General features: G+C 55.9%; 101 protein-coding genes, 1 tRNA gene, 3 rRNA genes and 3 pseudogenes (2 of these 108 running past the window's edge). 58 read left to right on the plus strand and 50 right to left on the minus strand.

Annotated features, from left to right (window positions below):
- The 4 genes and pseudogenes from ppc to ACMGGH_RS04705 form a co-directional block, all read left to right on the plus strand.
- Positions 1-364, plus strand: the end of a protein-coding gene (gene ppc, locus ACMGGH_RS04690; protein ID WP_041911805.1) for a phosphoenolpyruvate carboxylase. The gene continues 2,288 nt to the left of window position 1, outside the view; the window shows 364 of its 2,652 coding nt (coding positions 2,289-2,652); its start codon lies off the left edge, out of view; its stop codon occupies positions 362-364.
- A 57-nt stretch (positions 365-421) separates the two neighbouring features.
- Positions 422-1,186 (plus strand): helix-turn-helix domain-containing protein, encoded by a 765-nt coding sequence (locus ACMGGH_RS04695; RefSeq protein ID WP_049138078.1) that lies wholly within the window; start codon positions 422-424, stop codon positions 1,184-1,186.
- 127 nt (positions 1,187-1,313) lie between these two features.
- Positions 1,314-1,976: a fructose-6-phosphate aldolase gene (fsa, locus tag ACMGGH_RS04700; RefSeq protein WP_047366803.1), complete on the plus strand. Its 663-nt coding sequence runs from the start codon at positions 1,314-1,316 to the stop codon at positions 1,974-1,976.
- Between the two features lie 12 nt (positions 1,977-1,988).
- Positions 1,989-3,033 (plus strand): annotated as a pseudogene (locus ACMGGH_RS04705) (glycerol dehydrogenase).
- Positions 3,034-3,116: 83 nt separating this feature from the next.
- On the opposite strand, the gene katG reads toward ACMGGH_RS04705, so the two are convergent.
- The 4 genes from katG to metB form a co-directional block, all read right to left on the minus strand.
- Positions 3,117-5,297 carry a catalase/peroxidase HPI gene (katG, locus tag ACMGGH_RS04710; RefSeq protein WP_232949065.1) on the minus strand — a complete coding sequence of 727 codons (2,181 nt, stop codon included), beginning with the start codon at positions 5,295-5,297 and terminating at the stop codon, positions 3,117-3,119.
- Between the two features lie 146 nt (positions 5,298-5,443).
- On the minus strand, positions 5,444-6,331 hold the full coding sequence (gene metF / locus ACMGGH_RS04715; RefSeq protein ID WP_041911801.1) for a methylenetetrahydrofolate reductase: 888 nt from the start codon (positions 6,329-6,331) through the stop codon (positions 5,444-5,446).
- 225 nt (positions 6,332-6,556) lie between these two features.
- Positions 6,557-8,989 carry a bifunctional aspartate kinase/homoserine dehydrogenase II gene (locus ACMGGH_RS04720; protein WP_420299070.1) on the minus strand — a complete coding sequence of 811 codons (2,433 nt, stop codon included), beginning with the start codon at positions 8,987-8,989 and terminating at the stop codon, positions 6,557-6,559.
- A 2-nt stretch (positions 8,990-8,991) separates the two neighbouring features.
- Positions 8,992-10,152, minus strand: a complete 1,161-nt coding sequence (metB, locus tag ACMGGH_RS04725; protein WP_021242813.1) for a cystathionine gamma-synthase — start codon at positions 10,150-10,152, stop codon at positions 8,992-8,994.
- Positions 10,153-10,427: 275 nt separating this feature from the next.
- Between metB and metJ the strand changes: the two genes are divergently transcribed.
- The gene (gene metJ, locus ACMGGH_RS04730; RefSeq protein ID WP_003862042.1) at positions 10,428-10,745 is read left to right on the plus strand and encodes a met regulon transcriptional regulator MetJ; all 318 of its coding nucleotides are present in this window, start codon (positions 10,428-10,430) and stop codon (positions 10,743-10,745) included.
- 48 nt (positions 10,746-10,793) lie between these two features.
- On the opposite strand, the gene rpmE is transcribed toward metJ, so the two are convergent.
- The gene (gene rpmE / locus ACMGGH_RS04735) at positions 10,794-11,006 is read right to left on the minus strand and encodes a 50S ribosomal protein L31 (protein WP_003862040.1); all 213 of its coding nucleotides are present in this window, start codon (positions 11,004-11,006) and stop codon (positions 10,794-10,796) included.
- Between the two features lie 200 nt (positions 11,007-11,206).
- Here rpmE and priA point away from each other — a divergent pair, with 200 nt between their 5' ends.
- The 14 genes and pseudogenes from priA to ACMGGH_RS04805 all read left to right on the plus strand — a co-directional run.
- Positions 11,207-13,402: a primosomal protein N' gene (gene priA / locus ACMGGH_RS04740; RefSeq protein ID WP_047362498.1), complete on the plus strand. Its 2,196-nt coding sequence runs from the start codon at positions 11,207-11,209 to the stop codon at positions 13,400-13,402.
- A 119-nt stretch (positions 13,403-13,521) separates the two neighbouring features.
- Positions 13,522-14,547: a DNA-binding transcriptional regulator CytR gene (gene cytR / locus ACMGGH_RS04745; RefSeq protein WP_041911797.1), complete on the plus strand. Its 1,026-nt coding sequence runs from the start codon at positions 13,522-13,524 to the stop codon at positions 14,545-14,547.
- A gap of 93 nt (positions 14,548-14,640) precedes the next feature.
- Positions 14,641-15,627 carry a cell division protein FtsN gene (gene ftsN / locus ACMGGH_RS04750; protein ID WP_028014839.1) on the plus strand — a complete coding sequence of 329 codons (987 nt, stop codon included), beginning with the start codon at positions 14,641-14,643 and terminating at the stop codon, positions 15,625-15,627.
- Between the two features lie 94 nt (positions 15,628-15,721).
- On the plus strand, positions 15,722-16,252 hold the full coding sequence (gene hslV / locus ACMGGH_RS04755) for an ATP-dependent protease subunit HslV (RefSeq protein ID WP_014072345.1): 531 nt from the start codon (positions 15,722-15,724) through the stop codon (positions 16,250-16,252).
- 9 nt (positions 16,253-16,261) lie between these two features.
- Entirely contained in the window at positions 16,262-17,596 is a 1,335-nt protein-coding gene (gene hslU / locus ACMGGH_RS04760; protein WP_028014840.1) for an HslU--HslV peptidase ATPase subunit, read from the plus strand.
- Positions 17,597-17,658: 62 nt separating this feature from the next.
- On the plus strand, positions 17,659-18,585 hold the full coding sequence (gene menA, locus ACMGGH_RS04765; protein WP_100171285.1) for a 1,4-dihydroxy-2-naphthoate polyprenyltransferase: 927 nt from the start codon (positions 17,659-17,661) through the stop codon (positions 18,583-18,585).
- A gap of 92 nt (positions 18,586-18,677) precedes the next feature.
- Positions 18,678-19,163: a ribonuclease E activity regulator RraA gene (gene rraA / locus ACMGGH_RS04770; RefSeq protein WP_014885702.1), complete on the plus strand. Its 486-nt coding sequence runs from the start codon at positions 18,678-18,680 to the stop codon at positions 19,161-19,163.
- A gap of 362 nt (positions 19,164-19,525) precedes the next feature.
- Positions 19,526-22,177 carry a T6SS effector BTH_I2691 family protein gene (locus tag ACMGGH_RS04775; RefSeq protein WP_232949067.1) on the plus strand — a complete coding sequence of 884 codons (2,652 nt, stop codon included), beginning with the start codon at positions 19,526-19,528 and terminating at the stop codon, positions 22,175-22,177.
- Positions 22,170-23,258 carry a DUF6708 domain-containing protein gene (locus tag ACMGGH_RS04780; protein ID WP_232949068.1) on the plus strand — a complete coding sequence of 363 codons (1,089 nt, stop codon included), beginning with the start codon at positions 22,170-22,172 and terminating at the stop codon, positions 23,256-23,258. The genes ACMGGH_RS04775 and ACMGGH_RS04780 overlap by 8 nt, the downstream gene beginning before the upstream one ends.
- Entirely contained in the window at positions 23,248-23,484 is a 237-nt protein-coding gene (locus tag ACMGGH_RS04785; protein WP_232949069.1) for a hypothetical protein, read from the plus strand. Before ACMGGH_RS04780 ends, ACMGGH_RS04785 begins: the two co-directional genes overlap by 11 nt.
- Positions 23,477-24,571, plus strand: coding sequence for a DUF6708 domain-containing protein (locus ACMGGH_RS04790; protein WP_232949070.1), 1,095 nt, complete (start codon positions 23,477-23,479; stop codon positions 24,569-24,571). The genes ACMGGH_RS04785 and ACMGGH_RS04790 overlap by 8 nt, the downstream gene beginning before the upstream one ends.
- The gene (locus ACMGGH_RS04795) at positions 24,546-24,797 is read left to right on the plus strand and encodes a hypothetical protein (RefSeq protein ID WP_232949071.1); all 252 of its coding nucleotides are present in this window, start codon (positions 24,546-24,548) and stop codon (positions 24,795-24,797) included. Before ACMGGH_RS04790 ends, ACMGGH_RS04795 begins: the two co-directional genes overlap by 26 nt.
- A complete protein-coding gene (locus tag ACMGGH_RS04800) occupies positions 24,790-25,884 on the plus strand; it encodes a DUF6708 domain-containing protein (protein ID WP_232949072.1) in 1,095 nt (364 codons plus the stop codon). The genes ACMGGH_RS04795 and ACMGGH_RS04800 overlap by 8 nt, the downstream gene beginning before the upstream one ends.
- 28 nt (positions 25,885-25,912) lie before the next feature.
- A pseudogene (locus tag ACMGGH_RS04805) lies at positions 25,913-26,023 on the plus strand (hypothetical protein); the annotation flags it as partial.
- A 58-nt stretch (positions 26,024-26,081) separates the two neighbouring features.
- Here ACMGGH_RS04805 and zapB read toward each other — a convergent pair.
- Complete coding sequence (gene zapB / locus ACMGGH_RS04810; protein ID WP_028014842.1) at positions 26,082-26,321, minus strand: septal ring assembly protein ZapB; 240 nt, start codon at positions 26,319-26,321, stop codon at positions 26,082-26,084.
- A gap of 398 nt (positions 26,322-26,719) precedes the next feature.
- On the opposite strand from zapB, the gene ACMGGH_RS04815 reads away from it, so the two are divergent.
- From ACMGGH_RS04815 to fpr, 4 genes are all read left to right on the plus strand, one after another.
- Positions 26,720-27,565, plus strand: a complete 846-nt coding sequence (locus ACMGGH_RS04815; protein WP_028014843.1) for an MIP/aquaporin family protein — start codon at positions 26,720-26,722, stop codon at positions 27,563-27,565.
- A gap of 21 nt (positions 27,566-27,586) precedes the next feature.
- Complete coding sequence (gene glpK / locus ACMGGH_RS04820) at positions 27,587-29,095, plus strand: glycerol kinase GlpK (protein WP_028014844.1); 1,509 nt, start codon at positions 27,587-27,589, stop codon at positions 29,093-29,095.
- Between the two features lie 123 nt (positions 29,096-29,218).
- Positions 29,219-30,229, plus strand: coding sequence for a class II fructose-bisphosphatase (glpX, locus tag ACMGGH_RS04825; RefSeq protein WP_028014845.1), 1,011 nt, complete (start codon positions 29,219-29,221; stop codon positions 30,227-30,229).
- A 96-nt stretch (positions 30,230-30,325) separates the two neighbouring features.
- Positions 30,326-31,072: a ferredoxin--NADP(+) reductase gene (gene fpr, locus ACMGGH_RS04830; protein WP_047362494.1), complete on the plus strand. Its 747-nt coding sequence runs from the start codon at positions 30,326-30,328 to the stop codon at positions 31,070-31,072.
- Here fpr and ACMGGH_RS04835 read toward each other — a convergent pair whose 3' ends face one another.
- Complete coding sequence (locus ACMGGH_RS04835; protein WP_028014847.1) at positions 31,073-31,492, minus strand: DUF805 domain-containing protein; 420 nt, start codon at positions 31,490-31,492, stop codon at positions 31,073-31,075.
- A 112-nt stretch (positions 31,493-31,604) separates the two neighbouring features.
- Here ACMGGH_RS04835 and ACMGGH_RS04840 point away from each other — a divergent pair, with 112 nt between their 5' ends.
- On the plus strand, positions 31,605-32,201 hold the full coding sequence (locus ACMGGH_RS04840) for a DUF1454 family protein (protein WP_041911791.1): 597 nt from the start codon (positions 31,605-31,607) through the stop codon (positions 32,199-32,201).
- Positions 32,202-32,312: 111 nt separating this feature from the next.
- On the plus strand, positions 32,313-33,080 hold the full coding sequence (gene tpiA, locus ACMGGH_RS04845) for a triose-phosphate isomerase (RefSeq protein WP_232949073.1): 768 nt from the start codon (positions 32,313-32,315) through the stop codon (positions 33,078-33,080).
- Between the two features lie 38 nt (positions 33,081-33,118).
- Here the strand turns inward: tpiA and ACMGGH_RS04850 are convergent, their stop codons facing one another.
- The 6 genes from ACMGGH_RS04850 to cpxP all read right to left on the minus strand — a co-directional run bounded on the left by ACMGGH_RS04850 (position 33,119) and on the right by cpxP (position 39,163).
- The gene (locus ACMGGH_RS04850) at positions 33,119-34,423 is read right to left on the minus strand and encodes an SLC13 family permease (RefSeq protein ID WP_028014849.1); all 1,305 of its coding nucleotides are present in this window, start codon (positions 34,421-34,423) and stop codon (positions 33,119-33,121) included.
- Between the two features lie 73 nt (positions 34,424-34,496).
- Positions 34,497-35,240, minus strand: coding sequence for a CDP-diacylglycerol diphosphatase (locus tag ACMGGH_RS04855; RefSeq protein WP_045630631.1), 744 nt, complete (start codon positions 35,238-35,240; stop codon positions 34,497-34,499).
- 107 nt (positions 35,241-35,347) lie between these two features.
- On the minus strand, positions 35,348-36,337 hold the full coding sequence (locus ACMGGH_RS04860) for a sulfate ABC transporter substrate-binding protein (RefSeq protein ID WP_182034777.1): 990 nt from the start codon (positions 36,335-36,337) through the stop codon (positions 35,348-35,350).
- A 134-nt stretch (positions 36,338-36,471) separates the two neighbouring features.
- Positions 36,472-37,434: a 6-phosphofructokinase gene (gene pfkA / locus ACMGGH_RS04865; RefSeq protein WP_028014852.1), complete on the minus strand. Its 963-nt coding sequence runs from the start codon at positions 37,432-37,434 to the stop codon at positions 36,472-36,474.
- Positions 37,435-37,608: 174 nt separating this feature from the next.
- A complete protein-coding gene (gene fieF / locus ACMGGH_RS04870) occupies positions 37,609-38,502 on the minus strand; it encodes a CDF family cation-efflux transporter FieF (protein WP_028014853.1) in 894 nt (297 codons plus the stop codon).
- A gap of 154 nt (positions 38,503-38,656) precedes the next feature.
- Entirely contained in the window at positions 38,657-39,163 is a 507-nt protein-coding gene (cpxP, locus tag ACMGGH_RS04875; protein WP_028014854.1) for a cell-envelope stress modulator CpxP, read from the minus strand.
- Between the two features lie 150 nt (positions 39,164-39,313).
- Between cpxP and cpxR the strand changes: the two genes are divergently transcribed.
- Both cpxR and cpxA read left to right on the plus strand, forming a co-directional pair.
- Positions 39,314-40,012 (plus strand): envelope stress response regulator transcription factor CpxR, encoded by a 699-nt coding sequence (cpxR, locus tag ACMGGH_RS04880; protein ID WP_006179159.1) that lies wholly within the window; start codon positions 39,314-39,316, stop codon positions 40,010-40,012.
- On the plus strand, positions 40,009-41,382 hold the full coding sequence (gene cpxA / locus ACMGGH_RS04885) for an envelope stress sensor histidine kinase CpxA (protein WP_003862003.1): 1,374 nt from the start codon (positions 40,009-40,011) through the stop codon (positions 41,380-41,382). The genes cpxR and cpxA overlap by 4 nt, the downstream gene beginning before the upstream one ends.
- A 52-nt stretch (positions 41,383-41,434) precedes the next feature.
- Here the strand turns inward: cpxA and yiiM are convergent, their stop codons facing one another.
- Both yiiM and sodA read right to left on the minus strand, forming a co-directional pair.
- Positions 41,435-42,109, minus strand: coding sequence for a 6-hydroxyaminopurine reductase (gene yiiM, locus ACMGGH_RS04890; RefSeq protein WP_059357409.1), 675 nt, complete (start codon positions 42,107-42,109; stop codon positions 41,435-41,437).
- Between the two features lie 71 nt (positions 42,110-42,180).
- Entirely contained in the window at positions 42,181-42,801 is a 621-nt protein-coding gene (gene sodA, locus ACMGGH_RS04895; protein ID WP_003861999.1) for a superoxide dismutase [Mn], read from the minus strand.
- Positions 42,802-43,089: 288 nt separating this feature from the next.
- Between sodA and rhaT the strand changes: the two genes are divergently transcribed.
- Complete coding sequence (gene rhaT / locus ACMGGH_RS04900; RefSeq protein ID WP_420299071.1) at positions 43,090-44,124, plus strand: L-rhamnose/proton symporter RhaT; 1,035 nt, start codon at positions 43,090-43,092, stop codon at positions 44,122-44,124.
- On the opposite strand, the gene rhaR is transcribed toward rhaT, so the two are convergent.
- Positions 44,125-44,973: an HTH-type transcriptional activator RhaR gene (gene rhaR / locus ACMGGH_RS04905; RefSeq protein WP_028014857.1), complete on the minus strand. Its 849-nt coding sequence runs from the start codon at positions 44,971-44,973 to the stop codon at positions 44,125-44,127.
- Between the two features lie 73 nt (positions 44,974-45,046).
- A complete protein-coding gene (gene rhaS, locus ACMGGH_RS04910; protein WP_232949074.1) occupies positions 45,047-45,883 on the minus strand; it encodes an HTH-type transcriptional activator RhaS in 837 nt (278 codons plus the stop codon).
- 301 nt (positions 45,884-46,184) lie between these two features.
- Between rhaS and rhaB the strand changes: the two genes are divergently transcribed.
- The 5 genes from rhaB to rhaM all read left to right on the plus strand — a co-directional run bounded on the left by rhaB (position 46,185) and on the right by rhaM (position 51,327).
- A complete protein-coding gene (rhaB, locus tag ACMGGH_RS04915) occupies positions 46,185-47,654 on the plus strand; it encodes a rhamnulokinase (protein WP_232949075.1) in 1,470 nt (489 codons plus the stop codon).
- Entirely contained in the window at positions 47,651-48,910 is a 1,260-nt protein-coding gene (gene rhaA / locus ACMGGH_RS04920; protein WP_028014860.1) for an L-rhamnose isomerase, read from the plus strand. Before rhaB ends, rhaA begins: the two co-directional genes overlap by 4 nt.
- 96 nt (positions 48,911-49,006) lie before the next feature.
- On the plus strand, positions 49,007-49,837 hold the full coding sequence (rhaD, locus tag ACMGGH_RS04925; protein WP_045260243.1) for a rhamnulose-1-phosphate aldolase: 831 nt from the start codon (positions 49,007-49,009) through the stop codon (positions 49,835-49,837).
- Between the two features lie 30 nt (positions 49,838-49,867).
- A complete protein-coding gene (gene fucO / locus ACMGGH_RS04930; RefSeq protein ID WP_232949076.1) occupies positions 49,868-51,016 on the plus strand; it encodes a lactaldehyde reductase in 1,149 nt (382 codons plus the stop codon).
- Positions 51,013-51,327, plus strand: coding sequence for an L-rhamnose mutarotase (gene rhaM / locus ACMGGH_RS04935; protein ID WP_232949077.1), 315 nt, complete (start codon positions 51,013-51,015; stop codon positions 51,325-51,327). The genes fucO and rhaM overlap by 4 nt, the downstream gene beginning before the upstream one ends.
- Before the next feature lie 38 nt (positions 51,328-51,365).
- On the opposite strand, the gene ACMGGH_RS04940 is transcribed toward rhaM, so the two are convergent.
- From ACMGGH_RS04940 to ACMGGH_RS04960, 5 genes are all read right to left on the minus strand, one after another.
- Positions 51,366-52,304, minus strand: a complete 939-nt coding sequence (locus ACMGGH_RS04940; protein WP_420299072.1) for an Abi family protein — start codon at positions 52,302-52,304, stop codon at positions 51,366-51,368.
- A 200-nt stretch (positions 52,305-52,504) separates the two neighbouring features.
- Entirely contained in the window at positions 52,505-53,776 is a 1,272-nt protein-coding gene (locus ACMGGH_RS04945; RefSeq protein ID WP_192987477.1) for an MFS transporter, read from the minus strand.
- Between the two features lie 44 nt (positions 53,777-53,820).
- Positions 53,821-55,944: an alpha-galactosidase gene (locus tag ACMGGH_RS04950; protein WP_232949079.1), complete on the minus strand. Its 2,124-nt coding sequence runs from the start codon at positions 55,942-55,944 to the stop codon at positions 53,821-53,823.
- A gap of 104 nt (positions 55,945-56,048) precedes the next feature.
- Positions 56,049-57,044 (minus strand): LacI family DNA-binding transcriptional regulator, encoded by a 996-nt coding sequence (locus tag ACMGGH_RS04955; protein WP_232949080.1) that lies wholly within the window; start codon positions 57,042-57,044, stop codon positions 56,049-56,051.
- Positions 57,045-57,061: 17 nt separating this feature from the next.
- The gene (locus tag ACMGGH_RS04960) at positions 57,062-57,610 is read right to left on the minus strand and encodes a helix-turn-helix domain-containing protein (protein WP_003861973.1); all 549 of its coding nucleotides are present in this window, start codon (positions 57,608-57,610) and stop codon (positions 57,062-57,064) included.
- 103 nt (positions 57,611-57,713) lie between these two features.
- On the opposite strand from ACMGGH_RS04960, the gene ACMGGH_RS04965 reads away from it, so the two are divergent.
- Both ACMGGH_RS04965 and ACMGGH_RS04970 read left to right on the plus strand, forming a co-directional pair.
- The gene (locus ACMGGH_RS04965; RefSeq protein ID WP_028014867.1) at positions 57,714-58,373 is read left to right on the plus strand and encodes an AzlC family ABC transporter permease; all 660 of its coding nucleotides are present in this window, start codon (positions 57,714-57,716) and stop codon (positions 58,371-58,373) included.
- On the plus strand, positions 58,373-58,696 hold the full coding sequence (locus tag ACMGGH_RS04970; protein WP_028014868.1) for an AzlD domain-containing protein: 324 nt from the start codon (positions 58,373-58,375) through the stop codon (positions 58,694-58,696). The genes ACMGGH_RS04965 and ACMGGH_RS04970 overlap by 1 nt, the downstream gene beginning before the upstream one ends.
- A gap of 40 nt (positions 58,697-58,736) precedes the next feature.
- On the opposite strand, the gene ACMGGH_RS04975 is transcribed toward ACMGGH_RS04970, so the two are convergent.
- Positions 58,737-58,949, minus strand: a complete 213-nt coding sequence (locus tag ACMGGH_RS04975) for a DUF1471 domain-containing protein (RefSeq protein ID WP_028014869.1) — start codon at positions 58,947-58,949, stop codon at positions 58,737-58,739.
- Positions 58,950-59,063: 114 nt separating this feature from the next.
- The gene (gene fdhD / locus ACMGGH_RS04980) at positions 59,064-59,900 is read right to left on the minus strand and encodes a formate dehydrogenase accessory sulfurtransferase FdhD (RefSeq protein ID WP_047366787.1); all 837 of its coding nucleotides are present in this window, start codon (positions 59,898-59,900) and stop codon (positions 59,064-59,066) included.
- Between the two features lie 371 nt (positions 59,901-60,271).
- Here fdhD and fdnG point away from each other — a divergent pair, with 371 nt between their 5' ends.
- The 4 genes from fdnG to fdhE are packed head-to-tail and all read left to right on the plus strand — an operon-like array spanning position 60,272 to position 65,795.
- Complete coding sequence (gene fdnG / locus ACMGGH_RS04985; RefSeq protein WP_100171272.1) at positions 60,272-63,322, plus strand: formate dehydrogenase-N subunit alpha; 3,051 nt, start codon at positions 60,272-60,274, stop codon at positions 63,320-63,322.
- Between the two features lie 12 nt (positions 63,323-63,334).
- A complete protein-coding gene (gene fdxH, locus ACMGGH_RS04990; RefSeq protein WP_003861960.1) occupies positions 63,335-64,237 on the plus strand; it encodes a formate dehydrogenase subunit beta in 903 nt (300 codons plus the stop codon).
- Positions 64,234-64,869: a formate dehydrogenase cytochrome b556 subunit gene (gene fdoI, locus ACMGGH_RS04995; RefSeq protein ID WP_015569914.1), complete on the plus strand. Its 636-nt coding sequence runs from the start codon at positions 64,234-64,236 to the stop codon at positions 64,867-64,869. Before fdxH ends, fdoI begins: the two co-directional genes overlap by 4 nt.
- Positions 64,866-65,795 (plus strand): formate dehydrogenase accessory protein FdhE, encoded by a 930-nt coding sequence (gene fdhE, locus ACMGGH_RS05000; protein WP_028014872.1) that lies wholly within the window; start codon positions 64,866-64,868, stop codon positions 65,793-65,795. Before fdoI ends, fdhE begins: the two co-directional genes overlap by 4 nt.
- A 41-nt stretch (positions 65,796-65,836) precedes the next feature.
- Here fdhE and nadS read toward each other — a convergent pair whose 3' ends face one another.
- The 8 genes and pseudogenes from nadS to ACMGGH_RS05040 form a co-directional block, all read right to left on the minus strand.
- Entirely contained in the window at positions 65,837-66,127 is a 291-nt protein-coding gene (nadS, locus tag ACMGGH_RS05005; protein WP_047366785.1) for a NadS family protein, read from the minus strand.
- Positions 66,128-66,439 carry a hypothetical protein gene (locus ACMGGH_RS05010; RefSeq protein WP_047366784.1) on the minus strand — a complete coding sequence of 104 codons (312 nt, stop codon included), beginning with the start codon at positions 66,437-66,439 and terminating at the stop codon, positions 66,128-66,130.
- Positions 66,440-66,592: 153 nt separating this feature from the next.
- Positions 66,593-67,528 (minus strand): annotated as a pseudogene (gene fabY, locus ACMGGH_RS05015) (fatty acid biosynthesis protein FabY); the annotation flags it as partial.
- A gap of 44 nt (positions 67,529-67,572) precedes the next feature.
- Positions 67,573-68,010, minus strand: a complete 438-nt coding sequence (gene dtd, locus ACMGGH_RS05020; RefSeq protein WP_008501836.1) for a D-aminoacyl-tRNA deacylase — start codon at positions 68,008-68,010, stop codon at positions 67,573-67,575.
- The gene (locus tag ACMGGH_RS05025; RefSeq protein WP_045260235.1) at positions 68,007-68,888 is read right to left on the minus strand and encodes a virulence factor BrkB family protein; all 882 of its coding nucleotides are present in this window, start codon (positions 68,886-68,888) and stop codon (positions 68,007-68,009) included. Before ACMGGH_RS05025 ends, dtd begins: the two co-directional genes overlap by 4 nt.
- Entirely contained in the window at positions 68,882-69,481 is a 600-nt protein-coding gene (gene yihX / locus ACMGGH_RS05030; protein ID WP_047745778.1) for a glucose-1-phosphatase, read from the minus strand. The genes ACMGGH_RS05025 and yihX overlap by 7 nt, the downstream gene beginning before the upstream one ends.
- 87 nt (positions 69,482-69,568) lie before the next feature.
- Complete coding sequence (locus ACMGGH_RS05035) at positions 69,569-70,039, minus strand: hypothetical protein (RefSeq protein ID WP_028014878.1); 471 nt, start codon at positions 70,037-70,039, stop codon at positions 69,569-69,571.
- Positions 70,036-70,779: a winged helix-turn-helix domain-containing protein gene (locus ACMGGH_RS05040; RefSeq protein WP_232949081.1), complete on the minus strand. Its 744-nt coding sequence runs from the start codon at positions 70,777-70,779 to the stop codon at positions 70,036-70,038. Before ACMGGH_RS05040 ends, ACMGGH_RS05035 begins: the two co-directional genes overlap by 4 nt.
- 547 nt (positions 70,780-71,326) lie before the next feature.
- On the opposite strand from ACMGGH_RS05040, the gene ACMGGH_RS05045 reads away from it, so the two are divergent.
- Together ACMGGH_RS05045 and ACMGGH_RS05050 are read left to right on the plus strand one after the other, a co-directional pair.
- Positions 71,327-71,944 (plus strand): transcriptional regulator, encoded by a 618-nt coding sequence (locus ACMGGH_RS05045; protein ID WP_028014880.1) that lies wholly within the window; start codon positions 71,327-71,329, stop codon positions 71,942-71,944.
- Positions 71,945-72,015: 71 nt separating this feature from the next.
- On the plus strand, positions 72,016-74,946 hold the full coding sequence (locus ACMGGH_RS05050; protein ID WP_232949082.1) for an autotransporter outer membrane beta-barrel domain-containing protein: 2,931 nt from the start codon (positions 72,016-72,018) through the stop codon (positions 74,944-74,946).
- A gap of 35 nt (positions 74,947-74,981) precedes the next feature.
- On the opposite strand, the gene ACMGGH_RS05055 is transcribed toward ACMGGH_RS05050, so the two are convergent.
- Positions 74,982-75,776, minus strand: coding sequence for a DeoR/GlpR family DNA-binding transcription regulator (locus ACMGGH_RS05055; RefSeq protein WP_420299073.1), 795 nt, complete (start codon positions 75,774-75,776; stop codon positions 74,982-74,984).
- Positions 75,777-75,810: 34 nt separating this feature from the next.
- Positions 75,811-76,707 (minus strand): sugar kinase, encoded by an 897-nt coding sequence (locus tag ACMGGH_RS05060; RefSeq protein WP_232949084.1) that lies wholly within the window; start codon positions 76,705-76,707, stop codon positions 75,811-75,813.
- 155 nt (positions 76,708-76,862) lie between these two features.
- On the opposite strand from ACMGGH_RS05060, the gene yihU reads away from it, so the two are divergent.
- From yihU to ompL, 7 genes are all read left to right on the plus strand, one after another.
- Positions 76,863-77,753, plus strand: coding sequence for a sulfolactaldehyde 3-reductase (gene yihU / locus ACMGGH_RS05065; protein WP_232949085.1), 891 nt, complete (start codon positions 76,863-76,865; stop codon positions 77,751-77,753).
- Between the two features lie 17 nt (positions 77,754-77,770).
- Positions 77,771-78,646, plus strand: coding sequence for a sulfofructosephosphate aldolase (gene yihT, locus ACMGGH_RS05070; RefSeq protein WP_232949086.1), 876 nt, complete (start codon positions 77,771-77,773; stop codon positions 78,644-78,646).
- A gap of 14 nt (positions 78,647-78,660) precedes the next feature.
- Positions 78,661-79,902: a sulfoquinovose isomerase gene (gene yihS / locus ACMGGH_RS05075; protein ID WP_023345127.1), complete on the plus strand. Its 1,242-nt coding sequence runs from the start codon at positions 78,661-78,663 to the stop codon at positions 79,900-79,902.
- 16 nt (positions 79,903-79,918) lie between these two features.
- The gene (locus ACMGGH_RS05080; protein ID WP_045260225.1) at positions 79,919-81,943 is read left to right on the plus strand and encodes an alpha-glucosidase; all 2,025 of its coding nucleotides are present in this window, start codon (positions 79,919-79,921) and stop codon (positions 81,941-81,943) included.
- Positions 81,944-81,988: 45 nt separating this feature from the next.
- Positions 81,989-83,371, plus strand: a complete 1,383-nt coding sequence (locus ACMGGH_RS05085; RefSeq protein ID WP_232949087.1) for an MFS transporter — start codon at positions 81,989-81,991, stop codon at positions 83,369-83,371.
- Positions 83,372-83,414: 43 nt separating this feature from the next.
- Positions 83,415-84,839 (plus strand): MFS transporter, encoded by a 1,425-nt coding sequence (locus ACMGGH_RS05090; RefSeq protein ID WP_232949088.1) that lies wholly within the window; start codon positions 83,415-83,417, stop codon positions 84,837-84,839.
- Between the two features lie 73 nt (positions 84,840-84,912).
- Positions 84,913-85,599, plus strand: a complete 687-nt coding sequence (ompL, locus tag ACMGGH_RS05095) for a porin OmpL (RefSeq protein ID WP_045260222.1) — start codon at positions 84,913-84,915, stop codon at positions 85,597-85,599.
- Positions 85,600-85,650: 51 nt separating this feature from the next.
- On the opposite strand, the gene typA is transcribed toward ompL, so the two are convergent.
- Positions 85,651-87,474: a ribosome-dependent GTPase TypA gene (gene typA / locus ACMGGH_RS05100; RefSeq protein ID WP_028014891.1), complete on the minus strand. Its 1,824-nt coding sequence runs from the start codon at positions 87,472-87,474 to the stop codon at positions 85,651-85,653.
- A gap of 378 nt (positions 87,475-87,852) precedes the next feature.
- On the opposite strand from typA, the gene glnA reads away from it, so the two are divergent.
- The 4 genes from glnA to ACMGGH_RS05120 all read left to right on the plus strand — a co-directional run bounded on the left by glnA (position 87,853) and on the right by ACMGGH_RS05120 (position 92,126).
- Entirely contained in the window at positions 87,853-89,262 is a 1,410-nt protein-coding gene (gene glnA / locus ACMGGH_RS05105; protein ID WP_008501856.1) for a glutamate--ammonia ligase, read from the plus strand.
- Between the two features lie 169 nt (positions 89,263-89,431).
- The gene (gene glnL, locus ACMGGH_RS05110; RefSeq protein ID WP_014172250.1) at positions 89,432-90,481 is read left to right on the plus strand and encodes a nitrogen regulation protein NR(II); all 1,050 of its coding nucleotides are present in this window, start codon (positions 89,432-89,434) and stop codon (positions 90,479-90,481) included.
- 11 nt (positions 90,482-90,492) lie between these two features.
- Positions 90,493-91,905 carry a nitrogen regulation protein NR(I) gene (gene glnG / locus ACMGGH_RS05115; RefSeq protein WP_028014893.1) on the plus strand — a complete coding sequence of 471 codons (1,413 nt, stop codon included), beginning with the start codon at positions 90,493-90,495 and terminating at the stop codon, positions 91,903-91,905.
- A gap of 110 nt (positions 91,906-92,015) precedes the next feature.
- On the plus strand, positions 92,016-92,126 hold the full coding sequence (locus ACMGGH_RS05120) for a YshB family small membrane protein (RefSeq protein ID WP_017382667.1): 111 nt from the start codon (positions 92,016-92,018) through the stop codon (positions 92,124-92,126).
- A gap of 53 nt (positions 92,127-92,179) precedes the next feature.
- Here the strand turns inward: ACMGGH_RS05120 and hemN are convergent, their stop codons facing one another.
- On the minus strand, positions 92,180-93,553 hold the full coding sequence (hemN, locus tag ACMGGH_RS05125; RefSeq protein WP_192972055.1) for an oxygen-independent coproporphyrinogen III oxidase: 1,374 nt from the start codon (positions 93,551-93,553) through the stop codon (positions 92,180-92,182).
- Between the two features lie 188 nt (positions 93,554-93,741).
- Positions 93,742-94,257, minus strand: a complete 516-nt coding sequence (gene yihI / locus ACMGGH_RS05130) for a Der GTPase-activating protein YihI (RefSeq protein ID WP_028014895.1) — start codon at positions 94,255-94,257, stop codon at positions 93,742-93,744.
- A gap of 577 nt (positions 94,258-94,834) precedes the next feature.
- Here yihI and yihA point away from each other — a divergent pair.
- A complete protein-coding gene (gene yihA, locus ACMGGH_RS05135) occupies positions 94,835-95,464 on the plus strand; it encodes a ribosome biogenesis GTP-binding protein YihA/YsxC (RefSeq protein ID WP_045630625.1) in 630 nt (209 codons plus the stop codon).
- A 312-nt stretch (positions 95,465-95,776) separates the two neighbouring features.
- On the opposite strand, the gene polA is transcribed toward yihA, so the two are convergent.
- Complete coding sequence (gene polA, locus ACMGGH_RS05140) at positions 95,777-98,569, minus strand: DNA polymerase I (RefSeq protein WP_232949089.1); 2,793 nt, start codon at positions 98,567-98,569, stop codon at positions 95,777-95,779.
- 440 nt (positions 98,570-99,009) lie between these two features.
- Here polA and ACMGGH_RS05145 point away from each other — a divergent pair, with 440 nt between their 5' ends.
- Positions 99,010-99,918: an acyltransferase gene (locus ACMGGH_RS05145; protein ID WP_420299074.1), complete on the plus strand. Its 909-nt coding sequence runs from the start codon at positions 99,010-99,012 to the stop codon at positions 99,916-99,918.
- Between the two features lie 23 nt (positions 99,919-99,941).
- On the opposite strand, the gene dsbA is transcribed toward ACMGGH_RS05145, so the two are convergent.
- From dsbA to ACMGGH_RS05160, 3 genes are all read right to left on the minus strand, one after another.
- On the minus strand, positions 99,942-100,565 hold the full coding sequence (dsbA, locus tag ACMGGH_RS05150) for a thiol:disulfide interchange protein DsbA (RefSeq protein ID WP_028014899.1): 624 nt from the start codon (positions 100,563-100,565) through the stop codon (positions 99,942-99,944).
- Between the two features lie 27 nt (positions 100,566-100,592).
- Positions 100,593-101,579 carry a serine/threonine protein kinase gene (locus ACMGGH_RS05155; protein WP_047366771.1) on the minus strand — a complete coding sequence of 329 codons (987 nt, stop codon included), beginning with the start codon at positions 101,577-101,579 and terminating at the stop codon, positions 100,593-100,595.
- Positions 101,580-101,654: 75 nt separating this feature from the next.
- The gene (locus ACMGGH_RS05160; protein ID WP_008501866.1) at positions 101,655-101,924 is read right to left on the minus strand and encodes a YihD family protein; all 270 of its coding nucleotides are present in this window, start codon (positions 101,922-101,924) and stop codon (positions 101,655-101,657) included.
- A gap of 68 nt (positions 101,925-101,992) precedes the next feature.
- Here ACMGGH_RS05160 and mobA point away from each other — a divergent pair, with 68 nt between their 5' ends.
- Together mobA and mobB are read left to right on the plus strand one after the other, a co-directional pair.
- Complete coding sequence (mobA, locus tag ACMGGH_RS05165; RefSeq protein ID WP_232949091.1) at positions 101,993-102,577, plus strand: molybdenum cofactor guanylyltransferase MobA; 585 nt, start codon at positions 101,993-101,995, stop codon at positions 102,575-102,577.
- On the plus strand, positions 102,574-103,077 hold the full coding sequence (gene mobB, locus ACMGGH_RS05170; RefSeq protein WP_192987457.1) for a molybdopterin-guanine dinucleotide biosynthesis protein MobB: 504 nt from the start codon (positions 102,574-102,576) through the stop codon (positions 103,075-103,077). The genes mobA and mobB overlap by 4 nt, the downstream gene beginning before the upstream one ends.
- Before the next feature lie 98 nt (positions 103,078-103,175).
- On the opposite strand, the gene rrf is transcribed toward mobB, so the two are convergent.
- From rrf to ACMGGH_RS05190, 4 genes are all read right to left on the minus strand, one after another.
- A 5S ribosomal RNA gene (gene rrf / locus ACMGGH_RS05175) occupies positions 103,176-103,291 on the minus strand.
- A 67-nt stretch (positions 103,292-103,358) separates the two neighbouring features.
- A 23S ribosomal RNA gene (locus tag ACMGGH_RS05180) occupies positions 103,359-106,261 on the minus strand.
- A 193-nt stretch (positions 106,262-106,454) separates the two neighbouring features.
- Positions 106,455-106,530: transfer RNA gene (locus ACMGGH_RS05185), tRNA-Glu, on the minus strand.
- A gap of 85 nt (positions 106,531-106,615) precedes the next feature.
- Positions 106,616-108,155 (minus strand): 16S ribosomal RNA (locus ACMGGH_RS05190).
- Together the 16S, 23S and 5S rRNA genes with 1 tRNA gene alongside form the textbook arrangement of a ribosomal RNA operon.
- 452 nt (positions 108,156-108,607) lie before the next feature.
- Between ACMGGH_RS05190 and ACMGGH_RS05195 the strand changes: the two genes are divergently transcribed.
- Both ACMGGH_RS05195 and mdtD read left to right on the plus strand, forming a co-directional pair.
- On the plus strand, positions 108,608-109,315 hold the full coding sequence (locus tag ACMGGH_RS05195) for a FadR/GntR family transcriptional regulator (RefSeq protein WP_028014903.1): 708 nt from the start codon (positions 108,608-108,610) through the stop codon (positions 109,313-109,315).
- Positions 109,312-110,745 carry a multidrug transporter subunit MdtD gene (mdtD, locus tag ACMGGH_RS05200; protein WP_059357484.1) on the plus strand — a complete coding sequence of 478 codons (1,434 nt, stop codon included), beginning with the start codon at positions 109,312-109,314 and terminating at the stop codon, positions 110,743-110,745. The genes ACMGGH_RS05195 and mdtD overlap by 4 nt, the downstream gene beginning before the upstream one ends.
- Here the strand turns inward: mdtD and rbsR are convergent.
- The 5 genes from rbsR to rbsA form a co-directional block, all read right to left on the minus strand.
- Positions 110,711-111,703: a ribose operon transcriptional repressor RbsR gene (rbsR, locus tag ACMGGH_RS05205; protein ID WP_028014905.1), complete on the minus strand. Its 993-nt coding sequence runs from the start codon at positions 111,701-111,703 to the stop codon at positions 110,711-110,713. The two genes, mdtD and rbsR, sit on opposite strands and share 35 nt — an antisense overlap.
- A gap of 3 nt (positions 111,704-111,706) precedes the next feature.
- On the minus strand, positions 111,707-112,636 hold the full coding sequence (gene rbsK, locus ACMGGH_RS05210; RefSeq protein WP_045631283.1) for a ribokinase: 930 nt from the start codon (positions 112,634-112,636) through the stop codon (positions 111,707-111,709).
- 108 nt (positions 112,637-112,744) lie between these two features.
- Complete coding sequence (rbsB, locus tag ACMGGH_RS05215) at positions 112,745-113,635, minus strand: ribose ABC transporter substrate-binding protein RbsB (RefSeq protein ID WP_010426610.1); 891 nt, start codon at positions 113,633-113,635, stop codon at positions 112,745-112,747.
- A gap of 27 nt (positions 113,636-113,662) precedes the next feature.
- Positions 113,663-114,628 carry a ribose ABC transporter permease gene (rbsC, locus tag ACMGGH_RS05220; protein ID WP_006808742.1) on the minus strand — a complete coding sequence of 322 codons (966 nt, stop codon included), beginning with the start codon at positions 114,626-114,628 and terminating at the stop codon, positions 113,663-113,665.
- A gap of 4 nt (positions 114,629-114,632) precedes the next feature.
- Positions 114,633-115,343, minus strand: partial view of a ribose ABC transporter ATP-binding protein RbsA gene (gene rbsA, locus ACMGGH_RS05225; protein ID WP_028014908.1) — the end only. It continues 795 nt past the right edge of the window; the window shows 711 of its 1,506 coding nt (coding positions 796-1,506); the start codon falls outside the window, past its right edge; it ends in the stop codon at positions 114,633-114,635.

Here is a 115,343-nt window from a genome sequence, read left to right on the forward strand (position 1 = left end):
TCTGGGCATGCTGGAGATGGTCTTCTCGAAGGCCGACCTGTGGCTGGCGGAATACTACGACCAGCGGCTGGTGAAACCAGAGCTGTGGGCGTTGGGTAAAGAACTGCGCGAACTGCTGGAAGGCGACATCAAAGTGGTGCTGGACATCGCCAACGACTCGCACCTGATGGCGGACCTGCCGTGGATCGCCGAGTCAATCCAGCTGCGTAACATCTACACCGACCCGCTGAACGTTTTACAGGCTGAACTGCTGCACCGTTCGCGTCTGGCGGAAGAAGAAGGGAAAGAGCCGGATCCTCGCGTTGAACAGGCGCTGATGGTGACGATTGCGGGCGTTGCGGCGGGTATGCGTAACACTGGGTAATGCTTTATGCCGGGCAGGCGTTTTTAGCGCCGCCCGGCACGTTTCGGTAGTCTTCTCATGTATTCCGATATCACCCGAATTTTGGCTGACCTGGTGAACCGTACGTTACCGCTGGGCCAGATTCATTTCTCGGCGCTGGCTGAACAGCATCCCCGAACATCTCCCTGCCTCGTCATTACCCTTGCTCCCCCCTGTGAGGCGATATTTTCATCCTTTGGACACATCACGCTTCCACCGCCTAACGCCCTGAGCATACATTTCGGTAAGCAGCAGCTGACTCTCGATTTACAGCGTGACAACGCGCTTTTGCAGCAGCTGCAGGTTCCCCGGCGTGGCCCGCGAACGGGTGCTTTTCTTCTGCAAGCGCTCACCGAATTACAGATGCAGCCAGACGAGCAAGACACAGCCATGCTGGTGGTATTAAGCTTGCTCAGCCACTGCGGGGATCTGCTTGGCAGTGACATCCACACCGCTAACCGCAGCCGGGCGCTATTCGAAGCCGTTCGTAGCTATATCGAAGAAAATTACGCCTCTTCGTTAACGCGCGAATCCGTGGCACAGGCGTTCTACATCTCGCCGAATTACCTTTCCCATCTCTTTCAGAAGATCGGCCACGTGGGGTTCAACGAGTATCTGACACAAACGCGGCTGGAACATGCACGCCAGCTGCTGAAAGGCTACGATCTCAAAATTAAAGATATTGCCGCACGCTGCGGATTTCCTGACAGCAACTACTTTTGTCGCCTCTTTCGCAAGCACACCGAGCGTTCCCCTTCCGAATATCGTCGCCAGTATCACAGCCAGCTTATCGCCAAAAAATAGCATTGTGATCGCTATCGCACTTCGCTAAGGACATTACATTTGTCCAGTATTTGGCAAAATTGACCTGTATCCGCCGCACTCAGCCGGGCCTATCCTTTATTCAACCTTTCTGACTTAAGGAAAAATAATGGAACTGTATCTGGATACCGCGAACGTGGCGGAAGTTGAGCGCCTGGCGCGCATCTTCCCCATCGCGGGCGTCACCACCAACCCAAGCATCATTGCCGCCAGCCGTGAATCCATCTGGGACGTGCTGCCGCGGCTGCAAAAAGCCGTCGGGCCGGAGGGTACGCTGTTTGCTCAAACCATGAGCCGCGACGCCGAAGGCATGGTGGCGGAGGCCAAACGTCTGAGTAACGCCATCCCGGGTATTGTGGTGAAAATTCCGGTCACCGCGCAGGGGCTTATCGCCATTAAAGGGCTGAAAAGAGAGGGTATTACCACGCTGGGCACCGCCGTTTACAGCGCCGCTCAGGGTTTACTGGCCGCGCTGGCAGGCGCGAAATACGTTGCGCCATACGTCAACCGCGTCGACGCACAGGGCGGCGACGGTATTGGCATGGTACAGGAGCTGCAGTCCCTGCTGGAACTGCATGCGCCGGAAAGCATGATGCTGGCTGCCAGCTTTAAAACACCGCGTCAGGCGCTGGACTGCCTGCTGGCCGGATGCGAGGCAATCACGCTCCCCTTAGACGTAGCGCAACAAATGCTCGGTACCCCAGCGGTAGAGTCGGCCATAGAAAAGTTCGAGCAGGACTGGAAAAACGCGTTTGGTAACCTCAATCTCTAAGGGAGAACTGTTATGGACCGTATCATTCAATCGCCGGGGAAATATATCCAGGGCGCGGGTGTGCTGACCCGTCTCGGCGACTATCTGAAACCCCTGGCAAACCGCTGGCTGATCGTCGGCGATAAGTTTGTGCTGGGTTTTGCCGAAGACACCCTGCGCCAGAGTTTTAAAAAAGCCGAACTGCATGCCGAAATCGCGCCGTTTGGCGGCGAATGTTCGCAAAATGAAATCGATCGCCTGAAAAAGTTGGCCGAAAGCGCTGGCTCACTTTATGGACGTGCCGGTCGCCATTGCGCCGACTATCGCTTCCACCGACGCGCCGTGCAGCGCCCTTTCCGTTATTTACACCGACAGCGGCGAGTTCGATCGCTACCTGATGCTGCCGCACAACCCGAACATAGTCATTGTGGATACGAAAGTGGTAGCAGGTGCGCCTGCACGTCTGCTGGCCGCCGGGATTGGCGACGCGCTGGCGACCTGGTTTGAAGCACGCGCCTGCTCGCGCAGCGGCGCGACCACCATGGCCGGGGGTAAATGCACACAGGCGGCATTAGCGCTCGCCGAGCTGTGCTACAACACGCTGGTTGAAGAGGGTGAAAAAGCGATGCTGGCGGCGGAACAGCATGTGGTAACGCCTGCGCTGGAACGCATTATCGAAGCTAACACCTATCTCAGCGGCGTCGGCTTTGAAAGTGGCGGGCTGGCGGCTGCACACGCTATTCATAACGGCATGACGGCGGTGCCGGACGCGCATCACTTCTATCATGGGGAAAAAGTGGCGTTTGGTACGCTGACGCAGCTGGTGCTGGAAAACGCGCCGGTAGAAGAAATTGAGACCGTCGCGGCGCTTTGCCACAGCGTAGGGCTGCCGATCACCCTGGCACAGCTGAACATCAAAGAGGATATTCCGGCCAAAATGCGTCTGATTGCCGAAGCGTCCTGTGCCGAAGGGGAAACTATTCACAACATGCCCGGCGGCATCACGCCGGATCAGGTATATGCGGCACTGCTGGTGGCCGACCAGTACGGGCAGCGGTTCCTGCAGGAGTGGGAGTAAATAGCGTGAATAAAAATCCCCGCATCAGCGGGGATTTTTTTGCCCGTAGGCCGGGTAAGCGTTAGCGCCACCCGGCACAACGGCTACTTCACGTCAAACCGGTCCAAATCCATCACCTTCGCCCAGGCGGCAACGAAGTCGCGGACGAACTTCTCATGCGCATCATCGCTGGCGTAAACCTCTGCCAGCGCGCGCAGGACGGCGTTAGAACCGAAGACCAGGTCGGCGCGGGTAGCGGTATATTTCACTTCACCGCTGGCGCGATCGCTTCCGGCAAACAGCTCATTAGATTCGTCGGTCGCCTTCCACTGCGTGTTCATGTCCAGCAGATTCACGAAGAAATCATTGCTCAGCACGCCTTCGCGGTTGGTGAACACGCCGTTTTTACTGCCATCAAAGTTGGCACCCAGTACGCGCAGGCCGCCAATCAGCACCGTCAGCTCCGGTGCGGTCAGCGTCAGCTGTTGGGCTTTATCAACCAGCAGTGACTCCGTTGTGGATACATCCACCTGCGCACGGTAGTTGCGGAAGCCATCGGCAATCGGTTCGAGCAGGTTAAACATCTCAATATCCGTCTGATCCTGACGCGCATCCACGCGGCCCGGGGTGAACGGAACGGTGACATACACACCTGCCGCTTTTGCCGCCTGCTCAACGCCTACCACGCCCGCCAGCACGATGATATCGGCCAGGGAGGCTTTGTTGGTGGTGCGCTGGATAGCTTCCAGAGCCGGCAGCGCGCGAACCGCCGCGGCGTTCACGTCCCAGTCACGCTGAGGAGCCAGCGCCAGACGCGCGCCGTTGGCACCGCCACGCTTGTCGCCGCCGCGGAAGGTTGAGGCGGACGCCCAGGCAACGGAAACCAGCTCGCTCACGGACAGACCAGATGCCGCAATTTCCGCCTTCAGGCTTTCAATGTCCTCTTTGGTCGGATTGAATACCGCCTCCGGCAGCGGGTCCTGCCAAATCAGATCTTCTTTCGGCACTTCCGGGCCGATGTACCGCGCTTTTGGCCCCATATCACGGTGGGTCAGTTTGAACCACGCGCGCGCGAAGGCTTCGTTAAAGGCCTGCGGATCGTTCAGGAAGCGACGGGAAATTTTCTCGAATTCCGGGTCGAAACGCAGCGTCAGGTCGGTGACCAGCATGGTTGGCTTACGTTTTTTCGACGGGTCAAACGGGTCTGGCATGATTTCCGGCGCATCCACGGCTTCAAACTGAATCGCGCCTGCCGGGCTGCGGGTCTGCACCCATTCGTATTTGAACAGGTTCTCGAAGAAGTAGTTGCTCCACTGGGTCGGAGTTTGCGACCAGATGACTTCCAGCCCGGAGGTGATGGCGTCAGCGCCAATACCGGTGCCGTGCGTGCTGGCCCAGCCTAAACCCTGCGCTTCAATCGGCGAGGCTTCCGGATCGGTACCTACGTGCGTGGCTTCACCCGCGCCGTGGGTTTTACCGAGCGTATGGCCGCCGGCAATCAGCGCGACGGTCTCTTCGTCGTTCATACCCATGTTGCCAAAGGTGGCGCGGATCGCCGCCGCAGCAGACAGCGGTTCACCGCTGGCGTTTGGCCCTTCCGGGTTCACGTAAATCAGCCCCATTTCGGTGGCCGCCAGCGGGCGCTTCGCCAGTGCTTCCGGGTCACGGTGGGTCAGCCAGGCTTTTTCATCACCCCAGTTCACGTCCAGATCCGGTTCCCAGACGTCTTCACGACCGGCGCCAAAACCAAAGGTGCGGAAGCCGGAGTTCTCCAGCGCCACGTTACCCGCGAGGATAAACAGGTCGGCCCAGGAGATTTTTTGTCCGTATTTTTGCTTGATTGGCCACAGCAGGCGGCGCGCTTTATCCAGGCTGACGTTATCAGGCCAGGAGTTCAGCGGCGCAAAGCGCTGTTGGCCGCGTCCGGCGCCGCCGCGTCCGTCAACGGAGCGGTAAGTACCTGCCCCGTGCCAGGCCATGCGAATAAACAGACCCGCGTAGCTGCCCCAGTCGGCAGGCCACCAGGGTTGAGAATCGGTTAACAGGGCTTTGAGATCGCCCTTGAGGGCGGAATAGTCGAGCTTGCTGAATTCTTTGCGGTAGTCGAAGTCTTCACCCAGAGGGTTCGAACGGTTGGAATGTTGGTTTAGAAGATCGATGCGGAGTTGTTTAGGCCACCACTCTTTGCTGCCGGTACCTGCGCCCGCGCTGTGATCGACGCCGCCCTGATGGAACGGACATTTGCCGGCGGATGCCGCGTTATTGGTCTCGTCTGACGTGCTCATCGCTATGCTCCCTTTACAGTGATACCGTTACGATATACACCACTAGCAATAAGATATAGTTGAATTAATCCACAGATTCGATAGTTAATACCTTTTAACTTTTTATATGATTAAAAAGCCCTCACTTTATGAGGGCTTTTTGCTGATTACGCCGGACGAACGCCCAGCGTATGACAAATGGCGTAGCTCATCTCCGCGCGGTTAAGCGTGTAGAAGTGGAAGTCTTTCACCCCTTCGCGGCTTAAGATCTTCACCATGTCCATCGCGATATTGGCCCCCACCAGCTTGCGGGTTTCCGCGTCATCGTCCAGCCCTTCGTACATTTTGGACATCCACAGCGGAATGCGAACGTTGGTCATATCGGCGAACTTCTTCGCCTGTTTGAAGTTAGAGACTGGCAGAATGCCCGGGATAATTTCGACGTCGATACCTGCCGAGACGCAGCGGTCGCGGAAGCGCAGATAGCTTTCCACGTCAAAGAAGAACTGGGTGATGGCGCGGTTGGCACCGGCCTCCACCTTACGCTTCAGGTTAAGCAAATCCGCCTGGGCGCTTTTCGCTTCCGGGTGGACTTCAGGGTAGGCGGCCACGGAGATATCAAAATCAGCAACGTCTTTCAGCAGCGCGACCAGATCGGTAGCGTACATGTCCGGCTTGCCGCTTCCCGGCGGCAGATCGCCACGCAGGGCCACAATGTGGCGAATGCCATTATTCCAGTAGTCCTGAGCGATGGCGCGCAGCTCATCGCGGGTGGCGTCAATACAGGTCAGATGCGGCGCTGCTTCCAGACCGGTACGATCTTTGATGCCTTTAATAATGCTGTGCGTACGGTCACGCTCGCCGGAGTTGGCGCCGTAGGTCACGGAGACAAACTTCGGCTTCAGGCTGCTCAGGCGATCGATAGAGCTCCACAGGGTTTGCTCCATTTCACTGGTGCGCGGCGGGAAAAATTCAAAAGAGACGTTAATCTGGCCGTTTACTTCGGCCAGGCTCTGATTCAGTGCTTCCCGCTGGTTGGCGTGAAAAAAGCTCATACCTTACCTCTATCTTTCGCGTGTCATTGTCTGTTGTGTTGTGAACTTCTATACGTTTAGACGTCCAGATGTAAAAATGACGGAAAAGCGGCGTGACGTCAACAGAAATAATCACAATAACGGTGAGGTTTGCTCAGGGAAGATGAAGGGAGTTCATGATGAGGGTGAGCTCGGTCTGATGCCCTCACCCTAACCCTCTCCCACAGGGAGAGGGAAATTCACTTTTTACAGCAGCTTAGCCAGACGGTTAATATCGGACTGGATAGCCCCAGCGGTGACATCGCGCCCCGCGCCCGGGCCGCGGATCACCAGCGGGTTATCGCGGTACCAGCGGCTTTCAATGGCGAAGACGTTATCGCACGGCAGCAGGGCCGCCAGCGGATGGTCAGGACGCACCGCCTCGACACCCACACGCGCCTTACCGTTCGCCTCGAAACGCGCCACGTAGCGCAGCACCAGCCCCATCTCGTTTGCCGCTTCCAGACGCTGCACCATCTGGTCATTCAGCTCGTCGCCGTTTTCGAAGAAGTGGTCAACAGAACCTTCTTCGCAGCCCGCAGGCACCAGCGATTCGACGCGTACGGAATCCGGTTCGATGTCATAACCGGCTTCACGCGCCAGGATCACCAGCTTGCGCATCACGTCTTTACCGGAGAGGTCAACGCGCGGATCGGGCTCGGTTAAGCCCTGCTGCCACGCCTGATCCACCAGGTCGGTGAACGGTACGGTGCCGTCAAACTGCAGGAACAGCCAGGAGAGCGTACCGGAGAAGATACCGCTCAGCGCCAGAATGCTGTCGCCGCTTTCAATCAGGTCACGCACGGTATGGTTAACCGGCAGGCCCGCGCCAACGGTGGCATTATAGAGCCAGTGGCGGCCCGTTTTTTCAAACGCGTCGTGGATCTGACGGTATTTATCGGTGCTGCTCGCCCCCGCCAGCTTGTTGGCGCTGATGACGTGGAAACCGTGGCTGGCGAAATCCAGATACTGATCGGCAAGCTGTTCGCTGGCGGTGACGTCCAGCACCACCAGATCGTCATACGGGTGCGCGCGCATCCACAGGAACAGCGACTCTTCATCCTGCTCAACCGCTTCATCGTTAAAGAAGGCAAGCGCCCGGCTGGCGTCCAGCCCTTCGTAGTTCAGCAGGCTGCGGCGGCTATCCACCACGCCCGCAAGAATAAATTCAAACCCGGTACGCGCCGAAAGCGTGACCTGTTCGCGGGCGAACAGCTCCAGCCAGCGGGAACCGATGTTACCCTTACCAAACAGCACCAAGCCGATGCGTTTTTCCGCGCGGAACAGCGAGGTGTGCAGGCCCTGAATCAGGCTTTCGGTTGGGCCTTTACGCAGCACGGCGACCAGGCTGATGCCCTCTTCCGACTGCCAGGTGAACTCCACCGGCTGGCCCTTCAGCTGCTGCCAGAAGCGGTGGCAGTGCAGCGGGTTACGGGTGACGCCCGCGCCGACCATCGCCACCAGCGCCAGCTCCTGACGCAGGCGAAGCTCGCCCGGCAGGCCCGCTTCGTCGAGAATTTTCAGCGCGCTGTCCGCCACTTCGGCGGTATAGCAGAACTGCAGCAGCTGACGATCGTTATGCACCCCAACGGCCAGCGGACGCACCTGGGCGCGTTTCAGGATCGTGTCGATATCTTTATGCGCCAGCCTGAAGTCCTGACCCGCAGGGACCTGGAACTCAATCAGGCAGATGTCGTCGTGGCTGGTGACAATGCGCGCGCCCGTGCCGGACGCCAGCACGCGCTCAATGCGGGTAGACCCCTGATCCGGCGTATAGCTACAGCGCAGCTGCAGGTCAATATCGCTGCCGGAAACCGGCTGCAGCGTGCGGGCGTGCAGAACCGGTGCCGCCAGACGCGCCAGCTCGCTCGCTTCGTCGAGACGCAGCAGCGGAAGCAGGCAGGCATCTTTCACTTTACGCGGGTCCGCGCTGTAGACACCGGCCACGTCGCTCCAGATGGTGACGCGGGACACGCCCGCCAGGGCACCGATCTGCGTTGCCGAGTAGTCCGAGCCGTTACGGCCCAGCAGCACGGTTTCACCGGCGTTGCTGCGGCTGATAAAGCCGGTGACGACAATACGTTTGCCCGGATGCTGCACCAGCAGCTGTTGCAGCAACGGATAGGACAACCCTTCGTCCACCTGCGGCTGCGCGGCGCGTTCCGCACGCAGGAAATCACGCGCGTCGAGCCAGGCCGCGTCTACGCCCTGGTGTTGCAGTACGGCGGCCATCAGGCGCGCGGACCACACTTCACCGTGGCCCACCACTTCGGCATACACCGCGTCGGTAATCCCGCTGTCCAGCAGGGCAGCCAGACGCTCAAGGTCATGCGTGAAGGCGCTGATCAGCCCGTCCGCCACGTCCGCAGGCAGCAGGCCGGCAATCAGCTCGCTCTGGTAACGACGTAAGGACTGTTGCACCTGATGCGCAGAAAGGCGATCGGTCTGGCTCAGTTTCAGCCAGCTAATCAACTGGTTGGTGGTGCTGCCCGCCGCCGAGACAACCATCATGTCACCCGGCTGTGAATATTCGGTCATGATCCCTGCGACGCGCAGATAACATTTCACATCAGCAAGACTACTACCACCAAACTTGTGCAGCTGACGACCCTTCGCCCCTGCCTGCGCTATCACACTCATGATTACCCCTTGGCTGCGACCCGGAAGCCATTTTCCAGATCGGCAATTAAATCTTCAGAATCTTCAATACCGGTCGAGATACGCAGCAGCGTCTCAGAAATCCCGGCGGCGGCACGTGCTTCCGGTGCCATACCTGCGTGTGTCATGGTCGCGGCGTGGGAGATCAAGCTTTCAACCCCACCTAAGGATTCCGCCAGCGTAAACAATGACAGCCCGCTCAGGAAGCGACGCAGCGTTTGCTCGTCACCGTCCAGTTCAAAACTTAACATCGCGCCAAATCCCTTCTGCTGGCGCGCGGCAATCTCATGCCCCTGGTTTTCCGGCAGCGACGGGTGATAAAGCTTCTTCACCAGCGGCTGGGTTTTCAGGAAATCGACAATCGCCTGGGCATTACGCTGCGCCACGTCCATGCGCGGCGAAAGCGTGCGGATGCCGCGCAACAGCAGGTAGCTGTCGAACGCGCCCGCGGTGACGCCGATATTATTAGCCCACCATGCCAGTTCCGTGACAACGTCGGGATCTTTTGCAATCACCACGCCCGCCACCACGTCAGAATGGCCGTTCAGATATTTAGTGCATGAATGCAATACCAGATCCGCACCCAGTGCTAACGGGTTCTGAAGGGCCGGACTGAGGAAGGTATTATCCACTACACTTATCGCTCCCGCATCCCTTGCGAGCTGACAAATTTTCGCAATGTCGACAACGCGCAACAATGGGTTGCTTGGACTTTCCACCAGAACCAGCTTCGGCTTCTCTGCCAGCGCCTGTTTCAGCGCCTGTTCGTCGTTTTGATCGACAAACAGCACGCGGTAGCAGCCGCGCTTTGCCAGGCTGTCAAACAGACGATAGCTGCCGCCGTAACAGTCATGCGGCGCAACCAGCAGATCGCCAGGCTTCAGGAACACCGTGGTCACCAGGTGAATGGCAGACATACCGGTATTGGTTAATACCGCACCCGCGCCGCCTTCCAGTTCCGCCAGCGCGCGCTGGGTTACATCACGCGTAGGGTTGCCGCGACGCGAGTAGTCATGCGCGCGCGGTTCATTAAATCCGGTGAAATTGTAGGTGCTGGAAAGATGAATGGGCGGGACAACGCAGCCGTACTGCTCGTCATCATTTAATCCGCTACGCACTGCGATCGTGGCCTGTTTACGCGTCATGGTGAGGGCTTCCTGGCGAATGAGGTGAAAAGTCAGCCACCAGAGTAAACATTGAAAGTATGGACGTCAATACATCTGGACATCTAAACTTCTTTGCGTATAGATTGAGCAATGCACAAATAGCCGTTAAAATTATATGCTTTAGTGCACGCTGCAGCGGCAATATCCGTGCCACGGTATCGTCTCTACGGTAAACTACGCAAGATTACGGTTCAAAACGGGCAGTGACCGGTTTGCACCTTTAGATTAATGACTGAGAGGATTAAAGGTATCTCATGGCTGAATGGAGCGGCGAATATATCAGCCCATACGCTGAGCACGGTAAGAAGAGTGAGCAAGTAAAGAAAATTACGGTTTCCATTCCTCTGAAGGTGTTGAAGATCCTCACCGATGAACGTACGCGTCGTCAGGTGAACAACCTGCGCCACGCGACCAACAGCGAACTGCTGTGCGAAGCGTTCCTGCATGCGTTTACCGGCCAACCGTTGCCGAACGATGACGATCTGCGCAAAGAGCGTAGCGACGAAATCCCGGAAGAGGCGAAGGTGATCATGCGTGAACTGGGTATTGACCCGGAGACGTGGGAATACTGAGAAGCGGATACAAAAAAGGCACCTTGCGGTGCCTTTTTTTCGGGAAACTTATTTAGCGCCCGGGATGCTGAAACGCTTGTTGAAGCGGTCAACACGGCCACCGGTTGCAACATCACGCTGCTTACCAGTGTAGAACGGGTGGCATTTGCCGCACACGTCCAGGTTCAGATCGTGACCCACGGTAGAGCGGATCTGGATAGAGTTACCGCAAGAGCAGTTTGCAGTAATCATTTCGTATTTCGGGTGAATATCTTTTTTCATGGGAGAACCTCAGTTAAGGCCGCGTCGCTCTTCCAGCCCTAACGCCAGACACCACGCGATGTTGAATGTAAGTTCTTTGGCGTAAAGTACACCAAAGGCGGCGAATCATACAGAATTTAACCAACGTATGCAAACTGATCCGCACGCCGCTTTTACTAATGTGTATACTAACGCGCCACTTTTCAAGTCAGGAAGATTCGATGCCCGTCGCTCACGTTGCCCTGCCCGTTCCGCTTCCCCGCACCTTTGACTACCTGCTGCCCGACAGCATGAGCGCCAAAGCGGGCTGTCGCGTGACCGTGCCGTTTGGCAAACAGCAGCGCGTGGGGATCGTCGTCTCCGTCAGCGATACAAGCGAATTACCCCTCAATGAACTGAAATCGGTGGTTGAGGTGCTGGACAGCGAGCCGGTTTACTCCACCAGCACCTGGCGACTGCTGCTGTGGGCGGCAGATTATTATCATCACCCGATTGGCGACGTTCTGTTCCACGCCCTGCCGATCCTGCTGCGCCAGGGCAAGAGCGCCAGCCACGCCCCGATGTGGTACTGGTTTGCCACCGAACAGGGGCAGGCCGTGGACATCAACAGCCTGAAGCGTTCGCAGAAACAGCAGCAGGCGCTGGCGGCGCTGCGTCAGGGAAAAATCTGGCGGCACCAGGTCGACGAGCTTGAGGTCAGCGAAACGGCGCTACAGGCATTAAGAAAGAAAGGGTTGAGCGAGCTGGCCAGCGAAGCGCCCGCCCTTCACGACTGGCGCGACGGCTTCTCCGTCTCGGGCGATCGCCTGCGCCTGAATACCGAGCAGGCTACCGCGGTAGGCGCCATTCATAGCGCCTCGGACCACTTTTCCGCCTGGCTGCTGGCGGGCGTGACGGGCTCCGGCAAGACCGAAGTCTATCTGAGCGTGCTGGAAAACGTGCTCGCGCAGGGCAAACAGGCGCTGGTGATGGTGCCGGAAATCGGCCTGACACCGCAGACCATTGCCCGCTTCCGCGAGCGCTTTAACGCGCCCGTTGAGGTGCTGCACTCCGGGCTGAACGACAGCGAGCGCCTCAGCGCCTGGCTGAAAGCGAAAAACGGCGAAGCGGCGATTGTGATCGGCACCCGCTCGTCGCTGTTTACGCCGTTTAAAAACCTCGGCGTTATCGTGATCGACGAAGAGCACGACAGCTCCTATAAACAGCAGGAAGGCTGGCGCTATCACGCCCGCGATCTGGCGGTCTACCGTGCGCACAGCGAGCAAATCCCTATTATTCTCGGATCCGCCACGCCTGCGCTCGAAACGCTGCACAACGTGCGCCAGCGTAAATACCACATGCTGCGCCTGACGCGCCGCGCGGGGAATGCCCGCCCGGCCATTCAGCACGTGCTGGATCTCAAAGGCCAGCAGGTGCAGGCCGGCTTAGCGCCCGCCTTGATTTCCCGCATGCGCCAGCATTTGCAGGCGGGGAACCAGGTCATTCTGTTCCTCAACCGTCGCGGATTTGCCCCCGCCCTGCTGTGCCACGACTGCGGCTGGATTGCCGAGTGCCCGCGCTGCGACCACTACTACACCTTCCATCAGGCCCAGCGACACTTACGCTGCCACCACTGCGACAGCCAGCGTCCCGTGCCTCGCCAGTGCCCGTCATGTGGTTCCACGCATATCGTGCCGGTGGGGCTGGGAACGGAACAGCTGGAACAGGCGCTTGGCCCTTTCTTCCCGGACGTGCCTATTTCCCGAATCGACCGGGACACCACCAGCCGCAAGGGGGCGCTGGAGCAGCAGCTGGCGGAAGTGCATCGCGGCGGCGCGCGCATCCTGATTGGCACCCAGATGCTGGCCAAAGGGCACCACTTCCCGGACGTGACGCTGGTCGCCCTGCTCGACGTTGACGGCGCGCTGTTCTCGGCAGATTTCCGCTCCGCCGAGCGCTTCGCCCAGCTTTATACCCAGGTTGCCGGGCGTGCCGGACGCGCGGGGAAACAGGGCGAGGTAGTACTGCAAACGCATCACCCTGAGCACCCGCTGCTACAGACTCTGCTGCACAAAGGCTATGACGCCTTTGCCGAGCAGGCGCTGGCCGAACGCCAGACCATGCAGCTGCCGCCGTGGACCAGCCACGTCATCATCCGCGCGGAGGATCATAACAACCAGCAGGCGCCGCTTTTCCTGCAACAGCTGAGGAATCTCCTGCAGGCCAGCCCGCTGGTGGATAACCAGCTGTGGATCCTGGGCCCGGTGCCGGCGCTGGCACCAAAACGCGGTGGACGTTTCCGCTGGCAAATTTTGCTTCAGCACCCCTCGCGTATTCGCCTGCAGCACATCGTCAGCGGCACGCTGGCGCTCATCAATACCCTGCCGGAAGCGCGTAAAGTGAAGTGGGTACTGGACGTCGATCCCATCGAAGGCTGAAGACGGATCGAAAAATTTAACGCGCCTCACACTTTTTATGAAAATTCTGTAACCGATTCCATTAACTATCTGTAAAAATGGTGATGTCCGCAGTTCGGTGTTCAGGCGAGGAGAAGACGTTGAAGTCCAGGAAAGAGGTTGCCACGGCGACCATGAAAGACGTTGCCGAGAAAGCACAAGTCTCAACGGCAACCGTGTCCCGCGCATTAATGAACCCGGATAAAGTCTCCCAGGCGACCCGTAACAAGGTTGAACAGGCGGCGCTGGAAGTGGGGTATTTCCCGCAGGCGATGGGGCGGAACGTCAAGCGCAATGAATCCCGGACCATCCTGGTAATAGTGCCGGATATCTGCGATCCCTTCTTCAGCGAGATCATTCGCGGTATCGAAGTGACGGCGGCGGAGCAGGGCTATCTGGTGCTGATTGGCGACTGCGCTCACCAGAACCAGCAGGAAAAAACCTTTATCGACCTCATTATCACCAAGCAGATTGACGGCATGCTGCTGCTTGGCTCGCGCCTGCCGTTTGATGCCAGCATCGAAGAGCAGCGCAATTTACCGCCGATGGTAATGGCCAACGAATTTGCGCCAGAGCTTGAGCTGCCGACGGTCCACATTGATAACCTCACCGCCGCGTTCAACGCCGTAAACTATCTCCAGGAGCTGGGACATAAGCGGATTGGCTGCATTGCCGGGCCGGAAGAGATGCCGCTGTGCCACTACCGCCTGCAGGGCTATGTTCAGGCGCTGCGCCGTACCGGTGCGATTGTCGATCCGCACTATATTGCGCGCGGTGATTTTACCTTTGAAGCGGGCGGACAGGCGCTGGAGAAACTGCTGGCGCTGCCGGAACCGCCAACGGCGGTGTTCTGCCACAGCGACGTGATGGCGCTGGGTGCGCTTTCACACGCCAAGCGTCGTGGCTTACGTGTGCCGAAAGATTTGTCGATTATCGGATTCGATAACATTTCACTTTCAGAGTTTTGCGATCCACCGCTCTCCACCGTTTCACAACCGCGCTATCAGATTGGCCGCGAAGCGATGCTACTTCTGCTGGATCAGCTGCAGGGTCAAACGGTTAGCAGCGGCTCGCGTTTGCTGGACTGCGAGCTGATTATTCGCGGCTCTACCCAGGCATTGACTTAAAGTAAACGCCTTTCGGACACCCTTATCTGGTCAAAGCCCCGCCGCTTAAGTAACATGGCGGGCTGACGAACGAATAAATACAGCGAAACGATAGTGGCACAACGAGATTATGTACGTCGCGGCCAGCCGGCACCTTCGCGACGCAAAAAGAGCAGTTCAAAAAGCAAGCAGCGTAATCTGCCTGCGGTCTCGCCAGCAATGGTCGCTATTGCTGCGGCCGTGCTGGTGGCCTTTATTGGCGGCCTGTACTTCATCACGCACCATAAAAAAGAAGAGTCCGAGGCCCTTCAGGGCAACAAAGTGGTGGGAAATGGTCTGCCGCCGAAACCTGAAGAGCGCTGGCGCTATATTAAAGAGCTGGAAAGTCGTCAGCCCGGCGTGCGTGCGCCTACTGAGCCCTCAGCCGGTGGCGAAGTGAAGAATGCCGATCAGCTGACGGACGAGCAGCGCCAGCTGCTGGCACAGATGCAGGCCGATATGCGCCAGCAGCCGACGCAGCTGAATGAAGTGCCGTGGAATGAACAAACGCCAGCGCAGCGTCAGCAAACGTTGCAGCTGCAGCGTCAGCGCCAGGCACAAATTCAACAGCAGCAGCAACAGCAGTGGACGCAAACTCAGCCGGTACAGCAGCCGAAGGCCCAGCCATACCAGCAACCGCAGCAGCAGACGCGTACGGTGCAGTCGCAGCCTGTTCAACAGCCAAAAGCGCAGCCGCCAAAGCAAGCGGCGCAGCCGTATCAGGATCTGCTCCAGACGCCAGCGCATACCACCGCGCAGCAGCCGAAAACGCAGCAGGCCGCGCCGGTGACCAAAGAGACCGAAGCGCCGAAGCAGACGGCAGAGAAAAAAGACGAGCGCCGCTGGATGGTGCAGTGCGGTTCGTTTAAAGGTGCCGAACAGGCGGAAACAGTACGTGCTCAGCTGGCGTTCGAAGGATTTGATTCACGCATTACCACCAATAACGGCTGGAACCGCGTGGTGATCGGCCCGGTTAAAGGCAAAGAAAACGCAGACGGCACCATTTCACGTTTGAAAGTGGCTGGCCACACAAACTGCATTCGACTCGCCTCCGGGGGTTGAACCCCCCAAAATCCCCCCCATCTATCATTTAATTCAGCCCTGAGCACAGGCTCAGGGCTTCTGTTTCCCGAATCTGTAACCAGGGGGTCTGCTCGTGACAACAATAGTAAGTGTACGCCGTAACGGCCAAGTGGTAATTGCCGGTGATGGCCAGGCCACGCTGGGTAATACCGTCATGAAAGGCAACGTGAAGAAAGTCCGTCGTCTCTACAACGACAAAGTGATCGCCGGTTTTGCAGGCGGCACGGCGGATGCCTTCACGCTGTTTGAACTGTTTGAACGCAAGCTGGAAATGCACCAGGGTCATCTGGTGAAAGCTGCCGTAGAGCTGGCAAAGGACTGGCGTACCGACCGTATGCTGCGCAAGCTCGAAGCGCTGCTGGCGGTCGCGGATGAAACCGCTTCGCTTATTATCACCGGTAACGGTGACGTGATTCAGCCGGAAAACGACCTGATTGCCATCGGCTCTGGCGGCCCTTATGCCCAGGCTGCAGCCCGCGCGCTGTTGGAAAATACCGACATGAACGCGCGTGATATCGCGGTGAAGGCGTTGGATATTGCAGGTGATATCTGCATCTATACCAACCACAACCACACCATCGAAGAATTGACCTCCAAAGCGTAAGGATCTCCCATGTCTGAAATGACCCCACGCGAAATTGTCAGCGAACTGAACAAACACATTATCGGCCAGGATAACGCCAAGCGCTCCGTGGCTATCGCGCTGCGTAACCGCTGGCGTCGTATGCAGCTTGATGAAGAGCTGCGTCACGAAGTCACCCCGAAAAACATTCTGATGATCGGCCCGACCGGCGTCGGTAAAACCGAAATCGCCCGTCGTCTGGCGAAGCTGGCGAACGCGCCGTTCATCAAAGTTGAAGCCACCAAGTTCACCGAAGTGGGCTATGTGGGTAAAGAAGTGGACTCTATCATCCGCGACCTGACCGATTCTGCGATTAAGATGGTGCGCGTCCAGGCGATTGAGAAAAACCGCTACCGCGCGGAAGAGATGGCCGAAGAGCGTATTCTCGACGTGCTGATCCCACCGGCGAAAAACAACTGGGGCCAGGCTGAACAGCAGGCTGAGCCTTCAGCCGCGCGTCAGGCGTTCCGCAAAAAACTGCGTGAAGGCCAGCTGGACGACAAAGAGATTGAGATCGACCTCGCGGCCGCGCCGATGGGCGTGGAAATCATGGCGCCTCCGGGCATGGAAGAAATGACCAGCCAGCTGCAGTCCATGTTCCAGAACCTGGGCGGCCAAAAGCAGAAAGCGCGTAAGCTGAAAATCAAAGACGCGATGAAGCTGCTGATTGAAGAAGAAGCGGCGAAGCTGGTGAATCCGGAAGAGCTGAAGCAGGACGCGATCGACGCGGTTGAGCAGCACGGTATCGTGTTTATCGACGAAATCGACAAAATTTGTAAGCGCGGCGGCAACAGCTCCGGTCCGGACGTGTCCCGCGAAGGCGTACAGCGCGATCTGCTGCCGCTGGTTGAAGGCTGCACCGTCTCTACCAAGCACGGCATGGTGAAAACGGACCACATTCTGTTTATCGCTTCCGGTGCATTCCAGGTAGCCAGCCCGTCGGATCTGATCCCCGAACTGCAGGGTCGTCTGCCGATCCGCGTTGAGCTGCAGGCGCTGACCACCGAAGATTTCGAGCGCATCCTGACGGAGCCAAACGCCTCTGCTACCGTACAGTACAAGGCGCTGATGGCGACCGAAGGCGTGAACCTCGAGTTCACCGAAGACGGTATCAAGCGTATCGCCCAGGCCGCATGGCAGGTCAACGAAACCACCGAGAACATCGGTGCGCGTCGTCTGCACACCGTGCTGGAACGCCTGGTAGAAGACATCTCATATGACGCGAGCGACCTCAACGGTCAAACCATTACCATCGACGCAGACTATGTGAGCAAACATCTGGATGCGTTAGTGGCAGATGAAGATCTGAGCCGTTTTATCCTATAATCGCGGTTACTGCATTCTCATCACTGTTAATGGGGGCTAAGGCCCCCATTTTTATTGGCTAAATTACTATGACTGATATCAGCCGTACTCAGGCGTGGCTCGAAAGTCTGCGCCCTAAAACGCTTCCTCTGGCTTTTGCCGCCATTATTGTCGGCACCGCGCTTGCCTGGTGGCAAGGGCATTTCGATCCGCTGGTGGCAGGTCTGGCGCTCATTACCGCCGGGCTGCTGCAAATCCTCTCTAACCTCGCGAACGATTATGGCGATGCGGTAAAAGGCAGCGACAAGCCTGACCGTATCGGGCCGCTGCGCGGGATGCAAAAAGGGGTGATCACCCAGGCACAGATGAAGCGTGCGCTGATTATCACCGTGGTGCTGATTTGCTTATCTGGTCTGGCGCTGGTGACGGTCGCCTCGAAAACTACCAGCGACTTCATTGGCTTCCTGGTGCTGGGCCTGCTCGCCATTATCGCGGCCATCACCTACACCGTCGGCACGCGCCCTTACGGCTATATTGGCCTTGGGGATATCTCTGTGCTGGTGTTCTTCGGCTGGCTGAGCGTAATGGGGAGCTGGTACTTACAGGCGCATACGGTGATCCCTGCCCTGTTCCTCCCGGCGACCGCCTGCGGCCTGCTGGCGACGGCGGTGCTCAATATCAATAATCTGCGCGATATCGACAGCGATCGTGAGAACGGCAAGAACACGCTGGCGGTGCGTCTGGGGCCGGTGAATGCGCGCCGCTATCATGCCTGCCTGCTTATTGGCGCGCTGGTTTGCCTGGCGCTGTTTAACCTGATTTCCCTGCATAGTCTGTGGGGCTGGCTGTTTGTGCTTGCCGCGCCGCTGCTGGTTAAGCAGGCCCGCTTTGTGATGCGTGAACTCAGCCCGGCAGCCATGCCGCCAATGCTGGAGCGAACGGTAAAAGGCGCGCTGCTGACTAACCTGTTGTTCGTCATTGGGATTGTGTTAAGCCAGACGCTCAGTTAGCTGACAAATATCAATTAACAATTGATGATTTTGCCAACAACGCATTTCGCACGATATACTGAACACATTCGCAGCAACTGAGCGTTAAACCTATGAAATACGATACCTCCGAGCTTTGTGACATCTACCAGGAAGATGTCAACGTCGTTGAACCGCTGTTCTCCAACTTTGGTGGGCGGTCATCGTTTGGCGGGCAAATCGTCACGGTGAAATGTTTCGAGGACAACGGGTTGCTGTACGATCTGCTCGAACAGAACGGCCGTGGCCGCGTTCTGGTGGTCGACGGCGGCGGGTCCGTGCGTCGCGCACTGATTGATGCTGAACTGGCCGGCATTGCCGTCCAGAACGAGTGGGAAGGCATCGTGGTGTACGGCTCCGTGCGTCAGGTGGACGATCTCGAAGACCTGGATATCGGAATTCAGGCCATCGCGGCCATTCCGGTAGGCGCTGCGGGCGACGGCATCGGCGAAAGCGACGTGCGCGTTAACTTCGGCGGCGTGACCTTCTTCTCCGGGGACCATCTCTACGCCGATAATACCGGCATTATCCTTTCTGAAGATCCGCTGGATATTGAGTAATTTACCAGGCCATCTTTTATCGGATGGCCTTTGTTTTTATCATCACCCAAACCGTGAAGTTAACACAGGTTTAGATATTTCCTCTTTTTATACTGCAATAACACTCCCCCGTAGCGTCTCCTGATGGTTTCGGCGCTCCAGAATAACCGTTTATTCAATCGCCGTCGTTTGCCACATATTTTGCATATCACGTCGTACTTTCCCTGCACAGCAAATGCGCACTAACTGCTTACGAAATAAAGAAAATTTAGCTTAGGTTAACGTCTTTACGGTGTATTATGAGTAAATAACCACCACAATTTCAGGGTTACCTTTCCTGCTTACCGGACGGGCTTACCTGACAGAAGAAGAATGGATTCATCATGAGCAATGAAAAGGGATGTAAGTTCTGCCAGCGCGACGGTTTACCCGTCCTGCCGGTTCGTCCGGCAATCATGGAAAAAGGTGACGCGTTACCGGCTTTATCCGGCAGTATCACCGTACCGGTAACGGCCGAAGGAGGTGCAGACTATACCGCCCGTCTGCTGAGGCAGGGCTTTTTATACATCTGGGCGGAACGTTCACAACGCTGGATTAACTATTATGCTACCGGCGACGGCTATTTTTATCCTCTTCCAGAGGACGGCATCGTGCCGCCGCGCGTGGAAAGCGGGGACATTACCCCCTGTATTACCCGACCAGATGAACTGGCAACCGCTTCCCTGGTGACACTGCCGGTAAAGCCCGCCGGAATCCTTAACGGGGTGTACTGGTTTGCGTGGTCTGAAGAGTCGTGGACACCGGTGGTACGCAAACAGCATGAAGATATCGCCTGGCGAAGCCAGTATATGCAGAAATTTGATATGGATGCCTGGCTTGCCAGCCACAACGGTCAGCAGGCCCTGCCCTTCAGTCAGCTCGTTAATTGCGTGGCTGAATACAGTCCAGGACTGCGCAACAGCACTCTTAAAGCCTGGACTCCCTCTCCCCTCAAAGCGGTCAGTAGTCATTCTGCGGCCGCTTTACGACAGGCGGCAGATAATCTGAACGCGGGCAACGGTGCGATTCTAATGTTGTCTGACCCGGTTGGGGTGGCGACGGAGATTTCAGCCCTGGCACGCTACCGGATGCAGCAGGCTATCGCCACGGATCCGGAGTTGAGCCGTGGCACTGCATTGCTGACCATGCTCGGCAGCGTCGAACTGGCAATGCGTAATTATTTTTACCTGCGGGCAGAAGGCGGGGATGAAAGCTATGAGCGCCAGATGCGCTACGGCAGGGACACGCCGGCAGGACCGAGATTTCCGGCTCCGGACATGGCTGACCGGATGCATGTCCTGAATGAGGCCAGCCGGAAGGACCGGGTGGACGAGGCATGGCAGACCGGCTACGAAAAATACATCGACCGGGCAAAGACACAGACATTCAGTCAGACACTGAAAGACTGGCTGACCGAGTATGACAAAAGTTCAGTCATTCCCATCACCCGGATGTATCTGGCCTGGCTGCAGGGACCGGCGATGGCGAATTACTTTGTGCAGCACTTTGATCCGACCTGCGCGCACAGCGGCGGACGCTATATCCAGACAGTAGCGAAAGTACTGGCAGGAATGAACGACAAAGGCGGAGTGATTACCCACATCGATCAGCAGCTGAATCAGGCTCCGCTGACGCCGGAAAACTTTCTTCAGCGGGCGGCCTTCTTTAATCATGACGGCTGGATTGCCGAGGCAAATGCACAGCTGAAAAGCGGCGGACCAGACTGGTGGCTGGGCATAAGCTGGGACCGTCTGGCGGACGGCGCGAAGGAGTACAGCGGCAACTATGCCAGCGCGATCCTGACGGGGCTGGAAAAGCTCAGCATGCTCTGGTCTGAGGCGATGATGAAATCGGTGGATCTGATGGTGAAAGGAACGCCGGTGCGCTTTGCTATCGGGATACTGGCGATGCAGGGTAAGGCGTTCTCTGCCGTCAGCGTGGTGCCGGGGACGAAAAACTTTGTCGGGGCGATGACCCGGGGAATGGCCGGGATGCTGGAAATGAGTGGACGCAGCGGCGGGCAATTATATACCGCGATGCAAAAGCTGACCGACCGACTGGTGAAGGAGCTACCGGAGCGCTCGCTGGAGAAAATATCTCTGCCGCGGATTATTGACGTGCAGGAAGCGAAGGCACTGGCCGCCCTGCCGGTTAAAGAGCGGCTGGCGAAGCTCAGTACGGCAATGCTCACGGAGGACGAGCTGGCGCGAATGCTGTTCCCGAAATCGCTGGGCTCATCGGTGGCTCAACTGAGCGGGATGAAACCCGGCACGCTGGCGACGGAGATGGCGGCGAAAGGCATGACGTTTGGCGGGACGGTGTTCTCAGCGTACTTCCAGTGGATGGTGCTGGGGTATGGTGTGAAAGAGAGCGGCCTGCCGTCCGGTGGTAAAGCTGCGACGGTGTTCGCGGCGAACGCCAGCATGGCGGTGGCGTCAACGGCGGAAGCGCTGAAGCTGGCGATGACGTCACTGATGAAGCTGGAGCTGCCATCAACGCTGTCAGTGATAAGAAACGGGGCGATGAGGGTTCTCGGATCTGTTTTTTTTAAATGGTTAGGATTCGGAGGGGGGATGGTTTATACCCTGACAGAGGTTCTAGATGGACGGAAGGCATTAGAAAATGGAAAAACAGGTATCGGTATTGCACATTTGATTAACGCCCTCGGTGTCGGGATGATGACTGTCGGGGGCGGTAGCGAGATATCGGTTGCAATCCTTGCCCGCTTTGGTTTATCAGCAACAATTCTTGAAAGTTCAGAACTGGCGGCGTTTTTCCTAGGGCCGGCGGGGATATTTTTCGGGATGCTTCTGGTTGTCGGTGCGGGAGCCTGGCTGTTAAGTCAGACCCGAAACGATATCCAGACCTGGCTACTCAGCACGCAATGGCGGCGGGTTCCGCCGGGTGAGAGCGACATTCAGCCTATTTATCCGAATGCGCAAATGGAAAAGGAAGGCTATTTGGCCCTGAGCGCACAGGGAGGGACGCATGTTTAATCCCTTTAAACGGTTTCCGGCAGACCCATCCAAACGCTTCTATAAGGGTTTTCTCCGCCTCAGTGATGAACGTGTTTTTAAAATTTACTCGCAGAAAACAGGCAATCCGGATGTTCCAGGGGTCTCTGGGTTTAACAGCGTGGTGCGCCTGAACTCGACCTATCTGGAGCTAGTTGACCGTTTTTACAACTGGCGCGGAACATGGACGCTGGCCGGAGTTTTCTTTTTTTGTCTGTCTTTTTATGTGTTTTTACAGCCATTAATCACGTTGTTGCAAGATGGTTTTCATAGTGCAGCTCTCTGGATTGTTGACATCATTATCTGGGGGTTTACGCTGCCGCTCTGTTTGGGATTATACCGGATGATGACCTCCGAGGTATTTTTCAGTACCTACTATCCGATCCGCTTTAACCGTAAAAACGGGATGGTGTATGTGTACCAGTCCGGCGGAAAAATCCTCTCCTTGCCGTGGCAGGATCTCAGATTTGTTCTGCGTTCAACGAAGGGACGGCTGGCAAAAGAATGGACAATTGTGGGATGCCTTACGGGTGAGGACGGGGACACTGTTACGGAATGTATCCCTCTCCCAATTAATCTGGAGAGTGACCCCGATGTCCTGACCATGTACTGGGAATTTATCCGCTGCTATATGGAAGAGGGAGATGAGTATCTCCCGGACCTCGCGGACTCCATAGCCTGGTGCCCGCCGGTTGAAAAGCAGAAAGAGGGCTGGCTGTTCGGACTGTTCTATCTCAGTAAGCAGTGGTTCGGGCGTCTCGGCCTGCTGGTAAATGCGCTGCAGCTTCCTGTGTTTTTCGTTCTCAGTTTTCCGCGCTGGCTGGTCATGCTGACCTGCAAAATCCCGGAATGGCCTGCGGAAGTGGTCGCGGCCTGTCAGCCGGCTGAGAATGACCCTGTCAACAAAGGCGCTGAGCATAACCCACCGCAGGTCTGGCGACCGATGCTGGGCTTGCAGGGTAAGGAGCGTTACGCCCGCACGTTTGCAAAAGAGCGCGGAGCAATGGACCGGATCGTTGCCCGACTGAAAGCCAAATATGGCGGGCAGATCCATGCGGACTGAGGGGCTTATCGGTCTGGCGGGAATATTTGTCGGGATGCTGCTGGTTTTGGGTGCGGGAGCCTGGCTATTAAGCCATAGCCGGAACGATATACAGACCTGGCTGCTCAGCACGCAATGGCGGCAGATTCCGCCGGGTGAGAGCGATATTCCGGCTATCTGGCCTAATACGCAAATGGAAAAGGGCGGCTACATGGCCCTGAACGCACAGGGGGGGACGCATGTTTAATCTCTTCAAACGATTGGCAAAAGATCCTTCAAAACGGTTCTATAAGGGATTTCTCCGCCTCAGTGATAAACGTGTTTTTAAGATTTACTCGCAGAAAACAGGCGATCCGGACGTTCCAGGCATATCCGGATTCGACAGCGTGGTGCGCATGAACTCAACCTATCTGGAGCTGGTTGACCGGTATTACAACTGGAGAGGTGTCTTAACTCTTGGGGCCGCAATAATATTCTATATTATGTTTATTCGCGGTTTTCTAGGGTTGTTAATCCCTATGCTCTGGGAGGGAGGATATCCGCTTAAGACCTGGATATATTTGATTGTTGTCTGGTGCTTAATATCACTTCCTCTTTCCTGGGCTGCATACAGGCTAATGGTTTCTGAGATATTTTTCAGTACCTACTATCCGATCCGCTTTAACCGTAAAAACAGGATGGTATATGTCTACCAGTCCGGTGGAACGGTGCTGTCCATTCCGTGGGAGGAACTCAAATTTGTCCTGTACCCAACGAAGGGGCGACTCTCAACGCAGTGGACCATTGTGGGATGTCTTACGGGTGATGACGGAGATACTGTCACGGGAGCGATTCCTCTCCCGATTAATGTCAACTGGGACCCTGAAGACCTGACCATGTACTGGGAATTTATCCGCTGCTATATGGAAGAGGGAGATGAGTATCTCCCGGACCTCGCGGACTCCATAGCCTGGTGCCCGCCGGTTGAAAAGCAGAAAGAGGGCTGGCTGTTCGGACTGTTCTATCTCAGTAAGCAGTGGTTCGGGCGTCTCGGCCTGCTGGTAAATGCGCTGCAGCTTCCTGTGTTTTTCGTTCTCAGTTTTCCGCGCTGGCTGGTCATGCTGACCTGCAAAATCCCGGAATGGCCTGCGGAAGTGGTCGCGGCCTGTCAGCCGGCTGAGAATGACCCTGTCAACAAAGGCGCTGAGCATAACCCACCGCAGGTCTGGCGGCCGATGCTGGGCTTGCAGGGTAAGGAGCGTTATGCCCGCACCTTTGCAAAAGAGCGCGGAGCAATGGACCGGATTGTTGCCCGGCTGAAAGCCAAATATGGCGAGCAGAACCATGCGGACTGAGGGGCTTATCGGTCTGGCAGGAATAATTGTCGGGATGCTGCTGGTTCTGGGTGCGGGAGCCTGGCTGTTAAGCCATGCCCGGAACGACATACAGACCTGGCTGCTCAGTACGCAGTGGCGGCGGGTGCCGCCGGGTGAGAGCGATGTCCCGGCTATCTGGTCGGATGCACAAATGGAAAAGGACGGCTATATGGCCCTGAATGCACAGGGAGGAGCACATGTTTAACCCTTTTAAGCGATTCCCTGTCGACCCGTCATCGAATCGGTTCTATAAGGGATTTCGTCGTCTCAGCGATAAAGGTGTTTTTAAAATTTATTCGCAGAAAACAGGTGATCCGGATGTTCCTGGTATATCCGGGTTCGACAGCGTGGTGCGGCTGAACACGACGTATCTGGAGCTGGTTGACCGTTCTTACAACTGGCGCGGAACATGGACGCTGGCAGGGGTAATCTTTTTCTGTCTGTCCTTTAGTTTGTTTTGCTACAGCATTATCGGGGTGGTATTGGGATGGGGAGGACGCAGTTTTGGCATCTGGTTTGGAACCGTTTTAATTTGGGCCATTACATTGCCGGTTTCTTTACTCACATACCGGCTGATGACCTCCGAGGTATTTTTCAGCACCTACTATCCGATCCGCTTTAACCGTAAAAATAGGATGGTGTATGTGTACCAGTCCGGCGGAAAAGTGATGTCTGTGCCGTGGGATGAGCTCAAATTTGTCCTGCACCCAACGAAGGGGCGACTCTCAACGCAGTGGACCATTGTGGGTTGTCTTACGGGAGATGACGGGGATACTGTCACAGGGGCTATTCCTTTGCCGATTAATCTGGAAAGTGACCCCGATGTGCTGTCCATGTACTGGGAGTTTATCCGCTGCTATATGGAAGAAGGAGATGAGTATCTCCCGGACCTGGCTGACTCCATTGCCTGGTGCCCGCCGGTGGAAAAACAGAAAGAGGGCTGGCTGTTCGGGCTGCTTTACCTCAGTAAGCAATGGTTCGGGCGGCTCGGGTTGCTGGTGAATGCGCTGCAGTTGCCTCTCTTTTTCGTGCTCAGTTTTCCGCGCTGGCTGGTGATGGCGACCAGTAAAATTCCGGTATGGCCGGCTGACGTGGTCGCGGCCTGTCAGCCGGCTGAGAATGACCCTGTCAACAAAGGCGCTGAGCATAATCCACCGCAGGTCTGGCGACCAATGCTGGGCTTGCAGGGCAAGGAGCGTTATGCCCGCACGTTTGCAAAAGAGCGCGGAGCAATGGACCGGGTTGTTGCCCGGCTGAAAGCCAAATATGGCGGTCAGGACCATGCGGACTGAGGGGCTTATCGGTCATGAACCGAATACTGGCGAAAGCGACGTACGCGTGAATTTCGGCGGCGTGACCTTCTTCTCCGGCGACCATCTTTATGCTGATAATACCGGCATTATCCGGTCGGAAGATGCGCTGGATATCGAGAAAAAAAACCGGGTAGCGGCGACGCTTACCCGGCTATTTCTGTTCAATCCCGACAGAATTAAACCTCTTCCATACGTCCCAGCAGCGCCTGCAGGCGATCCTGCCAGCCGTTCTGCTGTTCGCGCAGCTGGTTGTTTTCGCGCTCCAGTTCTTCGCGGCCGTGCTGAGCGTTCTGAACTTCCTGCGCCAGGCTGTTGTTCTTCTCTTTCAGCTCTTCAATTTCCATCTGCAGCAGCGTGATGGTGTCAATCGCCTGCTGTACTTTCGCTTCCAGTTTCTCAAACACTTCTAAAGACATGATCCTACCTCTCCTGAATTGCAAGGCGACGCTTTAACGTAAACGCGCACAACATATGTTCCGATTGTATGGAGCGCAGTCGCCCCTGTCCAGCGGCATGCCACGTAGATCGCGGTTTGCAACACTTTTCGGCCTCGTCCTGGTGCGTTCGCGGCATATACCTCTAAGTTGTTAATCCATTCGTTAAAAAAATGATTCAGCACACCGTGCGCGACTGATGCAAAAACGCGCTTTATGGCGCGAAAACGCTCATTTTATTGACACAGACCACACATTTTAATTTCGATATTTCTCGTTTTTGCTCGTTAACGATAAATTAACACTATGTCTACAGGGCATCGTGGCTGTCACGGGCGGCCACGCTAACAATAAACATCAATTTCTTCAGGATTCCGATTATGAGTCAGACATCAACCTTAAAAGGCCAGTGCATTGCCGAGTTCCTTGGTACCGGGTTGTTGATATTCTTCGGAGTGGGCTGTGTCGCTGCACTGAAAGTGGCGGGTGCCAGTTTTGGTCAGTGGGAAATCAGTATCATCTGGGGTCTGGGCGTGGCGATGGCCATCTACCTGACTGCAGGGGTCTCTGGCGCACATCTTAACCCGGCGGTGACTATCGCACTGTGGCTGTTCGCGTGCTTCGACGGACGCAAAGTTGTTCCCTTCATTATTTCTCAATTTGCCGGCGCGTTTTGCGCAGCGGCGTTAGTTTACGGGCTTTATTACAATCTTTTCATCGACTTCGAACAGACGCATCATATGGTGCGCGGCAGCGTCGAAAGTCTGGATCTGGCAGGCATCTTCTCAACCTACCCTAACCCGCATATCAATTTTGTGCAGGCGTTCGCAGTTGAAATGGTGATTACCGCTATTCTGATGGGCGTCATTATGGCTTTGGGCGATGATGGTAACGGCATTCCGCGTGGCCCGCTGGCGCCATTGCTGATTGGCCTGCTGATCGCTGTCATCGGTGCGTCCATGGGGCCGTTAACAGGGTTTGCGATGAACCCGGCGCGTGACCTGGGTCCAAAAACCTTCGCCTTCTTTGCAGGATGGGGCGACGTGGCTTTCACCGGCGGCAAAGATATTCCTTACTTCCTGGTACCGCTGTTCGGACCAGTCGTAGGGGCGGCACTGGGTGCATTTGGCTATCGCAAATTAATTGGTCGCCACTTACCGTGCGACACCTGTGTGGAAGAGGAGAAGGAAACGACTTCTACCGCACAACAAAAAGCTTCGCTGTAATCTGACTACGGGACACATACCATGACCGAAAAAAAATATATCGTTGCGCTCGACCAGGGCACTACCAGCTCCCGCGCTGTCGTAATGGATCATGACGCGAATATCGTCAGCGTGTCACAGCGCGAATTTGAGCAAATTTATCCTCGTCCAGGCTGGGTAGAACACGACCCGATGGAGATCTGGGCGTCACAAAGCTCCACGCTGGTGGAAGTGCTGGCGAAAGCCGACATCAGTTCCGACGAAATCGCCGCGATTGGTATCACCAACCAGCGTGAAACCACCGTGGTGTGGGAACGCGAAACCGGTAAGCCTATTTACAACGCCATCGTCTGGCAGTGCCGCCGTACGTCAGAGATCTGCGAACAGCTTAAGCGTGACGGGATGGAAGAGTACGTGCGTAGCGCCACCGGCCTGGTGGTTGACCCGTACTTCTCCGGCACTAAAGTGAAGTGGATCCTCGACCACGTGGAAGGTTCACGCGAGCGTGCAAAACGCGGCGAGCTGCTGTTCGGTACCGTTGATACCTGGCTTATCTGGAAGATGACTCAGGGACGTGTCCACGTTACTGACTACACTAACGCCTCGCGCACCATGCTGTTCAACATCAACACCCTGGAGTGGGATGACAAGATGCTGGACGCGCTGGATATTCCGCGCGCGATGCTGCCTGAAGTGCGTAAGTCGTCTGAAGTCTACGGCCAGACCAACATCGGCGGTAAAGGCGGCACCCGTATTCCTATCGCCGGAATCGCCGGTGACCAGCAGGCGGCGCTGTTCGGCCAGCTGTGCGTCAAGGAAGGGATGGCGAAGAACACCTACGGCACCGGCTGCTTTATGCTGATGAACACCGGCGAGAAAGCGGTGAAATCAGAAAACGGCCTGCTGACCACCATCGCCTGCGGCCCACGCGGCGAGGTGAACTATGCCCTGGAAGGTGCGGTGTTTATGGCGGGCGCATCTATTCAGTGGCTGCGCGACGAGATGAAGCTGATCAGCGATGCGTTTGACTCCGAGTACTTCGCGACCAAAGTGAAAGACACCAACGGCGTGTACGTGGTGCCCGCGTTTACCGGTCTGGGCGCACCGTACTGGGACCCGTATGCCCGCGGCGCAATTTTCGGCCTGACGCGCGGAGTGAACTCAAACCACATCATTCGTGCGACCCTGGAATCCATCGCCTACCAGACGCGTGACGTGCTGGAAGCGATGCAGGCAGACTCCGGCATTCGTTTGCACGCCCTGCGCGTGGACGGTGGCGCGGTGGCCAACAACTTCCTGATGCAGTTCCAGTCCGACATTCTGGGCACCCGCGTTGAGCGCCCTGAAGTACGTGAAGTGACGGCACTGGGCGCGGCGTATCTTGCGGGTCTCGCGGTAGGCTTCTGGCAGAACCTGGACGAGCTGCAGGAGAAAGCGGTCATCGAACGCGAATTCCGCCCTGGCATCGAAACCACCGAGCGCAACTACCGCTACAGCGGCTGGAAGAAAGCGGTGAAACGCGCCCTGGCGTGGGAAGAGCACGAAGAGTAAGCCTATATTCCCTCTCCCCTAGGGAGAGGGTTAGGGTGAGGGGCTCCAACCGCACCGGTCCCCTCACCCCTCCCCACTCTGTGATAAACTTCGTGCAATTCCTTTTGATTGTACGAGTCCCTCATGAAACGTGAACTTGCTATCGAGTTTTCCCGCGTCACCGAAGCAGCCGCCCTTGCAGGCTATAAATGGCTGGGTCGTGGCGACAAAAATACCGCAGACGGCGCGGCCGTCCACGCCATGCGCATTGTGCTTAACCAGGTCAACATCGACGGCACTATTGTCATCGGTGAAGGCGAGATCGACGAAGCGCCGATGCTCTACATCGGTGAAAAGGTCGGGACCGGCAAAGGCGATGCGGTGGATATCGCGGTGGACCCGATCGAAGGCACGCGCATGACGGCGATGGGCCAGGCCAACGCCCTGGCGGTGCTGGCCGTGGGCGATAAAGGCTGCTTCCTCAACGCGCCAGACATGTACATGGAAAAGCTGATTGTCGGCCCTGGTGCGAAAGGCGCAATCGATCTCAGCCTGCCGCTGGACGCCAACCTGCGCAATATCGCGGCGGCGCTGGCTAAACCGCTCAACGAACTCACCGTGACCATTCTGGCCAAACCGCGCCACGACGCCACCATCTCTTATCTGCAGGCACTCGGCGTGCGCGTGTTTGCCATTCCGGATGGCGACGTTGCCGCGTCTATTCTGACCTGCATGCCGGACAGCGAAGTCGACGTGCTTTACGGCATCGGCGGCGCGCCGGAAGGCGTGGTCTCTGCGGCGGTGATCCGCGCACTGGACGGCGATATGCAGGCGCGCCTTCTGCCGCGCCATGAGGTGAAAGGCGACAGCGACGAAAACCGTCGTATCGGTGAGGACGAGCTGGCGCGCTGCGCAGCGATGGGCATCGAAGCCAATAAAGTACTGGCGCTGAACGACATGGCGCGCAGCGATAACGTCGTCTTCTCTGCAACCGGCATCACCAAAGGCGATCTGCTGGACGGCATCACCCGCAAGGGCAACATGGCGACCACCGAAACGCTGCTGATCCGCGGTAAATCGCGCACCATCCGACGCATTCAGTCCATTCACTATCTCGACCGTAAAGACCCGGACGTGCAGACCCACATTCTGTAAAACCGTTTGATCGATAGAGCTTTCCGGCCCGAAGGGGCTGGAAATGTTTCCCACAAGTACGGAAGATAGAACAGAGAAACTGCACAGGAGAAGATCATGGCGGACTGGGTAACAGGTAAAGTCACAAAGATAGAATTCTGGACCGATGCGCTATTTAGTCTCACCCTGCATGCTCCCGTTCACCCGTTTAAGGCCGGGCAATTTGCCAAGCTGGGGCTGGATGTCGACGGCGAGCGCGTGCAGCGCGCCTACTCTTACGTTAACGCGCCGGATAACCCGGACCTCGAGTTCTATCTGGTCACCGTTCCTGACGGTAAGCTCAGCCCGCGCCTTGCCGCCCTTAAGCCCGGCGACGATGTGCAGATTGTGAGCGAAGCGGCAGGCTTCTTTGTGCTCGAAGAGATCCCTGACTGTGACACGCTCTGGATGCTGGCAACCGGCACGGCCATCGGTCCGTATCTCTCTATCTTGCAGTACGGTAAGGATCTGGAGCGCTTCAAAAACATCGTGCTGGTGCACGCCGCGCGCTATGCCGCAGATTTAAGCTATCTCCCGCAGATGCAGGCGCTGGAACAGCAGTACGGCGGAAAGTTAAAGATTCAGACGGTAGTCAGCCGCGAAACCGTAGCAGGAGCGCTTACCGGTCGCGTACCGGCGTTAATTGAGAGCGGCGCACTGGAAGACGCGGTGGGTTTACCGATGACGGCCGAAACCAGCCACGTCATGCTGTGCGGTAACCCGCAGATGGTCCGGGACACGCAGCAGCTTCTGAAGGATACCCGGCAGATGACGAAACATCTTCGCCGCCGGCCGGGCCATATGACCGCCGAACACTACTGGTGATCAGCGGTATTTCACCTCGACGGTATCTTTACCGTATTTATTTTCGCTCTGGGTGCCGATAAACGCGCCCAGATCGACAATCATCATCACGAAGATGACCGACGGCAGCAGCCTGCCCACGACCCACGGCAGGATGGAAGGCAGCATCGCCCAGTTCCCTGCCACCAGCATCCACGCCAGTATGATCAAAAATGCCCACGCGCCGGAGCGGCCGCGATCGTGCAGGCGTTTCACCACGACGGCCGCCGTTGGCCATAGCAGGCAGACCAGTGCAAATGCCGCCGTTTGCGTGCTCAGCCAGGCGTTATAAGCAACGAAAAAAAGAAGCAGCATGGCGACGACCCACGTCACCATCCAGACCCAGAAATCACGGCGTCCAATACGCCCTTTGAATGAAAACAGCCACTGCTGTATGGTCATGTAAGGTTCCTTATTATCGTTTAGCCCGCATTTTACCCTGGAGTTGTGACCTTTTGACAAGCCGACCAGATATCGTTTTAATCATGAGCACTTACGGCCAGGTGCAATGTTGATGAAAAATTCGGCACATTCTCTTTTCCTGTGTTTAGCGATGCTCGGCGCGGGTTTTCCGCTGCATGCCGCCAACACCGCGGCCCCCACCACTGCGCCGTATTTGCTGGCGGGCGCACCGTCTTTCGATCAGTCCATCAGCCAGTTTCGCGAAGCTTTCAATCAGGCCAACCCAGGGCTGCCGCTGGATGAGTTTCGCGCCATTGATAGCTCGCGCGATACCCCTACACTGACCCGTGCAGCGAGCAAGATTAACGAGAATTTGTATGCTTCCACGGCGCTGGAGCGCGGTACGTTAAAAATCAAAAGCATGCAAATCACCTGGCTGCCGATTCAGGGGCCAGAGCAGAAAGCGGCTAAATCGAAGGCGCTTGATTACATGAGCGCGGTGCTGCAGGCGTTTACGCCTGCGCTGACGAAAAAGCAGAGCCAGCAAAAGCTACAAAAGCTGCTGGCCGCCGGTAAAAACAAGCGGTACTACGCCACAACCGAAGGCGCGATTCGCTATGTAGTGGCGGATAACGGCGAAAAAGGACTGACCTTCGCCGTTGAACCGATTAAGCTGGCGCTATCTGACACCCTTGGCGGGGCCAATTAATGACAAAAAGCAAAGCCTTTCGAGGGAAAATCTCTATACTGATTCACAGACCATGCTGCCCGACAGGGCGGCCATATTCCTTAATTCGCTTATTTAGCGTGGAGAATTGAAATGCGACATCCTTTAGTGATGGGTAACTGGAAACTGAACGGCAGCCGCCACATGGTAAACGAACTGGTTGCAAACCTGCGTAAAGAGCTGGCTGGCGTGACCGGCTGCGCGGTTGCTATCGCTCCGCCGGATATGTACCTGGATCTGGCTAAACGTGCCGCTGACGGCAGCCACATCGTGCTGGGCGCGCAGAACGTTGACGTTAACCTGTCTGGCGCGTTCACCGGTGAAACTTCCGCTGAAATGCTGAAAGATATCGGCGCGAAATACATCATCATCGGCCACTCCGAGCGTCGCGCCTACCACAAAGAATCTGACGAGTTCATCGCGAAGAAATTTGCCGTGCTGAAAGAGCAGGGTCTGATCCCGGTTCTGTGCATCGGTGAAACCGAAGCGGAAAACGAAGCGGGCAAAACCGAAGAAGTGTGTGCACGTCAGATCGACGCCGTGCTGAAAACGCAGGGCGCGGCAGCGTTCGAAGGCGCGGTTATCGCTTACGAGCCAGTCTGGGCGATCGGTACCGGCAAATCTGCTACCCCTGCGCAGGCTCAGGCAGTTCACAAATTCATCCGTGACCACATTGCTAAAGCCGACGCGAAAGTGGCTGAGCAAGTGATCATCCAGTACGGCGGCTCCGTAAACGCCTCCAACGCTGCTGAGCTGTTCACCCAGCCAGATATCGATGGCGCGCTGGTTGGCGGTGCATCCCTGAAAGCGGACGCTTTCGCGGTGATCGTTAAAGCGGCAGAAGCGGCTAAACAGGCGTAATGGCCTTTGTGGCGGGTGGCGCTTGCGCTTACCCGCCGCTACAAACGCCCTAACACGCTAAACCACAGATAATCCAGCGGCAGCAGCACCAGATACGTCGCAATCGCCAGCGCCAGGCAGAGCACCATCCCCGCCCTTGCAGGCACCTTTCCTAGCCCCATCGCCACCACAATCGGCGACGCCTGATACGGCAGTAGCGGCGTGGAATAGCCCAGTACCTGAATCATGATCACCGACAGCAGCGGGAAACCGGTCGCATCCGAGAAGCTCTGCGCCAGCGTGGTGTACAGCGCCGGAACGCCGTTGGCAGTCATAATGAAGTTGAGTGCCGTAGTAATTCCGGTTAGCGCCAGGAAGCTGGTGAATGGTTTGTCCGCATCCAGCGGCATTATGCGCAGCAGCGCCTCGCCTACGGCCGCTCCGATACCCGTTTGCGTCACGACGATCGCCAGCCCGAGAATACCCGCAACGTAAATGCAGGTGCGCATATTTACCCCCGCCGAGAACTCCTCGCCGGTGATAAAACCAATGCGCGGCAGCATAACGATAATCGAGGCCGCCAGCCCCGTCCACGCCGGCCCCACGCCGTGCCAGCTCTCCGTCACCCACATCATCAGTACCACCACCAGCAGCCAGGCGAGTCGTTTTTCGTCACGCCCCATCGGTTCAGACAGCGTGAAATCCTTCGCCGGTTTCGGGCTGCCGGGGAACAGCCAGCAGATGAGGCCAATCAGAATCAGGCCTTTGAGAATACCGAGCACCGGCGTGTGCAGCAGCAGATACGGGACATAGTTCAGGTGAATGCCGTACGAGCCTTCCGCCGCGCCGCTCATGACCAGGTTAGGCACGTTGGCGGGCAGAATGGTGGCCGAGAGCTGGAAGGTACCGAAGCCGACTGCCAGCGCAAGGCCGAACCAGGCGCGGGAGCCGTCGGCGATACCGGCGCGTTTCGCCATCGCCGCGACAATGGGCATCAGCAGCGCAATACGCCCCATGTTTGACGGCATCACAAACGCCAGCGCATAGCTGAGCAATACCACGCTCGCCACCATCAGCATCCAGGAGTCAGTGAGCTTTGCCGACAGCGCCCGGGCGGCCCTGTCCGCCAGGCCGGTTTTACGGATCGCCACGCCGAGCACAAAGCCGCTGAAGACCAGCCAGAAGGCCGACGAGGCAAAACCGCCAAAAATCACCTCCGGCGGGGCGATTCTGGCGGTCATCGCCGCCGTGAAAAACAACAGCGCGGTGATAAATTCCGGCAACAGCGACGTCGCCCACAGCACGATGGTGACGCCGACGATCAGCGAGGGCAGCAGCAGAGGATGCGTTAACCAGAGCGACATACCTGTCTCCTGTAGATTTTTTCAGCAAGTCTACGGTGACAGGCAGCCTGAGTAAACGCGATTTATAGTGGGGTTACTTCAGGATAGCGCATTGATGATCCTGCAATTCCTCTGCCGACGCGCGGTTAAGCGTGAGCAGGTTACGCTCGGTCGCCAGCAAAACAAACGAACCATCCGACTGCTGCGCCATCGCCAGCGCGAAGCGTCCCATATGGTCGCGCGCTTCCGGCAGCTCTTCCGCCAGCATCATAAACGGACTGCGCTGGACCAGTTCATTCTCCGTCACCCGGCGTGCGAGGTACTCATGTCCTTCCAGCCCACCCGGGAACGGTAGCCACTGGGTGCTGATGTCTCCCTGCGCCGCGTTGAGCTTCTCGCGCACGTCCGGGCGCAGGCAGGAGATATGGATATGGAAATGGTTCTGCGTGCGTCCGGTTGGTGAGTTAATCGTCAGCGAAATAGCGCTGTCCGGCACTTCAGAGCCACGCTTCAGGGTCATAAAGCTGCGCGACTGCCACGCCAGCCAGAAGAAGTTTGGCGTATGAGGCTCGGTCAGTAGCGGGCTTTCGGTGCCGTTGATGCGATACGTTGGCATCAGCAGATACTGCAGCGGCCCGTTGCGGTCCTTAAATACCACATAGCCCGCGTCAGGCTTCACCTGCGCGCAGGGTGCCGGGTTACGGTGTTGCAGCTGATTAGGCAGACACTGGTCGAGGACGATATGGCGCAACGCATTCGGATTACCCGCTTTTATCCAGTACACGCCGCCTGCGGCAAGGGCGATGACAATCAGGATCAGTAAGATAATTTTTTTCACAACGCGTTCCCTGTTTTCAATAGAGGCAAAAGAGTAACGCAAAATGATGACCAAATAAAAAACCCGGTGGATTTCTCACACCGGGTCGCCGTGTCGTTTGCTAACCGTTAGCGCTGGCTAATCTGGTCGAAGGTGCCGCCATTAGAGAAGTGCTCTTTCTGCGCTTTCGTCCAGCCGCCGAACACATCATCAATGGTGAAGAGCTTCAGTTTCGGGAATTCGCTGTCGTATTTCTTCGCGACAGCCGCATCGCGTGGACGATAGAAGTTCTTCGCCGCGATTTCCTGGCCTTCCGGCGAGTAGAGATACTTCAGGTAGGCTTCCGCCACCGCTTTGGTGCCTTTCTTATCAACGACCTTATCGACCACGGAAACGGTCGGCTCGGCGAGGATGGATTCGCTCGGAGTCACGATCTCAAACTTGTCTTTACCCAGTTCGTGGGTCGCCAGCAGGGCTTCGTTTTCCCAGGCAATAAGCACGTCGCCAATTCCGCGCTCGACGAAGGTGTTAGTGGCACCGCGCGCACCGGAGTCCAGCACTTCAACGTTTTTGTACAGGGATTTGACGAACTCCTGTGCTTTAGCCTGGTCACCGTTGTTGTGGTGCAGCGCGTAGCCCCAGGCCGCCAGGTAGTTCCAGCGTGCCCCGCCGGAGCTTTTCGGGTTCGGGGTAATCACAGAAACGCCCGGTTTGATCAGGTCGTTCCAGTCCTTAATCTGTTTCGGGTTGCCTTTACGCACCAGGAAGACGATGGTCGAGGTGTATGGCGCGGAGTTGTCCGGCAGGCGTTTGATCCAGTTTTTGTCGATACGGCCACGCTCGGCGATAGCGTCGACATCATAGGCCAGCGCCAGGGTAACCACGTCGGCTTCAATACCGTTAATCACCGATGTCGCCTGCTTACCAGAGCCACCGTGCGACTGGCGAATCACCACATTGTCGCCGGTTTCCTGCTTCCAGTGCGCCGCGAAGGCTTTGTTGTATTGATCGTACAACTCACGCGTCGGGTCGTACGACACGTTGAGAAGTTGAATGTCCTTTGCCAGCACGCTGGTCGATGCCAGCAATAATGTTAACCCCACGCCCCATTTATTCATCGCCCAGCTCTCTTGTTTAGTGTTTTGATGAATGCAGCGTGCCAGAAAGCGAATCGATGATTAAAGAATAAAAAAAGATTGGCTATAACGTGGAGGAATAAAAGCCCTCTTCAGAAAGAAGAGGGCTCGAAGGATCAGTACAGTTTTTTCGCGCAGTCCAGCCAGTCACCTTTGAACGGACGCTTCATGTTTTCAATCGCGTCGATGATGTCATGGTGAACCAGCTGTTCGTTCTGAATACCGACGCAGCGGCCACCGTGGCCCTGCAGCAGCAGCTCGATAGCGTACGCGCCCATACGGGACGCCAGAATACGGTCGTACGGGCCAGGGGAACCGCCGCGCTGGATGTGACCCAGAACGGTCGCGCGGGTTTCGCGTTTGGTTTCGGTTTCGATGTACTTCGCCAGCTCGTCAACGTCACAGATGTGCTCGGTGATAGCCACAATCGCGTGTTTCTTACCTTTCGCGATACCGGCTTTGATTTCAGCAACCAGATCTTCGCGGCTGAATTCCACTTCAGGAACCACCACAAACTCACAACCACCGGCGATAGCCGCTGCCAGGGTCAGGTCACCGCAGTAACGGCCCATCACTTCAACGATAGAGATACGCTGGTGAGAAGAAGAGGTGTCACGCAGGCGGTCAATGGCTTCCACAACGGTGCCCAGCGCGGTGAAGTAACCGATGGTGTAGTCAGTGCCTTTGATGTCGTTGTCGATGGTGCCCGGCAGGCCGATGCACGGGAAGCCCATTTCGGTCAGACGTTTTGCACCCATGTACGAGCCGTCACCGCCGATAACGACCAGCGCGTCCAGACCACGCTTTTTCATGTTCTCGATAGCCACTTCACGGATGTGTTCGTCACGGAATTCCGGGAAGCGCGCAGACCCAAGGAAGGTACCGCCACGGTTGATCATGTCAGACACGCTGTAGCGGTCGAGCTGAACCATACGGTCTTCATACAGACCCAGGTAACCATCATAGATACCAAAAACTTCCAGACCTTCCGTCAGCGCTGCACGGACAACCCCACGAATTGCCGCGTTCATGCCCGGCGCATCACCGCCGCTTGTCAACACACCGATTTTCTTAATCATGACTACCTCTGAACTTAGGAATGCAAAATTGAAATCTGTTGCCGGAAGAAACTTATCGACCAACGAATACTGCAAATAGTATATCAATCCCTTCTGGCTGAATTGATTCAGGTCAGACCAAATGGCGGTAATTTATACACAAAATGCTGGCCTGGCTCACTTTTTTACAACGAATTACGAAAGCCCAACATGTCCGGGTACAACCGAGCAGGGATCCTGGTGAATGATGACGTCTGAACCAGGAAAACGCTGCAAAATCGCCTGCTCGACCTGCTCAGCAATAACGTGAGCCTGTACCAGTGGCAGGTTGTCTTCCATTTCAATATGAATCTGAATAAAGCGGGTCGGCCCTGACTGCCGCGTTCGAAGATCGTGTGCACCGCTGACGCCGGGCCAGGAGGTCACGATAGAAAAAATTTCGTTACGTTCTGAGTCCGGAAGAGCGCGATCGAGCAGTGATTGCACCGCGTCATACCCCATCCGCAAGGCGCTATATAAAATATAGATACCAATCCCTAACGCAAACAACGCATCGGCCCGATGCCAGCCATACCAGGCCAGACCGAGCGCAATAAGAATAGCCCCATTCATCATAACATCAGATTGATAATGAAGCATATCCGCCCGTACGGCCTGACTTTGCGTTTTGCGAACGACCCAGCGCTGGAACGTTACCAGAACAAGTGTGCTTATAAGTGCAATTACAGTGACGACCACGCCAACACCGGGATTGTTCATCGGTGAAGGTGAAACCAGATGCTGAATACCGGTCAAAAACAGGAACAGTGCAGAGCCAGAAATGAACATACTTTGCGCCAGCGCCGCGAGCGATTCCGCCTTGCCGTGCCCAAACGTGTGCTCTTCATCCGCCGGCTGCAGCGAGTAGCGCACCACCAGGAGGTTGGTCAGCGAGGCGGCGATATCGACCAGTGAATCCACCAGCGCCGCCAGAATACTGACCGAGCCGGTATACCACCAGGCAAAGATTTTGATCAGCAGCAGGCCAGAGGCCATGACGGTCGCCGCAATGGCAGCCCGGCTTACCAGCCTTCCATAGGATTGATTCATAAACGCTCCTGTCATGTCATGCCGCTAGTATAACGGAAGCATGGGGAGGTAAAGGATGAATAAACGGTTAACAAATCAGAATGCGGGGCAAAAAAAAACCCCCACATCATGTGGGGGAAGACAGGGATGGTGTCTATGGCAAGGAAAACAGGGTTTACTGGTTACTACGGGTACTGCTATTGCTACTGAAAAACGTCGCTTCTGAGCTTCGCTGCATCCGTGCAACCTCACGCAGCTGGTCCATACGCTGCTGATGTTTGGCATTCAAAACCGCTTGCTGCTCGGGCGTTAGCAGGTGGAACATCTGGTTGCGGACCTTCGCCATTTCTACCTGGCGGGCAACCTGTTCCTGTGCCATTTTTTCGGCCTGAGCGCGAACAGCGCTTTCGTCAAAATTTTCTGCGGTGACAAGGCGATGCATTGTCTCCATTTCGCTAACATTAACAGGGGGCTGGTCGTGTCGTGCCCTCTGCATCAGATCTCGCATCTGTTGACGCTGATGTTCGGTTAAACTTATGCCGTCAAACATATGGCTTTGGCTGCTGTGCTGCGTTGCGCCCTCTTGCGAGGAACCGTTATCGCCGATGATAGCTACAGCAGCCTGGCTAAACGCACTGAACGCCAGCGTTGAGGCCATGACGGCAGCGGTAACTTTGCGCATCACTTGCTCCCAAAATCTTTCGTGTCGCGATTCAACGAGAGACAGTCTACGATTCAGGCTGCAAACATGCGTCAGGGGGTGTAAAACAACGTAAAGTCATGGATTAGATAGCCTTGATGTCGTAATTTCTGCCTCGGAGGTATTTAAACAATGAATAAAATCCTGTTAGTTGACGATGACCGAGAGCTCACATCCCTTTTAAAGGAGTTGCTCGACATGGAAGGTTTCAACGTCCTGGTTGCCCATGATGGCGAGCAGGCGCTGAGTCTCCTTGACGACAGCATCGATCTACTTTTGCTCGACGTAATGATGCCAAAGAAAAACGGTATTGATACGCTGAAAGAGCTTCGCCAGACACACCAGACCCCCGTTATCATGCTGACCGCCCGCGGCAGCGAGCTTGACCGCGTTCTCGGCCTTGAGCTGGGTGCGGATGACTATTTACCGAAGCCGTTCAACGACCGTGAACTGGTGGCCCGTATTCGCGCGATCCTGCGCCGTTCCCACTGGAGCGAGCAGCAGCAGAATACCGACAACAGCTCGCCAACGCTGGAAGTGGACTCCCTGAGCCTGAACCCGGGCCGTCAGGAAGCAAGCTTCGACGGCCAGACGCTCGAGCTTACCGGCACCGAGTTCACCCTGCTGTATCTACTGGCGCAACATCTTGGCCAGGTGGTATCGCGTGAACATTTAAGCCAGGAAGTGCTGGGCAAACGCCTCACGCCGTTTGACCGCGCCATCGACATGCACATCTCTAACCTGCGCCGCAAGCTGCCGGAGCGTAAAGACGGTCACCCATGGTTTAAAACCCTGCGTGGTCGCGGTTATCTGATGGTTTCTGCTTCATGATAGGCAGCTTAACCGCCCGCATCTTCGCCATCTTCTGGCTGACGCTGGCACTGGTTTTAATGCTCGTTTTGATGTTGCCAAAACTCGACTCACGCCAGATGACGGAGCTGCTCGACAGCGAGCAACGTCAGGGCGTGATGATCGAGCAGCACGTGGAAGCGGAGCTGGCAAACGATCCGCCGAACGATTTAATGTGGTGGCGCAGGCTGTTTCGCGCTATCGACAAGTGGGCGCCGCCAGGACAACGTCTTTTGCTGGTTACCAGCGAAGGCCGCGTGATTGGCGCCGATCGCAATGAAATGCAGATCATCCGCAACTTTATTGGCCAGGCGGATAACGCCGATCACCCACAGAAAAAGAAATATGGTCGGGTAGAGATGGTCGGCCCTTTCTCGGTACGGGATGGGGAAGATAACTACCAGCTCTACCTGATTCGCCCTGCGAGCAGTTCCCAGTCCGACTTCATCAACCTGCTGTTTGACCGTCCGCTTCTGCTGCTGATCGTCACGATGCTGGTCAGTTCCCCGCTGCTGTTATGGCTGGCGTGGAGCCTGGCGAAACCGGCGCGTAAGCTGAAAAACGCGGCGGACGAAGTGGCACAAGGCAATCTCAGGCAGCATCCGGAGCTGGAATCCGGGCCGCAGGAGTTCCTGGCCGCCGGCACCAGTTTTAACCAGATGGTGAGCGCGCTTGATCGGATGATGACGGCCCAGCAACGACTGCTGTCGGACATCTCACACGAACTGCGTACGCCGCTCACGCGCTTACAGCTGGGCACCGCCCTGCTGCGTCGCCGCAGCGGGGAAAGCAAAGAGCTGGAGCGTATTGAAACGGAAGCGCACCGTCTGGACAGCATGATTAACGATCTGCTGGTGATGTCGCGCAACCAGCAGAAAAACGCGCTGGTGAGCGAAACGGTGAAAGCCAATCACCTGTGGCATGAGGTGCTGGACAACGCGGCGTTCGAAGCGGAGCAGATGGGGAAATCGTTCACCGTCAACTTCCCGCCGGGCCCGTGGCCGCTGTACGGTAACCCCAACGCGCTGGAAAGCGCGCTGGAGAATATCGTGCGTAACGCCCTGCGCTACTCGCATACGAAGATTGAAGTGGCGTTCTCGGTGGATAAAGACGGGATCACCGTCATTGTCGATGACGATGGTCCAGGCGTCAGCCCGGAAGATCGCGAGCAGATTTTCCGTCCGTTCTACCGCACCGACGAAGCGCGCGACCGCGAGTCCGGCGGCACGGGGCTGGGGCTGGCGATTGTAGAAACCGCCATGCAGCAGCACCGCGGCTGGGTGAAAGCCGACGACAGCCCGCTGGGCGGGCTGCGGTTAACGCTGTGGCTACCGCTGTATAAGCGTTCGTAACGGTATGTGCCGGGTGGCGGCTTCGCCTTACCCGGCCTACTTTCTACGGAACCTATTTCCCCCACAATCTCCGCGAACTACTCTCGATCTTCCCGCTTATACGCCGCTTTTGCATCGTTCTCGTCCAACTGGTAGACAACCCCGCCGCCGACAGCAGGCGATGATACTGTTCATCGTCAAACGGCATATGCCAGGCAATCGCGCAGGCGTCGTACACCGACACCTCACTCAGGCGCGACGCGAGCTCAAGCGGCGCATCCGCCGAAACCTGTCCCGCCTGCACAACGCGGTACAGCCAGCCGGTTTTACCCGCGTTTTGCAGCTGGGCCGACATATCCTGAATCCCAAAATGGTAGTTGAGCTTGAAGCACGGCGAGCGTGGCTGCGTCACCTGAATCAGAGCATCGCCCCAGCGGTAAATATCGCCAATAAAGACGTTCTTTTCCGTCAGCCCTTCCGTTGAGAGATTTTCGCCAAACGCGGGCGCGACGAAGAGGTCCGCCTGCTCAGGAAATTCGGTTTTCCAGTACTGATAGTGCTCGCGCGGATAGTGGCACAGCGCGCGATCGGGCCCGCCGTGGATTTTCTTTTCGGCCTGCTGGTCGCCCACAAGCCCGAGCTCGGTCAGCGAAAGCTCACCGTCAACCTGCACTTTAGCGATGGCGCTCGGGCGGCTGCCGTCGTACTCCCTTACCTTGCCTGTAAACACGTTCACCGGGTAATGCATCGCTGCCTCCATTACGCAGATACAAAAAAAGCGAGTCATCAGACTCGCTTCTCACAGGCGTCAATGCAACCTTATTTTTTAGCGGCGAAACGCGCTGCTGCTTCGTCCCAGTTCACGACATCCCAGAACGCTTTGATGTAGTCAGGGCGACGGTTCTGGAACTTCAGGTAGTAAGCGTGTTCCCACACGTCCAGACCCAGGATTGGGAAACCGGATGCGCCAGAGATCGCTTCACCCATCAGCGGGGAGTCCTGGTTAGCAGTAGAAACCACTGCCAGCTTGTCACCTTTCAGAACCAGCCACGCCCAGCCAGAGCCGAAGCGGGTTGCAGCGGCTTTTTCGAATTCCGCTTTGAAGTTGTCTACGGAACCGAAGTCGCGCTCGATAGCCGCTTTCAGGTCGCCCTGCAGGGTGGTGCCGGTTTTCAGGCCTTTCCAGAACAGGCTGTGGTTAGCGTGACCGCCCGCGTTGTTACGCAGCACGGTCTTCTTGTCTGCTGGCAGCTGGTCCAGCTTGGTGATCAGCTCTTCAACAGGCAGATTAGCGAACTCTGGCAGGCTTTCCAGCGCCGCATTCGCGTTGTTCACGTAGGTCTGGTGGTGTTTAGTGTGATGGATTTCCATCGTCTGCTTGTCGAAATGCGGTTCCAGTGCGTCGTAGGCATACGGCAGGGATGGCAGTGTATAACTCATAATCCTCTCCATTATTGTCGGGCGGCACAGCTGTTAATGCCGCGTAAGCAGTTGGTTCATTATAGTTAATTAAATGATATTGAAAATGATTATCAATGCCGTAGTTTTTATAAGGTTATTCGGTTTTTGAGAAATAAAAGAATTGTGAGTCTGCTCACGCGCTTAACGTGCTGATTGCCATTCAAAACAAAAGTGCGGCAACCTTCTGAAGGTTCCTGAACAGCCTAATTTTTACACTCATCAAGTCGGGGGGAAGCCTCCGGCTATAAAAACGATGAGGACGTAAAAATGAATCATGCGATTACGATGGGTATCTTCTGGCATTTAATAGGCGCAGCCAGTGCAGCCTGTTTCTATGCCCCGTTCAAAAAGGTGAAAGGCTGGTCGTGGGAAACCATGTGGTCCGTTGGCGGTACCGTGTCCTGGCTGATTTTGCCGTGGACAATCAGCGCCATGCTGCTGCCCGATTTCTGGGGCTACTTCTCCTCCTTCAACGCCTCCACCCTGCTGCCGGTATTCCTGTTCGGCGCGATGTGGGGCATCGGCAACATCAACTACGGCCTGACCATGCGCTACCTCGGGATGTCGATGGGTATCGGCATCGCGATTGGCATTACGCTGATCGTCGGCACGCTGATGACGCCAATCCTTAACGGCCATTTCGACGTGCTGATCAACACCCAGGGCGGCCGGATGACGCTGCTGGGCGTGCTGGTGGCGGTGATCGGCGTGGGGATCGTCACCCGCGCAGGCCAGCTAAAAGAACGCAAGATGGGCATCAGGGCCGAAGAGTTCAACCTGAAGAAAGGGCTACTGCTGGCGGTGATGTGCGGGGTCTTCTCGGCGGGCATGTCGTTCGCCATGAACGCCGCCAAACCGATGCACGACGCCGCTGCGGCGCTGGGCGTTGACCCGCTGTATGTTGCCCTGCCAAGCTACGTGGTGATCATGGGCGGTGGCGCGCTGGTAAACCTCGGTTTCTGCTTCATTCGTCTGGCAAAAGTGAAGAACCTGTCGGTAAAAGCCGACTTCTCGCTGGCAAAAACGCTGATCCTCACCAACGTTCTGCTCTCCGCGCTCGGCGGCCTGATGTGGTATCTGCAATTCTTCTTCTACGCCTGGGGCCACGCCAGCATTCCGCCGCAGTACGACTACATAAGCTGGATGCTGCACATGAGCTTCTACGTGCTGTGCGGCGGTCTGGTTGGGCTGGTGCTGAAGGAGTGGAACAACGCCGGACGTCTTCCGGTTGGCGTACTGAGCCTGGGCTGCGTGGTGATTATCATTGCGGCCAATATCGTCGGCCTCGGCATGGCGAACTGATTACGCTGCTTTTCGACTGCGATGACGCCACTGAACCGGCGTCATCCCCACCTCACGGTTAAACACCACCGAAAAGTAGTTACTGTCCTCAAAGCCGCAGCGCATCGCCACTTCACTGACCATCAGCTCCGTATGCTGTAACAGATACTGGGCGTGGCAGATGCGCAGCTGGCGCAGGTAATGGTTTATCGTCATCCCCGTCTGGGTGCGGAACTGCTGGCGCAGCGCGCGCTCGCTGCACTGCTCCTGCTCGCAGAATTTTTCCAGTACGAAACTCTTGTTCAGACTGCCCGCAAGCCGGGCGATCAGCTTATCCAGCAGCGCTTCCTGCGTGGTGGCGGAGGGATTATCCGTGGCGTAACGATGACGCTTCAGGGTCATCACCAGCTGGGCAAAAAGCAGCTCCGACATCTGGTTTGCCACCGGGTCGCTCTTCTGGCTCTCCTGCTCCAGCTGGGAAATCGTCTGGCGCACCTGAGCCATGCCGCTGCTGCTTAAGCGCCAGTGCGGTTCGCCTCCGGCATTCAGAATGCCCGGAATGTTGCTCGCCCAGTCGACATTCAGTTTAAGCCTGTCAGGGCAGTAGATGACGTTCTGCAACACCAGATCGTTAACCGAGGCGTAGGCGTGTTTGTCTTCGGCGCGAATGTAAAACAGATCCCCGCGCGTGATGCGGTAGGGCCGGTCGTTGAGGACGTGAAGGCCGTTGCCGCGCCACACCAGCACTAGCTCGCAGAACTCATGGGTGTGCTCGGCAAAGACATTTTGCGGGTAACGGTCGGCCACCGCGACGGCCTGACTCGCGGAGGCAAAAAAATCATCTTTGCGAAGAATCAACTGAGCGGCCACACCACAACCTCTACGGCGAATAACCGGGCATTATTAGCTTTTTTGCGGCCTGAAAACGGTGACTGCCCTCGCGTTACTGAAGCAACGCGTCTTTCCCCTGACGAATATCGCGCGGCGACCAGCTAAATTCCCGGCGAAATAGCGTCGAAAAGTGATTACTGTCGCCGAAACCGCAGCGATAAGCAATTTCTGTAACGCTTTCGTCGGTATGCCGTAAAAGGTGACGCGCTTTGATCAGGCGCAGACGGTTAAGGTAACGCTGCGGCGTGAGCCCGGTATGCTGCTTGAGCTGACGATGCAGCGTGCGCAGCGAGAGCGAAAAGTCGTCCGCCAGCGTTTCCCAGCAGACATCTTCAGCGAAATGATCTTCCAGCCAGACCATAAGCTGGTTCAGCCGTGCGTCATTATTTTCCATCCCTTCCACCAGGCTGCTGCGGCGCAGCAGCACCAGCAGCTGCATAAACAGCAGCTCGCGGGTGGCAATCGCGTGCGTCTCCTGCCCGTCCTCGCTCTGCTCCATCTGGCTCACCAGCTGACGCACCTGCTGTAACGTGGATTGATTCACCCGCCAGTGCGACGGGTAGTGGCCGTCCTTCTCCTGCGGCAACAGCTGATTCAGTCCGGAGAGAAACTGGAACGCGTCCGGGGAACGATAGAGCACGTTGGTCAGACACAGGTTGTCGGTATGTTCATACAGGTGTCTGTCGTGGTCGCGCACGAAGCACACCGTACCGCCGCTGATGGTATACGGCTGACCGTTGAATACGTGGATGCCTGTTCCGTGCTCAACAATCACAATCTCATGAAAATCATGATGATGCTCCGGGAACGCAGCCTGAGGAAGCCGTGGCTCAATCGCGACGGGAGAAGCCCCCGAAGGAAAAAAATCGACGCTGTGCAGTACGGTCATAACGGCCCCCACCAATGAGAAAAGTTCTCAAAATAGTAATTAAGGCCCTCCACGCTCACCTTAAATTTTTGACAGTAAACCGCGCAAAAGCTGTCGATTTTTCAAGAAACAGGCGGAAAGATCGGGAAATGCGGTCAGCGTCACACTGCCTGCAAATCCCGTCATTACTGGAAACTGTGAACTCCCTCACGTTCACCTTTGCTTTCTTGCCAGCGCGAGATTTGGGCTGTCAGTGGCGAGAAGGTGGCTATTTCTTCCCTTTCTTACACTCATCGCTAATGACTTAAGAAAGGACCCGACCATGACTTTTCGCCATTGTGTGGCTGTCGATTTAGGCGCATCCAGCGGCCGTGTAATGCTCGCCACCTGGGACTGTGACCAGCACACCCTTACGCTTCGCGAAATGCACCGTTTCGCCAATTGTCTGCAAAAACAGGACGGTTTTGTGACCTGGGATATCGATGCGCTGGAGGCGGAGATCCGCACCGGACTTCACGACGTCTGCGAAGACGGTATCCGCATCGACAGTATCGGCATTGATACCTGGGGCGTGGATTACGTGCTGCTGGACAGTCACGGCGAACGCGTTGGCCTGCCCGTCTCCTACCGCGACAGCCGCACCGATGGGCTGATGGCGCACGCCATCGCGCAGCTTGGCAAAGAGAATATCTATGGTCGCAGCGGCATTCAGTTTCTGCCGTTTAACACGCTGTACCAGCTGCGCGCGCTGGTGGAGCAACAGCCAGAACTGGTTGAAAAGGTGGCGCATGCGCTGCTGATCCCGGATTACTTAAGCTATCGTCTGACCGGCAACATGAACTGGGAATACACCAACGCCACCACCACGCAGCTGGTCAATATCAACACCGATAACTGGGATGAACACCTGCTGGCATGGACGGGCGCCTCGCCGTCCTGGTTCGGCGCGCCAACCCATCCGGGCAATGTCATCGGCCAGTGGATTTGCCCGCAGGGGAATGAAATTCCCGTTGTCGCCGTCGCCAGTCACGACACCGCAAGCGCGGTCATTGCCTCGCCGCTCGCCAGCAAAGACGCGGCCTATCTCTCCTCCGGCACCTGGTCGCTGATAGGTTTTGAGAGCAAAACGCCTTACACCAGCGACGCCGCGCTGGCCGCCAATATCACCAACGAAGGCGGTGCCGAAGGACGCTACCGCGTGCTGAAGAACATTATGGGCCTGTGGCTGCTCCAGCGGGTGCTGAAAGAGCAGAACGTCACCGACCTGCCCGCGCTTATCGCGGAAACCGAAAAGCTGAAGGCCTGCACCTTCCTGATTAACCCGAACGACGACCGCTTTATTAACCCGGTGCACATGAGCGCTGAGATCCAGGCCGCCTGTTTTGACGCGGGGCAGCCGGTACCTTCCCGCCCCGCCGAGCTGGCGCGCTGTATTTTTGACAGCCTCGCCCTGCTCTATGCCGACATCCTGAGCGAGCTGGCGAGCCTTCGCGGTAAACCGTTCAGCCAGCTGCACATCGTGGGCGGCGGCTGCCAGAACCAGCTGCTGAACCAGCTCTGCGCCGATGCCTGCGGCATTACCGTGGTGGCAGGTCCCGTAGAGGCTTCCACGCTCGGCAACATTGGCATTCAGTTGATGACGCTGGACGAACTATCAAACGTCGACGATTTCCGTTCGGTGGTGACGGCGAATAACAGCCTGACCACCTTCACCCCCAATCCCTGCCATGACATTGCCCGCTACCGGGCGCAGTTTCAGCAAAAACGACTGACTAAGGAGCTTTGCGCATGACCACTCAACTTGAACAAGCCTGGGACCTGGCTAAACAGCGTTTCGCCGCCGTCGGCGTGGATGTCGAAGAGGCGCTGCGCCAGCTCGACCGTCTGCCCGTCTCCATGCACTGCTGGCAGGGTGATGACGTCGCCGGTTTCGAGAATCCGGGCGGTTCCCTGACGGGTGGCATTCAGGCAACGGGTAACTACCCGGGCAAAGCGCGCAACGCCACCGAACTGCGTGCGGATCTTGAGATAGCGTTGAGCCTCATCCCAGGGCCAAAACGGCTGAACCTGCACGCGATTTATCTCGAATCCGACGCGCCGGTCGCGCGTAACGAAATCAAACCGGAACACTTTAAGAATTGGGTGGAGTGGGCAAAGGCCAACCGGCTGGGACTGGATTTTAACCCGTCCTGCTTCTCGCACCCGCTGAGCGCAGACGGGTTTACCCTTGCACACGCCAACGACGAAATCCGGCAGTTCTGGATCGACCACGTGAAGGCGAGCCGCCGCGTCTCGGCGTATTTCGGCGAGCAGCTTGGCACGCCGTCGGTGATGAATATCTGGATCCCGGATGGCATGAAGGACATCACCGTAGACCGTCTGGCGCCACGCCAGCGCCTGCTGGCCGCGCTGGATGAAGCCATCAGCGAGAAGCTCGATCCGGCGCACCATATCGACGCGGTGGAGAGCAAGCTGTTCGGCATTGGCGCAGAGAGCTACACCGTGGGCTCAAACGAGTTCTACATGGGCTACGCCACCAGCCGCCAGACCGCGCTGTGCCTGGATGCTGGCCACTTCCATCCAACGGAAGTCATCTCCGACAAAATTTCCGCCGCCATGCTCTACGTGCCGCGCCTGCTGCTGCACGTCAGCCGTCCGGTGCGCTGGGACAGCGACCACGTGGTCCTGCTGGACGACGAAACCCAGGCGATTGCCAGCGAAATCATCCGCCACGATCTGTTTGACCGCGTGCACATCGGGCTCGACTTCTTCGACGCCTCCATCAACCGCATCGCGGCGTGGGTTATCGGCACCCGCAACATGAAAAAAGCGCTGCTGCGCGCTCTGCTGGAGCCGACTGCTGCGCTGAAACAGCTTGAAGAAAACGGCGACTACACCGCACGTTTGGCGCTGCTGGAGGAGCAAAAATCCCTGCCGTGGCAGGCGGTATGGGAGATGTACTGCCAGCGTCACGATGCCCCGGCGGGCAGCCAGTGGCTGGACAACGTGCGGGCGTATGAGAAAGACGTGCTCGCCGCTCGTCAGTAAAAAATATCGCCCGGCAGCGCATTGCATGCCGGGCCTACAGGTAAAAGCAGGCCGGGTAAGCGTAACGCCACCCGGCATTTTCAAAGGAAACACTGTATGCAGACCATCACCACCTCCTGGTTCGTCCAGGGCATGATCAAAGCCACCTCCGACGCCTGGCTGAAGGGCTGGGACGAGCGCAACGGCGGCAACCTCACGCTGCGCCTGGACGATGCGGACATCGAGCCGTACGCCGCCGATTTTCACCAGAAGCCGCGATATATTGCCCTGAGTCAGCCGATGCCGCTGCTCGCCAACACGCCGTTTATCGTTACCGGCTCCGGCAAGTTCTTCCGAAACGTTCAACTGGACCCGGAAGCCAATCTCGGCGTCGTGAGGGTAGACAGCGACGGCGCGGGCTACCACATTCTGTGGGGGCTAACGGACGACGCGGTGCCGACCTCTGAACTGCCGGCGCACTTCCTCTCCCACTGCGAACGCATCAAGGCGACTGACGGCAAAGACCGCGTCATCATGCACTGCCACGCCACTAACCTGATCGCCCTGACCTACGTGCTGGAAAATAATTCTGATTTCTTTACCCGCAAGCTGTGGGAAGGCAGTACCGAATGCCTGGTGGTGTTCCCGGACGGTGTCGGTATTCTGCCGTGGATGGTGCCGGGTACCGACGAAATCGGCCAGGCGACCGCGACGGATATGCAAAAGCACGCCCTGGTGCTGTGGCCGTTCCACGGCGTCTTCGGCAGCGGTCCGACGCTGGATGAAACCTTCGGCCTGATCGACACCGCCGAGAAATCCGCGGAGGTGCTGGTGAAGGTCTACTCCATGGGCGGCATGAAGCAGACCATCACCCGGGAAGAGCTGATCGCGCTGGGCAAACGTTTTGGCGTTACCCCGATGCAATCGGCCCTGGATTTATACGCGTAACGCCACAGGCGATAGTTAAGGAGAATTATCATGAGCTTTATGTTGGCACTTCCCAAAATTAGCCTGCATGGCGCTGGTGCAATCGGCGATATGGTCACCCTGGTGGCGACCAGGCAGTGGGGCAAAGCGCTGATTGTCACCGACGGCCAACTGGTGAAACTGGGCCTGCTCGACAGCCTGTTTACCGCGCTGGACGCCCATCAGATGTCATATCACCTGTTCGATGAGGTGTTTCCGAACCCGACGGAAGCGCTGGTGCAAAAAGGATTTGCGGCTTACCGGGACGCGGAGTGTGATTACATCATCGCCTTTGGCGGCGGCAGCCCGATTGATACCGCCAAGGCGATTAAAATCCTCACCGCTAATCCAAGCCCGTCTACCGATTACTCCGGCGTCGGCAAGGTGAAAAACGCAGGCGTGCCGCTGGTGGCGATCAACACTAACGCAGGCACCGCGGCAGAGATGACCAGCAACGCAGTGATCATCGACTCCGCGCGTCAGGTGAAAGAGGTGATTATCGACCCGAACATCATCCCGGATATTGCCGTGGACGATGCCAGCGTGATGCTTGATATTCCGGCCTCCGTGACCGCCGCAACCGGCATGGATGCGTTAACGCACGCCATTGAAGCCTACGTGTCCGTTGGCGCGCACCCGCTGACCGATGCCAACGCGCTGGAGGCGATTCGCCTGATCAACCTCTGGCTGCCGAAAGCGGTTGACGACGGTCATAACCTGGAAGCGCGCGAGCAGATGGCCTTCGGTCAGTACCTGGCGGGTATGGCGTTTAACAGCGCCGGGCTGGGGCTGGTACACGCTCTGGCGCACCAGCCGGGCGCAACGCACAACCTGCCTCATGGCGTATGTAATGCCATCCTGCTGCCGATCATCGAAAACTTTAACCGCCCGAACGCGGTCGCGCGTTTTGCCCGCGTGGCGCAGGCAATGGGCGTTGACACGCGCGAAATGAGCGACGAGGCCGCCAGCATGGCAGCGATTCAGGCGATTCGTGACCTGAGCGCCCGCGTCGGCATTCCGTCCGGCTTCAGCCAGCTCGGCGTCACCAAAGCCGATATCGAAGGCTGGCTGGATAAAGCCCTCGCCGATCCGTGTGCGCCGTGCAACCCACGCACCGCCAGCCGCGACGAGGTCCGCGAGCTGTATCTGGAGGCATTATGATCCGCAAAGCGTTTGTGATGCAGGTAAACCCGGACGCGCACGAGGAGTACGCGCGTCGACACAATCCGATTTGGCCCGAGCTTGCAGCGGTGTTGAAAGACCACGGCGCGCACCACTACGCCATTTATCTCGACAGAGAACGCAACCTGCTGTTTGCGACGGTGGAGATTGAGTCGGAGGAGCGCTGGAACGCGGTGGCGAATACCGACGTGTGCCAGCGCTGGTGGAAATATATGGCTGACGTCATGCCGTCGAACCCGGATAACAGCCCGGTGAGTTCGGAACTGAAAGAGGTGTTTTACTTAGCGTAACGGCAAAGCAGGTGATGGAACGCACGCGTCACCTGCTTTTAGCGCAAGGTTCTCAATCCATAAACTACCGTATCATGCTCCCAGATGATGGTTTCGTTCCTCTCTTTCGCATCGTGACAGTACTGTTCAATAACGGCAATCTGCTCGGGCGATAACGCACAAAACGGTTTCGTATAACGAAAGATATTAAGCTCTTCTAGTGAACAAACGCGTCTGGCATTCTCAAACAGCCCTACCTTTTTCATCACCTTAAGCAGATTAATATCAAGGGCTTCGATGATAAGTTCAATCTTGTTTATCTTGACTCTTATCGTATCAATCGCCGTTCTTGCGTCATTCACGTTTGGCGCTTTAACCCAGATAGGTTCGTGATGGGAAATACGGTTGCGATACTCTCTCAGTTCAAAAATGAGATCGATCAGCGTTTTTCTGACTTTTTGCGGGTTCGTGTTGATTCTGGCGTAATTTTTAAAGACTTTACTCAATGATTTTGGCCATAAATACCCGTGGTTATCTCGCGGCGCAGGAGCGTTAAACTCATTATTCAAAACATAATGCCAGGTACTAAAATCCGTTGAGGCAATAATACGATCGTGACTCCATTCCGGGACCGGTTGCACCTGAGCATAAGCTCCTCGCCTGCGTCTCATCTCTTTTTTGCGCCATTCCCGGGTAAGGCACTCTTTAGCCTTTTCGATGTTTTTATAGAAATGACACTCATCCCGGTCTTTTGTGCAGTGAATCGTTTCCCACCACATATCGCCAAATCTCACCCTGGCTTCTCTGTCGACGGCGTTTCTTAAAGAGATCTCAAGGTTTTGGAGGAGAGGATAAATGGACGCTGCTGCATGCTGAGACCAGATGTATATGCCGTATAATTCGCATTCATTATTCGGACGAAACGTTGTGCGATATCCGTCCAGACGTATTGATGAGATCAATGAAATAATCGGTTTATAATTAGTAGCTTGCGGCATTTATTCGTGCTCCCAGAACGATGTGCCGAAGCATACCATAGACCTGTAGATACAGTTGACGGTGGATCCTTCAACCGTTAGAATTCGGTCCTGAAAGCCTGTACTGTCTACTTCCCCTTTTTATAGGTTCTGGTTGCGTACACCATAGGCAAAGCGATTTATGAAACCCACCTCTGGTGGGTTTCGTCGTTTTACAGCGCCTATGCCTGGTTCGCCTCCACCGTGTTACTTCGTGCAGCAATCTCCCGCCTGCTGCTCAGCGTAAACGCCGATACCACCGTAATCGCCAGCACGAAACAGCCCAGCATCAGATACGTCTCCTGGAAGCCGATCCGGTCATACATATTTCCGGCAAAGGCGGAGAGGAAAATCGCTGCCGACTGTTTGGCAAACTGAAAACCAATCAGGTAGATGGTGGCCGACAGGCGCGTATCAAACACTCCGGTAATGTATTTGAATGCCCCCACCAGCAGGAACGGGACTTCCAGGGCGTGCAGCATCTTGAGGGCGATGACCTCCACGGCGGTGGTGGCAAACGACGAGCCGATAATGCGCGTCGCCATAATCACCCCGGCGATCAGCAGCGTGTTCTTCGCGCCGATGCGGTTAATGATCCACGGCGAGCAGAACATGATGATGGCGTTACAAATCTCCCCCGCCGTGGTGGCAAAACCAAAGGCGCGGGTCCCTTCCTGCGGCGTGGCGAAGAAGGTTTTAAAGAAGGTGGCAAACTGCTGGTCGAAAACGTCATACACGCAGGCCACGCCAATCACGTACAGGATGAACATCCACATTCTGCGCTGGCGGAACAGGTTGAACACGGTTTTAGCGGTGATCTGCGGCTGGTTCGCGCCCAGGGCGTTCATCACCTGCGCCGTCTGGTTGGGCTTCGGTTTCGCGACCACCAGCAACAGCATCAGCAAAAGTGCCGCCGCCGATCCCATCCAGAAAACATACGACGGATCGATGCCGAACAGGATGCCGCCCGTTGAGGCGCACAGCCCCCAGCCGAGGCAGCCAAACATGCGCGCCTTGCCGTACTCAAAGAAGCTGTTGCGGCTCACGCGTTCAATGTAGGCCTCAATCGCCCCGGATCCGGCTGAAAAAACAAAGCCGATATACAGCCCGCCGCTCAGCGCGCCCAGCCAGATATTCGTTTTCAACAGTGGCGCGAAGACGAACAGGAAGAACGGTGCGAACAGAAACAACAGCACCGAGATTATCCACAGCAGGTGTTTTTTCAGCCCCAGCTTGTCCGAAATGACGCCCAGCACCGGCTGGAACGCGATGGCCGACAGCGAGATGCAGGAGAAGACAATCCCGGTATGGGTTTTGTTCAGACCGATGATGTCCGACAGCCAAATCGGCAGGAACGGAAAGCAGGTGGCCATGATGAAGAAGTAGAGAAAGAAGAACAGCCCGAAGATCCAGAAATTGGGGTTGTCTTTGTGGGTACAGGTTGTTGTGTTCATTATTTTTATCCTCAACGGAGGGCCGGTTGCCCGGCCCGTCACCTTTACACGCGTTCTACGCCAATCAGAATGGCGGTTTCCGGATCCAGAATCGGCAGAGCAATACCCGCCCGCATCAGCCATTCGCCGCTTGCCGTTTGAGGGGCTTCCATCCACGCCGGCAGCTTGCGCATGGTGTGCCCCCCCTCGCCCGTAATCTGAATGTTCGGATGATCCAGCAGCGTAATACGGTACTGCGCGCTGGCGTCTAACCCCGGCATGCGCAGCGGCATCATCAGGGTGTAATCCGGCATCGCGAGCTGGCTGACCATAAACAGCCCCTGCGTTTTGTCTTCGCTCACTATACCCTGCGCCAGCGTGGTGGCATCCGGCATGTCCACGCGCCACTGGGTACCGTGATGAATCACCTCGCGCCACCGCTTATACAGCGCGGCGTAATGGCGATAGCCCTCACGCTCCTGCGCATCGACGGTGAGCGGATCCAACTCCAGCCCCATATGCCCAAACAGCGCCGTCAGCCCACGGAAAGCGATGCTGTGCTGGCGGAAGGTGGCGTGACATTTATGATGACCGATATGCGCCCCCATCACCTCCGGCGGGAAGAAATAGCTCATGCCGCGCTGGATCGTGTTGCGCTCCAGCGCGTCGTTGTTGTCGGAAGCCCAGAAACGATGGCTGCGGGTCAGCACTTCATAATCGATTCGCCCCCCGCCGGAGGAGCAGGATTCAAATTCAATGTGCGGAAAACGCTCGCCCAGCACGTCCAGCAGGCGGTAAAACTGGCGGGTCTGCGCGTCGGCGGCAGCTTTACCGTTGTGCCCGGGCTGCACCAGCTCGCGGTTCATGTCCCATTTCACGTAGTCAACCGCATGCTCGCCCAGCAGCCAGCTCATGCGCTCCACGAGATAATTAAAGGCCTGCGGGATGTTGAGATTGAGCACCAGCTGGTGTCGTCCGGTCGTCTGGGGATAGCCCGGCAGCGCCAGCACCCAGTCAGGATGCGCGCGATACAGATCGGAATCCGGGTTAATCATCTCCGGCTCGATCCAGATGCCAAACTCCATGCCGAGCCGTTTAACGTGACTGATTACCGGCGTCAGGCCGTTCGGGTATTTTTTCTCATCCAGGTACCAGTCGCCCAGCGCGGCATGGTCGTCGTTGCGGCCTTTGAACCAGCCGTCGTCAATGATAAAGCGCTCCACGCCCAGCGCGGCGGCCTCGTCGGCCATGCGCATGATGTACTCCGGATCGTGGCTGAAGTAGATCCCCTCCCAGGTATTGAGGTGTACCGGGCGCGGTTTGTTTTCCGGGAAGCGGATGATGCTGTCGCGCAGGTAGCGGTGGAACTGCTGGCTCATGCCGTTCAGCCCGTGCGGGGAGTAGCTGGCATACAGGCGCGGCGTCCAGAGCGTTTCGCCCTCTTCAATCGCCATTTCACCCGGCAGGTAGAGCGCTTCGGCCTGTATATAACGGCGACCATCGGTTTTCGCTTCGGCGCGCAGGCGGTGGTTGCCGCTCCAGCCCAGATGCACGCCCCAGACGTCGCCCTGCATTTCGCTGAACGATGGCGTACCGGCGATCAGCGCCGGGAAATGTTCGTGGGACGTTTTACCCCGACGGTTTTCAATGATAAAGCTGTCGTGTTCAAGCGTGACGCGGTGCGGCTGAAATTCTCTGATCCAGCGTCCGTGAAAGGCCATTACCTCCTGCGCGCGCTCGGCCACTGGCAGCGTGACGGCGAATCGGTCCACCTGCCACGCCAGCGCTTTCAGGTTGGTTAACCCATGGCGCACCACCAGCACGCCGCTGGCCTCCAGCGTCAGCTCGCTGGTCAGACGCAGCCCCGCGCATTCATCTTCGGCGGTTATCGTCAGGGTGTTTACGTCCTGCTGCACCTGCGTGGTTTTAAACACCGGGGAACCGTCCAGCCCCTGGCGATGCCCCTCAATACCGGGCGAGCCAAACAGCCCGTGCCCCAGTTCGGCCATCAGCGTCACCGGGGAGTCCACATCCAGCCTGCCGTTTGCCACCGGCCGCGCCAGCGTAGCGACATTCTGCGGCGAAAAGTGCTGAAGGTGCGGCCCCCAGTAGAGAATTTCGGCGAACGGTTGGGTTTTTATCACCACGTCAACCGTGGTGCTTTCGAGTCGTAAAATGGCATCTTGCATCAGACATCTCCTGTCGTCGGGATGTCTTGAGTGTTGATCCGAAACGTTTCGGATACAAACCAAAACGTTTCGGATCTGTGATCGGGTTTGGAAATTTACGCGGTTTAGGCCGTCTGGCCCGGGAAGAATTCGGGCTGCCAGAGCACCTGGAGCCGTTCGACGTCGTCGCCGTTAATCAGCTGGCGCACCATATCGGCAATCTGTTTCCCGACGCCCTGACGAGTGGACTGGATCACTGCCGCCACGTCAGCATCAACGATGCTGTCCTGCGGAAGTCCGTCATAAACCACCAGCGCAACGGCGTTCTCGTCTGTCAGGCGGCCCAGTTCCGCCAGCGCCATCGCCGCGCCGTCGCCGTGGGTGTTGCAGTCGGTAATGATGGCCGTGGGGGGCTGCGGCAGGGAGAGAAGTTCTTTCGTGGTGGCATACCCCACGCGGCGCGAAGGGGGCATAGCGCGCAGCCATTCGCTGGAGAGCCCGGCTTCCCGCAGCGCGTCCAGGTAGCCCTGTCGCCGCTGGGTGATGAATGCCTGATTATTGCTTTCGCCCAGCAGGGCGATGCGCTGATGGCCTTTCTCAATCAGCCAGCGGGTGGCCTGGTACGTGCCAGCATAGTTGTCGAAGTCGAACCACGCGTACGGCTGCGGCAGCTGACTGCGGCCAAGCGCCAGAAAAGGGAATCCGACGGCCTGCAGCTGTTCAAGTCGCGGATCGTGATCCAGCGTGTGGGCCACAATCAGCGCATCCACGCGGCGGCTTTGCACCATGCGCATATAGCTGTGCTTATCCGCCAGATCATCGTCGGCGATGAGCAGCAGGTCGATCTCATGTCGCGCCAGTTCGTGGCTAATTTCGCCGACCATGTCCATAAAAACGCTGTTATTGAGCGGAACAGGATGCACGGGAAAAACGAGGCCGACGGCATCAATTTTGCCCATCTTCAGGCGGCGCGCAAACGTATTAGGTCGGTAACCACGGCGCTGGGCCTCCGCCTCCACGCGGGCGCGCGTCTCAGCAGAAACATCGTCATACCCGTTGAGGGCGCGGCTGACGGTAGTGACGGACAGCCCCAGTTCTTTAGCAATGGCTTTGAGCGACATGATTTTCCGTATCTTCGTTAATTTTGTTCCGCCACCAGAAGGGCGTGGGTGTCTGGCTCCAGCGCCTTAAAGATATGCGGCTGGTCGGCAGGGTAGCAAATGTAATCGCCCGGGCCGAGTTCTTCCGCCGCGTCGATCAGGCCGACCATCGCCCGCCCCTGGGTCACGATAATATGCTCAACCGACCCCGGCGGATGCGGCTGGGAAATACGGTCTGCGCCCGGCTGCGTCAGCAGCAGATAGATATCACGACGCGCGCCCGGCGGACACGCCGCCAGCAAAATCGCCTCGTAGTTTGCCTGCCCGGCAACCACCTTGGTGCCCTCGCCGCGGCGGATCACCTGCGTGACGGGCTGCTGCGGCTCCAGTAACCGGGCAAACGGGATATCCAGCGCCACGCAAAGCGACCAGAGCGTTTCCAGGCTAGGATTGCCGTTGCCAGACTCCAGCTGAGAAAGCGTAGATTTGGCGATCCCGGCACGGCGGGCAATTTCCGCCAGTGACAGCCCGGTTCGCAGGCGTTCCCGCACCAGACTTTTGGCGATCACGCTGATTGGCTGCGTCATAAAAACGGCCTCTGTCTCTCTATAACGAACGATTCGTTCATCTTGTAAAACGATTTTGATGCGTTCATTATAATGGAAATACGTTCGATATGGCTAAAATGATATGAAGAATCCCCTCTCTTGCCTGAAAGGCGACACGATAAAAGCGATAATTTTGGTCTGCCTCGCGGTAGGCGTGGTCGGCATGTCTTACGGCTCCCTGGCGATGGCCTACGGTTTTCCGCTGTGGGTGCCGTTTGTGCTTTCCCTCACGGTGCTGGCGGGCGCATCCGAGTTTATGTTTATCGGCATTGTGGCAAGCGGAGGTAACCCGCTGGCGGCAGCGGCCGCCGGTTTGCTGGTCAACGCGCGCCATGTGCCGTTTGGCGTGACGGTGCGTGAACTGGTGGGCAAACGGGGTTTGAGCTATCTCGGCTGTCACATCATGAACGATGAAAGCGTGGTGTTTGGCCTGTCGCAAAAAACGCCCGAGCAGCGTAAAGCGGCCTACTGGCTGTGCGGTTTAGGCGTGGCGATTATCTGGCCGGTGGGGGCGCTACTGGGTGCCATGGTCGGTAAACTGCTGCCGGACCCGGAGACCATCGGGCTGGACGCGGTGTTTCCGGCGATCCTGCTGGCGTTAGTGGTTCCCGCGTTTAAAAACCGTACCACGCTGATCCGCGCCTGCAGCGGTGCCGCGCTATCACTGGCTGCCGTGCCGTTTGCCCCGGTGGGTTTACCGGTTCTGCTTTCGTTACTCGGTCTCGCTGCGAGGAAAAAATAATGGGAAATATGACGTTTTTTATTCTCGGCATCGCCATTCTTTCTGCCGGAACCTACCTGATGCGTCTCGGCGGGGCAAAGCTGGGCAACCGGCTGGCGCTTTCTGAACGATCGCAGGCGCTGCTTTCCGATGCGGCTACCGTTTTGCTGTTCTCCGTCGCGCTGGCGACCACGTTTTATGAAGGGGAACATTTTGCGGGCATGGCGCGCGTGCTGGGCGTGGGGTTCGCGGTGTTCCTGGCATGGCGAAAAATGCCGTTAATTGTGGTGATCGTCGCGGCGGCGGTGGTGACGGCGCTGCTGCGTCTGGCGGGTATAAACTAAAAAAGCGCCCCAGGGGCGCTCTTTCGACGGTATGGCGAAATTATTTGTTCAGTTCAGCGGTCATGTGTACGCGGTTACCGGTGAACGCCTGGGTAATTTTGTAGGATGACGCGCCCGCTTCCTGAGCCTGAGCCGCGATTTTCGCTTCTGCGCTATCAATGGTGGAAGCAGAGGCGGTCACTGTCTGTGCAGCGAAAGAACCGAAAGAAGTAGCCAGAGCGATTACAGCGACAAAAGTTTTGATGCTTTTCATGATATAAACCCTTTCATTAAGTTGTTTAGGTAAGGCACCGTGCCTTGATGAGATAAATACTAGCCCTCATCCTGAACAACTAAAAGCGGAAGGATTTGCTATTATCGTTCAAAATTACTGATCAACCATTAACCGCTGCGGATGGGTATAAATTGTCGCCCTGCCCGGCTTGCAGAACCCCACCAGCGTCAGATTGCAGCGCTCCGCCACCTCCACCGCCAGCGTGGTTGCCGCCGACACCGCAAACAGAATTTCCACGCCGCACATCGCGGACTTCTGCACCATCTCATAGCTGGCGCGGCTGGAAACAAGCGCCGCGCCCTGCTGCCAGAGATCGCTTTCCCCCGCACGACGGCCTAATAGCTTGTCGAGCGCGACGTGGCGGCCCACGTCCTCATGCCCTCCAGCAATATCTCCTGACGGCAATACCCACGCCGCCGCGTGCGTGCAACCGCTCAGTTGGCCGATGGGCTGAACATCGTTGAGATTTTCCAGCGCACGGTCGAGATGCGCCAGATTGAAGGTCTGGGTAAACGGCAGTGGCGCAACGGGCTTGCCAATATCATTAAGCTGCTCAACACCACAGACACCGCACCCGGTACGCCCGGCCAGCGCGCGGCGGCGCTCTTTCAGCCCCATAAAGCGGCGGCTGGAGAGTTCGATTTGCACTTCAAGACCGTTACACGCCTGAACCACGTCCATGCCGTAGATCTCCTGCGGGTGCGCAATGATGCCTTCCGAAAGGGAAAAACCGATGGCGAACAGTTCGAGATCTTTAGGTGAGGCCATCATCACCACGTGCGAAATACCGTTGTAAACGAGGGCAACGGGCACTTCTTCAGCCAGAAAATCGGGTGTGGCATGGGTAATGTGGGGCGGTCTGCGTACCGACATTTCCACAATGCCCGCAGGCAGTGGCGATGAGCGGGTAGCACGGTTTTGTTTAGACACAGCGGTATTCCTGAACAACCACGGAAGTAGGCCTGCTATTGCAGCATAAACCGCAGGCCTTACGCATAGTATGGATCAACTTTTCGACACTCATTGTCCTACTCATTAAGAAGAGGTGCAACCCGGCCCCCGCTACACCCCTTTAACATGCAGAGCTTATAGTGTGATCAGTATCACACTTTATAATCAACACAGTGATAATACGTTCACTTTGTATTAACGCCGTTGGAACAGGTATACCGACATTGTGGTATTCTGATGATATCCCTCGGAGAAATGAGGGATTAACGCAAATTTTTCTCCTTTGCGGTCAATTCTCAACCGCGAAGTTAAAACTACATATATAAGCAATGTCGAACAAGGAGTGACCCATGCAGGTCAGCAGAAGGCAGTTCTTTAAGATCTGCGCTGGCGGTATGGCAGGCACCACGGCGGCGGCACTGGGCTTTGCGCCCGGCGTAGCGCTGGCGGAAACGCGGCAGTACAAACTGCTGCGCACCCGCGAAACCCGTAACACCTGTACGTACTGCTCCGTCGGCTGTGGGCTGTTGATGTATAGCCTCGGCGACGGTGCGAAAAACGCCAAAGCGTCTATTTTCCATATCGAAGGCGACCCGGACCATCCGGTCAACCGCGGCGCGCTGTGCCCGAAAGGGGCCGGTCTGGTGGACTTTATCCACTCCGAAAGCCGTCTGAAATTCCCGGAATATCGCGCACCTGGCTCCGATAAATGGCAGCAAATCAGCTGGGAAGAGGCGTTTGACCGCATCGCAAAACATATTAAAGAAGACCGCGATGCCAACTTTATTGAGAAGAACGCCGACGGCGTCACGGTCAACCGCTGGCTCTCCACCGGGATGCTGTGTGCTTCTGCCTCCAGCAACGAAACCGGCTATTTAACCCAGAAATTCACGCGCGCACTCGGTATGCTCGCGGTCGACAACCAGGCGCGTGTCTGACACGGACCAACGGTAGCAAGTCTTGCTCCAACATTTGGTCGCGGTGCGATGACCAACCACTGGGTCGACATCAAGAACGCCAACCTCATTGTGGTGATGGGCGGTAACGCCGCTGAAGCGCACCCTGTCGGGTTCCGCTGGGCGATGGAAGCCAAAATCCACAACGGTGCGAAACTGATTGTGATCGATCCCCGCTTTACGCGTACTGCGTCAGTGGCGGATTTCTACACCCCTATTCGTTCAGGTACTGACATCACTTTCCTGTCAGGCGTACTGCTGTACCTGATGACCAACGAAAAATATAACCGCGAGTACACCGAAGCCTATACCAACGCCAGCCTGATCGTGCGTGAGGATTACCACTTCGAAGATGGCCTGTTCAGCGGTTATGACGCGGAAAAACGCAAGTACGACAAAACCAGCTGGAACTACGAGCTGGATGAGAAAGGCTTTGCGAAGCGCGACACCACTCTTCAACACCCGCGCTGCGTATGGAACCTGCTGAAAGAGCATGTTTCCCGCTACACGCCGGACGTTGTTGAGAACATCTGCGGCACGCCGAAGGCGGACTTCCTGAAGGTCTGCGAGCTGATCGCGGAGACCAGCGCGAAGGACAAAACCGCGTCGTTCCTGTATGCACTCGGCTGGACGCAGCACTCCATCGGCGCGCAGAACATCCGCACCATGGCGATGGTTCAGCTGCTGCTCGGCAACATGGGGATGGCAGGCGGCGGCGTGAACGCCCTGCGCGGTCACTCTAACATCCAGGGTTTGACCGACCTCGGCCTGCTGTCTCAGAGCCTGACGGGTTACATGAACCTGCCAAGCGAGAAACAGACTGATCTGCAGACCTACCTGACGGCCAGCACGCCAAAACCGCTGCTCGAAGGCCAGGTGAACTACTGGGGCAACTATCCAAAGTTCTTCGTCTCGCTGATGAAAGCCTTCTACGGTGACAAAGCGACGGCGGAAAACAGCTGGGGCTTTGACTGGCTGCCGAAGTGGGACAAAGGTTACGACGTTCTCCAGTACTTCGAGATGATGCACCAGGGCCAGGTCAACGGCTATATCTGCCAGGGCTTTAACCCGGTGGCGTCGTTCCCGAACAAGAACAAGGTTGTTGAATCCCTCTCGAAGCTGAAGTTCCTGGTGACGATTGACCCGCTCAACACCGAAACCTCGACCTTCTGGCAGAACCACGGTGAGTCGAACGACGTCGATCCGTCGAAAATTCAGACCGAAGTGTTCCGCCTGCCGTCTACCTGCTTCGCGGAAGAGAACGGTTCTATCGTCAACTCCGGCCGCTGGCTGCAGTGGCACTGGAAAGGCGCGGACGCCCCGGGCATCGCCATGAACGACGGCGAGATCCTGGCCGGTATCTTCTTACGCCTGCGTAAGATGTATGCGGCAGAAGGCGGCGCGAACCCTGAGCCGGTGCTGAACATGACCTGGAACTACTCGACGCCGGAAAATCCTGCGCCGGAAGAAGTGGCCATGGAGAGCAACGGTAAGGCGCTGGCGGACGTTATCGACCCGGCCACCGGCGCGGTTCTGGCGAAGAAAGGCGATCAGCTCAGCACCTTCGCCCACCTGCGCGATGACGGTACCACCTCCAGCGGCTGCTGGATCTTTGCCGGTAGCTGGACGCCGAAAGGCAACCAGATGGCCAACCGCGACAACGCCGACCCGTCGGGCCTCGGCAATACGCTGGGCTGGGCATGGGCATGGCCGCTGAACCGCCGCATCCTCTATAACCGTGCCTCCGCTGACCCGCAGGGTAACCCGTGGGATCCGAAGCGTCAGCTGCTGAAGTGGGACGGCGCGAAATGGGGCGGCGTGGATATTCCGGACTACAGCACTGCCGCACCAGGCAGCGACGTTGGGCCGTTTATCATGCAGCCTGAAGGGATGGGCCGTCTGTTTGCTATCGACAAGATGGCGGAAGGGCCGTTCCCGGAACACTACGAGCCGTTTGAGACGCCGCTGGGCACCAACCCGCTGCACCCGAACGTGGTCTCTAACCCGGCAGCGCGTATCTTCAAGGGCGACTTTGAAGCGCTGGGTAAAAAAGACAAGTTCCCGTACGTGGGCACCACTTACCGTCTGACCGAACACTTCCACTACTGGACCAAGCACGCGCTGCTTAACGCCATCGCGCAGCCGGAACAGTTTGTGGAGATCGGCGAGAAGCTGGCGAACAAGCTCGGCATTGCCCATGGCGATACCGTGAAGGTCTCCTCTAACCGCGGCTACATCAAGGCCAAGGCGGTGGTGACCAAGCGTATTCGCACGCTGAACGTTCACGGTCAGCAGGTGGATACCATCGGCATCCCAATTCACTGGGGCTATGAGGGCGTGGCGAAGAAAGGGTTCATTGCGAACACCCTGACGCCGTTCGTCGGCGATGCGAACACGCAGACGCCGGAGTTTAAGGCCTTCCTCGTGAACGTGGAAAAGGTGTAACGGAGACGACTTATGGCTTATCAATCTCAAGACATTATCCGTCGTTCCGCGACTAACGGTTTCACGCCCGCGCCTCAGGCGCGGGACCACCAGCAGGAAGTGGCGAAGCTGATCGACGTGACCACCTGTATCGGCTGTAAAGCCTGTCAGGTGGCCTGCTCTGAGTGGAACGACATCCGTGACGAAGTGGGTCACAACGTCGGGGTGTACGACAACCCGGCAGACCTGACCGCCAAGTCCTGGACGGTAATGCGTTTCTCGGAAGTGGAGCAGAACGACAAACTGGAATGGCTTATCCGCAAAGACGGCTGTATGCACTGCGCGGATCCGGGCTGCCTGAAGGCGTGTCCGTCAGAAGGGGCTATCATTCAGTATGCCAACGGCATCGTCGACTTCCAGTCCGAGCAGTGCATTGGCTGCGGCTACTGCATCGCGGGCTGTCCGTTCGACGTGCCGCGCATGAACCCGGAAGACAACCGCGTCTACAAATGTACCCTGTGCGTTGACCGCGTTAACGTGGGCCAGGAGCCTGCATGCGTGAAGACCTGCCCAACCGGCGCTATCCACTTTGGCTCCAAAGAGGATATGAAAACGCTGGCGGCAGAGCGCGTGGGCGAGTTGAAAACCCGTGGTTACGACAACGCGGGCCTGTACGATCCGGCCGGGGTTGGCGGTACGCACGTGATGTACGTGCTGCACCACGCCGACAAGCCGAACCTGTATCACGGCCTGCCGGAGAACCCGGAAATCAGCGCCACCGTGAAGTTCTGGAAAGGCATCTGGAAACCGCTGGCCGCGGTGGGCTTTGCTGCCACCTTCGCAGCGAGCATCTTCCACTACGTCGGCGTTGGTCCGAACCGTGCGGAAGAGGAAGACGACAACCTGCATGAAGAGAAAGACGAGGTGCGCAAATGAGAAAACGTGACACCATCGTGCGCTACACCGCGCCGGAACGCATCAACCACTGGGTCACCGCCTTCTGCTTCATGCTGGCGGCGATAAGCGGGCTGGGGTTCTTCTTCCCCTCCTTCAACTGGCTGATGCAGATCCTGGGCACGCCGCAGCTGGCGCGCATCCTTCACCCGTTCGTGGGTGTGGTGATGTTTGCCTCGTTTATCATCATGTTTTTCCGCTATTGGCACCATAACCTAATCAATCGGGATGATATCTTTTGGGCGAAGAATATTCGTAAGATCGTCGTCAACGAGGAAGTGGGTGATACCGGGCGTTATAACTTCGGCCAGAAATGCGTATTCTGGGCGGCGATTATCTTCCTGGTCCTGTTGCTGGTGAGCGGCGTGATCATCTGGCGTCCGTACTTTGCGCCTGCTTTCTCAATCCCGGTGATCCGATTTGCGCTAATGCTGCATTCATTTGCCGCAGTGGCGTTAATTGTGGTTATCATGGTGCATATTTACGCCGCCCTCTGGGTGAAAGGCACCATTACCGCGATGGTGGAAGGATGGGTAACCAAAACGTGGGCGAAGAAACATCACCCGCGCTGGTACCGTGAAGTCCGCCAGAAACAGGAAAAGTCATCTGAATGAGTATTCGCATAATCCCGCAAGATGAGCTGGGGTCGAGCGAGAAACGTACGGCGGAGTATATTCCGCCGTTGTTATTCCCCAGACTCAAGAACCTCTACAACCGCCGCGCAGAGCGTCTGCGCGAGCTGGCAGAGAACAACCCGCTGGGCGATTTTCTGCGTTTTGCCGCGCTGGTCGCCCATGCGCAGGAGGTGGTGCTGTACGATCACCCGCTGCAAATGGACCTGACCGCGCGCATCAAAGAAGCTAACGAGCAGGGCAAGCCGCCGCTGGATATTCACGTCCTGCCGCGCGACAAGCACTGGCATAAGCTGCTTCATTCGCTGATTGCCGAGCTGAAGCCGGAGATGAGCGGCACGGCGCTGGCGGTCATCGAGAATCTGGAAAAAGCCTCTGACCTGGAGCTGGAAGAGATGGCGAGCGCGCTGTTTGCCTCCGACTTCTCGCTGGTCAGCAGCGATAAAGCGCCGTTTATCTGGGCCGCGCTGTCGCTCTACTGGGCGCAAATGGCGAGCCTGATCCCGGGCAAAGCCCGCGCCGAATACGGCGAAGCGCGCCAGTTCTGCCCGGTGTGCGGCTCAATGCCGGTCTCCAGCATGGTGCAGATTGGGACCACGCAGGGGCTGCGCTACCTGCACTGCAACCTGTGTGAAACCGAGTGGCACGTGGTGCGCGTGAAGTGCAGCAACTGCGAGCAGACTCGCGATCTCAACTACTGGTCGCTGGAAAATGAAGACGCGGCGGTGAAAGCCGAAAGCTGCGGCGACTGCGGAACCTACCTGAAGATCCTGTATCAGGAAAAAGACCCGAAAGTCGAAGCGGTGGCCGACGATCTCGCCTCGCTGATTCTGGATGCGAAGATGGAGCAGGAGGGCTTTGCCCGTAGCTCGATTAACCCGTTCCTGTTCCCGGGTGAAGGGGAGTAATCTCCATAAAAGCCCGGTGAGCCTCAGTGCAACCGGGCTAATTACTGCGATAGCGCAGGGATGACATGTTGAGGATCGTTAGCAATAGCGCGCAAAAGCGCTTTAGCCGGGCCTGTAGGCGAGCGTCTGCCTTGTTCCCAGTTACGCAATGTATCAACGCTGACAGAGATTAAGGTCGCGAATTTACTCTGCGACAACCCGGATGCCTGACGAATTTCTTTTATTTTCATCGCATCGATTTGAAAGATACGCGACGGCTCGCGTTGGCCCTCGGCAATCTCGTTCATTTGCCCAACGCTTTGGGTTAATCGCTCAAACAGCGCCTTATCCATTTACCACCTCTCTATCATCTTTTTCAGAATAGCTTTCTCCCCCGCAGACAGGTCATCTTTAATCCCTTTGCGATAGATGAGCAGCAGTCTGATTTCAAACTCACACGTACGGTAAAAATAGATAACTCTGACTCCACCACGCTTTCCCTTTCCGCCAGCAAGCCAGCGAATCTTTCGCAAGCCTCCCGTATTCTGGATAACATCGCCGTACTCCGGTTGTGTCGCCAGGAATATCTGGAACCGATGATATTCGTCGTCATCCAGTAACGTTTTGACGTCTTCTGTGAAAATGTCCGTTTCAATGAATAGCATTAAACATACGCCATTGGCTTATAGTAACAAATGTCTAATGTACGTCAATGACGTACCCCTTGCTGATTACGTTAATGGGATACGCCGAATAAAGCGAAGGATACGTCCTGCTACGATGTGTATTTGCGAGCCGCTTTCCAGAAGACCGTTATTCTTCCTCGTTCCCCCCTCTTCATACGCGCCATACGGCTTCGCAGGAAGAACGATATAGGTGCCTTCAAACACAGCGCCTGGCGTATCATCGCCAAACAGCTCAACCTGCATCTGCACACGTGCTTTACGTCCGCGAGCCAGGCGGTCGAGATCGCCGCCCAAAGCGCCCAGGTCGGCCACCGCGCTCGGCTTGCCGCTGATCGGCGCGCTGTAACGAATATGGGCATCGGCAAGAATAATAGTGCCGCCGAGATGACGCTCGCGCAGCATCAGCCAGATCAGCCCCCAGCCGGTGAGCGTCGCCAGGGAAAACAGGCTGCCGGCAAACAGGGTGTGGTGAGGGTTCTGATTGCCGGTTTCCGGCATGGTGGTAATGAATTTTTGCCCGGTGTACTGCTGAATGCGCACGCCCATCTTTTCACTCAGAGGGATGTGTTCATACCAGGCCTGCTGCAGCTGCCCGCACCAGTCCGCGCGATGAAGAATATCGTCCAGCGTGGCGATGGGTTTGATCATCAAAAAGTGGCGAATCGGCGTGGTTTGCGGAGCGGTGATTTCACCCTGGTTAACAAAACCGAGTTTGGCAAAAAACTCCACGGCATCTTCCCGGGCGCTACAGGTGACGCGCTTAACGCCTTCCTGACGGGCGACGGACTCCAGCGTCATCGCCATTAGCGTCCCCAGCCCTTTATCCTGCACGGAAGGGTGAACCGCCATAAAACGAATCGACGCTTCGTTATCAGCGTTGATATACAGTCGCCCGACGGCGACGAGGTTGCCCTCTTCGTCCATCACCATCTGATGATGGGCCATCGCATCCCAGGCGTCGCGTTCAGATCCTTTTGGCTGATGCAGTGGCTTGCGCAGCATTTCCCAGCGGAACTGGTAATACGCTTCTAACTCTTCTTCCGTTTGCGGTACTCGAAGGTGATACATAGCTGTACTCTCTCTTGTTACCCGCGGCCACGCCGCCAGTTGGCTCATACCTGGAGCCAGAATGTGACGGGGCCATCGTTCACCAGCGAGACCTGCATATCTGCAGCGAATCGTCCGGTTTGCGTATTCATTTCCTGTTGGCGACAACGCTCAACAAAGTATTCGTAAAGTGCTTCTGCACGATCCGGCGCTGCGCCTTTAGAGAAACTCGGGCGCATGCCGCGCTCGGTATCCGCTGCCAGCGTAAACTGGGAAACCACCAGCACGCTGCCGCCCGCCTGCTGGACGTTCAGATTCATCTTGCCTTCCGCATCGCTGAATATGCGGTAGCCCAGCACGCGCTCGCATAAGCGGTTCGCTTTTTGTTCGTCATCATCCTTTTCGACACCTAACAACACCAAAAGTCCTGGGCCAATTTCACCCGTCACCTCTCCCTCCACGGTGACGCTGGCACGGGTTACGCGCTGTATCAATGCAATCATGGTTGGTCTGCTTCTAATTGTTTTTCAGCTTCTGCTGCTTTTTTAAGTTCGCGGTATACGCCGAGAGTGACAGTTATTTCGGCGCCAAGCAAGACGATACACCAGGTCCAGTAAACCCAGACAAACAAAATGGGGATCACCGCCAGCACGCCGTAAATCAGCTGATAAGACGGGAACATGGTGATGTAAAGGGCAAACCCTTTTTTACCCAGTTCAAAAAGCACTGCCGCCACCAGCGCCCCAACTACCGCATCGCGGTTAGGCACGCGCGTGGTCGGTACAACGCTATAGAGCAGCCAGAACGAGAGCCAGGACAGGATCAGCGGAAAAATACGCAGCACGTTATCAATCACGCTGTTTAAATCACTCGCCCAGCGCAAGGAGAGAAGATACGAACTGATTGCCAGACTCGCCCCAGCCAGCAACGGCCCCAGCGTTAAAATCATCCAGTAGACGGCAAAGGAATAGACCTTAGGACGGATTTTTTTGCTTCGCCAGATGGTGTTAAGCGCGCTGTCGATAGAGTACATCAGCAGCAGCGCGGTGACGATAAGGCCGCACGCCCCCACCGCCGTCATTTTGCTGGAGTTAGCAACAAACTGCTCGATGTAGTTCTGGATAACATCCCCGGTGGCCGGGATGAAGTTCGCGAAGACGAAATGACGAAGCTGGAGGCTAACGTCCGCGAACATCGGGAAAGCGGAAAAGAGCGCAAAGATCACCGCCACCAGCGGCACTAATGAGAGCAACGACACGTAGGCGAGGTTACCCGCCAGCGTGGTCATGTTGTCCTCATCAATGCGGTGCCAGAGCAACTTCAGCCAGGCCCTCAGCGGGCGAGTATGATGCGTGGCTTTTTGATGAACGGTTTTTAGCATAACTGCTTCGCAAAGTAGTTTGGTATCGTCTCTTTTCCGGTCACCAGAATTGACGTGATACCCAACTGGTTAGCTCCCTCTATATTATCGGCGTTGTCATCGAAAAAGACCGCATCGGCCGCGGTGCATCCCTCTGCCTGCAAAACAGCCTGATAAATTCGCGCTTCAGGCTTACGCATACCCATCTCTTGCGAAAGATAGATCTTATCTGCCGCCGCCTTAACTTCGGGATATTCCTCTGGCCAGAAGGTCGTGTGCAGACGGTTGGTGTTAGACAGCACGACCACCCGGTGCCCCTGCTCGCGCAGTTTGTGCATAATGTCGATCACTTCAGGGCGAATCGCCACGAATACCGCCTGCCAGCCGTGAGAAAATTGTTCATAGCTTAACGAAAGCCCCATCTCCTGGCAGAAGCGTTCAGCAAACTCTTCATCGCTAATCTCGCCGCGTTCATGCTGATGGAAGGTCTCACCCATCGCGAAATCCTGCTTTAACGTCGCCAGCGGCACACGGCTAAAGTCGCTCCAGGCACCCAGCACCCTGTTAAAATCGATATCGACGATTACGTTTCCTAAGTCAAAGATATAAAGCATGTTTATCTCCTTTCGCCGTGGAGAGATAACTGTAGCGGGAATCACGAGATTTGACTATGCGTGCCGTCTAAGGTGTGCGATTGATTTTTACGGCGCGTTTTTACGGCAGTACAGCGAAGGGACGTTCGACGCGGCAAAAAGCCACGCTCCACGGTACTCATCAATCATCAGGCTCAGATCTCTTCCCGGCGTGCGATAAAAACCCGGTAGCGTTGCATTGATATCAGCCTCATCCGCACTATCGGCGAAGGTTTTAACAATACGATCGTTATTTAATACGCGCGCGTTCTGGTGATCGCTGTAGTGGAAATAGATGGTGCGGTTAACTTCAGAAACCACGTGACCAAACAGTTTACCATTAATGACAGCGGTCCCTTCCCGATGCTGCATTCTCCATGAAACCGTTCCTACAAATCGGTTTTTACCAATCGTCCACTCCACATCACCTGTACAGCGTATCGGCGCACTCGAAAAATGCGAATACGCTAGCCAGCCGCTGGTAATAGCAGCCCCCAGCAACGCCGCCAGCAAAATAATACGATTCCCGAGTGTCATCATTGCTCATGCGCCCAAAAATAATGCGTGGTACATAACGCTGCCGCGTCATGTCGCGCATCGTTATTACAGACAAACGCCGCGATTCGCTCCGTTTTACTATAGCCGATGAGAAAAACGTATCGGTTTCCGGCACACAGGCTGGGATAATTTTTTAACAAGCGAAGGTAATGGTCCTGCATATGTTCATTAGGTGCATAAAAGAGTTGGCAGGCGTTGGTCGTGCTGCCCATTGAAAGTGGAATGTAGTGACTAAACGGCATGTTCTGGTGATGTTTATATAATATGACCCCGTTAATAAGCGCGATCAGAAAAAGCGTAGCGGTGGCTATTATTAACCACGCCGGCTTCTTCATCGCGGTGCCTTCGGCTATTGCCACGTCTTCACTGGCAATTACCGGCTCGGCGGTTGGGGTAAATACTTCAACCTGGGTGGCTTCGGAAAGCGTCAGCCCGCGACGCGAAATCGTTTTTACCGTATCGCGCGGCAACCCCACTTCAGCCAGCGCATTGCGCAATGTCAAAATGGCCTGGTAAAAGGTATTCGGTGTGGTGACATCGTTACGCTCACCCCATCCCACCACCATTAACTGATTTTGCGAAATTATTTCGCCAGGATGGGTAACGAGATAAAGAAAGCAGAGATTGGCAGGAAGCTGCAAATGTATCGTGCGCCCGGTAATATGATTCGCCAGGGTTTTGTTTTCCGGGTCATACTCGACCAGCTTGTTAATAAGATACAATTTTACTTTCCTCTGCAATAACAATATTTAACCCCACAAACCCAAAAAACATACGTATATTTAACAACAGTATAGGTCAGAAGGATCAGAGCGCGACACACCCGTACCTAAGATTAGAAACATCGCATTATTTTTCAATTGATTACAAGTCGGTTTTCTTAGGTGAGCCTCAGCTAAAAGGACATAATGAGATTTCATTACACTTCACCAGGTCAAATAATTATATTGAGCCACACGTTGAGAAAAGACTGACGTTCAGGAAGATCGAGGTGACGAATCTTTAGCTATTAGTGCTATTTCGTCAATTTCATTCCGTGGTTGTTTTTGCCGAATAATCTTAATGGATTGATGAATATTCCTGGGTAAGGTCTGGTAATCAATGTTCTGTCGCTATGTCTGCGGCCTGCAAGAATAGAGACAGCCAGGAATTTATTTTCTCTGGCATTATTTCTCATAAATACGACAGAAACGCTGGATATGTTTCAAGATTGACACATTTGAAAGGCAGTGAAATATTGATAATGAAAATAAGACAGGAGTGGACTGGATGATAACATCGTCGCGAAAGGTTGTCCGCTGTATAAGCTGCGAATTGTCCTGTCAGTTATTTCCGGATAACACGGTGCGTTCACAATACTGTGGCAGCGCCTCCTTCGCAGTTTGGCCGGTGGGAAATCATTTCCTGCAACTTGCAGTAGAAAATAAAATATTGTCTGGGAACAAGAATCATTTATTACGCGGATTTATTTTTGTAGATTTTTCGATGTATAACCTGCGCCTGCTTGTCGATCCGCAATGGATTGAACATCTGGCGATGACCAACATGCACATCGTGCTTATCGCGGACCGTAAACTGGAGGCGTTGGCTCACTACTTTTTCGCTCACCACAGTGAAATAAAGGGGATTATTTATTCAGATGACGATGACGCTATATTGCAGGAAAAAATTAACCATCTTTTTTCCGGCAGGCGAGTGAGCAGCAGGCGTGGTAATACCCTGAACACTGTTGAATTCACTTTACTTAACAGACTTATTTCAGGGGTGTGTCTCCGGGAGATAATAAAAACAACCAGCGTTGATGTGAAAAAAATTTACGTTCATAAAATACGATTAGAGAGGAAGTTAGGTACCAGCATTCATAAAATACTCGTTTCTATTTTGTAATTTCAACTTCTTAACATGCCCACATTTAATGGTGTGGAGGATGTTTTACGCCTGAAAGAAAGGGGGCAGTTATGCCATATTTATTGAAACATTCACCTGTCGCCGTTGCGATTTCGCTGGCACTATCGTCAGCGCTATTTACCGCGAATGCTGCAGTTATCGATTTTGCTAATTTACCAGCCACCGGAGCAGTAACGGATTTGCCTGCGGAAATACAGGCGCTGATTCCTGCAACGGCAAACGCGAACTTTAGCAAAAATACCAGCGATCCTAACTATGTCTACCAGTACAGCCCGGGCAATATTCCAGTCTACGGGGATGGGATCACTCTCGAAGGGCCGGGGGCGGAAGCCTTTGAGCACTCCGTGACCGTTATTCAGAACTCCACGTCCGGCAGCCCGGGGGTGATATTTGGTGACGACCTGACTATTCGTACCCAGTCAAAAGCGGCTGCCAATAACGGTAAAGATGTCGACGGTATTCGTACCCACGGTATGAACACGCCGAATAACCCGGTATTTATCATTACCGGCGACCGCACCCACATTTACGTTAATGGCCAAAGCGGCGATGGCATCAATGCCGGGTACAGCTCCTTCAGCCAGGGTTCTCTCGGCTCCGCCAATATTTATGTGGGTGACGATCTCTATATCGAAACCACCGGCAGTACCGGTCGCGGTATTAGCGCCTATGCACTGAATGATGCCTCGAAGGCCAAAAATAACATTGTCGTCGGCGATCGTGCGCATATTGTGACGCGGGGTACCTACGCCGAGGGGATTCGTACCAACCAGAGCGGCTCATCCGTCCGTCTGGGGGATGAGGCCACCATCGAAACATTTGGCACCTCGGCCTACGGCCTGTATGCGGGTTCTGCCTCCAGAATCGAGCTGGGAAAAAAAGCGACCATTACCACCGACGCAGCCAGTGCCTCCGGCGTGTACTCTACCGGCTCGTCAACCATCACCCTTGATGAAGGCGCGACCATCACCACCAACGGTGCCAGCGCGCATGGCATCTACGCTTACACAGCAGCGGTAAATGTGGGAGATAACGTCACCATTGCGGTCAACAGCAGCGAGAAAACCAGCAGCTCCGCCCAGGCACCGCACGGGATGTATGCCTGGTCACGCGGCGTGATAACGCTCGACGGTGGGGCAACCATTACCACCGCAGGCCAGCGCGACCAGGGTAGCTATGCCCTGAACGCCAGCAATGGCGGAATTATTGATGCCTCTGCAGGCGGAAAATTCCTCCTTAACGGCGATATCCTCGCCGCAGGTGGCGTCGCGGCCAACAGTACCCTTCCGGCACAAAACAGTACCATTATGCTGACAATGGGTAACAGCTCGCTGTGGAACGGAGCATCGTACATAGAAAGCAACGCTGCCGGGACCGGTACTCTTGCGCTTACGATGAATGATGCCGTCTGGAATATGCGCGACAGCTCAACGTTGACCAGCCTGACCCTGAACGCGGGCGGCACGATAAATTTCCAGCATGCTGAGGACGCGGCCTGGCAAACCCTGACCATCAACGAGGATTACACAGGCAACGGCGGCAAGCTGGTTTTCAATACCGTGCTGTCTGATGATACCTCTGAAACTGACAGGCTGATTGTTGAAGGAAACACATCCGGTCGTACCGCGGTTGACGTAAACAACATTGGTGGTGCAGGCGCACAAACCGTTGAAGGGATTGAAATAGTCAGCGTTGGCGGCAACTCGGAGGGAACGTTTGAGAAGGCCAGCCGTATCGTAGCGGGGGGTTATGACTATAACGTTGTGCAGAAAGGTAAGAACTGGTTTCTGACCAGCCTGGCTGAACCCGTTGACCCACCAATCGACCCGGTAGATCCTCCTGTTGACCCGGTAGACCCACCGGTCGACCCCGTCGACCCGCCTGTTGACCCGGTGGATCCACCTGTTGACCCTGTCGACCCGCCTGTCGTCCCGGTAGATCCGCCCGTCGACCCGGTGATTCCGCCGCAAGAACCGGTACCGCCACCTGCGCCGCCGAAAAGCGAGCATCAGTATCGCCCAGAATTTGGCAGCTATCAGGCAAACAGCTATGCGGCAAATACGCTGTTTATGACCCGCCTGCACGATCGTCTGGGTGAAACGCAGTACACCGACATGCTCACCGGCGAGCAAAAAGTGACGAGCCTTTGGATGCGAAACGTCGGCGGGCATGCGCGTTTCAACGACGGCAGCGGCCAGCTAAAAACGACAGCCAACCGTTACGTACTGCAGTTGGGTGGCGATATCGCCCAATGGAGCACAGATGGCCTGGACCGCTGGCATCTTGGCCTGATGGCGGGCTACGGTAACAGCCAGAGCCGGAGCGCTTCCAGCCTGACCGGATACCACTCACGTGGCGAAGTGAATGGCTATAGCGTAGGTCTGTACGGTACCTGGTACGCAAACGAAGCCGATAAAAGCGGCACCTACGTTGATAGCTGGGTGCTGTATAACTGGTTTGACAATAAGGTGATGGGGCAGGACCAGGCGACCGAGCGTTATCGCTCCAGCGGCGTAACCGCCTCTGTCGAAGCGGGCTATAGCGTTAAGGCGGGTAAAAGCGGCCGCAACAGTTACTGGATCCAGCCGAAGGCGCAGGCCGTTTGGATGGACGTGCAGGCTGACGACCATCGCGAGCGTAACGGCACGCGGGTGAAAGACGAAACCCAGGGCAACCTGATGACGCGTCTCGGCGTGAAGGCCTATATCAGCGGACATAACGCGATGGATGACGCTAAATCACGCACCTTACAGCCGTTTATTGAAGCGAACTGGATCCACAATACCCAGACCACGCGTATCCGCATGGATGACGTCAGCAATGAGATGCGCGGTACGCGCAATATTGGTGAGTTAAAGACGGGCGTAGAGGGGCAGATTACCCCGCAGCTTAGCGTCTGGGGCAATGTGGCACAGCAGATTGGCGATAAAGGCTACAGCGATACGCAGGGAATGCTGGGGATAAAATACAGCTTCAAATAACAAAAAAGCCGCTGAGAAATCAGCGGCTTTTTGCTTCAGGCGATATCATCGCTGGTACAGGCCAGCACCGTTTCAACCTTGCTGGATTTCAGATGATTTTGCAGCGCCGAGCCGGGCATCTCATCGGTGAAAAGAGCCGTTGTCTGCGCCACGTTGCCAATTTCCACCGCGGCGGATGCGTTAAATTTCGTATGATCGGCCGCCAGCAAAATGTGGCGAGAGTGGGCCATCATGGTTTTCACCACGCTGGCTTCATTCACGTCAAACTCCATCATCGCGCCGTCGTGCTCAATCGCACCGACGCTGGTCACGAGATAGTCCGCCCGAAAACCAGACACAAACGCCGTCGCCGCAGGCCCGATAATGCCGCCGTTGTGCGGGCGCAGCGTGCCGCCCGGCACCATCACTTCAAAGCGCGGGTTCTTATACAGAATATGCGCCACCCGCAGGCTGTTGGTGATGATGCGCAGATGATTATGGTTAAGCAGCGCCCGGGCAACGTGCTCTACGGTCGTGCCGATGGTGATGAAAATAGTTGAGCCGTCGGGAATATAGTCCGCAATCGCCTCGGCAATCGCCCGCTTCTCTTCGGTAAGCGACACTTCGCGCTGTTCGAACGCCGTGTTCACCACGCTGGATGCCCTGCCCGCGCCGCCGTGATGGCGCGTGATCAGCCCCTGCTCGCTGAGCTTACGGATATCCCGGCGCACCGTTTGCGTCGACACGTCCAGCAGCTGCGCCAGTTCATCAATGTTCATATAGCCGCGATCGGCAATCAGCATTAGCAGCTGATCGTGACGCGGGTTGCCGGTCAGTTCGGTAAGGCTCATGGGCTGTCCTCTGAAAACCATCACGCCCCGCATTTTATACAAAAAGTGACAAAAAAGAGCGGGTTTGATCACAGTCGGGTATACCCGCGCGCCCGCCGGGCTTTGTGCATTTCAGGGCTGCGACGGCGCTGGCAAAACGCACGGCGTCTGCGGCGGTGGATTGCTGTCCCAGGCTGAACGCCAGCGCGCCGTGGAAAACGTCGCCCGCGCCGGTGGTATCCACCACCTTCACCTCAAAGCCGGATTGATGACACAAGGCGCTGTTTTCCAGCCAGTAGCAGCCGTCTCGCCCCTGAGTGACATACACATGTCCATTTGTGAGCATTTGTGCTTTTTTAAGAGCATCTTCTGCTTTATCCAACTGAGTTAGTCGCCGCAGGCCCGGCGCGGAGAAGGCCGCGTGGTCGCTTAAGGCTATCAGCTCCGCGATGTCCTGCGGGGTAACGTCGGCATCAAGCAAAGTAGGAACGCCCTGCTGACGGGCCAGGGTAAACGCCTGTTTTGCCCCGTCATGCCAGCGCACGTCTGCTAAGACAATATCCCACTGGGAAAAGTCGATTTCATGCAGCCAGTCTGCCTCGGCGGGCAGATCGGGGCTGGGGTAGTTGGCAATCACTCGTTCTCCGCCTGCGTCCACCAGCACCGCCGATTGTGACGATCGGGCACCTTTAAACACGCGTGTATAGCGGGTGTTCACCCCCAGGGATTCCAGCTCCGCCAGCAGCCGTCTGCCGGTATCGTCGTCCCCCACCCGGCCAATAAAATCCACTTCCGCGCCCAGTTTCGCCGCCGCCACAGCCGCAGTTGCCGCCGGGCCGCCCCCCACTTCCGTATAGTCCTTTGCGACATATTTCCCACCTTCCTTTGGTAAATCATCGAGATACCAGATGCGATCCAGCACGGTAATGCCGACACAAACGATGCGAGTCATGGTGATTCCTTCTGCGATTTCTGATGCCTTCATTTTAATTTCACCAAATGTTTAAAAAGTGACCCGTGTCAATTTTTTGACTATAAATTACAAATACGATCAAAAAAAGACAACACAAACGCGCAAAAATTGACACGATGTGACAGGAGAGAGGCATGTCAGCAATCGCATTTATCGGTTTAGGGCAGATGGGCGCGCCAATGGCGAAGAATCTGTTGAATCAAGGCCACCAGCTTAACGTGTTTGACGTGAACCCGCAGGCGGTTCAGGCGCTGGTAGAGAGCGGCGCACGGGCGGCGGCTACGCCTGCTCAGGCCGCAACGGACGCCGAATTCGTCATTACCATGCTGCCAAACGGCGACCTGGTGCGCAGCGTGCTGTTCGGCGAGCACGGCGTGTGCGAAGGGTTATCCCGCGACGCGCTGGTGATTGATATGTCCACCATCCACCCGCTGCAAACCGACGCGCTGATCCGTGACATGGCTGAACGCGGCTTCAGCCTGATGGACGTGCCCGTGGGACGCACGTCCGACCATGCCATCGCCGGCACGCTGCTTCTGCTGGCGGGCGGCACCGCGCAGCAGGTGGAACGCGCCACCCCCGTCTTAATGGCGATGGGCAATGAGCTGATTAACGCCGGCGGGCCGGGCATGGGCATCCGCGTAAAGCTCATCAATAACTACATGAGCATCGCCCTGAACGCGCTTTCCGCCGAGGCGGCCGTGCTATGTGAAGCGCTTGGCCTCTCCTTTGACGTGGCGCTGAAGGTGATGAACGGCACGCCGGCGGGTAAAGGCCACTTCACCACCTCATGGCCGAACAAGGTGCTGAAAGGCGATCTTTCCCCGGCCTTCATGATCGACCTTGCGCATAAAGATCTGGGGATCGCCCTGGACGTGGCTAACCAGCTCCACGTTCCGATGCCGCTGGGCGCGGCGTCCCGCGAAGTTTACAACCAGGCTCGCGCCGCCGGGCGCGGGCGCGAAGACTGGACGGCCATTCTAGAACAGGTTCGCGCATATGCCGGGCTGAAAAAATCACACTGATACGAAAGGACTGAGGAATGACGATGTACACCCTGAAAGATATCACCCGACCTTCCGGCGGTTTTGCAATGCTGGCCGTGGATCAGCGCGAAGCGATGCGCCTGATGTTTGCCGCCGCAGGCGCGCCGGTGCCGGTAACCGACCAGCACCTGACGGATTTTAAGGTCAACGCGGCGAAGATTCTGTCGCCGTACGCCTCTGCCATTCTCGTCGACCAGCAGTTCTGCTATCGCCAGATTGTGGAGCAGCAGGCCGTAGCCAACAGCTGCGCGATGATTGTGGCGGCCGACGAGTTTATTCCGGGGAACGGTATTCCGGTCGACAGCGTGGTGATCGACAAAAGCATCGACGCGCAGGCGGTCAAACGCGACGGCGGCAAGGCGCTCAAGCTGCTGGTGCTGTGGCGTAGCGATGAAGATCCGCAGCAGCGCCTGGAGATGGTGAAAGCGTTCAATACGCTGTGCCACGACAACGGGCTGCTGAGCATTATCGAGCCTGTGGTGCGTCCGCCGCGTCACGGAGCCGAATTTAACCGCGAACAGGCGATTATCGATGCGGCTAAAGAGCTGGGCGACAGCGGTGCCGACCTCTACAAGGTGGAGATGCCGCTGTTTGGTAAGGGCACGCAGCAGGAACTGCTGGCGGCCTCGCAGAAGCTGAACGAGAACATCGCCATGCCGTGGGTGATCCTCTCCTCCGGTGTGGACGATAAGCTGTTCCCGCGCGCCGTGAGCGTGGCGATGCAGGCTGGGGCATCGGGCTTTTTAGCCGGTCGCGCCGTCTGGTCATCGGTGATTGGCCTGCCGGATACCGACCTGATGCTGCGTGATATTTCCGTACCAAAACTTCAGCGTCTGGGTGAGATCGTCGACGAAATGATGGCTCGCCGTTAAGAAAGGACCCGAACATGAAATGGTTTAACACCCTGAGCCACAACCGCTGGCTCGAACAAGAGACCGACCGCATTCTCGATTTCGGCAAAAACGCCGCCGTACCGACCGGCTTTGGCTGGCTGGGCAATAACGGGCAGGTTCGCAGCGATATGGGCACCCATCTGTGGATCACCGCCCGCATGCTTCACGTGTACGCGGTGGCGGCGAACATGGGCCGTCCCGGCGCGTATGCCCTGGTTGAACACGGCATCAATGCCCTCAACGGCCCGCTGCGCGACAAACAGCACGGCGGCTGGTACGCCTGTGTAAACGATGAAGGCGTCATTGATGCCTCCAAGCAGGGTTATCAGCACTTCTTCGTCCTGCTGGGCGCGGCGAGCGCCGTCACCACCGGACACCCGCAGGCACGCAAGCTGCTGGACGATGCCATCGAGGTGATTGAGCGCTACTTCTGGAGCGAACAGGAGCAGATGTGCCTCGAGTCCTGGGATGAAGCCTTCAGCAAAACGGAAGATTACCGCGGCGGTAACGCCAACATGCACGCCGTGGAAGCCTTCCTGATTGTCTATGACGTAACCCATGACCGTAAGTGGCTCGACCGCGCCCTGCGCATCGCCTCGGTGATTATTCACGACGTGGCGCGCAAAGGTGAGTATCGCGTTAACGAGCATTTCGACACCGACTGGAACCCGATCCGCGATTACAACATCGATAACCCTGCTCACCGCTTCCGCGCCTACGGCGGCACGCCGGGGCACTGGATTGAGTGGGGCCGCCTGATGCTGCACCTGCGCGCCGCGCTGGAAGCGCGCTTTGAAACTCCACCTGAATGGCTGCTGGAAGATGCGAAAGGCCTGTTCCACGCCACCATCCGCGACGCCTGGGCACCCGACGGCGCCGACGGGTTTGTCTACTCCGTGGGCTGGGACGGCAAGCCTATCGTTCGCGAACGCGTGCGCTGGCCAATCGTCGAGGCGATGGGCACGGCCTATGCCCTCTATACCGTGACCGGCGAAGCGCAGTACGAAGCCTGGTATCAGAAGTGGTGGGATTACTGCATCAAGTACCTGATGGATTACGAAAACGGTTCCTGGTGGCAGGAGCTGGACACCAATAACGAAGTGACCACCAAAGTCTGGGACGGCAAGCAGGATATTTACCATCTGCTGCACTGCCTGGTGATCCCCCGCCTGCCGCTGGCGCCGGGCTTAGCGCCTGCCGTCGCCGCCGGATTGCTGGATAGCCAGGCCAAATAATAAAGACGGAGTTTTTATGCGTACCCTACACAATATTGACCTGAAAAATAACGAACGTGGCTTCACCCTGCGCTGGCAGGATCGCCTGATTTTATCCCACTCCGAAGAAGCGCCTTGCCTGTGGATCGGAGCAGGCGAAGCCGATATCGAGATGTTTCGCGGCAATTTCAGCATTAAAGACAAGCTCAACGAAAAGATTGCCCTGACGGACGCGACCGTCTCGCAGCAAAGCGCGGGCTGGGCCATCCGCTTTACACGCGGCGACGCGGTAAGCGCGACCCTGCTGGTGGGCGTGGATGCGGAAGGCCGTCTGGAGCTGAAGCTGAAAAATGATGCCGCCAGCCATAACCGCATCTGGCTGCGGCTGGCGGCGCAGCCGGAAGATCATATCTACGGCTGCGGCGAGCAGTTCTCGTACTTCGATCTGCGCGGCAAGCCGTTCCCGCTGTGGACCAGCGAGCAGGGCGTGGGCCGCAACAAGCAGACCTACGTCACCTGGCAGGCCGACTGCAAAGAGAACGCGGGCGGCGATTACTACTGGACCTTCTTTCCGCAGCCTACCTTCGTGAGCACCCAGAAGTACTACTGCCACGTGGATAACAGCTGCTACATGAACTTTGACTTCAGCGCGCCGGATTTCCACGAGCTGGCGTTCTGGGAAGATAACGCCACGCTGCGCTTCGAATGTGCACAAACCTACGTCGATCTGCTGGAAAAACTGACCGGCCTGCTGGGACGTCAGCCTGAGCTGCCGGACTGGGTGTACGACGGCGTGACGCTGGGCATACAGGGCGGCACCGAGGTGTGCCAGCAGAAGCTCGACGCCATGCGCGAGGGCGGCGTGAAGGTAAACGGCATCTGGGCGCAGGACTGGTCCGGCATCCGCATGACCTCCTTCGGCAAACGCGTGATGTGGAACTGGAAGTGGAACAGCGAACTCTATCCGCAGCTTGATGAACGGATTGCGAAGTGGAAACAGGAAGGGGTGCAGTTCCTCTCCTATATCAACCCGTACGTCGCCAGTGATAAAGATCTCTGCGAAGAGGCGGCGAAACGCGGCTATCTGACCAAAAACGCCAACGGTGAGGACTACCACGTTGAATTCGGCGAGTTCTACGCGGGCGTTATCGACCTGACCAACCCGGAAGCCTACGGCTGGTACAAAGAGGTCATTAAAAAGAACCTGATCGAACTGGGCTGCGGCGGCTGGATGGCCGATTTCGGGGAATATTTGCCGACCGATACCTTCCTGCACAACGGCGTGAGCGCGGAGATCATGCATAACGCCTGGCCTGCCCTGTGGGCGAAATGTAACTACGAGGCGCTTCAGGAGACCGGCAAACTCGGCGAGATCCTGTTCTTCATGCGCGCGGGCTACACCGGCAGCCAGAAGCACTCGGTGATGATGTGGGCGGGGGATCAGAACGTCGACTGGAGCCTGGATGACGGCCTGGCGTCCGTCATCCCTGCGGCGCTGTCGCTGGCGATGACCGGGCACGGCCTGCACCACAGCGACATCGGCGGCTATACCACCCTGTTCGAGATGAAGCGCAGCAAGGAGCTGCTGCTGCGCTGGTGCGACTTCAGCGCCTTTACGCCGATGATGCGTACCCACGAGGGCAACCGCCCTGGCGACAACTGGCAGTTCGACGGCGATGCGGAAACCATCGCGCACTTCGCGCGCATGACCACCGTGTTCACCACCCTGAAGCCGTACATCAAAGCTGCGGTTGCGCAGAACGCGAAAAGCGGCCTGCCGGTGATGCGTCCGCTGTTCCTGCACTATGAGGACGACGCGCGCGCCTACACGCTGAAATACCAGTACCTGTTTGGCCGCGATCTGCTGGTGGCACCGGTTCATGAAGAGGGCCGCCGGGACTGGTCGCTCTATCTGCCGCAGGACAGCTGGGTCAATGCGTGGACAGGGGACATCTGCCAGGGCGGTGACGTGACCGTTGATGCCCCGATCGGCAAGCCGCCGGTCTTCTATCGCCAGCACAGCGAATGGGCAGATTTGTTTAGCACCTTACGTGATATCTGATAAGGCTCGCCCGCAGGGAAACCTGCGGGCAGACGGAGAACAATAATGAGTCAACATACTTCCGATCCGGCAACCCTACGCCTGCCGTTTAAAGAAAAACTCGCCTACGGGATGGGCGATCTCGGCTCTAACATCCTGCTGGATATCGGCACGCTCTATTTGCTGAAGTTTTACACCGACGTGCTGGGGCTGCCCGGCACCTACGGCGGGATTATCTTCCTGATTGCGAAGTTTTTTACCGCCTTCACCGATATGGGCACCGGTATCATGCTCGACTCCCGACGCAAGATTGGCCCGAAAGGGAAATTCCGCCCGTTCGTGCTGTATGCCGCCTTCCCGGTGACCTTACTGGCAATTGCCAACTTCGTCGGTACGCCATTTGAGATGACCGGCAAAACGGTGATAGCAACGGTGCTGTTCATGCTGTACGGCCTGTTCTTCAGCATGATGAACTGCTCTTACGGCGCGATGGTGCCCGCCATCACCAAAAACCCGGACGAGCGCGCCTCGCTGGCGGCCTGGCGTCAGGGCGGCGCCACGCTCGGCCTGCTGCTCTGTACGGTGGGCTTTGTCCCGGTGATGAACCTGATTGAGGGTAACGACCAGCTTGGCTACATCTTTGCCGCCACTCTCTTCTCGCTGTTCGGGCTGTTCTTTATGTGGTGGTGCTATAAGGGCGTCACCGAGCGTTACGTCGAGACGCAGCCTGCTAACCCGGCGCAAAAGCCGGGGCTGTTGCAGTCGTTTCGCGCCATTGCCGGGAACCGTCCGCTGTTTATCCTGTGTATCGCGAACCTGTGCACGCTGGGCGCGTTTAACGTTAAGCTCGCCATTCAGGTCTACTACACGCAGTACGTGCTGAACGACCCGATCCTGCTGTCGTACATGGGCTTCTTCAGCATGGGCTGTATTTTTATCGGCGTCTTTATGATGCCCGGCGCGGTGCGGCGCTTCGGCAAGAAAAAGGTCTACATCAGCGGGCTGGCAATTTGGGTGGCGGGCGACCTGCTCAACTACTTCTTCGGCGGCGGCTCGGTGAGCTTTGTGGCGTTTTCCTGCCTGGCGTTCTTCGGCTCCGCGTTCGTGAACAGTCTGAACTGGGCGCTAGTGTCCGATACCGTGGAATACGGCGAGTGGCGCACCGGCGTGCGCTCCGAAGGGACGGTCTACACCGGCTTTACCTTCTTCAGAAAGGTATCCCAGGCGCTGGCCGGCTTCTTCCCGGGGATCATGCTCACCCAGATCGGCTACGTACCGAACGTGGTGCAGTCCGCCGGGACGGTTGAAGGGCTGCGGCAGCTGATATTTATCTACCCGAGCCTGCTGGCGGTCATCACCATCGTGGCGATGGGCTGCTTCTACAACCTCAACGAGAAGATGTATGTGCGCATCGTGGAAGAGATCGAACTGCGCAAACGTACGGCCTAAATGACGTGATAGAGCGCCCGGCGGGGCGCTCTGAGGATCGACCATGACACACAATACTGATCCGTTAACCCTGAAATTGAGCCTGCGAGAAAAGTGCGCCTACGGGATGGGCGATTTTGGCTCGAACCTTATGCTGTGTATTGGCACGCTGTACCTGCTGAAGTTTTATACCGATGAACTGGGCATGCCCGCGTTCTACGGCGGCATTATTTTCCTGGTGGCGAAGTTTTTCACCGCGTTTACCGACATGCTGACCGGGGTGCTGCTGGACTCCCGGCGAAACATCGGCGCTCGAGGAAAATTCCGGCCATTCATTTTGTATGCCTCCGTGCCGGTGGCGCTGGTCGCGACGGCGCAGTTTATGGCCAACGACTTTAGCCTGACGGTCAAAACGGCGCTCGCCACCGTGCTCTTCATGATGTTTGGGCTCTGCTACAGCCTGATGAACTGCGCCTACGGTGCGATGGTGCCGGCCATCACCAAAAACCCGAACGAGCGCGCGCAGCTTGCCGCGTGGCGTCAGGGCGGCGCCACGGTGGGGCTGTTGCTCTGCACCGTCGGCTTTATGCCCATTCAGGCGCTGTTCATCCACCAGCCCTCCCTCGGCTATCTGGTGGCTGCGCTGGTGTTCGTCACCGGCGGCCTGTTCTGCATGTGGTGGTGCTACAGCGGGGTGAAAGAGCGCTACGTCGAGATAACGCCCGATCACCATAAGCCCGGCATTCTGAAATCGTTCTGCGCGATTTTTCGCAATCCGCCGCTGCTGGTGCTGTGCATTGCCAACCTGTGTACTCTCGCCGCGTTTAACATCAAGCTGGCGATTCAGGTCTATTACACCCAGTACGTGCTGAACGACCTGCATCTGCTGTCGTGGATGGGCTTTTTCAGCATGGGCTGCATTCTGATTGGCGTGTTTCTGGTACCCGGCGCGGTGAAGCGCTTTGGCAAGAAGCCGGTCTATCTGGGCGGGCTGGCGCTGTGGGCGGTGGGAGACGTGCTGAACTTCTTCTGGGGAACCAGCTCCCTGCTGTTCGTGCTGTTTTCCTGCATGGCCTTTTTCGGCACCGCGTTTGTGAACAGCCTGAACTGGGCGCTGGTGCCGGATACCGTTGATTACGGCGAGTGGAAAACCGGCATTCGCGCCGAGGGATCGGTTTACACCGGCTACACCTTCTCGCGCAAAATCTCCGCCGCTCTCGCCGGCTTCCTGCCCGGCATCATGCTGACCCAGATCGGCTACGTTCCTCATGCGGTGCAGAGCGCGGGCACGCTGCTGGGTTTGCGTCAGCTTATTTTCCTCTGGCCGTGCGGCCTGGCAATCGTCGCCGCCGTGACCATGGGGCTGTTTTATAAACTCAACGAAGCGCGCTTCGCCTTTATTATCGAGGAGATTGGAAAACGGAAAAAACAGTCAGCGAATACCCCTGAGATAACACCCAACAATAAAGCGTCAGCAGTCACTTTATAACAATAATTCGGCCAGTATTTCCTTCCTGTTCATCAGGAGGGAGGCCTTTCTGTACCTGATACATGGACAAATTATGAAAAGAATCATCACTGTACTGATCGTGTCGTCTGTGTCCTGCCCGGTATTCGCCGGGGCCTATGTCGAAACCCGTGAAGCCTACAATACGGCCTCTGAGCTGCACGAAGTGATCCTGCGTGCCGGCTATAACTTCGATATGGGCGCGGGGTTGATGTTCACCAACGCCTACAACGTGGGGAGGTGGGATGAGCTCAAGCACAGCTATAACGAAATAGAGGGGTGGTATCCGCTCTTTAAACCGACGGACAAACTCACCTTCCAGCCGGGCGGGTTGATCAACGACAGCAGCGCCGGTTCGGGTGGCGCGGTTTATTTAGATACCAACTATAAATTCACGGACGGGTTTAATCTGACGTTCCGCTATCGCTATAACCATAACAATTACGATACGCCGGACTATAACGGGCAGATGGATAAGAACGACACGCACGAATTTGCCAACTACTGGAATTTCAAGGTGACCGATGCGTTTTTCTATACCTTTGAGCCGCACTTTTTCCAGCGGATAAATGATTACCACAGCAAAAATGGCAAAGACCATCACTGGGAAATTACCAACAAGTTCAGCTATAAGATCGACAGAAACTGGCTGCCGTACCTCGAACTCCAGTGGCTGGACAGATGGAATGATTACAACCGCGAGCAGTACAGGATCCGCCTGGGGTTACGTTATTCGTTCTAATAAAAAAGCCGCTGATTTCTCAGCGGCTTTTTTTACTACGGATTGACCGTATTAGTCTTCTTTCGCACCGCGCATAGCACGTTTACGATCGTTCTCGGTCAGGTGACGTTTACGGATACGAATTGACTGTGGAGTCACTTCTACCAGTTCGTCATCATCAATGAACTCCAGAGCCTGCTCCAGGGTCATCTTGATCGGTGGAACCAGAACCGTTGCTTCGTCAGTACCGGACGCACGCATGTTGGTCAGCTTCTTACCGGTCAGGCAGTTTACCGTCAGGTCGTTAGAACGGCTGTGAATACCGATGATCTGGCCTTCGTAAACTTCAGCACCGTGACCCAGGAACAGCTTACCGCGATCCTGCAGACCGAACAGCGCAAACGCAACCGCTTTACCCTGACCGTTGGAGATCAGTACGCCGTTGTTACGCTGGCCCACTTCGCCCGGACGAACGTCGTCGTAGTGGCTGAAGGTGGAGTACAGCAGGCCGGTACCGGAGGTCATGGTCATGAACTCAGAACGGAAGCCGATCAGGCCACGGCTTGGGATCACGTAGTCGAGACGTACGCGGCCTTTGCCGTCTGGATTCATGTTTTTCAGGTCGCCTTTACGCTCGCCCAGTGCCTGCATCACAGAACCCTGGTGCTGCTCTTCTACGTCCAGCGTTACGTTTTCGAACGGCTCTTGTTTACGGCCATCGATTTCACGGAAGATTACTTTCGGACGGGAAACCGCCATCTCGAAACCTTCACGACGCATGTTTTCGATCAGAACAGACAGGTGCAGCTCACCACGACCGGAAACGCGGAATGCGTCAGCGTCTTCGGTTTCTTCAACGCGCAGCGCAACGTTGTGCACCAGCTCTTTGTTCAGGCGGTCAAGGATCTGACGAGAGGTAACGAACTTACCTTCTTTACCACAGAACGGAGAGGTGTTGACGTTGAAGAACATGGATACGGTTGGTTCATCAACGGACAGGGCTGGCAGCGCTTCGACGTTCTGCGGATCGCAGATGGTGTCGGAGATGTTCAGTTCACCCAGACCGGTGATCGCGATGATGTCGCCCGCTTCAGCGATGTCGCTCTCGATACGCTCAAGACCCAGGTGAGTCAGGACTTTACCGACTTTACCGTTACGGGTTTTGCCTTCGCTATCGATGATAGTGACCTGCTGGTTAGGCTTCACTTTACCGCGCTTGATACGGCCAATGCCGATTACGCCAACGTAGTTGTTGTAGTCGAGCTGGGAGATCTGCATCTGCAGGGTGCCTTCCAGGTCAACGTTTGGCGCAGGAACACGGTCAACAATCGCCTGATACAGCGGGGTCATGTCTTCAGCCATGTCTTCGTGGTCCAGACCTGCGATACCGTTCAGCGCAGAGGCGTAAACGATAGGGAAGTCCAGCTGCTCGTCGGTCGCGTCGAGGTTAACGAACAGGTCGAAGACCTGGTCAACAACCCAGTCAGGACGCGCGCCAGGGCGGTCAACTTTGTTGATAACAACGATTGGCTTCAGACCATGGGCAAAAGCTTTTTTGGTCACGAAGCGCGTCTGTGGCATTGGGCCATCCATTGCGTCAACGACCAGCAGAACGGAGTCTACCATGGACATTACACGTTCAACTTCACCACCGAAGTCGGCGTGCCCTGGGGTATCAACGATGTTGATACGGTAGTCATTCCATTTAATCGCGGTGTTTTTCGCGAGGATGGTAATCCCACGCTCTTTCTCCAAATCGTTGGAGTCCATCACGCGTTCTTGGGTTTCGGCACGCGCATCAAACGTACCGGATTGCTGCAGCAGCTTATCAACCAGGGTAGTTTTACCATGGTCAACGTGCGCGATGATGGCGATGTTACGCAAATTTTCGATCACAACTTTGCCTCAGGCATTTAGAAATAGCGCGTTATTGTACACGGATTAATCGCACTACAAAACAGGATCACAAACATCCCCCGCAAACAAGTATTGCAGAGATGCTTTGTGATCGCTTTCACGGAGCGGTAAAAGGGCACTTTAACGTAAATTGCACCAATATGGTGCTTAATGTTCACATTGAAGCACTATACTGGTGCAACAAATCCATCATGGTGCAGCCCTTTTGCACTATGGTGCGCATGATAACGCCTTTTTGGGGTGTTTTAAAAGTTGGCACAGATTTCGCTTTATAAAAAATACATGGCAACAGCCAGTACCAACAGAAATTGAAGACCTCGTTACCACGACGACAATGACCAATCTGGAGAGTTAAGTATGTCCGCTGAACACGTTTTGACGATGCTGAACGAACATGAAGTGAAGTTTGTTGATCTGCGCTTCACCGATACCAAAGGTAAAGAACAGCACGTCACAATCCCTGCTCATCAGGTGAACGCCGAATTCTTTGAAGAAGGCAAAATGTTTGACGGCTCCTCCATTGGTGGCTGGAAAGGCATTAACGAATCCGACATGGTTCTGATGCCAGACGCAACCACTGCGGTCATTGATCCGTTCTTCGAAGAACCAACCCTGATCATCCGCTGCGACATCCTCGAGCCAGGCACGCTGCAGGGCTACGACCGCGACCCACGTTCTATCGCTAAACGCGCTGAAGAGTACCTGCGTTCCACCGGCATCGCGGACACCGTTCTGTTCGGGCCAGAGCCAGAGTTCTTCCTGTTCGACGACATCCGCTTCGGTGCCTCTATTTCTGGCTCCCACGTGGCTATCGACGACATCGAAGGCGCATGGAACTCTTCCACCAAATACGAAGGTGGTAACAAAGGTCACCGTCCTGGTGTGAAAGGCGGTTACTTCCCGGTTCCTCCGGTCGACTCTGCGCAGGACATCCGTTCCACCATGTGCCTGGTGATGGAAGAGATGGGCCTGGTTGTTGAAGCGCACCACCACGAAGTGGCGACTGCGGGTCAGAACGAAGTGGCAACCCGCTTCAACACCATGACCAAAAAAGCGGACGAAATTCAGATCTACAAATACGTTGTGCACAACGTTGCGCACCGTTTCGGTAAAACCGCGACCTTCATGCCAAAACCAATGTTTGGCGACAACGGTTCCGGTATGCACTGCCACATGTCTCTGTCCAAGAACGGTACCAACCTGTTCTCTGGCGACAAATATGCTGGTCTGTCCGAGCAGGCGCTGTATTACATCGGTGGTGTTATCAAACACGCTAAAGCGATCAACGCCCTGGCGAACCCAACCACTAACTCCTACAAGCGTCTGGTCCCGGGCTACGAAGCGCCAGTTATGCTGGCCTACTCTGCGCGTAACCGTTCTGCTTCCATCCGTATCCCGGTGGTGGCGTCTCCAAAAGCGCGTCGTATCGAAGTGCGCTTCCCGGACCCAGCGGCTAACCCATACCTGTGCTTCGCAGCGCTGCTGATGGCCGGTCTGGACGGTATCAAGAACAAGATCCACCCAGGCGAAGCGATGGACAAAAACCTGTACGATCTGCCGCCAGAAGAAGCGAAAGAGATCCCACAGGTTGCTGGCTCTCTGGAAGAAGCCCTGCAGGCGCTGGATGCAGACCGCGAGTTCCTGACTGCGGGTGGCGTATTCACTGACGACGCTATCGATGCTTACATCGCCCTGCGTACTGAAGAGAATGACCGCGTGCGTATGACTCCACATCCGGTTGAGTTCGAACTGTACTACAGCGTTTAATTTAGTTGTTTTACCCGGCGTCAAAAGCGCCGGGGGTAGTTGCCGTGGAAACTTTTAGCCCATCTCCGGATGGGCTTTTTTCTCCACCAACAACCTGATCTCACGCGCTTTTTACGCCGAAACCGCTATACTGCACTAAAACAGTGCAACGACTCCAGGAGACTGCTGAATGGCAACTGGCACGCTGCCCGATGCTGGGCAGATCCTCAATTCTTTGATTAACAGCATCCTGCTGGTCGACGACGAGCTGGCCGTCCATTACGCCAACCCGGCGGCGCAACAGCTGCTCGCCCAGAGTTCACGGAAACTGTTTGGCACCCCGCTTCCTGAGTTGTTGAGCTATTTCTCGCTGAATATTGGCCTGATGCAGGAAAGTTTGCAGGCCGGTCAGGGGTTCACCGATAACGAAGTCACGCTGGTGATCGACGGGCGCTCACATATTCTTTCCCTTACCGCGCAACGTTTGCCGGAAGGACTGATCCTGCTAGAAATGGCGCCGATGGATAATCAGCGTCGCCTGAGCCAGGAGCAGCTTCAGCATGCGCAGCAAATTGCCGCCCGTGACCTGGTGCGCGGTCTGGCGCATGAAATCAAAAACCCGCTGGGTGGGTTACGCGGCGCGGCGCAGCTTCTGACCAAAGCCCTGCCCGACCCTGCGCTGGCGGAATATACCAACGTCATCATTGAGCAGGCGGACCGCCTGCGTAACCTGGTCGATCGCCTGCTCGGGCCGCAGCAGCCGGGTATGCACGTTTCAGAAAGCATTCATAAAGTCGCTGAACGGGTGGTGAAGCTCGTCTCTATGGAGCTGCCGGAGAACGTCACGCTGGTGCGTGATTACGACCCAAGCCTGCCGGAACTGGCGCATGACCCGGACCAGATTGAGCAGGTTCTGCTGAATATTGTGCGCAATGCTCTGCAGGCGCTGGGGCCGGAAGGCGGCGAGATTATTTTACGCACCCGCACCGCCTTCCAGCTTACGCTGCACGGCGTGCGCTATCGTCTGGCGGCACGCATCGACGTTGAGGATAACGGGCCTGGCATTCCTTCGCATCTGCAGGACACCCTGTTCTACCCAATGGTAAGCGGGCGCGAAGGCGGTACGGGACTGGGCTTATCTATCGCCCGCAGCTTGATCGATCAGCACTCCGGAAAAATTGAATTTACCAGTTGGCCGGGACATACCGAGTTTTCGGTTTTCCTGCCGATTAAAAAATAAAGGTGACGTTTATGCAACGAGGGATAGTCTGGGTAGTCGATGACGATAGCTCCATCCGTTGGGTGCTTGAACGCGCGCTCACAGGGGCAGGTTTAAGCTGCACGACGTTTGAGAGCGGCAGCGAGGTGCTCGACGCACTCACCACCAAAACGCCGGACGTTCTGCTGTCGGATATTCGCATGCCGGGCATGGACGGACTGGCGCTGTTAAAGCAGATCAAACAGCGCCATCCTATGCTTCCGGTCATCATAATGACGGCTCATTCCGACCTGGATGCCGCGGTGAGCGCCTATCAGCAAGGGGCATTCGATTATCTGCCCAAACCGTTCGATATCGACGAAGCGGTGGCGCTGGTTGAGCGCGCGATTAGCCACTATCAGGAGCAACAACAGCCGCGCCACGCGCCCGATTTTGGTCCAACCACCGACATCATCGGCGAAGCGCCGGCGATGCAGGACGTGTTTCGCATTATTGGCCGTCTGTCCCGCTCGTCCATCAGCGTGTTGATTAACGGGGAATCGGGTACAGGTAAAGAGCTGGTGGCGCATGCGTTACATCGCCACAGCCCGCGGGCAAAAGCGCCGTTTATCGCCCTCAATATGGCGGCGATCCCGAAGGATTTGATTGAGTCCGAGCTGTTCGGCCACGAAAAAGGGGCGTTTACCGGCGCGAATACCATTCGCCAGGGGCGCTTTGAGCAGGCTGACGGCGGCACGCTGTTCCTGGACGAGATCGGCGATATGCCGCTGGACGTTCAAACTCGCCTGCTGCGCGTGCTGGCCGACGGGCAGTTTTACCGCGTGGGCGGCTATGCGCCGGTGAAGGTGGACGTGCGCATTATCGCCGCGACACACCAGAACCTGGAGCTGCGCGTGCAGGAGGGCAAATTCCGTGAGGATTTATTCCATCGCCTGAATGTGATCCGCGTCCACCTGCCGCCGTTGCGCGAGCGTCGGGAAGATATCCCGCGCCTGGCGCGTCATTTCCTGCAGGTGGCGGCCCGCGAGCTGGGCGTGGAAGCCAAGCAGCTTCATCCGGAAACCGATGCCGCGCTCACCCGTCTGGCGTGGCCGGGCAACGTACGCCAGCTGGAAAACACCTGCCGCTGGCTGACCGTGATGGCCGCCGGCCAGGAAGTGTTGATTCAGGATCTCCCTGCCGAACTGTTTGAGGCCACCGCGCCCGAAAGCAGCACCGGGCACGCGCTGCCGGACAGCTGGGCAACGCTGCTGGCGCAGTGGGCCGACCGCGCGCTGCGTTCCGGTCATCAAAACCTGCTGTCTGAGGCTCAGCCAGAGATGGAGCGTACGCTGTTGACCACCGCGCTTCGTCATACGCAGGGCCATAAGCAGGAAGCCGCGCGCCTGCTGGGATGGGGACGTAATACCCTGACGCGCAAGCTGAAAGAGCTGGGAATGGAGTGATCGTACACCGCTGTGTAAAGGTTATTAATTGAGCGCAAATTGCCGTTATTTTGCGCTTTACTGTTCCGATGAGTTTTGTATGATCGTGCCCGGAAATTGGGGGAATCATCATGCTGGAATCATTAGTGACTTTACTGTCGAGCGGAGCAGCTGAAAGCCACACGCCGCAAACCGCTGTTGCTGCGGTATTATGTGCGGCGCTGGTTGGGCTGTTTAGCTAGCAGGTTGAAATGTAAAAGCCGGGTAGCGGCTTCGCCTTACCCGGCTTTGCGCCTTAAATCACCCGTGAAAACTGCTGCATACGCGCCTTCTGGCGCAGATACGCGTCAAAGCACATGCAGATATTACGGATCAACAGACGCCCTTTCGGCGTGACCTCAATCGCGTTTTCCGACACATCCACCAGCCCGTCTTTCGCCAGCGGCGCAATCAGCTTCAGGTCTTCCGCAAAATATTCGCTGAATGTCAGATCCCACTGTGCTTCCACGTCGCTAAAGTCGAGACGGAAGTTGCAGATAAGCGCCTTAATCACATCACGACGAATGCAGTCGTCACGGGTCAGCGCGATGCCGCGCCATAGCGCGTTGCCGGTTGCATCAACCTGCTGGTAGTAGAGCTTCAGCTCTTTCTGGTTCTGCGCGTAGCTATCACCGATCATGCTGATGGCGGAGACACCCATGCCGAGCAGATCGGTATCGCCCTGAGTGGTGTAACCCTGGAAGTTGCGGTGCAGAACGCCGTCACGCTGGGCAATCGCCAGCTCGTCATCCGGACGGGCAAAGTGATCCATGCCGATAAATTGATAGCCGCTCTCCGTCAGAGAGGTGATAGTTTCCTGCAGGATATCCAGCTTCTGCTGGGCAGAAGGCAGATCGGCATCTTTGATTTTGCGCTGGGCGGCAAATAGCGTCGGCAGGTGCGCATAGTTAAAGACGCTCAGGCGGTCTGGGCTAAGTTCAGCCACGCGCTTCAGCGTGAAGGCGAAGCTCTCCGGCGTCTGCTTTGGCAGGCCGTAAATCAGGTCGATGTTGGTCGAGGTAAAGCCGATATCACGCGCGTGGTTGAGTAAGGCGAAGATAAATTCCTCGTCCTGCTCGCGGTTGACCAGACGCTGCACCTCTTTATTGAAATCCTGCACGCCCATGCTCAGACGATTAAAGCCTTCGGCGCGTAAGTGATCCAGTACATCCAGCTCAATTTCACGCGGATCGACTTCGATCGAGATTTCAGCGTCGTCGTTAAAATTGAAATTTCCGCGCAGCAGCGTCATCAGGCGGCTTATTTGCGCCTTATTGAGATACGTTGGCGTGCCGCCCCCCCAGTGAAGCTGGCTGACGTGACGACCTTTAAAAAGCGGCGCGCGGTGCACAATTTCCTGTTCGAGCGCATCGAGGTATTGGTCGGCTTTATGCTGCTGACGGGTCACGATTTTATTGCAGCCGCAGAAGTAGCAGAGCTTGTGGCAGAACGGAATATGGACGTAGAGCGACAGCGGACGCTCTGGATAGCGCGCGACGGCCTGCTGAAAATCCTCCTCGCCGAAGGCATCGGAGAACTCCAGCGCGGTGGGGTATGAGGTATAACGCGGCCCGGAATAGTTATACTTCTGGATTAGGGCCAAATCCCAGTCGATAGTTGGTGCTGACATGCTCACTCCTTCCGTTGGTGTCGCGTTCGTATACGGCGGCCCGTTCTGGCCCCATCGCGGGCCATCATTCGGGTGCGCAGCCACTTCTGTCGCCGCGACAACCGCCGTAGTTTAACGAATAACCACACCAGATAACATATAACCGGAAGGGTTATAAGCAGGACTATCGTGCCTGCCGGGTGCAAATGTTAGTTTCCACCTTTCAGAAGACGCATCATATCTTCCTGCTTTTCTTCTTCCTCTTCGTCGTCTTCGTCATCGTAAGACAGACCCAGCTTCTGCATTAGCTCATCAATGCGGTCCAGTTTGGCATCTACCCATGACTGCTCTTCGGCGGTCAGGGTTTCACCCTCTTCAAGACGTTCCAGCAGCGCGTCCAGGCGCTCATCGTTCTCCAGCATATCCAGCTCAGCCTGCGGTGAAAGCATAGGTTTCTCGCTCTTTGGTTTGTGCTGCTTAGTGACCGGGGTGTCTGTCACGCCCAGTGGAATGGGAGTTTTACTGCCGATACGAGGGTCTTTCTGCTGTTTGCCTTTTGCAGAGGCGCCCGCTGCACCACCGCCGTTGGCACGGCTACCCGCAGCATGGCCACGATGCTTCTTATCGCGTTTGCGATCGCGCGCTTCCTGGTTCAGTTCTTCGCGCGTTTTGCGGCGTGCTTTTGCAGGGCGTTTCGCGCCCGCAGCGGAGGTTGGTTTTTTCATGATGTTTTATCTTAAAGTCGTTTTCTTCAGTATAGAATTGCGGCGAAATCTAGCAGAAAGCAAGCAAAGAAAAAAGGCGACAGAGCAATCTGTCGCCTTTTTTCCTGACTCACAACCCTTAACGGGTCAGACATTCCATGTTTACCAACAACACACCCTGTTTATCCTTTGGCTGATACCGTCCGTGTATGGTTCCATTTCCTGTTAAAACGCCTCCAGGCGCTGGTCGTCCTGACTATCCTGCGTCTTCGCCTCCTGGCGCTCCTGACCCTAATCCTTAAGTCGATTTCCTGTTGGCTTCCTCGCCTTGCCGCATACTTTACCTTGTTCCGTTAAACTAACAAGCAACGAAACGGTACAAATACGGATTTTCAGATAATTACCTGGAAATAAGATTATGATTTAAAACAGTTTGCATTTTTTGACGCCTGCGAATTCTCTGAAATCTCCCATAGCAACATTAGCCGATCTCTTACAGCCGTTTGGGCATTCGCCTGCAAGCCTCGTGCAATGAGAAAAGCCTTTTGCCCGCATTCGGGTATAATCCCTCCAGATTACGATTTTTGGAGACGACCACGTGACTACCTGGAACTACCAACAGACGCATTTTGTCACCAGTGCGCCCGATATTCGCCACCTGCCTTCTGATACCGGTATTGAAGTGGCATTTGCTGGCCGCTCCAATGCGGGGAAATCCAGCGCCCTGAATACGCTGACCAATCAGAAGAACCTGGCGCGTACCTCAAAAACACCTGGCCGTACCCAGCTGATTAACCTCTTTGAAGTGGCTGAAGGCAAACGCCTCGTAGACTTGCCGGGATACGGTTATGCGCAGGTGCCTGAAGAGATGAAGATCAAGTGGCAGCGTGCGCTGGGCGAATACCTGGAAAAACGCCTGTGCCTGAAAGGTCTGGTGGTGCTGATGGATATTCGTCACCCGCTAAAAGATCTCGATCAGCAGATGATCGACTGGGCCGTAGCAAGCGATATTGCCGTGCTGGTGCTGCTGACGAAAGCCGACAAGCTGGCAAGCGGCGCGCGTAAAGCGCAGGTGAATATGGTTCGCGAAGCGGTACTGGCCTTCAATGGCGATGTACAGGTTGAGCCTTTCTCTTCGCTGAAAAAACAGGGCGTGGACAAGCTGCGTCAGAAGCTCGACAGCTGGTTTAACGAGCTGGAACCCGCGACGGAAGCGGAAGAAGAGTAATACCGAGCGCGGCGATGTCCGCGCTTTTTTTTGCCCGAACTTTTCTTTGCCGCAATAAAAAACGCCCCAGTCATTACTGACTGGGGCGGCTAAAATATTCAGCCAAATCCGATTACGTGAAGTAAAAGGTCTGAAAGATAGAACATCTTACCTCTGTACCCTACGTCGATAACTCTACCCCTTTTTTTGCTGTAGAAAAAGCACTTTTTGTAGTTTTTTTTCATTCTTTACATAGGGAATTCTAATGATCGTCACAAAACGCGCGTTGTTATGTTGCTAACTTACATAAAAAGCGCGTTATTCACAGAACCTTTAGTGAGCCTGATCCCAGTTTTCACCACTTCCCACTTCCACCAGCAACGGCACGTCCAGCGTCATGCTGCTTTCCATCAGTTCGTGGATCTTCTTCGACACGGCGTCGAGGTCGTCCTTGTGCACTTCAAATACCAGTTCATCGTGTACCTGCATGATCATTTTCACGCGCGGCTTCTCTTTCTCCAGCCAGGCATCAACGGCGATCATTGCGCGCTTGATGATGTCCGCTGCGGTACCCTGCATCGGGGCGTTGATCGCCGCACGCTCTGCGCCAGCGCGGCGCGCCGCGTTGCTGGATTTGATGTCCGGAAGATAGAGACGACGGCCATCCAGGGTTTCAACGTAACCTTTCTCTTTCGCCTGCGCGCGGGTGCGTTCCATATATTCCAGAACGCCCGGATAACGCTCGAAGTAAAGATCCATATACTTCTGCGACTCTTTGCGCGGAATGTTTAGCTGGCGTGAAAGGCCAAACGCGCTCATGCCGTAGATTAGACCGAAGTTGATCGCTTTTGCACTGCGGCGCTGTTCGTTGGTTACATTGTCCAGCGGTAAACCAAAGACCTCCGCCGCGGTCGCCCGGTGGATGTCTTTTCCTTCCGCAAAGGCCGTCAGCAGACCTTTATCGCGGGACAGGTGCGCCATAATGCGCAGTTCAATTTGCGAGTAGTCAGCCGAGACAATCAGGTAGTCATCAGGCGCTATAAAGGCCTGACGAATGCGGCGCCCTTCCTCATTACGCACCGGAATGTTCTGCAGGTTAGGATCGGTTGACGAGAGACGCCCGGTTGCCGCTACCGCCTGATGATACGACGTGTGCACACGGCCCGTTTTCGGGTTGATCATTAGCGGAAGTTTGTCCGTGTAGGTAGACTTCAGCTTTGCGAGACCACGGTACTGCAGAATCACTTTTGGCAGCGGGTAGTCCAGCGCCAGCTCTTCCAGCACCTCTTCAGAGGTTGACGGCGCGCCGCCAGGGGTTTTCTTCAGCGGCTTGATGCCCTGCTTTTCAAACAGAATGGTTTGCAGCTGCTTCGGTGAAGAGAGGTTAAACGGCTCGCCGGCAAGCTCATGCGCTTTCTGCTCGAGCTCGGTCAAACGCTGCGCGAGCTCGCCAGAGTGGTTATGCAGCACCGTTGGGTCGATCTTAACGCCATTGCGTTCGATACGGGACAGCACGGGCACCAGCGGCATTTCAATATGCTGGAATACATTCAGCGGACCTTCGTGCTTCTGCAGTTTCGGCCACATCTTCAGATGCAGTTGCAGCGTGACGTCGGCATCTTCCGCCGCGTAGCGCCCTGCTTCTTCAAGAGCAATCTGGTTAAAGGTGAGCTGATTTTTCCCTTTACCGGCAATCTCTTCAAAGGTAATGGTTTTGTGCTTGAGCCAGCGGTCAGATAAGGAATCCATATCATGACGGCCCGCCACGCTGTCCAGAATGTAGGATTCGAGCATAGTGTCAAAGGCAATCCCGCGCAGCTCAATGCCGTAGTTCCGCAGAATGCCGCGGTCGTACTTGAGGTTTTGCCCAACCTTCAGCGCCTTTTCGTCTTCCAGAATCGGCTTCAGTAGCTCGAGCGCGCGCTCGCGGGAGATCTGCTCCGGCGCATCCAGGTAGTCGTGCGCCACGGGAACGTAGGCGGCAATACCCGGCTCTGTCGCAAAGGACAATCCCACCATATTGGCTGAGATGTTGTCGAGGCTGTCTGTTTCGGTGTCAAAGGCAAAGACCGGCGCTTTTTTCAGTTTCTCGATCCAGGCGATCAGCTGTGACTCTTCCAGAATGGTTTCGTAGTTGTCGAAGGAGAGCGCTGCGGCTTCTTCTTCCGCCTGATCTTCGGCATCAACGACAATCGTCTCTTTCGGCTTAGCAGCAGGTTTGGCCCCTTTAGCCTGCAGCCATTTACCGGCTTCCACGTCAGTGGTCCAGCGCTTGAATTCGTATTTCTTAAACAGGCTCAGCAGGTCGTCAGCGGAAGGCTGTTGCACTTCCAGCTGCTCACAGCCCAGCTCCAGCTCCACATCGGTTTTGATTGTTGCCAGCTTATAGGAGAGATAAGCCACCTCTTTGTTCTCTTCCAGCTTCCCGGCCATGGTTTTTGCGCCACGGAAGGAAAGTCCGGCGATTTTGTCTGGTTCAGCGTAGAGCGTGTCCAGACCACCCAGCCCCTGAAGCAGCGCCTGCGCGGTTTTTTCACCGACGCCAGGAACGCCAGGAATGTTATCCGAGGAGTCGCCCATCAACGCGAGGAAGTCGATAATCAGCTCTGGCGGCACGCCATACTTAGTGACTACTTCTTCTGGCCCCAGAATGGTGTTGGTCATGGTGTTGATCAGGGTAATACCTGGCGTCACCAGCTGCGCCATATCTTTATCACCGGTGCTGATCAGCACCGGACGGCCCATTTTTTCAGCTTCACGCGCCAGCGTACCGATGACGTCGTCAGCCTCCACGCCAGAGACGGCCAGCAGCGGCAGGCCCATTGCTTTCACCATGGCGTGCAGTGGCTCAATCTGCGCACGCAGATCGTCAGGCATTGGCGGACGATGGGATTTGTAATGTTCGAACAGTTCATCGCGGAAGGTTTTGCCTTTCGCATCAAAAACGACAGCCGCATGGGTGGGCTGATACTGAAGAATCAGGCTGCGCAGCATGTTCAGCACGCCGTACATCGCGCCGGTAGGTTCCCCTGCGCTATTGGTCAGAGGAGGAAACGCATGGTACGCCCGATACAGGTAAGAAGAGCCGTCGACGAGAATAAGTGGGTTTTCTGGGATCTGAACCATAATGTCCGTGCCTTTAATCAATTTATGCGTAAAGGATGCCACAGAAGGATGAAAACATCAGTTATTCAGGTTCGATACAGGAAAAGATTTTGCGATCGTGAGGATCGCTCGCAAAATTCAAACTGTGGATAAGTTTGTGAATATTTTCACTTCAAATGAAAAACAGATACTTAAAGCAGGCGCGCGTTGAGAATAAATTATTACATATCATAATGTTAACAACTAACACTGCATGAAAATAGCCTGCTGATGGCAATTTAGTCTATGTGGATATAAGTCCTGATTAGCGCACAATATTAGAGAAATCTTCTGCTTCAGGGGAAAAGCCGTCTATTGACGATATGAAAGCGCCATAATTTTGTCACTTTTCTGATAAAATCAGCCCCCGGCGCCGTATCATCGGCCGGTCCATTAAAGCTAACCACCTGAAAAAGCTCATCATGTCGAGATTGCTCACTGCAATAACATTACCGCTAAGCATCATTTTAACTATTCTGGTGACGATTGCGTGTTCTGTGCCAATCATTATCGCCGGGATCGTTAAACTGCTGCTGCCTGTGCCTGCGGTGTGGCGATCCGTCTCTGCGTTTTGTAATTTCATGATGTATTGCTGGTGTGAAGGGCTAGCGATCCTGCTGTGCCTGAATCCGCATCTGAAATGGGATGTCGAAGGGCTTGAGAGCCTCAACAAAAAGAACTGGTACCTGCTGATTTGCAATCATCACAGCTGGGCGGACATCGTGGTGTTATGCGTGCTTTTTCGCAAACATATCCCGATGAACAAGTACTTCCTGAAGCAGCAGCTCGCCTGGGTGCCCTTTATCGGGCTGGCCTGCTGGGCGCTTGATATGCCGTTTATGAAACGCTATTCGCGCAGCTATCTGATTCGTCATCCGGAGCGTCGCGGTAAGGATGTGGAGACCACGCGCCGCTCCTGTGAAAAGTTTCGCGCACATCCAACGACCATCGTGAACTTTGTTGAAGGCTCACGGTTTACGGAAGATAAACGTCAACAAACACGCTCCCCTTATCAGAACCTGCTTCCGCCAAAGGCGGCGGGTATTGCGATGGCACTTAACGTGCTGGGTGCACAGTTCGATAAACTTCTGAACGTTACGCTCTGCTATCCGGAAAATGACAGGACGCCATTCTTCGATATGCTAAGCGGCAAGCTGACGCGCATTGTTGTTCGGGTGAATTTAGTGCCGATCAATGCCGGGCTGCACGGTGACTACGTTAACGATAAGAATTTCAAACGTGGTTTCCAGCAGTGGCTTAATACGCTCTGGAAAGAGAAAGACGAACAGATAGACAGCATTAAATCTTCATACAAAAACGCCGGTCAGTGACCGGCGTTTTCATATCAACGAAATTACTTCTTCTCAACCAGGTATTTCACGGTGTCAGCATACTGCTGTACGAAAATATCCATGCTGCTGGTGTCCATGCCCTGCATGTTCAGCTGATATTTGCCGTTAACAAACATCGCCGGAACGCCCTGAAGCTGCAGATCAGCGGCCGCTTTTTCCTGCTGAGCAACCAGAGATTTCACTACAAAGCTGTTCCACGCGGCGTCGTACTCTTCACCTTTCACACCGGCATCAACGAACACTTTGCGGATATCCGCAGTGGTCTGAACGGTCTGGGTTTTCTGTACGGCTTCGAACATTGGAGCAGTGATTTTATCTTCCACGCCCAGCGCCATCGCAACCGCCCACGCCTGAGTCAGGTCTTTACCCAACGGGCCCAGGAACTCAACGTGGTACTTGGTCATTTTGGTGCCTTCCGGCAGCTTCTTCTTCACGTTGTCAGAAACATGCAGCACCTCTTCGAATTGATAGCAGTGCGGGCAATAGAATGAGAAGAACTCCAGAACCTGTGGCTCGCCAGCAACCGGCTTTTCCAGCGTGATAAACTGTTTACCGTCGGTAAACTGCGCAGCAGAAGCGCTAAATGCCAGAATCATACCTGCCAGCGCCAGCCAAATTTTTTTCATGATTAACTCTCTCCTGGGTGTGTCCAACTAATACATCGGCGTTAATTGCAGAGGGGGTTCTTGAAGAACCTTAACCTGCTGAGTGAATGTAGATATCTGGCTGCGCCAGTAATCTTCTCCGGTAAGCCACGGGAAATTACGAGGAAATGCGGGATCGTCCCAACGCCTGATTAACCATGCGAGATAATAAACAAAACGCATCGCACGTAAAGGCTCAATCAGGGCAATTTCGTCTGAATTAAACGGGCTAAATTCTTCATAGGCTTCAATAATCGTTTCAAGCTGCATACGCTGCTCGGCTTTGTCGCCATTGAGCAGCATCCACAGATCCTGAACCGCTGGTCCCATGCGCGCATCGTCGAGATCGACAAACAGCGGACCATCGCGCCAGAGAATATTTCCGGCATGACAATCGCCATGCAGGCGCAGAACGGAAATATCATCACGCCAGCAGGTTTTCACCGCAGCAATAAGCTTATCGGTGGCGTTGAGGAAATCATCCTTTAACGCAGCGGGGATCAGCGCAGACGTTTCGAATATCTGACGTGGTTCGGTGAGATATTCATGAATCCCGATCGTTGGTCGGGCAGTGAACGCTGTTTTACGTCCCGTCTGATGAATGCGTCCCAGATAGCGAGCAACCCACTCCATCTGATCGATATTATCCGCTTCAAACTGGCGGCCACCCAGACTGGGGAATACAGCGTAGTAAAACCCTTCATGCGTGAGCAGCGTTTGGTTATTGAACTTTATCGGCGCGGCAACGGGAACGTCATCAACCAGCAGATCGTGAGCAAACTGGTGCTCCTCCTGAATTTGCTGTGCAGACCAACGTTCAGGGCGATAGAACTTTACGACGAAGCGCTGACGATCCTCGTCCTGAAATTGATAGACGCGGTTTTCGTAGCTGTTTAACGGAGTTAGCCCGGAATCCACACGAATACCCTGTTCAAACAGGGCATCCATAATGGTATCCGGGTGTAGTGTCTGGAAAGTAAAAGCCTGGTCGTTCATCCGATCATCCGGAAATTATACGAATGATTCAGGATATCATCTTGTAGCGATTTCGGTGGCTCCGCTTACAAGCTTTTACTCTTTAATTACGCCTCGGGCGCGCAGCAATGCAGTTTTAAAATCTTCCTCATAATCCTTCTGAATACCAGGAATAACAGCATCTTTGGCTGAGTCGCGCATTTTGAGGTGGTAGATCAGGATGTCGTCAGAAAGGTCTGCCAGATCGCCGTCAAAACCTGACTCTTTTGCCAGTTTCTGTAAGAATTGCATCAGATTCAGCTCTGGCTCTTTTTGCCAGGCTGGCTGGAGGAGTTCAATGACTTCATTCAGACGTTTACATTTCATGGTGGTGCTCCTTTCATTTAGAGTGACACGTTAGCAGGGTCAATCCCACAATAAAAGAGGCGATATTCGTGAATCTTAGCCTGGAAATCACTGGGGTCGTTCTGGCAGGCGGCAGAGCTACGCGGATGGGCGGGGAAGATAAGGGACTGCAGCTCCTGAAAGGCAAGCCCTTATGGCAGCATGTCGCTGATACGCTTGTCGATCAGGTATCGGCAATGGCGCTGAACGCAAATCGCCATATCGATATTTACCAGCGCAGCGGGTTTCCCGTTTATCAGGATAATCTCGCAGATTTTCCGGGGCCGCTGGCAGGTATGCTTTCGGTGATGCAGCAGTCGCAGGGAGAGTGGTTTCTCTTTTGTTCGTGTGATACGCCTTTTATACCCACCTGCCTGGTGGAACGGATGGTGCAACAGCGAGGTGATTCACCTGTGGTCTGGGTGCATGACGGCGAGCGCGACCACCCAACTATCGCGCTCATTAACCGATCCTTGATTCCTGCTATAAGCGACTATCTGGCCTCCGGAGAGCGAAGAGTGATGGTATTTATGCGTAAGGTCGGCGGACATGCTGTTGATTTTAGCGACATGAAAACATCGTTCGTGAATGTGAACACAATAGAAGATTTACAGGCCATGCAGGAGAAGAGATGAACTCTGTTTTAGCCATTTCAGCCTGGAGTGGGACAGGAAAAACCACGTTGCTGAAAAAACTGATTCCCGCGCTGTGCGCCCGCGGTATTCGTCCTGGCTTGATTAAACATACTCACCATAATATGGATGTCGATAAGCCGGGCAAAGATAGCTATGAGCTGCGCAAAGCGGGTGCCGCGCAGACAATGGTAGCAAGCAACCAGCGTTGGGCATTGATGACAGAAACGCCGGATGAGGCACCGCTGGATCTCGCGTATCTGGTAAGTCGGATGGATCACTCCATGCTGGATCTGGTGCTGGTTGAGGGATTTAAGCATGAGGCCGTGCCTAAGATCCTGCTGTTCAGAAGTGATGCCGGGCATGACATCAGCGAGTTAACGCTGGATGAGCATGTGATTGCGGTGGCCAGCGATGTTGCTCTCGATATTGAGGTTCCGGTGCTGGATTTAAATGATGAGGATGGGATTGCTGAGTTTATTGTGAAGTGGTGTGCGGTCTGACTTGCCGGGTGGCGGCTTCGCCTTACCCGGCCTACGGTTTGTGCAGCGCAGAAACGCAAAGAGGCCATCCTTTCGGATGGCCTCTTCACTTAATTGATGCCTGGCAGTTCCCTACTCTCACATGGGGAGACCCCACACTACCATCGGCGCTACGGCGTTTCACTTCTGAGTTCGGCATGGGGTCAGGTGGGACCACCGCGCTAAAGCCGCCAGGCAAATTCTGTTAATCTGTATCAGGCTGAAAATCGTCTCTCTCACCGCCAAAACACCTTCGGCGTTGTAAGGTTAAGCCTCACGGTTCATTAGTACCGGTTAGCTCAACGCATCGCTGCGCTTACACACCCGGCCTATCAACGTCGTCGTCTTCAACGTTCCTTCAGGAGACTTAAAGTCTCAGGGAGAACTCATCTCGGGGCAAGTTTCGTGCTTAGATGCTTTCAGCACTTATCTCTTCCGCATTTAGCTACCGGGCAGTGCCATTGGCATGACAACCCGAACACCAGTGATGCGTCCACTCCGGTCCTCTCGTACTAGGAGCAGCCCCCCTCAATTCTCCAGCGCCCACGGCAGATAGGGACCGAACTGTCTCACGACGTTCTAAACCCAGCTCGCGTACCACTTTAAATGGCGAACAGCCATACCCTTGGGACCTACTTCAGCCCCAGGATGTGATGAGCCGACATCGAGGTGCCAAACACCGCCGTCGATATGAACTCTTGGGCGGTATCAGCCTGTTATCCCCGGAGTACCTTTTATCCGTTGAGCGATGGCCCTTCCATTCAGAACCACCGGATCACTATGACCTGCTTTCGCACCTGCTCGAGCCGTCACTCTCGCAGTCAAGCTAGCTTATGCCATTGCACTAACCTCCTGATGTCCGACCAGGATTAGCTAACCTTCGTGCTCCTCCGTTACTCTTTGGGAGGAGACCGCCCCAGTCAAACTACCCACCAGACACTGTCCGCAACCCGGATTACGGGTCCACGTTAGAACACCAGCCATTAAAGGGTGGTATTTCAAGGACGGCTCCACGCAGACTGGCGTCCACGCTTCAAAGCCTCCCACCTATCCTACACATCAAGGACCAGTGTTCAGTGTCAAGCTATAGTAAAGGTTCACGGGGTCTTTCCGTCTTGCCGCGGGTACACTGCATCTTCACAGCGAGTTCAATTTCACTGAGTCTCGGGTGGAGACAGCCTGGCCATCATTACGCCATTCGTGCAGGTCGGAACTTACCCGACAAGGAATTTCGCTACCTTAGGACCGTTATAGTTACGGCCGCCGTTTACCGGGGCTTCGATCAAGAGCTTCGCGTTGCCGCTAACCCCATCAATTAACCTTCCGGCACCGGGCAGGCGTCACACCGTATACGTCCACTTTCGTGTTTGCACAGTGCTGTGTTTTTAATAAACAGTTGCAGCCAGCTGGTATCTTCGACTGATTTCAGCTCCGCCCGCAGGGGCTTCACCTACATATCAGCGTGCCTTCTCCCGAAGTTACGGCACCATTTTGCCTAGTTCCTTCACCCGAGTTCTCTCAAGCGCCTTGGTATTCTCTACCTGACCACCTGTGTCGGTTTGGGGTACGATTTCGTGTTACCTGATGCTTAGAGGCTTTTCCTGGAAGCAGGGCATTTATCACTTCAGCACCGTAGTGCCTCGTCATCACGCCTCAGTGTTAAAGTGAACCGGATTTGCCTGGAACACACACCTACACGCTTAAACCGGGACAACCGTCGCCCGGCTGACATAGCCTTCTCCGTCCCCCCTTCGCAGTAACACCAAGTACAGGAATATTAACCTGTTTCCCATCGACTACGCCTTTCGGCCTCGCCTTAGGGGTCGACTCACCCTGCCCCGATTAACGTTGGACAGGAACCCTTGGTCTTCCGGCGAGCGGGCTTTTCACCCGCTTTATCGTTACTTATGTCAGCATTCGCACTTCTGATACCTCCAGCATGCCTCACAGCACACCTTCAACGGCTTACAGAACGCTCCCCTACCCAACAACACATAGTGTCGCTGCCGCAGCTTCGGTGCATGGTTTAGCCCCGTTACATCTTCCGCGCAGGCCGACTCGACCAGTGAGCTATTACGCTTTCTTTAAATGATGGCTGCTTCTAAGCCAACATCCTGGCTGTCTGTGCCTTCCCACATCGTTTCCCACTTAACCATGACTTTGGGACCTTAGCTGGCGGTCTGGGTTGTTTCCCTCTTCACGACGGACGTTAGCACCCGCCGTGTGTCTCCCGTGATAACATTCTTCGGTATTCGTAGTTTGCATCGGGTTGGTAAGCCGGGATGGCCCCCTAGCCGAAACAGTGCTCTACCCCCGAAGATGAATTCACGAGGCGCTACCTAAATAGCTTTCGGGGAGAACCAGCTATCTCCCGGTTTGATTGGCCTTTCACCCCCAGCCACAGGTCATCCGCTAATTTTTCAACATTAGTCGGTTCGGTCCTCCAGTTAGTGTTACCCAACCTTCAACCTGCCCATGGCTAGATCACCGGGTTTCGGGTCTATACCCTGCAACTTAACGCCCAGTTAAGACTCGGTTTCCCTGCGGCTCCCCTATACGGTTAACCTTGCTACAGAATATAAGTCGCTGACCCATTATACAAAAGGTACGCAGTCACACCCGAAGGTGCTCCCACTGCTTGTACGTACACGGTTTCAGGTTCTTTTTCACTCCCCTCGCCGGGGTTCTTTTCGCCTTTCCCTCACGGTACTGGTTCACTATCGGTCAGTCAGGAGTATTTAGCCTTGGAGGATGGTCCCCCCATATTCAGACAGGATACCACGTGTCCCGCCCTACTCTTCGAGTTCACAACCTGTGCATTTTCGTGTACGGGACTGTCACCCTGTACCGTGCGACTTTCCAGACGCTTCCACTAACACACAAGCTGATTCAGACTCCGGGCTGCTCCCCGTTCGCTCGCCGCTACTGGGGGAATCTCGGTTGATTTCTTTTCCTCGGGGTACTTAGATGTTTCAGTTCCCCCGGTTCGCCTCGTTAACCTATGTATTCAGTTAACGATAGTGTGACGGATCACACTGGGTTTCCCCATTCGGACATCGACGGGTCAAAGGTTCATATCACCTCGCCGTCGCTTTTCGCAGATTAGCACGTCCTTCATCGCCTCTGACTGCCAGGGCATCCACCGTGTACGCTTAGTCGCTTAACCTCACAACCCGAAGATGTTTCTTTCGATTCACCATCGACTTGCGAAAATTTGAGAGACTCGAACACACCATTAAAGATGTGTCGTTTCAATTTTCAGCTTGATCCAGATTTTTAAAGAGCAAATATCTCAAACATGACTCGCAAGTCAGTTTTGAGATATGACGGCAGGTGACTTTCACTCACGAACCAGCAAGTGGCGTCCCCTAGGGGATTCGAACCCCTGTTACCGCCGTGAAAGGGCGGTGTCCTGGGCCTCTAGACGAAGGGGACACTGAAGTCTCAATCGCAAGACGCCTTGCTGCTTACTTTTCATCAGACAATCTGTGTGAGCACTACAAAGGCAGGTTCTTTAAGGTAAGGAGGTGATCCAACCGCAGGTTCCCCTACGGTTACCTTGTTACGACTTCACCCCAGTCATGAATCACAAAGTGGTAAGCGCCCTCCCGAAGGTTAAGCTACCTACTTCTTTTGCAACCCACTCCCATGGTGTGACGGGCGGTGTGTACAAGGCCCGGGAACGTATTCACCGTGGCATTCTGATCCACGATTACTAGCGATTCCGACTTCATGGAGTCGAGTTGCAGACTCCAATCCGGACTACGACGCACTTTATGAGGTCCGCTTGCTCTCGCGAGGTCGCTTCTCTTTGTATGCGCCATTGTAGCACGTGTGTAGCCCTACTCGTAAGGGCCATGATGACTTGACGTCATCCCCACCTTCCTCCAGTTTATCACTGGCAGTCTCCTTTGAGTTCCCGGCCTAACCGCTGGCAACAAAGGATAAGGGTTGCGCTCGTTGCGGGACTTAACCCAACATTTCACAACACGAGCTGACGACAGCCATGCAGCACCTGTCTCAGAGTTCCCGAAGGCACCAAAGCATCTCTGCTAAGTTCTCTGGATGTCAAGAGTAGGTAAGGTTCTTCGCGTTGCATCGAATTAAACCACATGCTCCACCGCTTGTGCGGGCCCCCGTCAATTCATTTGAGTTTTAACCTTGCGGCCGTACTCCCCAGGCGGTCGACTTAACGCGTTAGCTCCGGAAGCCACGCCTCAAGGGCACAACCTCCAAGTCGACATCGTTTACGGCGTGGACTACCAGGGTATCTAATCCTGTTTGCTCCCCACGCTTTCGCACCTGAGCGTCAGTCTTTGTCCAGGGGGCCGCCTTCGCCACCGGTATTCCTCCAGATCTCTACGCATTTCACCGCTACACCTGGAATTCTACCCCCCTCTACAAGACTCTAGCCTGCCAGTTTCGAATGCAGTTCCCAGGTTGAGCCCGGGGATTTCACATCCGACTTGACAGACCGCCTGCGTGCGCTTTACGCCCAGTAATTCCGATTAACGCTTGCACCCTCCGTATTACCGCGGCTGCTGGCACGGAGTTAGCCGGTGCTTCTTCTGCGGGTAACGTCAATCGATGAGGTTATTAACCTCACCGCCTTCCTCCCCGCTGAAAGTACTTTACAACCCGAAGGCCTTCTTCATACACGCGGCATGGCTGCATCAGGCTTGCGCCCATTGTGCAATATTCCCCACTGCTGCCTCCCGTAGGAGTCTGGACCGTGTCTCAGTTCCAGTGTGGCTGGTCATCCTCTCAGACCAGCTAGGGATCGTCGCCTAGGTGAGCCGTTACCCCACCTACTAGCTAATCCCATCTGGGCACATCTGATGGCAAGAGGCCCGAAGGTCCCCCTCTTTGGTCTTGCGACGTTATGCGGTATTAGCTACCGTTTCCAGTAGTTATCCCCCTCCATCAGGCAGTTTCCCAGACATTACTCACCCGTCCGCCACTCGTCACCCGAGAGCAAGCTCTCTGTGCTACCGTTCGACTTGCATGTGTTAGGCCTGCCGCCAGCGTTCAATCTGAGCCATGATCAAACTCTTCAATTTAAGTTTGATGCTCGTGAATTAAACTTCGTAATGAATTACGTATGTTCACTCAGAGACTTGGTATTCATTTATTGTCCGAAGACATTAAGAATCCATGTCACTTTGAGTGCCCACACAGATTGTCTGATAAATTGTTAAAGAGCAGTGCCGCTTCGTTTTCGCTGCGGCGCGGGGTGTGCATATTACGCTTTCCCGCTTCAGAGTCAAGCGTTTGTTTCGCTTTTCTCTGCTGACCCGGCGGCGTGTGTGCCGTTGTTCCGTGTCAGTGGAGGCGCATTATAGGGCGTTATTCTTAAGTGACAAGAGGAAATTCAAAAAAAGTTTCTGACCGTGTTTTTTTTCACCAACAGAGGTGATATCAAGCTACAAATTGTTCTATTTGATGTATCTGCAACCACAATCACATTCGAGGTGGCATAATTAACAGCATGAAACATTAAGGAATAAAAGCGATGCCATTAAGCGCACAACAGCTGGCCGCCCAAAAAAATCTGTCCTATGTGCTGGCAGAAAAGCTGGCGCAGCGGATTTTAGCGGGTAAATATGCCCCGGGGAGCATCCTGCCGGGCGAATTGGAGCTGGGTGAGCAGTTTGGAGTAAGCCGTACCGCGGTTCGCGAGGCGGTGAAAACCCTGACGGCAAAAGGTATGGTGCTTCCACGCCCTCGTATTGGCACGCGCGTGATGCCACAGAATAACTGGAATTTTCTCGATCAGGAGCTGCTCTCCTGGTGGATGACCGAAGACAACTTTCATCAGGTCGTCGATCACTTTCTGGTAATGCGCAGCAGTCTTGAACCTCAGGCATGCCTGCTTGCCGCCACGCTCGGGACAGCAGAGCAGAAAGCGCAGCTTAACGCACTCATGGAAGAGATGGTGTTCCTGAAAAAACACTTCAACCGGGAACGATGGATTGAGGTCGATATGGCCTGGCATGAACATATCTATATGATGAGCGCCAATCCGTTCCTCACTTCCTTTGCTTCGTTATTCCATTCGGTGTACCACACCTACTTTACCTCTATTACACAAGACGAAGTGGTAAAGCTGGATTTGCATCAGGCGATAGTAGATGCCATTCAGGAGAGCGACGGGCAGCGAGCCCTGACTGCATGTCAGGCATTGCTGACCGCACCAACCCACCAGCAGGTAAATAAATGATAGAGAAAAAAGCGCGCAGCATGGCCGGATTGCCGTGGATTGCAGCCATGGCGTTCTTTATGCAGGCACTGGATGCCACCATCCTCAATACGGCGCTTCCCGCCATTGCGCAAAGCCTTAACCGCTCCCCGCTGGCAATGCAGTCTGCCATCATCAGCTACACCCTCACGGTGGCGATGTTGATCCCGGTAAGTGGCTGGCTGGCCGATCGCTTCGGTACCCGCAGAGTTTTCATGCTGGCCGTAACGCTCTTTACGCTCGGTTCACTGGCCTGCGCGCTATCCACTTCATTAACGGAGCTGGTTATCTTTCGCGTACTGCAGGGAATAGGCGGCGCGATGATGATGCCGGTGGCGCGCCTCGCTTTGCTGCGTGCCTACCCACGCAGCGAACTGCTCCCCGTACTCAACTTTGTCACCATGCCAGGGCTAGTTGGCCCAATACTTGGCCCGGTCCTCGGGGGTGTGCTGGTTACCTGGGCAAGCTGGCACTGGATTTTCCTGATTAATATTCCGATTGGCGTGGCAGGGCTGATCTATGCCCGCAAATATATGCCGAACTTCACCACGCCAAGGCGCAGCTTCGATATGGGCGGCTTTTTCCTGTTTGGACTGAGCCTGGTGCTGTTCTCCAGTGGCATGGAGCTCATTGGCGAGAAGCTCGTTGAAACGTGGCTGGCGCTCGCCGTCATCCTCAGTGGTATTCTGCTGTTCCTTCTTTATATACGCCATGCGCGTCGTCACCCGACACCGCTTATCTCTTTATCTCTCTTTAACACCCGAACCTTTTCCGTCGGGATCGCGGGCAATATTGCCTCACGTCTGGGCACGGGCTGCGTACCGTTCCTGATGCCATTGATGCTGCAGGTGGGGTTCGGCTACCCGGCGCTGATTGCCGGCTGCATGATGGCGCCCACGGCAATGGGTTCCATTCTGGCGAAATCGACGGTCACACAGGTACTGCGCTGGTTTGGCTATCGTAAAACGCTGGTTGGCGTGACGGTCTTTATCGGTCTGATGATTGCGCAGTTCTCGCTGCAATCCGCGGCGTTACCGGTCTGGATGTTGATCCTGCCGCTGTTTGTGCTGGGAATGGCGATGTCAACGCAGTTCACGTCGATGAACACCATCACCCTTGCGGACCTGACCGACGAGAACGCGAGCAGCGGCAACAGCGTACTGGCGGTGACCCAACAGCTGTCGATCAGCCTCGGGGTAGCCGTGAGCGCGGCGGTGCTGCGGTTTTATGAAGGGTTTGACGGCACGAATACCGTTGAGCAGTTCCACTATACCTTTATCACCATGGGCGCGCTTACCGTGGTGTCGGCGCTGGTCTTTATGTTGTTAAAACCGAAAGATGGCCGGAACCTGATTAAAGAGCGTCACAAAGAGAAAGCTAAACCGAACCGCGTTCCATCAGAACAGGAGTAAGCTGCAAACGTTGCTGTTGCAGCGTGGGCTGCGCCATACGGTGGATCAACACGTCGATGGCCAGCTCACCCAGTTCATCCTTCGGCTGATGGATCGTGGTCAGCGGCGGCGTCATGTAGCGCGCCAGTTCGATATCATCGTAGCCCACGATAGCCATATCGTCCGGAACGCGCAATCCCGCCTGATACAGCGCCTGATAGGCACCAAACGCCATCGCATCGTTGCCGATAAACACCGCCTGCGGGCGAGGCTCTTGCGCCAGCAGCGTCTGCATTGCCTCGAAACCGCCGTTAAACTCGAAATCGCCGGTGATGCGATAGCCATCAGGAATGGCAAGCCCTGCCCGCTCCATTGCCGAAAGATAGCCTTCCAGACGCAAGCGCGCCGGGGTTTTATCCAGCGGGCCGGTAATGCAGGCAATGCGGGTATGGCCTTTATCAATCAGGTGCTGCGTCGCCATATCGCCGCCCAGCAGCGAGTTATCCTGAATCAGATCGCTGGTCCCGTCGAACGGTGCCCAGTCCATCATTACCGTGGGAATAGAAGGATAGCGCTGAATGATCTCTTTTGAAGGTTGATGCGTTTCGGTACAGAGCAGCAGCAGCCCGTCGACGCGTTTTTGCATCAGCGTTTCCAGGTTGCGGTTCATGCGCTGCTCGTCGCCTTCGGTATTGCACAGCACCAGACTGTAGCCACGCTCGAAGCAGCTGCGCTCTACGCCACGAACAAGTTCAGAATAGAAAGGATTGGTACTGGCCGTGATCAGCATGCCGATGGTGCGCGTCTGGTTAAGCTTCAGACTGCGCGCCAGCGCCGACGGCGCATAGTTGAGATCTTTTACTGCGGCTTCGACTTTCTCCCGAATCGCCTCGCTGACGAAGCGGTCGTTATTAATAACGTGAGAGACGGTCGAAGTAGAAACGCCCGCCATGCGGGCGACATCTTTCATCGTAGCCAAGCGTTACCCCTGCTGACTTAAGAATTCATCGATCTCTTTACGCCACGGAACGGAAGGCTGTGCGCCTTTGCGCGTCACCGCAATCGCGGCGGCGGCATGCGCAAAGCGGATCGCGTCATCCATCGCTTTTCCTTCCAGCAATGCCGTCACCAGCGCACCGTTGAAGGTGTCGCCAGCGGCGATGGTATCAATGGCTTTGACCTTAAAGCCCGGCACGCGACGGCCTTCGCCATTGACGCTAGCCCACACCCCGCGGCTACCAAGAGTAATGATAACGGTCCCGATGCCTTTTGCATGCAGCACTTTCGCCGCACGCGCGGCATCATTGTCATTTTCAACGCGAATGCCCGTCAGCTTTTCCGCTTCGGTTTCGTTCGGCGTAATGATGTCTACCAGCGCCAGCAGTTCATCTGATAATACACGGGCAGGCGCAGGGTTAAGTACGACAGTGGTATGATTTTCATGCGCAATTTTCGCGGCGGTCAGCACGCTTTCAACCGGAGACTCCAACTGCATCAGCAGGGCTTCCGCTCCGGCGATGATCCCACGCTGCGCTTCGACGCGTTCAGTCGTTAACGCGGCGTTAGCCCCCGCATGAATACCGATGACATTCTCACCTTCCGCATTGACGAAGATCAGCGCCACACCGGTAGATTCCCCTTCAACAACGCTGACGGGTGCAGTATCGATGTTGTCACTTGCCAGCTGTTTACGTACGCGCTCGCCGGTATCGTCATCACCCGTACAGGCGATAAACGCGATATTCGCCCCGCTGCGCCCGGCGGCAACTGCCTGGTTTGCGCCCTTACCGCCGAACGCGACCTGATACTGATTGCCGGTGACGGTTTCGCCCGGAGTGGGGAACGTTTCAAGGTTAAGAATGTGATCGGCATTGATACTGCCAAGGACGACGAGGTTGCCTGCGGTTTTCATGTATTGAGGTGTCCATCTGAGAGCGCCACCGGTATTACCCGGTGGCGTATGCCACACTTTTCTTTTATTTGGTGTCCCTCAGGCAGCCAGCGACTGCCTGAATCGCCTTTACTGCTTAATGACCAGCTTCAGGTCAACAGGGTATTTGGCCTGAACTTTTTCGCCCTTCAGCACTTTGTCGGCAGTTTCAACGCCAGTCGCGCCAATCTGCTCAGGCAGCTGAGCGATGGTCGCAGCCAGTTTGCCATCATTTACTGCTTTTTCACCATCCGGCGTGCCGTCAAATCCGACAACCATCACATCTGATTTACCTGCGGTCTGCAGGGCACGCAGCGCGCCCAGCGCCATTTCATCGTTCTGTGCAAATACCGCCTGCACATCTGGATGCGCGGTCAGCAGGTTCTGCATGACGTTCAGACCCTTAGTACGGTCGAAGTCTGCCGGCTGGCTGGCCAGCACGTTGAATTTGTGTGCAGCCACGGCCTGCTGGAAGCCTTCACCACGTTCACGGGCCGCGGAAGTACCGGCGATACCCTGCAGTTCGATAACTTTCGCGCCTTCACCGGCTTTCTTCGCGATGTAGTCACCAGCAATTTTACCGCCCAGCACGTTATCAGACGCAATGTGGCTCACAACTTCGCCTTTCGTTGCCTGACGGTCCAGAGTGATCACCGGAATTTTCGCCTGGTTTGCCATCTTCACGGCGTTGCCTACGGCATCAGAATCGGTTGGGTTGATCAGCAGAATTTTGGTGCCACGAACGGTTAAGTCCTGAACGTTAGCCAGCTCTTTCGCCGGGTTGTTCTGTGAATCCAGCACCACCAGGTTGTAGCCCAGTTTGTCCGCTTCTTTCTGCGCACCGTCCTTCAGGGAGACGAAGAACGGGTTGTTCAGGGTAGAGACGACCAGCGCGATGGTATCTTTCGCCATGGCGTTAGCACTTACGGTTGCGCTCAGCGCGACAGCGGAAACCAGGGTAGCCAGTTTTTTCATGTTCATATCTAAGATGTCCTGTAGTGTCGTCAGTTACTGTTTTTTGTTGTCTACCAGTACCGCCAGCAAAATCACCACTGCCTTAACGATCATCTGGTAATAGGAGGAAACACCTAACAAATTCAAACCATTATTCAGGAAACCGAGGATCAGTGCGCCGATCAATGTCCCAACAATGCGACCTTTACCGCCCGCAAGGCTCGTACCGCCCAGAACCACCGCCGCGATGGCATCCAGCTCGTACCCCGTCCCCGCCGTTGGCTGTGCGGAAGAGAGGCGCGCCACTTCGATGATGCCCGCCAGAGAGGCCAGCAGGCCGCACAGGGAGTACACGATAATTTTGACTTTATTAACGCTGATACCGGACAGGCGCGTGGCTGCTTCGTTACCACCCAGCGCATAGATATAACGGCCCAGGCGGGTATGGTGCAGCATGTACCACGCCGCCAGGAAGACGATAGCCATGATCCAGACCGGGGTCGGGACACCCAGCGGGCGACCGATACCGAACCAGCCAAACAGATCCGCGTTATCCGTAAACCCGGTATTCACCGGGCTACCGTTGGTGTAAACCATGGTCACACCGCGCAGCAGCAGCATCATCACCAGCGTGGCGATAAACGCCTGAACGCGGCCTTTTGCCACAATCACGCCGGTAACGGCACCAATCGCCGCGCCAGCCGCCAGTGCAGCCGCAACGGCCACCAGCGCGTTGACCTCAATTCCCACAATTGAAGCGGCGATCGCACCGGTGAGCGCCAGCAGGGAACCGACGGACAGATCGATACCCGAGGTCAAAATCACCAGCGTCATGCCGACCGCCATAATGGCGTTCACCGACGTCTGCTGCAGAATGTTGAACAGATTATTGACGGTAAAAAAGTTCGGGCTCATGGTCGAAACAATCGCGATCAGCACCAGCAGGGCAATCAGCGATTTTTGTTCCATCAGCCATGCCTTTGTGAAATAGCGGCGACCAGAAACAGCCTGGGTAGTCATCTTCTTACTCCTGATTCACGCGATTAAGCTTGCCCACAGCGGCAGCCATCAGAACTTCCTGGGTGGCCTGCTCGCGAGTGAATTCACCGCCGAGATGCCCTTCATGCATGACGATAATGCGATCGCTCATGCCTAATACTTCTGGCATCTCGGAAGAGACCAGAATGATGCTCAGACCGTCGCCCTTGAACTGGTTAATCAGCTGATAGATCTCTTTTTTCGCGCCCACGTCCACGCCGCGGGTTGGCTCGTCGAGGATCAGCACCTTCGGGCGCGTCATCAGCCCGCGGGCAATCGCCACTTTCTGCTGATTCCCGCCGGAAAGCAGGCCAATAGCCTGCTCCATCGACGGGGTTTTAACGTTGAAGAGACGGATAAAATCACTGACCGCCTGCTGCTCATCTTTATGCTTCAGGCTGCCGCCGCTATGGCTGAAATAGCGCAGCGCGGTCAGGGACATATTCTCTTTCACCGACATGCCCAGCACTAAGCCGTCGCGCTTGCGGTCTTCGGAGATATAGACGATGCCGTTCGCCAGTCCGTCCTGCGGCGAGCGGGTCACCACTTCATGGCCGTCAAGGGTAACGTAACCGCTGGTGCGCGGCAGTGCGCCGTACAGCACTTTCATCAGCTCTGTACGGCCCGCGCCCATCAGGCCCGCCACGCCCAGGATCTCGCCCTGACGCAGGGTAAAGGTCACATCATTTACGCCTGG

It is taken from the genome of Enterobacter sp. BNK-16 (genome assembly GCF_048684955.1).
GTDB classification, from domain to species: domain Bacteria; phylum Pseudomonadota; class Gammaproteobacteria; order Enterobacterales; family Enterobacteriaceae; genus Enterobacter; species Enterobacter bugandensis.

Excerpts from the sequence above, each read along its gene's own strand:
- ACMGGH_RS04695 (WP_049138078.1), top strand. The coding sequence starts at position 422 with ATGTATTCCGATATCACCCGAATTTTGGCTGACCTGGTGAACCGTACG.
- fsa (WP_047366803.1), top strand. The coding sequence starts at position 1,314 with ATGGAACTGTATCTGGATACCGCGAACGTGGCGGAAGTTGAGCGCCTG.
- katG (WP_232949065.1), bottom strand. The coding sequence starts at position 5,297 with ATGAGCACGTCAGACGAGACCAATAACGCGGCATCCGCCGGCAAATGT.
- metF (WP_041911801.1), bottom strand. The coding sequence starts at position 6,331 with ATGAGCTTTTTTCACGCCAACCAGCGGGAAGCACTGAATCAGAGCCTG.
- ACMGGH_RS04720 (WP_420299070.1), bottom strand. The coding sequence starts at position 8,989 with ATGAGTGTGATAGCGCAGGCAGGGGCGAAGGGTCGTCAGCTGCACAAG.
- metB (WP_021242813.1), bottom strand. The coding sequence starts at position 10,152 with ATGACGCGTAAACAGGCCACGATCGCAGTGCGTAGCGGATTAAATGAT.
- metJ (WP_003862042.1), top strand. The coding sequence starts at position 10,428 with ATGGCTGAATGGAGCGGCGAATATATCAGCCCATACGCTGAGCACGGT.
- rpmE (WP_003862040.1), bottom strand. The coding sequence starts at position 11,006 with ATGAAAAAAGATATTCACCCGAAATACGAAATGATTACTGCAAACTGC.
- priA (WP_047362498.1), top strand. The coding sequence starts at position 11,207 with ATGCCCGTCGCTCACGTTGCCCTGCCCGTTCCGCTTCCCCGCACCTTT.
- hslU (WP_028014840.1), top strand. The coding sequence starts at position 16,262 with ATGTCTGAAATGACCCCACGCGAAATTGTCAGCGAACTGAACAAACAC.
- rraA (WP_014885702.1), top strand. The coding sequence starts at position 18,678 with ATGAAATACGATACCTCCGAGCTTTGTGACATCTACCAGGAAGATGTC.
- ACMGGH_RS04775 (WP_232949067.1), top strand. The coding sequence starts at position 19,526 with ATGAGCAATGAAAAGGGATGTAAGTTCTGCCAGCGCGACGGTTTACCC.
- ACMGGH_RS04780 (WP_232949068.1), top strand. The coding sequence starts at position 22,170 with ATGTTTAATCCCTTTAAACGGTTTCCGGCAGACCCATCCAAACGCTTC.
- ACMGGH_RS04785 (WP_232949069.1), top strand. The coding sequence starts at position 23,248 with ATGCGGACTGAGGGGCTTATCGGTCTGGCGGGAATATTTGTCGGGATG.
- ACMGGH_RS04790 (WP_232949070.1), top strand. The coding sequence starts at position 23,477 with ATGTTTAATCTCTTCAAACGATTGGCAAAAGATCCTTCAAAACGGTTC.
- ACMGGH_RS04795 (WP_232949071.1), top strand. The coding sequence starts at position 24,546 with ATGGCGAGCAGAACCATGCGGACTGAGGGGCTTATCGGTCTGGCAGGA.
- ACMGGH_RS04800 (WP_232949072.1), top strand. The coding sequence starts at position 24,790 with ATGTTTAACCCTTTTAAGCGATTCCCTGTCGACCCGTCATCGAATCGG.
- zapB (WP_028014842.1), bottom strand. The coding sequence starts at position 26,321 with ATGTCTTTAGAAGTGTTTGAGAAACTGGAAGCGAAAGTACAGCAGGCG.
- ACMGGH_RS04815 (WP_028014843.1), top strand. The coding sequence starts at position 26,720 with ATGAGTCAGACATCAACCTTAAAAGGCCAGTGCATTGCCGAGTTCCTT.
- glpK (WP_028014844.1), top strand. The coding sequence starts at position 27,587 with ATGACCGAAAAAAAATATATCGTTGCGCTCGACCAGGGCACTACCAGC.
- glpX (WP_028014845.1), top strand. The coding sequence starts at position 29,219 with ATGAAACGTGAACTTGCTATCGAGTTTTCCCGCGTCACCGAAGCAGCC.
- fpr (WP_047362494.1), top strand. The coding sequence starts at position 30,326 with ATGGCGGACTGGGTAACAGGTAAAGTCACAAAGATAGAATTCTGGACC.
- ACMGGH_RS04835 (WP_028014847.1), bottom strand. The coding sequence starts at position 31,492 with ATGACCATACAGCAGTGGCTGTTTTCATTCAAAGGGCGTATTGGACGC.
- ACMGGH_RS04840 (WP_041911791.1), top strand. The coding sequence starts at position 31,605 with ATGAAAAATTCGGCACATTCTCTTTTCCTGTGTTTAGCGATGCTCGGC.
- tpiA (WP_232949073.1), top strand. The coding sequence starts at position 32,313 with ATGCGACATCCTTTAGTGATGGGTAACTGGAAACTGAACGGCAGCCGC.
- ACMGGH_RS04850 (WP_028014849.1), bottom strand. The coding sequence starts at position 34,423 with ATGTCGCTCTGGTTAACGCATCCTCTGCTGCTGCCCTCGCTGATCGTC.
- ACMGGH_RS04860 (WP_182034777.1), bottom strand. The coding sequence starts at position 36,337 with ATGAATAAATGGGGCGTGGGGTTAACATTATTGCTGGCATCGACCAGC.
- pfkA (WP_028014852.1), bottom strand. The coding sequence starts at position 37,434 with ATGATTAAGAAAATCGGTGTGTTGACAAGCGGCGGTGATGCGCCGGGC.
- fieF (WP_028014853.1), bottom strand. The coding sequence starts at position 38,502 with ATGAATCAATCCTATGGAAGGCTGGTAAGCCGGGCTGCCATTGCGGCG.
- cpxP (WP_028014854.1), bottom strand. The coding sequence starts at position 39,163 with ATGCGCAAAGTTACCGCTGCCGTCATGGCCTCAACGCTGGCGTTCAGT.
- cpxR (WP_006179159.1), top strand. The coding sequence starts at position 39,314 with ATGAATAAAATCCTGTTAGTTGACGATGACCGAGAGCTCACATCCCTT.
- cpxA (WP_003862003.1), top strand. The coding sequence starts at position 40,009 with ATGATAGGCAGCTTAACCGCCCGCATCTTCGCCATCTTCTGGCTGACG.
- yiiM (WP_059357409.1), bottom strand. The coding sequence starts at position 42,109 with ATGCATTACCCGGTGAACGTGTTTACAGGCAAGGTAAGGGAGTACGAC.
- sodA (WP_003861999.1), bottom strand. The coding sequence starts at position 42,801 with ATGAGTTATACACTGCCATCCCTGCCGTATGCCTACGACGCACTGGAA.
- rhaT (WP_420299071.1), top strand. The coding sequence starts at position 43,090 with ATGAATCATGCGATTACGATGGGTATCTTCTGGCATTTAATAGGCGCA.
- rhaS (WP_232949074.1), bottom strand. The coding sequence starts at position 45,883 with ATGACCGTACTGCACAGCGTCGATTTTTTTCCTTCGGGGGCTTCTCCC.
- rhaB (WP_232949075.1), top strand. The coding sequence starts at position 46,185 with ATGACTTTTCGCCATTGTGTGGCTGTCGATTTAGGCGCATCCAGCGGC.
- rhaA (WP_028014860.1), top strand. The coding sequence starts at position 47,651 with ATGACCACTCAACTTGAACAAGCCTGGGACCTGGCTAAACAGCGTTTC.
- rhaD (WP_045260243.1), top strand. The coding sequence starts at position 49,007 with ATGCAGACCATCACCACCTCCTGGTTCGTCCAGGGCATGATCAAAGCC.
- fucO (WP_232949076.1), top strand. The coding sequence starts at position 49,868 with ATGAGCTTTATGTTGGCACTTCCCAAAATTAGCCTGCATGGCGCTGGT.
- rhaM (WP_232949077.1), top strand. The coding sequence starts at position 51,013 with ATGATCCGCAAAGCGTTTGTGATGCAGGTAAACCCGGACGCGCACGAG.
- ACMGGH_RS04940 (WP_420299072.1), bottom strand. The coding sequence starts at position 52,304 with ATGCCGCAAGCTACTAATTATAAACCGATTATTTCATTGATCTCATCA.
- ACMGGH_RS04945 (WP_192987477.1), bottom strand. The coding sequence starts at position 53,776 with ATGAACACAACAACCTGTACCCACAAAGACAACCCCAATTTCTGGATC.
- ACMGGH_RS04950 (WP_232949079.1), bottom strand. The coding sequence starts at position 55,944 with ATGCAAGATGCCATTTTACGACTCGAAAGCACCACGGTTGACGTGGTG.
- ACMGGH_RS04955 (WP_232949080.1), bottom strand. The coding sequence starts at position 57,044 with ATGTCGCTCAAAGCCATTGCTAAAGAACTGGGGCTGTCCGTCACTACC.
- ACMGGH_RS04960 (WP_003861973.1), bottom strand. The coding sequence starts at position 57,610 with ATGACGCAGCCAATCAGCGTGATCGCCAAAAGTCTGGTGCGGGAACGC.
- ACMGGH_RS04965 (WP_028014867.1), top strand. The coding sequence starts at position 57,714 with ATGAAGAATCCCCTCTCTTGCCTGAAAGGCGACACGATAAAAGCGATA.
- ACMGGH_RS04970 (WP_028014868.1), top strand. The coding sequence starts at position 58,373 with ATGGGAAATATGACGTTTTTTATTCTCGGCATCGCCATTCTTTCTGCC.
- ACMGGH_RS04975 (WP_028014869.1), bottom strand. The coding sequence starts at position 58,949 with ATGAAAAGCATCAAAACTTTTGTCGCTGTAATCGCTCTGGCTACTTCT.
- fdxH (WP_003861960.1), top strand. The coding sequence starts at position 63,335 with ATGGCTTATCAATCTCAAGACATTATCCGTCGTTCCGCGACTAACGGT.
- fdoI (WP_015569914.1), top strand. The coding sequence starts at position 64,234 with ATGAGAAAACGTGACACCATCGTGCGCTACACCGCGCCGGAACGCATC.
- fdhE (WP_028014872.1), top strand. The coding sequence starts at position 64,866 with ATGAGTATTCGCATAATCCCGCAAGATGAGCTGGGGTCGAGCGAGAAA.
- nadS (WP_047366785.1), bottom strand. The coding sequence starts at position 66,127 with ATGGATAAGGCGCTGTTTGAGCGATTAACCCAAAGCGTTGGGCAAATG.
- ACMGGH_RS05010 (WP_047366784.1), bottom strand. The coding sequence starts at position 66,439 with ATGCTATTCATTGAAACGGACATTTTCACAGAAGACGTCAAAACGTTA.
- dtd (WP_008501836.1), bottom strand. The coding sequence starts at position 68,010 with ATGATTGCATTGATACAGCGCGTAACCCGTGCCAGCGTCACCGTGGAG.
- ACMGGH_RS05025 (WP_045260235.1), bottom strand. The coding sequence starts at position 68,888 with ATGCTAAAAACCGTTCATCAAAAAGCCACGCATCATACTCGCCCGCTG.
- yihX (WP_047745778.1), bottom strand. The coding sequence starts at position 69,481 with ATGCTTTATATCTTTGACTTAGGAAACGTAATCGTCGATATCGATTTT.
- ACMGGH_RS05035 (WP_028014878.1), bottom strand. The coding sequence starts at position 70,039 with ATGATGACACTCGGGAATCGTATTATTTTGCTGGCGGCGTTGCTGGGG.
- ACMGGH_RS05045 (WP_028014880.1), top strand. The coding sequence starts at position 71,327 with ATGATAACATCGTCGCGAAAGGTTGTCCGCTGTATAAGCTGCGAATTG.
- ACMGGH_RS05050 (WP_232949082.1), top strand. The coding sequence starts at position 72,016 with ATGCCATATTTATTGAAACATTCACCTGTCGCCGTTGCGATTTCGCTG.
- ACMGGH_RS05055 (WP_420299073.1), bottom strand. The coding sequence starts at position 75,776 with ATGAGCCTTACCGAACTGACCGGCAACCCGCGTCACGATCAGCTGCTA.
- ACMGGH_RS05060 (WP_232949084.1), bottom strand. The coding sequence starts at position 76,707 with ATGACTCGCATCGTTTGTGTCGGCATTACCGTGCTGGATCGCATCTGG.
- yihU (WP_232949085.1), top strand. The coding sequence starts at position 76,863 with ATGTCAGCAATCGCATTTATCGGTTTAGGGCAGATGGGCGCGCCAATG.
- yihT (WP_232949086.1), top strand. The coding sequence starts at position 77,771 with ATGACGATGTACACCCTGAAAGATATCACCCGACCTTCCGGCGGTTTT.
- yihS (WP_023345127.1), top strand. The coding sequence starts at position 78,661 with ATGAAATGGTTTAACACCCTGAGCCACAACCGCTGGCTCGAACAAGAG.
- ACMGGH_RS05080 (WP_045260225.1), top strand. The coding sequence starts at position 79,919 with ATGCGTACCCTACACAATATTGACCTGAAAAATAACGAACGTGGCTTC.
- ACMGGH_RS05085 (WP_232949087.1), top strand. The coding sequence starts at position 81,989 with ATGAGTCAACATACTTCCGATCCGGCAACCCTACGCCTGCCGTTTAAA.
- ACMGGH_RS05090 (WP_232949088.1), top strand. The coding sequence starts at position 83,415 with ATGACACACAATACTGATCCGTTAACCCTGAAATTGAGCCTGCGAGAA.
- ompL (WP_045260222.1), top strand. The coding sequence starts at position 84,913 with ATGAAAAGAATCATCACTGTACTGATCGTGTCGTCTGTGTCCTGCCCG.
- glnA (WP_008501856.1), top strand. The coding sequence starts at position 87,853 with ATGTCCGCTGAACACGTTTTGACGATGCTGAACGAACATGAAGTGAAG.
- glnL (WP_014172250.1), top strand. The coding sequence starts at position 89,432 with ATGGCAACTGGCACGCTGCCCGATGCTGGGCAGATCCTCAATTCTTTG.
- glnG (WP_028014893.1), top strand. The coding sequence starts at position 90,493 with ATGCAACGAGGGATAGTCTGGGTAGTCGATGACGATAGCTCCATCCGT.
- ACMGGH_RS05120 (WP_017382667.1), top strand. The coding sequence starts at position 92,016 with ATGCTGGAATCATTAGTGACTTTACTGTCGAGCGGAGCAGCTGAAAGC.
- hemN (WP_192972055.1), bottom strand. The coding sequence starts at position 93,553 with ATGTCAGCACCAACTATCGACTGGGATTTGGCCCTAATCCAGAAGTAT.
- yihI (WP_028014895.1), bottom strand. The coding sequence starts at position 94,257 with ATGAAAAAACCAACCTCCGCTGCGGGCGCGAAACGCCCTGCAAAAGCA.
- polA (WP_232949089.1), bottom strand. The coding sequence starts at position 98,569 with ATGGTTCAGATCCCAGAAAACCCACTTATTCTCGTCGACGGCTCTTCT.
- ACMGGH_RS05145 (WP_420299074.1), top strand. The coding sequence starts at position 99,010 with ATGTCGAGATTGCTCACTGCAATAACATTACCGCTAAGCATCATTTTA.
- dsbA (WP_028014899.1), bottom strand. The coding sequence starts at position 100,565 with ATGAAAAAAATTTGGCTGGCGCTGGCAGGTATGATTCTGGCATTTAGC.
- ACMGGH_RS05155 (WP_047366771.1), bottom strand. The coding sequence starts at position 101,579 with ATGAACGACCAGGCTTTTACTTTCCAGACACTACACCCGGATACCATT.
- ACMGGH_RS05160 (WP_008501866.1), bottom strand. The coding sequence starts at position 101,924 with ATGAAATGTAAACGTCTGAATGAAGTCATTGAACTCCTCCAGCCAGCC.
- mobB (WP_192987457.1), top strand. The coding sequence starts at position 102,574 with ATGAACTCTGTTTTAGCCATTTCAGCCTGGAGTGGGACAGGAAAAACC.
- ACMGGH_RS05195 (WP_028014903.1), top strand. The coding sequence starts at position 108,608 with ATGCCATTAAGCGCACAACAGCTGGCCGCCCAAAAAAATCTGTCCTAT.
- mdtD (WP_059357484.1), top strand. The coding sequence starts at position 109,312 with ATGATAGAGAAAAAAGCGCGCAGCATGGCCGGATTGCCGTGGATTGCA.
- rbsK (WP_045631283.1), bottom strand. The coding sequence starts at position 112,636 with ATGAAAACCGCAGGCAACCTCGTCGTCCTTGGCAGTATCAATGCCGAT.
- rbsB (WP_010426610.1), bottom strand. The coding sequence starts at position 113,635 with ATGAACATGAAAAAACTGGCTACCCTGGTTTCCGCTGTCGCGCTGAGC.
- rbsC (WP_006808742.1), bottom strand. The coding sequence starts at position 114,628 with ATGACTACCCAGGCTGTTTCTGGTCGCCGCTATTTCACAAAGGCATGG.